We start from the raw sequence: 115,343 nt of genomic DNA, 5'->3' as shown, positions 1-115,343 counted from the left end.
CGCAGGGCAGCCCCGAGGGCGTGTCGGGAACGACCTTGACGGTGCCCACCGGCGCGCCGTCGAGGTAGCCGACGATGTATTCGGCCGTCCCGTCGAAGCGGTCGAAGGTGGCGGCCGTGTCGGCTGTGTCGGCGAGCCGGCCCTGGTCCTGCACATAGACGGCGTCACGCAGCAGGATCACATCGGCTCGCTCGGCCTCTGTCCGGGCTATTCGATAACTGACGTCCACGACCCTCACCCCTTTTGAGATCACTTGCGGAGCAGCTTCACGAAGAAATCGAGATATCCGGTGTGGAAATACCGGATGCGGTCCCGGACTTCGGTGTGGAGAGCGGGCAGCCGCTCGATCGGAAGATTCGGCATCAAATGGTGTTCTACGTGGTAGTTGTTGCCGTTCGTGAACCACATGGCGAGCTGATTGGAACGTATGGTCCGGGTGTTGGCGAAGGGATCCCGATTGAGGGTCTCGCACTGGTAGTGCTCGGGCAGTTCGATCACCGCGTGCACGGGAGCGGCGACGAGCAGGAGCGGCAGCAGCCACACCCAGAGGATCACCGCATGGCCCGTCCACCAGGTCAGCGCGCCCAAGGCGGCGATGCCGGCCGCCGCGAGGAAGTGGTCCCGTCGGATCCTGCGGGACACCACGGCGTTCTCGCCGGGGATGTCCCTGCCCAGGAGCGAGCGGCCGAGATTCGCGACGAAGAACACGTAGTGGTGGGCCATGGAGAAGCGAACGGCCTGGTCGAGGCCGACGGCCAGTCGCGACCGGTCCCCACGCGCGCCGTACTGGTCGCCGTAGTCGAAGAACTCACGGTTCATCGGGGTGCCCAGATCGCGGTGGTGGCGCATGTGGGTGGCCCGGTAGGCGGCGAAGGAGATGAGCATCGGCAGCCCGAGGACGATGCCGCTGACGGTGTTCGCCCGGCGGCTGCGATAGGCCAGGTTGTGCAGCGTCTCGTGCTGGAGCTCCGCGGCGTGCGCGAACATGGCGCCGGTCAGGATGACGCCGAGGATCCGGCACCAGAGGATCGGTTGCAGCGCCAGCGCGATTCCCGCCCCGGTGAGGGCGGCGCACAGCGCCAGCTTGAGGGAGAACACCCAGCCCCGGGGCTCGGTGCGCAGGTGTTTCAGCGTTGCCTTGAGATCAGCGGCCTCCTGATGCCGGGACGAACGAGGGACTGCCGTCTCTCCTGCGGACGCGTCCATGCTCCTGCCTCCTTTCCGATCGCGACGCAAGGTGCGCGGTGCCGAGGGCGCGTACGAGCGGGGTGTGTTCGCGGCACACCGCCCTCGGCTCGGCCCGGTCCGACCCGGTCCGGGGCCGGGCGGGGCCGGTTCGTGGTTCGGCTCTGCTCGGGTCGCCGCGTGGTCAGCCCGTCGCCGCAGTGGGCCGTGTCGCAGTGGGCCGTGTCGCACTGGCCCCGGTGGCGCTGGGCTGCTCGGGCGCGGGGCACAGCGCGTGGAGGGGCGTGTCCGGACCGGCCTCCTCGATCGCGTCGAACATCGAGAGCAGCCTCGCCAGATGCGCCTCGGTCTCGGCGGCGCTGTAGAGGTCGGGTTGGGTGTCGAGGATGAGTTCCATGGTCCCGTCGGACGCGGTCTGGATCAGGTAGAGCGTCATGTCGACGGTGAGGGGGAGCGAGACCGTGTGCTGGATCGCCGGGACTCCCGCGAAGTCCAGCCGGTGGTCGAACAGCATGACGTTGACCATCGCGGCCCACAGCCGTCCGTTGCCGCCCTGTTCGGTGATCTCCCGCGACAACTCGGCCGTGGGATAGCGCGAGTGCGACAGGAGTTCACGCACTTCCCGCGAGACGCGTCGTGCGTGCCCGACCAGGGACGACCCCTCGTCGTGGGGCACCCGCAGCGGCAGGATGTTCGTCGTCATGCCGACGGCGTTGCGCACCTGCGGACTCAGCCGGCCGGCTGTCGGGAGCCCGAGGAGCACCTCGGGCATCCGGACCGTGCTGCCCACGTACGCGGCCATCGTGCTGATGGCCAGATCGGACCAGGTCACGCCCAGGCTGTCCGCGACCTCTCCCAGGCGGGCGACCCGGTCGGGCGTCAGCTCGTGGCGGAGCCGTCGGCCCGCCGTGACTTGGGCCCGGCGACGGGAGGGGCCGACGGGCTCCGGGTGGCCCGCCAGTTTGCCGTGCCAGTGTGCTCGATCCGCGAGGAATCGTCTGCCCTCCCGGTAGGCGGCCTCGCTCTCCCGCAGCCGCTCGAAGGGTTGCAGCATCCCCTTCTCGTGACTCCGCCCCTCTGCCAGGGCGCTGTAGACGGCTGCCACGCGGTTGAAGATCAGTGCGAGGCTCCAGCCGTCCACGACGGCGTGGTGGACCTTCCAGTACAGCAGGAAGCGGTCGTCCGCCGTCTTGAGGAGGGCGGCGGCGCACAACCTGACTGGGTCCACCGGGCGGTGGACGTCCTCTTCCATCCAGGCCGCGGCCGCGGCGGCCGGGTCGCTCCGTGCGCTCAGGTCGACCCATTGCAGGGGAGTCGGGTCCGGGTGCACGAACTGGCGGGGCTCGCCGTCCACCGTGACGATCCCCAGGCGCAGCGCGTCGGCTTCGCGCTCGACCTGCCGATGTGCCGCGCGCAGGAGATCGGGGTCCACCGCGCCGCGGATCTCCAAGTAGTCACAGATGGAGAAGACGGGATTGGTGAGGTCGCCGATCTGTGCGTTCCAGGTTCTCAACTGTGCGGGGAGCAGCGGAAAGTGATCCCCGTGAGGTGCGTGCACCGTGCGTCCCTTCTCTGGCGTGGGACAAACCGAAAGTGTTCAGGAGGGGGCGAGGCGGAATTGGCTGGATGCACTCGTTTCGGCGGGATGGGCCGAAAATGACCTTCATCGGTCGACCTCGGCGACGCTACACGCGCAACGAGAGGGCCTCAACCGTGAATGATCAACCTACGTTGTTATCAAGACAGGCTGAGATACGATCAAAACCGATCACTTTGTGTCAGGGAAAAGGGAATATCCGCAGGTCAAGGTAATGCCGTTGTCGCATATGCCAGAGGGAATGGTGTGGTCCAACCTGCCTCGTGTGACCGGCGGCCGGAACATCCCGCCCCCGAAGACGCAGCTGACGGCCGGGAAGAGACGGCTGGTGGCAGCGGTGGGAGCGGAACCGGCGGCGCCGCCCAGCGGACGTCACCTCCAGCTGGCCAGTTCCGCCAAGGCCGTCTTGACAGGGGTTCGAAGGCGTCGTGCGAGCGCGAGTGGGCCGCGGCCAGGCGGAGGACGAAGTCCGGGCCGGCGTCATCCCTCGGTCAGCCGTTGGATGGTCCTGAGCGCCCGACCCGCTCCGTTCTCGGTCATCAGGTGTCGCGCCGCGATCGCGGCGGCTCGACTGTGTGCCTGCTGCTTCACCACTTGGCGAAGGGAGTCGGCAAGCAGTTCAGCGGTGAGGGACCGGAAGGGGATCGGGGTGGTGGCGGCGCCGATGGCGGCAAGGCGTCCCGCCCAGAACGGCTGGTCCGCGGTCACCGGCACGGTGACCGCGGGCACTCCGGCGCGCAACGCGGCGGCCGAGGTGCCGGCCCCGCCGTGGTGGACCACCGCGGCCAGCCGTGGAAACAGCAAGGCGTGCGGTACGTCCCCGACCGTGAGGACGTCGTCCCCGTCGGCGGCGAGCCCGGCACTGCCGGCTTGGAGGATGCCGCGCAGTCCGGCGCGGCGCAGGGCTCGCACGGCGATCTCGCTCAGCCGCTCCCCGTCACCGGCCGCCATGCTTCCGAAGCCGATGAGTACGGGGCGGGGTCCGGCACGCAGGAAGTCCTCCAGATCAGGGGGCAGCCGTTCGGCCGCGTCATGGTGGGGCCACCAGTTGCCCACGACCTCCAGGCCGGAGCGCCAGTCGGAGGGACGAGGCACCAGGACCGTGCTGAAGCCGTGCAAGACGGGCCAGTTCGCCTGTTCCTGCCGGCGACGCGTCTGGGAAGGTGAGGCCGGGGGCAGCTGGAGGCGGCGGCGCAGCTCCGCGACAGCCTGTTCGTAGACGCGGTCGGCCATGCGCAGCGCGAAGCGTCCGGTGGCCCGGTTGCCGAGACGGCCCAGCGAGCGGAAGCCCGTGACGACGGGCGGGAATTCGCCGGTCGGTGCGGTGGGTTGGAGGTACACGCCGAGGCTCGGTGTGCCCGTGGCCTCGGCGAGGTGTTGGCCGAGCGGAGCCGTGGTGGTCGACAGCAGGAGCAGGTCCGCGCCCTCGTCCAGCACGTCGGCGAAGCCCTGACCCAGTTCGGTGACGAACGCGGCAGCGGTGCGCATGAGTTCGCGTCTGCCGGTGCCGCTGCCCCGCATCCGTGTGTCGGCGGGGAGGCCGCGAAAGTCCAGCCCGGCGTCGCGTACGAGGGGTGCGAAGGTGTCTGTGGCGGCGAGCGTGACGTCGTATCCGGCCCGGCGCAGTTCGGCGCCCAGACCCGTGTAGGGCGCGACGTCTCCGCGCGATCCGGCGGCGGCGATCAGAATCCTCATCGGTCCTCCTCGAAATCGGTACGGCCCCCTGCGTGGCGGGCCGCGTTGGCGTGCACCGCCTCGCCCATATAGGCGGCCAGGCCCGGGCGTTGCCGCGACGGCGGCACGACCAGAGCGAATGCGCGCGGGTCGGCGACGAAGTCGTCCGCGATGCGCCGGTGCATGTCGGGCGGGCAGGAGGTGAACCACCGTGAGACGTGCAAGCGGTGCTCCTCGGCGAGGTCCATGGCCCGCTCGCCGTCGCTCGGCTCCCCCTCGTCGAAGGCCGCGAGCAGCTCCGCGCGCCAGGCAGCGGCCTCGCCCATGAGCCGGCGCCAGTCCTCTTTGGTGTGGGCGGCCGCGCGTGCCATCGCCTCGCGCTGTCCCTCAGAGTGCGCCCACTTCAGTTCTGCCTCGGTGGCATAGCTCAGGTCGAAGGTGATCTCACCGAAGACCTCGAAGCGTTCCCGAGGAGACAGGGACACCCCGGTCCGCTGGACCTCCATCGCCCGTTCCGCCACCTCGGCCAGCCGTTGCAGCCTGGCGATCTCCTCGTTCAGCTGCCGCTGCCGGGCCCGGAGCCGCTCCAAGGGGTTCGCCTGCGGATCATTGAGGATCGCGGTGATCTCGTCCAGAGGGAAACCTAGCTCACGGTAGAAGAGGATCTGCTGGAGACGGACCAGGTCGGCCTCGCTGTAGAGCCGGTATCCGGCGTGGCTGCGGTCGCCGGGCGAGAGCAGCCCCGCCTTGTCGTAGTGATGCAGTGTCCGCACCGTCACCCCGGCGAAGCCCGCGACCTGCCCCACGGAGTAGCTCATCCACCTGCCCTTTCGTCGGTACGCAGCCTCAAGCCTGACGTAAGGGGAGGGTCAACCCGCCCGTGCGGCCTCGGTCGACGCCGACCGGCCACGGGCACCCGTCCGCCGGCGCACGTATTTGTTGCACGTGGCCGGATCATCTCCCCGCCCCGACCGCGTGGCCCCGCGTGCGGGCCGGCCGCCACGCCCGTGCACTCTTCGGCGAACGCACGTCCGACCACGGTGAACGCCCCGGTGCGGCGGCAGACAGAGAACCCGGGTCCCGTCGGACCTCACCCCGCGTCCACCGGAATCCCCGTTGGCCTGAACGTCTCTGCCGACTCAAGCCACGGCGCGACTAGACTCGGAATGAATGATCACGGGGAGGCCGCAGTTGTTGCATGTCGCTTTAGTGAACATGCCATTCGCCGACTGGAATCGTCCGTCATTCGCCCTGGGGCAGTTATCCACTCTCGTTCAGCGGGAGTTCGACGGCCGGGCGCGAGCGCACGTGTGCTATCTCAACCAGGACATGGCCGAGTTCTTCGGGACACGTCTGTACGAAGAGCTCTCCGTGAGCCACGATCACGTGGACACCGGGATCGGGGACTGGTTGTTCCGGCACATCGCCTTTCCCGGCGAGGCCGACACCGCCACCGAGTACTTCCAGCGCTATTACCGGGGTGCCCGGTGGGCCGACTTCCGTGAGCGGATCCTGTCGGCGCGGGACGGACTGCGGGGGTTCTGCGAGGAGCTGATCGACCGCCACCGGCTCGATCAGGCCGACATCGTGGGGTTCAGCTCGATGTTCGCCCAGCATGTGCCGAGTATCGCCCTGGCGCGGCTGATCAAGGAGCGCAGCCCGCAGACGCTTGTCGTACTGGGCGGGGCGAACTGCGAGGCGCCCATGGGCTCGGTGGTCGCCGAGCAGGTGCCGGCCGTCGACTTCGTCTTCTCCGGGCCCGCGCTGAACACCTTCGGCGAGTTCCTGCGGTGTGTTCTCGACGAGGATCTGGAGCGCGCCGACGCCGTTCCGGGAATCCTTTCCGAGCGGAACTGCCGAGACCCGCGCTACCGCAAGGCCATCGGTGCGGATCGCGATATAGACGACTTCTTCCTGCCCGACTACGACAGTTTCTTCGAGGCGCTGGAAGGCCATCCGGAACTGCGGCGCACGGGTACCAGCAAACCCATGCTGTTCTTCGAGACGTCCCGCGGCTGCTGGTGGGGACAGCGTTCGCACTGCACGTTCTGCGGGTTGAACGGCCAAAGCATGGACTTCCGGGCCATGGCGCCGGACCTGGCGGTCCAGCAGTTCGAGTGGCTATTCGGCTTCGCGCCCACCTACACCTCGCTCTTCTGCACGGACAATGTCATGCCACGCAATTACACGCGTGACGTGTTCCCCCGACTCGCCCCGCCACCGGGGGCCGAGATCTTCTACGAGGTCAAGCTCCCGCTGAGCCGTCAGGACCTGCGCGCCATGACGGACGCGGGCGTCACCGTCGTCCAGCCCGGCATCGAGGCGCTGTCCTCCTCGACGCTCAAACTCATGGGCAAGGGCACGACCGCGTTCCAGAACCTGCAGTTCCTCAAGAACTGCGAGGAGTTCGGGATCAAGCCCGAGTGGAACCTGCTGATCGGTTTCCCCGGCGAGGGCCCGGAGGTCTACCGCAAGTACGCCGAGGAACTGCGCGACTTCGTCCACCTGGTGCCGCCGCACGGCGTGTACATGGTGCGCTTCGACCGCTTCAGCCCCTACTTCAAGCGCAGCGACGAGTACGGGCTCGACCTGAAGCCGGTGGACTACTACTCCCTCACGTATCCCTTCGACGAGTCGGCGCTGGCCGACCTCGCGTACTTCTTCGCCGACCAGAACCTGGCGCCGTACATGCTCGACGCGGTCGAGTGGCACGACGAGCTGAGCGGACTGATCACCCAGTGGCGCGCCGCCCGGTCCGGGGAGGACGGGGCGACCCGCCGCGAGCTGCGGCTGGTCGCCGGTGACGACGGCCGGCTCACGGTCCGGGACTCCCGATCCGGGGCGCTCCAGGTACGTCCGGTCGACGCGGTCACCGGTCGGCTGCTGCGCCGGCTGTCCTCGCCGGCCAAGCCCGAGCAACTGGCCAGGGACTGGCCGGAGGGGCCCGACGACCTGCGACGGCGCCTCGACACGCTCAACGAGCAGCGGTACCTCTTCACGGAGAACGGCCGGGTGATGAGCCTGGTGCTGACCGGAGCGGACGGAGAAACCGAGGAGCCGCCCCGGCAGGAGCCCGCCGCGGTCGGCGCCCGGCGGCTGCTGCCGCTGCTGTCGGAGGCACCGCGATGACGGTCGGGGCCACCCCGATGCTCCCCCTGGTCGTCGAGGGGCACGGCGAACCGGCCGGGCCACGGCTGTGGGCCGGGCGCAGGGACCTGCGGGCCGCGCTCCGCGAACGCGGTGCGCTGCTGCTGCGCGGCTTCGACGTGGGCGGCGCCGACGGCTTCGCGGACATCGTCCGCGCGCTCTCCGGCGAGCCACTGCCGTACACCGAGCGCTCCTCCCCGCGCAGTGTGATCAAGGGGAACGTCTACACGTCCACCGACTACCCGCCCGGCGAAGAGATCTTCCTGCACAACGAGAACTCCTACCAGGCGAGTTGGCCGCTCACGCTGTACTTCCACTGCGTGCGCCCGCCGCTCACCCGGGGCGCCACCCCGCTGGCCGACACCCGCCGGGTGCTGGCCGCCGTGGACGACGAGGTGCGCCGGGAATTCGCCCGGCGCGGCTGGACGGTCGTACGCAACTACGGCGACCTGGTCGGCCTGCCGTGGCAGGAGGCGTTCGCCACCGCGGACCGCGCGGAGGTCGAGCGGTACTGCCGGGAGCGGGGCATCGAGGCGACGTGGCTGCCCGGCGGCGGCCTGCGCACCCGGGCGGTCCGCGAGGCCGTGCACCGGCATCCGGCGACCGGAGAGCCGGTGTGGTTCAACCACGCGACGGTCTTCCACGTCACCACGCTGCCGGAGTCGGTCCGGCTCGGGCTGCTGGAGATGCTGGGCGAGGAGAACCTGCCCAGCCAGACCTACTACGGCGACGGCGCACCGATCCCGGACGACGTCATGGACCATCTCCGGACCTGTTACCGGGCGGCGTCGACCCGCTTCGACTACCGTGCGGACGACGTCCTGGTGATCGACAACATGCTGGTCTCGCACGGCCGCGAGCCGTTCACGGGGCCCCGCCGGATCGCGGTCGCCATGGCGGAGCCGTACACCCCCGACCGCTAGCCCCAGGACGGAACACCCCCACATGGTCGCGCGTTCGCTCCGGTCCAACCGGGACTTCTCCGTCTTCTGGGCGGTCCAGGCGCTGTCCGAGGTCGGCAACGCCTTCTCGCTGGTGGCGCTTCCGCTGCTGGTGCTGCACACCACCGGCTCGGCGGCGCAGATGGGGCTGCTGACGGCCGTCGCGGGCGCCACCTCGCTGCTCACCGGCCTGGTGGGCGGCTCCTGGGCCGACCGCTTCGACCGGCGGCGGCTGCTGATGCTCTGCGATGCCGCCCGGCTGGTGCTGTACGGCGCGATCCCGGTCTGCTGGGCCCTGAGCCCGCAGATCTGGCTGCTGTACGTGGTCATGGCGCTGGCCTCGGTCTTCGAGATGCTGTTCAAGATCACCTACGTGACCGCCGTGGCGAACCTCGTCGACAAGGACCAGATCGTCGCGGCGAACGGCCGGCTGGAGGCGACGAACGCGATCGCGTACATCGCGGGCCCCGCGCTGGCCGGTGTGGTGGCCGGGTTCTTCGGGCCGACGGCCGCCGTCGCCATCAACGCGGGCAGCTTCGGCATCTCCCTCGTGGGCCTGGTGTTCATCAGGCTCAGGCCCACCGCACGGCCACCGGCCGACAAGAGCGGGAGCGAGACCGGGAGCGGGGCGGGCCGGGCCCGGAACGGGCTCGCCGGCTTCCGGACCGGCGCCGCGTTCCTGTGGCACACGCCGGTGCTGCGGGCGCTCACCGTGCTGCTGACCGTCACCACCTTCCTCAGCCTGGGCATGACCGACGTGTTCATCTACCACCTGCGGCACGGACTGGGGCAGGACGAACGCACGGTGGGCTACGTCCTCGCGCTGGCCGGACTCGGCACCTGCGTGGCCGCCGCCGCGACCGCCCGGCTGCGCCGCTCCTGGGGGTTCGGCCGCTGCTGGCTCGGCGCGCTGAGCCTGTGCTCGGTGTCCGTACTGGTGCTGGGCCGTACCGGGCGGGTGTCCGTGGCGGCCATGACGATCTGTCTGTACTCCTTCGGCATGGCGCTGGCGGGGGTCTGCTCCATGTCCTTGCGGCAACAGGTCACACCGGACCATCTGCTCGGCCGGGTCACCTCGGCGTTCTGGACGATCCACGGCAGCCTCGCGCCCCTCGGCGCCGCCCTGCTCACCGCCCTGGTCGGCAGGCTGGGGACACGCGGACCGCTCACCGCGGTGGCCGTCGTCTTCCTGGCCGTGGTGGCGGCCGCCGCCTTCACCCCCATCCGTCAGCGCCACCCGGAACAGACCGCCGTGCAGCCCCCGCGGACGCGGCCCACCGACGCGCCGGAATCACGAGAGGAGAGCCACGGGGATGACACCGAGGCCCGACGATGACGACCGGTTGTACAAGGTCGTGGTCAACCCTGAGGAGCAGTACTCCATATGGCCAGCCGACCGGGACAACCCGGCCGGCTGGTCGGACGCGGGCAGGAGTGGCCCGAAGCCCGACTGCCTCGCGCACATCGAGGACGTGTGGACCGACATGCACCCCCTGAGCCTGCGCCGTCGCCTGCGGGAAGGCGAACAGGGCGGACAGGACGATCACGACGCACCGCCGGCGGAGGGCGCCGACCGGGCGGGCTGAGCCCCCGGTCCCTCACTCACCGCACCCGCCGTACCGCGAACCAGGGAAGGCCATCGTGCACGACGACCTGGAAACACGACCGACGGCCGACTCGGCCCAGGCGCCCCGGCTGCCGCTCTCCCACGCCCAGGAACGACTCTGGTACCTGGAGCAGATCGCCGCCGGTGCCCCCGTCCACCACGTGTCCGCCGCCACCCTCGTCGAGGGCCCACTCGACGCCGAGCGGACAACGGCCACGCTGCGGGACTGCGCCCGCCGCCACGAGCTGCTCCGCAGCACCTTCGACGACCGCGGGGACGGGCCGCGCCGTACCGTCCGCGCCACGGCCGAGGTGCCGCTGCGGCGACTGGACCTGGGGGGCTCAGCCGCGCCCGAGTCGCGACTGCGCGGTGTGCTCGCCGAGGAGAGCGCACGGCCCTTCGCCCTCGACCACGGCCCCGCGCTGCGCGCCACCCTGGTGCGCACCGGCGAGGAGCGGCACGTACTGCTGCTCACGGCACACCGCATCGTCGCCGACCGCGCCTCGCTCACCGTACTGGAGCGCGAACTGGCCACGGGTTACGCGGCGTTGAGCGAACACCCGGCACAACTCCCGCCCGACCCGCCCTCGTACACGGACCTGACGGCCCTGGAACGGCAGGTCCCGGACGAAAAAATCTCCTACTGGGAAAGGCAGTTGGCGGATGTCGAGCCGCTCGGCCTGTCGCTCGACCGGGCACGGCCGAGGACACCGACCCACCGGGCGACGCTCCGCGGGCTGCTCCTCGACACCCGGCACGCCGAGGCCCTGCGGCGGCTCGCCCACGAGGAGGAGGTCACCGCGTGGGCGGTCATGGCGGCCGCCTTCGCCGTGCTGCTGGCGCGCTGGACGGGCCGGCCCGACGTGGTGTTCGCCACCCCCGTGGACCGGCGCCCGCCGCCGACCGCGCGGACGGCGTTCGGACCGTACGAGGATTTGCTCCTGCTGCGGGCCGATCTGACGGGCCGACCCACCTTACGGGAAGCGGTCCGCCGTGTCGCACGTACCCGGGACGAGGCGGAGCGGCACGCCGAAGTCCCCTTCGGGCGGCTCGTCCAACTCCTGGACCACGAACGGGACCTGAGCCGCCATCCGCTGTGCCAGGCGGTGTTCGCCGTGACGGGCACGCGGCGCACGGGCTTCACCGCGGCGGGGTGCACCACGTCCGCACTCACCCTGGACGACGCGAGCGTCCCCTACGACCTGCGGTGCACGGTGACCGACGACGAGGACGGCGCCGACGGACGGGGCGGCCTCGGGGCCGAGCTGCGCCTCGCGTCCGACCTCTGGCTGCCGGAGTCGGCCGACCGTATGGCGAGCGCCCTGCGCACCCTGCTCACGGCCCTCGCCGAGAACCCCGACCGGCGGATCGGGGACATCCCGGTGCTGTCGCCGAAGGACCGGGACCGGCTCGACGCCTGGAACGCGACCGCCCGCCCGCTGCCCGAACCGGCCACCGTGGACGGCCTGTTCCGCGCGTGGGCGGACCGCACCCCGCAGGCCCTCGCCCTCACCGACCGCACCGGCACCTGGACGTACGCCCAGCTGCGGGAGCGGGCCGGCCGCGTCGGCCGGACCCTGATCGCGGCCGGGGTCACCCAGGACTCCGTCGTCGCCCTGCACATGCGACGCTCCGCCGACCTGGTCACCGGCATGCTCGGCGTGCTGCTGGCCGGCGGCGCCCCCCTCGTCCTCGACCCGGGCCACCCCGAGGAACGGCTGCGGGGCATGGCCGACGACGCCGACATCTCGGCCGTCCTCAGCCGTGCCGAACCCCCCGCCTGGCTGCACGGCCCGGGCGTACCCGTACTGCGGCTCGCCGACGCGGAACAGGCCGCCGGGACCGGCCCGGCGCGGCAGGGACTCCCGGCGGCCGACCCGCTCCTACCCGCCCGCTCCCACCCCCTCGGGCTGGCCGCCGTGGTGCACACCTCCGGCTCGACCGGGCGGCCCAAGGCCGTCGGGATACCCCATCGGGCCGTCGTACGGCTGATCACCGTGACCGACTACGTGTCCATCGGCCCCGGCGACGTCCTGCTGCACCTCGGCGACCCGGCCTTCGACATCACCGCCTTCGAGGTGTGGGGGTCGCTGTGCAACGGCGCACGGGTGGAGGTGCTGCCCGGCGACGAGCCCCTCGGACCCGACGAGGTGCTGGCCGCACTGCGCGAGCTGCGGCCCACGATCGTCGCCCTCACCGGCACCCTCTTCAACCGGGTGGCCGACATCGACCCGAGGGCCTTCGGCGGACTGCGCCATCTCTTCGTCGTCGGCGAGGTGATGGACCCCCGCCGCACCCGGGCGGTGCTGCGCGGCGGCGCGCCCCCCGCCCACCTGCACAACGGCTACGGCCCGAGCGAGAACGCGACGTTCTCCACGACCCACCTGGTGGACCGGCTGCCTGAGGACGCCCCGAGCGTGCCCATCGGCTCCGCCCTCACCAACACCACGCTGCACGTGCTGGACCCGGAACTGCGCCCCGTACCGATCGGCGTGAGCGGCGAGTTGTACGTCGGCGGACCGGGCGTCGCCCGGGGCTACCTGGGCCGCCCGGGCCACACGGCGGAACGCTTCGTGCCGGACCCGTTCGCCGCCCGGCCCGGCGCGCTGATGTACCGCACCGGTGACCTGGTGCGCAGGCTCCCGGACGGCGCGCTGGACTTCCTCGGCCGGGCCGACCAGCAGCTGAAGATCCGCGGCTACCGCATCGAGCCGGGGGAGGTCGAGGCCGCCCTGCTGGTCCGCGACGACGTGCGCGAATGCGTCGTACGGGCGGTCGACGTCGCCGGGGACCGACGGCTCGTCGCCTACGTCGTCCCCGCGCCGGGCCGGCGGCCCTCCCCGCCCGCACTGCTGGGCGCACTGCGGGGCCGGCTGCCGTCGCACATGGTGCCCGGCCATGTCGTCCTGCTCGACGCGCTGCCCACGACACCCAGCGGCAAGATCGACGCGCGGGCACTGCCGGGTCTCGCCGAGGGCGCGGCCGGTCCGCCGGATGCGGACACGGTGGCGCCGAGGACGGCGACGGAACGCGCCCTGTGGGAGATCTGGGCGGACGCCCTGCGGGTGCGGTCCTTCGGGGTGCACGACAGCTTCTTCCTCGTCGGCGGCCACTCGCTGCTCGCCTCGGTGGTGCGTACCTCGGTCCGCGAACGGCTCGGCGTGACCCTGCCGCTGCGGACCCTGTTCGACGTGCCGACCCTGGCCGGTCTCGCCGTCGAGGTCGAGCGGGCCACCGCCGGGGCGGCGGCCGTACGGCCGAGCGAGGAAGCGGACGACGGCTCGGCACAACTCGACGGCCTGGTGGCCGAACTGGAGCGGCTCGCCGAGTCCCGGCGCGCCGAGGGACGAGCGGGGGGAACCGCGTGACGCACACGACGAGGACGACCGACGCGACCGAGGCGGACCTGCGGGGCCGGATCGAACGCCTCCCCGCCGGGCAGCGGGCCCTGCTGCGCCAACGGCTCTGGCAGAAGGGCGCCCCGACCGGACTGCCCGCCCTGGACGACGACGGCGAGGCCCCCGCGTCCTTCACCCAGCGCCGGATGGCGTTCCTGTGCGGGCTCGATCCGGACAGCCCGGCCTACCACAGCCCCGTCGTGCACCGCCTCACCGGACCGCTGGACGACACCGCCCTCGAAGCCGCCCTCAACGACCTGCTGCGCCACCACGCCGTTCTGCGCACCGTCCTGCCGCTCCGGGACGGCCGTACCGTGCAGCGGGTCCTGCCGCACCGGCACCGCGCACTGCCCGTCGTCGACCTGACCGCGCTGCCCGCCGCCGAGCGGCAGGCGGAGGCCGAGCGACTCGCCCGGGCGGACGCCGGGGAGCGGTTCGACCTGGCCGAGGGACCGCTGGTGCGGTTCCTGCTGCTGCGCCTCGCCGCCGACGACGCGGTCCTCGCGCTCACCTTCCACCACGCGGTCGTCGACGGCTGGTCGCTGGGCGTCCTCCTGAACGACCTCGGCACCGCGTACGGGGCACGCCTCGACGGCCGGGCGCCCCGGCTGCCCGTCCACACCGTGCAGTACGCCGAGTACGCGCGCTGGCAGGAGGAGTGGGCCGAGGGCGACGAGGCCGCCGCCCAACTCGACTACTGGGAGCGCCGGCTGACCGGCGCCCCGGACCCGATGCCGCTGCCCGCCGACCGCCCCCGGCCCGAGCGTCCCGAAGGGCGCGCCGGTTCCACGGTGTTCACCGTTCCCGCGCCCGTCAGCGACGAGCTGCGCAAGCTGTCGGCCCGCACCGACAGCACCCTGTTCATGGTGCTGCTCGCCGCGCTCCAGATCGTCCTCGCCCGGTACGGCGGCCACGACGACGTGGTGGTCGGCACTCCCGTCGCCAACCGGCGGTACCGCGGCTTCCACGATCTCGTCGGCTTCTTCGCCAACTCGGTCCCGCTGCGCTCGCGGGTCACCCCGGAGACGTCCTTCGTGGACTTCCTCACCGAGGTCCGCACCACGTGCCTGGAGGCGTACGAGAACCAGGACGTGCCCCTCGACCTGGTCGCGCGGCGGCTGCACCCGGAGCGCAGCCCCGGCCGCAACCCGGTCTACCAGGTCAACTTCACCCTCCACAACACACCGCTGCGTCCGGTGCGCACCCTGCCGGGCGGGATCGGTCTCACCCCGCTGGACCACCTGGACCACGACGCCGCCCGCTTCGACCTCGACCTGAACATGTGGGAGACCGACGCCGGACTGGAGGGCCGGCTCATCCACGCCACGGACCTGTTCGACACCACGACCGGCGAGCGGCTCGCCCGGTCGCTGGGCGTCCTGCTCGCCGCCGCGGCCGCCGCCCCCGACACGCCCACCGGTGAACTGCCGCTGCTGACGGCCGAGGAGCGCGACCGGCTCCTGCGCGAGGGCCACGGCGCGTCCGCCGCCCGCCCCGAGGACATGCGCGTGGACCGGCTCTTCGCCGAACGGGCGCGCACCGCTCCCGACACGGTGGCCGTGTCCGCGCCGGGCCGCGCCGACCTGACCTTCCGGGACCTCGACCGACGCGCCAACGGCCTCGCCCACCGGCTGCGCGGCCTCGGCGCCGCTCCCGGCCGCGCGGTCGCGGTGCTGCTGCCCCGCACACCCGAGGCGGTCGTCGCGCTGCTCGCCGTACTGAAGAGCGGCGCCGCGTACGTGGCGATCGACCCGGCCTATCCGCCGGCCCGGCGCGACCACATGCTGCGCGACAGCAGGGCCGTCCTGCTGGTCACCGACGCGCCGCCACAGGACCCCGGCGTCCCGGTCGTCGTACCGGACCCGGACCTGCTGGCCGAGGAGGCGACCGCGGCGCCTACGGAGGGCGACGGCGGCTGTGACGACTTGATGTACCTGATGTACACCTCCGGCTCGACCGGCGGGCCCAAGGGCGCCATGCTCTCGCACCGCCAGGTCGCCAACTACCTGCTGTGGGCGGTGGAGACGTACCTGCCGCCCGAGGCGGACGGTGCCGTCCCCGTGCACTCCTCGCTGTCCTTCGACCTGACCGTGACCAGTCTGTTCGCCCCGCTCCTTGCCGGCCGGCGCCTGCTGCTCGCCGACGACGCCGGCACACCCGGCGAAGGCCTGCGCGCCTCGGCCGGGACGGACACCGGCCTCGGCTTCGTCAAGCTCACCCCCTCGCACCTGAGGATGCTGGAGGACTCCTCGGCCCCCGCGCGTGCCGGGCAGTGGACCCGCACCCTGGTCGTCGGCGGCGAGGAACTGCACGAGGAGCGACTCGCGGCCTGGCGCACGGGTGCCGAAGCGCCCCGGATCGTCAACGAGTACGGCCCCACCGAGACCGCCGTGGCCTGCGCGGCGTACGACAGCGCGCAGCCGGTCGGCGGCTTCGGCCGGGTGCCCATCGGCAGGCCGGTGCACCACGCCCGGCTGTACGTGCTCGACGAGGCGCTGAACCCGGTGCCACCGGGCGCGCCCGGAGAGCTGTACGTCGGCGGGGCGGGCGTCTGCCACGGGTACTGGAACCGCCCCGGCCTGACGGCGGAGCGCTTCGTCCCCGACCCCTTCGCTGACGAGCCGGGCGGACGCCTGTACCGGACCGGTGACCGGGTGCGCCGGACGGCCGCCGGAGACCTCGAGTACCTCGGCCGTCTCGACGACCAGATGAAGATCCGCGGCCACCGGGTCGAACCGCAGGAGGTGGCCGCCGCGCTGGCCGGGGACCCGGCGGTCCGGGAGGCCGCCGTGATCGCGCACGGCCCGACCTCCGAGTCCCGGCGGCTGGTCGCCTTCGTCAGCCCGGACACCGACACCGACACCGACGCCGGCACACCGTCGGACACGGCGGGCGAGACGGACTGGGTGAGCCGCTGGCGGACGCTGTACGAGGACACCTACGGCAGCGCGGAGCGCCCCGCCGACCCGTCGTTCGACCTGGCCGGCTGGAACAGCAGCTACACCGGCGAGCCGATCGGGGCCGACGCGATGCGCGAGTGGCTCGACGCCACGGTCGAGCGCATCCGCGCGCTGCGGCCGCGCCGGGCCCTGGAGATCGGCTGCGGCACGGGCATGATCCTTGCCCGGATCGCCCCCGACTGCGACTTCTACCAGGGCGTCGACCTGTCCGAACAGGTCGTCGAACGCCTGCGGCGTGCACGTGCCACCCTCGTCGACGCCCCCGAGCGGATCGGGCTGCGGGCCGCCCCCGCCCACCTCGCTATCCGCCCGGGCGAGACGTACGACACCGTGATCCTGAACTCCGTGGTCCAGTACTTCCCGTCCGTGGACCACCTGACGGCCGTCCTGGAGCGAGCGATCGACGCGCTGCCCGCCGGCGGCCACATCTTCCTCGGCGACCTGCGCAACCTCGCCCTCCTGGACGCCTTCCACGCCTCCGTCGCAGCCCACCGGGCGAAACCCGGCACCCCCGACGCCGTCCTGCGCGCCGAGACCGCCTGGGGCGTGGAGACCGAGAACGAACTCTGCCTCGACCCCCGGCTCTTCGGCGCGCTGACCGCACGGTGGCCGCGGATCGCCGCGGCGCGCGTCCTGCCGAAGCGGGGAACGGCCGACAACGAACTGACCCGGTACCGCTACGACGCCATCCTCACCGTCACCGGGGAGCACACGGCGGACGACGGCCCCGACACCGGCCCCGGAACCGCGACACCGCGGGAGCGGGACTGGCAGGCGGAAAGCCTGGACCCGGACAGGCTGGACGCGCTGCTCGGCGCCGAGCGCCCCGACCGGCTCGTGCTGCGCGCCATCCCCAACGCACGGCTGACGGGGGACCTGCGGCTGCTGGCCCGGCTCTCCGCCGCGGCGCCGGACGCCGTACGGCCGGGCGCCGACCCGGAGGAACTGTGCCGCCTGGCCGGGCGCCACGGATACGACGCCGAGCCGAGCTGGGCCGAGGCACGGCCCGACGGCTCCTACGACCTGCTGCTGCACCGCCGGGGAACGCCCCCGCCGGTGCTGCCTCCCGTCGTCACCGCCCTGGAGCCGGACCGGCTCGCGACCGCACCGCTGTGGCGCCCCGCCGCGCTCGCCGCACTGCCCGGGATCGAGTCCCGGCTCGCCGGACGGCTGCCCGCGCCCCTGCTCCCCGCCCGGTACGTCGTGCTGCGCCGGATCCCGCTCAACGCCAACGGCAAGGTCGACCGCGCCGCGCTCGCCGACCTGCCGCTGATACCCGAGGAAACAGACGCTCTTGGGCAACCGGAGGCCGAACTCACCTCCACACAACGGCGGATGGCCGCCATCTGGAGCGAACTCCTCAACCGCGACGGCATCCGTGCCGAGGACGACTTCTTCGACCTCGGCGGGCACTCCCTGCTCACCTTCCGGCTCGTGTTCCGGCTGCGGGAGGAATTCGAGGTGGAGGTGCCGATCCGCGGCCCGTTCGACGCGTCCACCCTCGCCGCCCTGTCGGCCCTCGTCGACGGCCTGGTCGCCGAGAAGAACCGGCCCGCGCTCCCCGTGCTGGCCCCCGTCGAACGGGAGGGGCCCGTACCGGCCTCGTTCGCCCAGGAACGCCTCTGGTTCCTCCACCAGATGGACCCGGGCACCGCCCAGTACAACTTCCCGGTCTTCGTCCGGCTGACCGGCGAACTCGACGTCGACCTGCTGCGCCGGGCGCTCGCCAGGGTCGTACGGCGGCACGAGGTGCTCAGGACCGTGATCACTGCCCGGGACGGGCAGCCGTTCCAGACCGTGCTGCCCGCCGAGCCGCCCGCCCTGCCGCTCACCGACCTGACGTCGCTCCCGCCGGAGCAGCGGGAACCGGAGGCGCGACGGCTGGCCAAGGAGCAGTACGCCGAACCCTTCGACCTGGCCACCGGCCCCGTACTGCGGGCCGGGCTGCTCCGCCTCGGCCCGGCGGACCACGTCCTGCTGCTGACGGCCCATCATGTGACCGTGGACGGCTGGTCGGCCACCGTCCTGCTGGACGAACTGGCCGAACTGTACACGGCGGGCCGCGAGCAGCGCCCGCCCCGGCCGGCCGAACTGCCCGTGCAGTACGCGGACTACGCGGTCTGGCAGCGCCGGCTCGCCGAGGCCGGCCACTTCGACCACCTGGTGGAGCACTGGACGGCACGCCTGCGGGGCATCCTCGACCTGCCGGGACTGCCCCTGGACCGGCCGCGCCCGGCCCACCCCGAACACCGGGGCGAGAGCCTGCGCTTCCGGATCCCGGCCCCGGCCGCGGACGGGATGCGCGCGCTGTGCCGGGAGGAGGACACCACCCTGTTCATGGCGCTGCTCGCCGCCCTGTACGCGGTGGTGAACCGGCGGACCGGGGAGACCGATCTGGTGGTCGGCTCGGACGTCGCCGGCCGCTCCGACAGCAGGACCGAACCGCTGATCGGCTTCTTCGTCAACCAGATCGTGCTGCGCGCCGACCTCACCGGCGCCCCGACCTGGCGGCAACTGCTCGGCCGCACCAAAGAGGTGGCCCTGGACGCCTACGCACACCAGGATCTGCCGTTCGAGGAGATCGTCAAGGCCCTCAGCCCGCCCCGCACCCGCAACCAGAGCCCGCTGTTCCAGATCAAACTGGTGCTCAACAGCAACCGGCGGGCGGCCGACACCATGGCCGGGGTGCGGATCAGCCCGTTCACCGCGGACCTCATCGACACCAGCCGCTTCGACATCACCCTCGTCCTGGAGGACGACGACGAGGGGATCGCCGGATTCCTCAACTACGACCCCGACCTCTTCGACGCGTCCACGATGGCGGAACTGCGCGAGCAATACGTCACGTTGGTCGCGGACATGGCCGCCCGCCCGGACGCCTCGATCGCCGACGCGCCCCTGCCGACGACGGCCCGCGCAATGGCCGGCCGCCCGAAGCGACGAGGCCCCGGGGCCCTGCGCGGCATCAAGCCGACCAAGGTCGCCGTGGCCTCGGACGACATGGTCGTACGGCAGCCACTGCGGGAGGGGGCCGACCTGCCGCTCGTGCTGCGGCCGGCCCGCGCCGACGTCGACCTGGTGGCCTGGGCCCGCACCCACCGCACCCGGCTCGACACCGACCTGGAACGGCACGGCGCGCTCCTGTTCCGGGGCTTCGCCGTCACCGACCCGGACGCCCTGGAACGCTTCGCCTCCGTGTTCGTCGACAACCTCTTCGGCGAGAACGGCGAACACCCGCGCGCCGCACTCGGCGGCAACGTCTACACGCCGGTGTTCTTCCCGCCGGAGGAGAAGCTCCTGTGGCACAACGAGAACTCCTTCAACGACGAGGGCCCGACCCGCATCTGGTTCTGCTGCGCCCGCCCGGCCGACTCCGGCGGCGAGACACCCGTGGTCGACAGCCGCGCCGTCCACCGGGCGCTCGACCCGGCGCTGCGCGAGGAGTTCACCGCCAAGGGGGTCATGTACATCCGCACCTACGGCACCGGGCTCGGACTCGACTGGCGGGACGTCTTCAGGACCGGCGACCGGGCCGAGGTCGAGGCCCGCTGCGCCCGGCAGGGCCTGCGCCACGAGGGGTACGGCGACCGGCTGCGCACCACGGCCGTACGGCCCGCCGTGCTGCGCCATCCACGCACCGGCGAGTGGTCCTGGTTCAACCAGGCGCAGCACTGGCACACCGCCTGCCTCGCCACCGAGGTACGGGATTCGCTGCTGGCCACCATGTCCCCCGAGGAACTCCCGCGCAGCTGCCGGTTCGGCGACGGCACCGCGATACCCGACGAGGCCATGCACGAGATCCTGCGGGTCTACCGGGAGCTGGAGGTCTCCTTCCCCTGGGAGCGCGGAGACGTGCTGCTGCTCGACAACATCCTCACCGCCCATGCCCGCAACCCCTTCCGCGGCGAGCGCGAACTCCTCGTCGCCATGGGCGACATGGTGAGCTACCGGTGACGGCGGAGGCGGAACAGGCGCGGCAGGTGGAGGGGTACCGGCTGTCGTTCCGGCAGCAGCGGCTGTGGGAGCTGGCCGAACTCGGCGTGCCGTCCTGGGCCCAGGTGTTCGTCACCCTCGACGGCGAGCTGGACGCGGACCGGCTCACGGCCGCGCTGCACGACACGGTGGCCCGGCACGAGATCCTCCGCTCGGCCCACCGCCCGGTACCGGGCGCCCGCACCGCGCTGCTCGTCGTCCACGACGCGGACCGGCCGGGCCCGCGCTGGTCCCACGAGGATCTGGGGCACCTGGACCAGACGGCGCGCCCGCACAGGATCGAGGAGGAGGCCCACGCCCGACGGGAACTGCCGCACGGCGGGCCGGACGACCCGGTGCTGCGGGCGGCCCTTTTCACCCTCGGCTCCCGCCGGCACGCCCTGCTGCTCACCACCACCGCCCTGGCGGCCGACGGCCGGGCGCTGCGGCTGCTCGTCGACGAGCTGGCCGAGCGGTACGCAGGCACACCGCCCGCCGACGAGGTGTTGCAGTACAGCCAGTTCGCCGAGTGGCAGTACCAGGAGTTCGGCGAGGAGCCACTGTCCCCGGCCCCCGACAGCCCCGCCTCACGGCTGCCCCTGCCGCTGCCGCTGCGTCGACCGCCCGGCGCCGGCCGACCGGATCGGCGTACCGTCACCGCGCCCCTGCCGGACGGCGTCACGGCCGCCGTCCACGACTACGCGCTGCGCCGCCGCGTGCGTCCGGGAGCTGTGCTGCTCGCCTGCTGGCAGATGCTGCTGGCCAGGGTCGGCGGACAGCCCGGCGTCACCGTCGACGCGCTGCTCGGCGGCCGGGAGTTCGAGGAGACGGCCACCGTCATCGGCCCCTTCGCGCAATGGGCCGAGGTCACCGTGCGGATCGACCCCGGTGTGGTCCTCGACGCCCTCGCCGCCCGCGCGGAACGCGCCTTGTCCGACGCCGAGGAAGCCCAGCAGGACGCCCCCTCCTCCGGTGCCGGGGAGCAGGCCGGGCGGGACATCGGCTTCGCCTGTACGGACGTTCCGGCACCGCGATGTGCCGACGGCGTCACCTTCACCGTGGCCTGGGACGACGTCGAGACCGAGCCGCATGCCCTGCGGCTGGTGTGTGCGCTGGGCGCGAAGGAAGGGCGTACGACCTGGCACTACGACGGCCGTCAGTTCGACGACGCCTATGTCCGGGTGCTCGCGGACCAGTACGCGACCCTGCTCGCCGGGGCGCTGGCCGCGCCCGCCATGCCCGTGCGCGAGGTCCCTCTCCCGCACGGGCTGCCGGCGCGCCGCCCGGAGTCCGGGGCGGGCCGCTGCCTGCACGAGCTCGTCGAACGGCAGGCCCGACGCACCCCGGACGCCCTCGCCGTCGTGGCCGGAACCGACCGGCTGACCTTCCGGGAACTCGACGCGCGGGCGAACCGGTGGAGCAGTGTGCTGCGCGCCCGGGGCGTCGGGGTCGAGACCCCGGTGGGGGTGCTGGCGGCCCCCTCGGCCGCGCTGGTCGTGGCGCTGCTGGCCGTGCTCAAGGCCGGCGGGGCGTATGTGCCGCTCGATCCGTGGCTGCCGCCTCTGCGGACACGGGAACTGCTGGAACACGCGGGATGCCGCCTGCTGCTCACCGACCGGCCGGACGAGACGGTGACGGCGGAAGGCGTCGCGTGCGTCGACCTGCGCGACCTGCCGCTCGCCGGTGCGGACACGGGCGCGGAACCCGGGCGGCCGTGCGAGGTGGGGCCGGACCATCTCGCGTACATCATGTTCACCTCCGGCTCCTCCGGGACACCGAAGGGGGTGATGCTGCCTCACCGGGCCGTGTGCGACTACCTGCTGTGGAGCGCTCGGACGTACCTCGCTCCAGGCGTCGTTCACGACGACGGTGGCGAGGGGGCGGGCAGCGGGAGCGGCGGTGGCGGTGACACTGGCGGCAGTGGCACTGGCAGTGGTGATGGCACTGGCGGCGGCAGCGGTGAGGGTGAGGGCGGTGCGATGGCGCACTCCTCGATCGGCTTCGACCTCACCGTCACGAGTCTGTTCCTGCCGCTGGTCACCGGTCGTCCCGTCCTCCTCGATCCGGCCTGGCGCGACGCCCTCGCCCTCTCCGCGGACCTGGCGGACCGGGCCGGCCTGGACCTGCTCAAGCTGACCCCGTCCCACCTGAAGGTGGTCAACCAGTCCGTGGCACCGGGGGACTTGGCCGGCACCACCGGCTCTCTCGTCCTCGGCGGTGAGGCCCTCGACCGGGACGCGGTCGCCGCCTGGACGGCCCACGCCCCGGGGACGAGGATCTTCAACGAGTACGGGCCGACCGAGACCGCTGTCGGCGTGTGCGTGCACGAGGTGGGCGCCCACGAAGGGCCCGGCCCCGTGCCCATCGGCCGGGCCATGGACCACACCGAGGTCCTCGTCCTGGACGGGGACCTCACCCCGGTACCGGTGGGCGTGCCGGGGGAGATCTACATCGGCGGCACGAGCCTGGCCCGCGGGTATCTGGACGCCCCCGCCGCCACCGCCGAACGGTTCGTACCGCACCCCTTCTCGCCGGAACGCGGCAGCCGCCTGTACCGCTCGGGCGACCTGGCCTGCGTCGGCCCGGACGGCCTGATCCGGTACCTGGGGCGGGTGGACGACCAGATCAAGGTCAACGGCGTACGGGTGGAGCCCGAGGAGATCCGGGCCGCGCTGCTGCGGCACCCCGCGGTGCGGGACGCCGCGGTCGTCCTGGTCGCGGACGAGGAACGCGGCGACCACCTGGCCGCCTGTGTCGTCGCCGACGACGTCCCCGCCGCCACGCCGCGGGCCCTGCGCGCCCACGTGGCGGAGCGGCTGCCGGCGCAACTGGTGCCGACGACGTATGCCAGGACCGGGACGATACCCCTCACCCCGAACGGCAAGGTGGACCAAGCCGCGGTGCGGTCACTCGTCCGGGCAGACGGCACCGGGTCCCCGGTCTCGTCGACGAGCGGAGTCGGCACGCCGTCGACGGACCCGGTGGAGGCCGCCGTGGCCCGGATATTCGAGGACCTGCTCGGCGTCGCCCCCGTCGGCGCGGACGACGACTTCTTCGTGCTCGGCGGCCACTCCCTGCTGGCCGTACGGCTGATCGCACGGCTCAACGGGGAGTTCCACGCCGCGCTTCCGGTACCCGTCCTGTTCTCGGAACCGCGGCCGGGGCAGGGGAGGGCGGCCACACCGAGGCACCTGGCCCGGCTGCTCAAGACGGGCGACGCCGTGCCGCCCGCCCTCCCGGACGACGTCGTGGCGCTACGCCCCCGAGGCGAGGGCACCCCTCTTTTCTGCGTCCACCCGGCAGGCGGCGAGGCCACCGGCTTCCGTCACCTGGCCGCCTGCCCCGAACTGCGCGGCCCGCTGTACGCCCTCCAGACGACGCCGGACGGTGTCGACGAGGACCGGAGCGTCGAGGCGCTGGCCGCCCGCTATCTGGCGGCCGTACGCGCGGTGGCGCCGACCGGCCCGTATCTGCTGCTGGGCTGGTCGATGGGCGGGCTGGTGGCCTTCGAAATGGCCCGGCTGCTCGAACTGCGGGGTGAGCACGTGGAGATGGTGTTCCTCGTGGAGAGCTACCTCTCCGCGCAGCTCCCGGAGTTCGAGGAGGACGACGGGGACGACGAGCCGGGTCCTGTAGCGGAGGAGGACCTGAGCGCCGCCGAGGCGCTCCGACTGGCTCTCCGACGGCGCACCAACCGCGTCCATCTGCGGGCCGCCCGGGCCTACCGCCCGTCGCGGTACGCCGGCCCGGTCGCACTCGTCCAGGCCGACAAACAGGACGCGGACTTCCGGCACACCGCGATCCACTCCTGGTCCCGCGTCTGCGCCCCCGCCCGACTGACCCCCCACCTCCTGGAAGGAGACCACCTGACCCTGTTCGAGCCCCCGTACGTCACCGAACTCGCCCGCCTGATCGACCGGATGATGCGGTAGCCCGCTCGGACGCGGGGCAGCGGCGTCTTCGCAGGAGGCGCCGCTCCTTCAAGGTTGTCCCGTATGGCGATGGGCCTCGTTGCAAGTCCCCGCCTCCTGTTGGCTCCGCACCCGTTGGGCGTCGTGGCCGGCGATGAGAGGATCACTGCCTGTCCGAATCAGGACGTTGCTGAGTTCGAACGGCGGAGGTATGCAGTGGGGCTGGGAACAGTGGTCGTCACCGGGGCGACAGGGAACATCGGCTCGGTCGTGCGCCGGGCGTTGCGCAGCGAGGTGAGCCGCCTGGTTCTGCTCGACCGCGTTGCGCTCCAGGTCGAGGCCGCGAACGAGGTGGTTCACATCGTCGATCTTCGGGACGCGGCCGCCGTCGAGACTGCGCTCGTGGGTGCGGACGCCGTGCTCCATCTGGGCGGCCTGCCGGACGAGGCGCCGCTTGAGCATCTGCTGGACGCGAATGTGCTGGGCACCCACCATGTCCTGGAGGCTGCCCGAAGGGCGGCGATCCCGCGGGTCGTGCTGGCCAGCAGCAACCGCGTGAGCGGGTTCTATCCCACGGCCCATCGCACTGGCCCACAGGAACCAGTGCGCCCCGACGGCCTCTACGGGGTGAGCAAGGCAGCCATCGAGGCCCTGGGGCGGCTGTATGCGGACAAGTTCGATGTCTCCGTGATCTGCCTGCGTATCGGCAGCTTCGAGGAGGTGCCCACCGAGTCGCGCCACCTGGCGACTTGGCTCAGCCCGCGTGATGCCGTCGGCTTCTGCCGCGCCGCACTTACCGCCCCGCTCTCCACGCGCTTTGCCACGGCGTACGCCGTCTCTGCCAACACCCGCCGCTTCTGGGAACTCCCCGCGGAATCCGAACTGGCCTACACGCCCGTCGACAACGCCGAAACACATGCATCGCACATCACTGACGCCGACGTCCCTGCCGATCCCGAAGCCCCGCAGGCCGGCCCGTATGCCCTGCCCGAGTTCACGTTGAAACACATCCGGCCCTGACTCGCCCTCGGCCCACCGCTCGAGCGTTCCGGCGCCCTCCGAAGTGAGGAGCCAACGCCCACAATGGGGCGTCAGTCACCCGGTGAGGCGAGGTTGCGCAGTCGGGCGATGCCGAGCACCGCCGTGTGAATGCCGCCGCCCTGGGACGGCAGTCGCGGAGGATCTTCCAGGTCTTCATTCGGGCAAAGACGTGCTCCACTCGTGCACGGACCTGCTTGTGTGAGCGGTTGTGCTCCTGCTTCCAGCAGGGTAGTCACCCCCCGTGGGTGCGGCGGTGCGGCAGGCTCCCGATTCCTCCCACGCCTTGCAGTCGTTCCGGTTGCCCGGCAGTGGCCGTCCGATCACAACGACCAAGCGGGTGTCGGCGTCGCGCTGACCTACCTCTAGAAGATGTGGACCAAAACAACGCGGCTGGTTTCGGGTAAGTCCCCCTGGGGCGAGCCCGTCGGTCCCCCATCGGTCCGGACTCAAGGTCGGAAAACGCTCACGCTGACGTCCCGCTCGTGCGGCTCGCAGCCGTACGTTTCGACCTGCCTCAGTCGGTGGTGGTCCACTGGGGTGCGGGTGTGGGGCCGGGGCGGGCGGTGATCGGCTCGCCTTCGGCCCAGTCGCGGTACTGCACCTGGAAGGACTCGTCGCCGGTCGCCGTGTCGGTCGCCGAAGGCACCCGGGTCTGCAGGCTCTTGGGCAGGTCGCGCGCGGCGACGACCAGGGTGAAGCGGACGGTGCCGCCGGGGCGGTCGGCCGCGTAGGGGCGGTAGAGGGCGCCGATGGCCGGGTCGGCGGCCAGGACGCGCAGCGGGGTGCTGCCGGTGAGCGTGCGGGTGCCGCCGTCCTGCTCGGTGCGCACTGCGGTGGCGCCGTCGAGGAGCGCCTCGATGTGGGCGGGCTGGGCCAGCCAGCGGGTCTCCAGGGCGGCGTGGACGTCGGCGTCGTCCTCGGCCGCCGCGGTCGCGTCGGGCTCGGTGCGGTATCCGCCCTCGTGGCCGGACCCGGATCCGGCCACCGCCTCGTGGGGCGTGATGGTGGCGCGGTCGCCGATCAGCACCACCTCCGGCGGATACCAGGGGTGGCCCTCGCCCCCGTCGTAGGCGACATGGGTCGCCGCTTTCGCGTTGTCCGCGTCGACCAGGTCGAGGCGGGCCTCGCCGTGGAACGAGTCCAGGGCACCGAGTTCGCGGGCGCGGACGTCGACACCGACCCGCCGCTGGGCCAACATCGCGGAGCGGACGGTCTCGGCCCGGGAGCCGGCCGGTGCGGCGGCGGACGGCTGGGACCCGCCGTCCTTGCCGGGCCACCACAGGTGGGCGGCCAGGCCTCCCACGGCGCCGGTCACCAGGCCGACGGCGACCGCCGCCGCCATCGCGCGGCGGCGCGACCGCGCGGACCGCTGCGGGGACTCTTCCTCGGACATGGCCCAGCCCCCTTCGGCACCGCCCGGCACGAGAAGCGCCGCGTCCCGTACACGGTAGGGCCGCCGGGGCGCAGAGCATGGAGCTTCGCCGGATTCTTTGCGGGCCGGGCGAACGGACGCGGGAGCTGACCGCCGGACAGAGCGTCTTCGTCGACGACACCGCCGACCACCTCCAGCCGGCTGCCGACCACGGCTTCACAACGATCCACGCCACCGAACCGCGGCAGACCATGGCGCAGCTGAAGGCACCGTTCGGGGTCCCGCTCGCCGGCCGGTTCTGGGCACCGCCTCCCTACGATCTGCATCGCATACTGCGGGCGCTGTGCCGCGGCGCAACCGATCCCCTCGGGTGCCCCGAGCGCGAGCGTTGTGACGTTGCTGCCCACGTCTTCACCGCCCAGGGCGAGGAGCCGCGGTCAGATCTGGACCGGGCCCGCCGCGACCACCGAACGCCTGCCGGTATGTGCCTGACCGTGTGGTCTCGCTGCCGGACGGGCTCGGGCTCTGCGGGGGTGGGGGTTCGCAGGTGGAGGTGGCCGGAGGGCTCGTCGGGGGCGGAGTCGGTTCGGGGGTGGGTGTGCTGGGGGGTGAGGGCGGTCTGGACGTGGTGGCTGGGGGAGTGGCCGAGGGAGGGGTTGCGGACGGTCGGCCCGGGGCGGTGGCGGTGACGGTGGCGGTGCGTGGTCGGTGGGCGGGGGTGGGTGGCAGGGGGGTGTCGGTGCGGGGCGGAGGGCCGGGGAGGTGCACGTCGATGTCGACGGAGCCGGGGGGAGGCGGCGCGGGGGCAGGGGCCGGCGGTGGTGCGCAGCCGGAGGCGACCAGCGCCGCGCCGAGGAGGAGCTTGGAAAGCAGGGACGGTACGCGCATGGCATGACTCCTTCTGTCCCAGCTGGATGGGTCACCGCCGACGGTCCGTCGGGAGGGCCGTGGCTTGGAGGGTGTGGATGAACACGCTCAGGGAGTTGAAGAAATGCTCGACGATGTGCCACAAGGCCATGATGGCGTGGGCGAGTTCGGTGGGGGCGGTGGTGATGACGTACAGCAGGATGATCAGCACCAGCCAGAACAGGAGGCTGCGGGGACGGCTCAGCATGAAGGTCCTCCTGCCTTGTGCCGCGCGGTTCTCCTCGGGCCGGTTCCCCTTGGGCCGGGGCCACCGCGGGCAGGGCCTGCGCGTCGCGGGCGAAGGGGTGGACCGAGCCGTCCGATGTGGCCGTGTGCCTACGGGGTGGTGAGCACGAGGACGGCATTGTGTCCGCCGAAACCGAAGGAGTTGCTCAAGGCTGTCCGTAGCCGGGCGGGCCTGGGCGCGCCGTGGACGATGTCGAGGTCGAAGGCCGGGTCCTGGTTCGCGTGGTTCGCGGTGGGTGGGATGAGCTGGTGTTCGAGGGTGAGAGCGGTGACGGCGGCCTCAATGGCTCCGGCCGCGGCGATGGCGTGCCCCCAAGTGCCTTTGTTGGCGGTGACCGGCGGCGGCGTGCCGAAGACGGTGCGCAGGGACCGGCATTCGGCTGCGTCATTGAGGGGAGTGCTGGTGCCGTGTGCGTTGATGTGGTCGATTTCCTCGGGGGCCAGGCCCGCGTCCTTGAGGGCGGCGCGCATCGCCTCGACCGCGCCGCGTCCGTCCTTGGGCGGCGCGGTGGGGTGGTACGCGTCGCAGGTGGCGCCGTATCCGGCGAGCAGGGCGTGCGTCCGCGCGCCGCGGGCCTGGGCGTGCGCCTGTGTTTCCAGGACCAGCAGGGCCGCGCCCTCGGCGAGGACGAATCCGTCGCGTTCGACGTCGAAGGGGCGGGAGGCCCCGGCGGGATCGTGGACGCGTGGGGAGAGCGCGCCGAGTTGGGAGAAGCCCGCTGAGGAGATGCGGTTGCAGACCGACTCGGTGCCTCCGGCGACGGCGATGTCACAGGCGCCGGAGCGCAGCAGCATGAGGGCGGTGCCCAGGGCGGTGGCCCCGGAGGCGCAGGCGGTGCTGGTGGAGAGGCCCGGGCCGCGGGCGTGGAGGTCGATGGCCACTTCGCCTGCGGCCATGTTGGGGATGCTGCGGGGGATCATCAGGGGAGAGACGGCGCGTATGCGGTTCGCGGCGACTTTGACGACCTCGTTCTCCAGGCGGTCGAAGCTCGCCGTGCCGACGCCGATGACCACGGCGACGCGCGTTCCGTCCCAGGTTTCCGGGTCGAGGCCGGCGTCCGCGGTCGCCTCGCGGGCGGCGATGAGTGCCATCTGGGTGAAGCGGTCCAGACGTAACGCAAGACGGGGGGTCAGCCTGCCCGGCGCGTCGAGATCCGTCACGTGGCAGGAGAAATCGACCGGCATTCCCGCAAGGGCGGGATCGGCCGACGCGGAGGGTTTGCCGGACAGCAGGCCGTTCCAGGAGCCCTCCGTGCCGACGGCGCAGGGGGTGACCATGCCGATACCCGTGATGGCTGCCGCCTGCGTCACGACGTCGTCTCCCTCTCCTGCGCGAGTGCGGTGGTCGTCTGCGGTGCCTGCGCGGCGGGGTGGCCGGTGGCATCGAGCGCCGTGAGGTGGGCACTGGCTTCGGCGAGGGTCGACTGCGGGGTGATGTCGGTGGGTTCGCGGCCGGTCCGTTCCTCGTAGATGACGGTGAGTTCCAGCAGGGCCAGCGAATCCAGACCCAGGTCCTCGAAAGTGGCGTCCGGGCTGAGCGTGTCGGCAGGCACGCCCAGCCCCTGGACCAGGCATTGCACGAGGGTGTCGCAGAGTTGGGCCATGAGTGCTCCTCCAGCGGTGGGGGCGGTCTTCAGGTGTGGCGGCGGGCACGGCTGTGGGCCCACCATCCGAGGGCACCGGCTGCGAGGAGCCGGCGCGTCACATAACGGATCCGCTCGTCCAGGTTGTTCTCCATCAGAGAGATCCGGCTGGGCTGCACGGGCGCGGCCTGGAAGGTCAGGTCGCCCTGCGCGAGGGCACGGGTGATGGTGCGCAGTTCTCCGGGCAGGGACGCGGAGGCCGCGAGCAGCTGCACCAGGTGGGTGGCGAGCTGCTCCTCACCGACCGCTTCGCAGGCGTAGGAGAAGAGGATGTCGCGCATGTTCTGGACGAAGACATCGGTGACGGAGAGTTCCGGCGCCAGGTAGCGGACCGATCCTTCGACGTTGGCGAAGGATTTGGCGAGTATCGAGATCATGGGGCTGGTCTGGATGCCGCGCCGCGTGGAGCACTTCAGGACGTGGCCGAGGGCTGCCCCGAAGTTGAGTTGTTCCAGGGAGGCCGCGTGGATCTTGGGCACCAGGGCGGCCAGGTCCTGCCCGAACCCCGCGATGTCCGCCCATTGGGTCGCACGTCCCATCTCCAGCCAGCCGCCCGCCACCGTCGGTCCGTCGTTGCGTGCCAGGCCGAGGAGGATGAGCACCACGCTCATGCTCAGCCGACGGTCGATGTGTCCGACCATGCCCCAGTCGATGAGCGTGGTCGGCCCGCCCGGGCAGACGAAGATGTTCCCGGGGTGCGGGTCGGCGTGGAAGCGGCGGTCGGTGAAGTAGCCGTGGTACATGAAGGTGAGCAGGCTGGTGCCGATGGCGGCGCGTTCGTCCTCCTTGAAGGCGGTGGGGTCCGCGTCGCGGATGCTGGTACCCGGGGCCAGGCTCTGGATGAGGACGCGGGGCGTGGCGTGGAGGACGTCCGGCACGCACAGGTTGTCGAAGCCGGCCACCGATCGGCGGGCGTGGTCCATGTTGGCGGCTTCGAGGGTGAAGTCGCACTCGGGGCGCATGGCGTCGAAGACGACGTCCAGCATGGCTTCCAGGTCGATGGCCATGTTGAAGTACGGGGCGCGTCTGACGCCCCACCGAGCGGCCGTCTTGATCATGCGCATGTCCTCGCTGACGATTTCCCGGACGCCCGGACGCTGTACCTTCACCACGACCGGTTCGCCGGTGGTCAGCCGCGCGCTGTACGCCTGGGCAAGCGAGGCGGCGCCCAGTGGCCGGGCCACGTCGAAGTCCCGGAACCGATGAGCCCAGCCGGGGCCCAACTCCGCTTCCAGGACCGGTCGCATGGCAGTGAAGGGCAGGACCGATGCCTGATCGTGGAGGCTCTCCAGTTCGGTGGCCAGCGCCTGCGGGATCAGGTCCTGACGGGTGGAGAGAATCTGCCCGATCTTGATGTACAGCGGGCCGAGCCTTTCGAGGGACCGGCGGATGTCCACGGCGCGCCGCCGGGCGCGGTCCGCCGAAGGGTCGTCGCCGTTCCGGGGCGGTGTGTCGCGCCGCTGCGGCAGCTCGCGCGCGGCGAGTTGTCCCATCACCTTGAGCAGAAGCCGCGCACGTGCCCGGCTCACGTCCACTGCCCAGGGCGATGCCCGTCAGAAGTGGGCCGGGTATCGCCCTGGAGGCCGCAGGGCGGGGCCGTCTGCGGCGTCCGGTGTCGATCGGCGTCGCAGTGCGGCGGGCTGGAGCAGGTGTGGGGTGTGCTCGGGTACGGGGTGGAGCTGCCCTGCGGGTCTGTGCCGAGGAGGCTCCGCTGTATCTGATCCAGCCATGAGCCCAGTCGGCCGGCGCTCAGAGAGACGGCCTGCAGCAGCGTGTCGATCGTCAGATCCTTGCCCGTCGAGGCGTCGGTCGCCCGGAACCGTCGGCCGTCGCGCAGCTCGCTGATCAGTTCATGAAGACACAGCCGGTGACCGGTTTCGGCGTCGAACAGTTCGCCGTGGGCGCGGTAGACCTCGCGCTGACCGGTGGGCGTGGCCGGCGGGGTGGCGCGGCCCCGGTCTGAATCCTCGTGAAGGTGCACAGGCTCTCCCGGACATGGCCGAGGGCACCGTGGCCCCGGCGGACGGTGGGGTCTGTCGGCAACGCTTCCCGGCGGGATGGCCGGGCCGTCAGGCAGGTGGGCGGCAGCCGTGTACCGGCGCGTGGCCCGGGTGATCGCAACGGCCGGGGCCGCTGCGATCACGCAGCCCTACTTCGAGTGCACGCAGCCCTACTTCGAGGTGGTGGAGGCCTTGCCCGCCGCCTCGGAGGAGGAGTCCTTCTCCATCAGGTCGCCGAGCCGGCGCAGTTCGTCGCGCAGACCCGCGAGCTGGTCCTCCAGGCCTTCGGTGCGCTCGTCGCCGTACCCGTCGGCGTCGCGGCGGCCACGGCGCTCACGGCGGTCGTGGTCGTCGGTGTACCGGTCGGGGGCCCGGCGGTCGCGGCGGTCGCGGCGGTCCCAGTCGTCGGGGCGGTCGCGGCGGTCCCGGTCGTCGGGGCGCAGGGCCCGGCTCATGGAGGCGCGGGTGTCACGCTCGACGTCGCCGAGGGAGTCGGTGATGTCGACGAGAAGGTCCTTGGTGTCCTCTATGACGTCGCGGAGGTAGCGTGACATGCCCTTGCGCTGTTGCGTCATGGTGTGCCGTCCTTCTGCTCGGTTGTACGGACCTGGGGAACCGGACTTCGCGGCGATCGGTCGTCCGCGGTTCGAGTGGGCCGCGGGAGCGCGGCAGTGCGGTCGTCGGTGCTGCTAGTCGGGCCGCGCGGTGCGCGGCACGGGATCGGGAGCGCCCGGCACGAGGGCGGCGATGTCGGCGTGCACGTCTGCGAAGAGCGGGCGCACTCGTCGGGCCGTGAGGTCTTCCCGTATCCGGGTGCGTTGGGTCTTCCCGCTGGTGGTGCGGGGCACGGTGTTGCGCGGTACGAGGATGACGCTGACGGGGACGCCGATCGCGTCGCTCACGGCCCGCTTGACGCACCCGGACAGCTCTTCGTGGCCGAGACCGGCGAGCTTGCGGTCGTCGACCTCCTGGACGAGGACGACGTGCTCGCGGCCCAGATCCACGCCGAACGCCGCACCCGCTCCCGCGGCGGGGTGTGCGCCCCGTCCGGCCTCCTCGATGTCCTGGGGGTAGAGATTGCGGCCGTTGACGATGATGATCTCCTTCAGACGCCCCGTGACGAAGAGTTCAGCCTTTTGAAGGAACCCCAGGTCGCCGGTGCGCAGGAAGGGACCGCCCCCGCCTTCAAGGCGGGCCTGGAAGGTGTGGCGGGTCGCCGCCTCGTGGCGCCAGTAGCCCTGGGCCACGCTGGGGCCGGCCAGCCAGATTTCCCCCACCTTTCCGTCGCCGAGCTCGCCATGGGTATCGGGGTCCACGATGCGCAGATCCACGCCGGTGGCGCGCCCACTGGAAGCCAGCTCGACTCCCGAGCCCCTGTGCGCGGGGGTGGCTTGATGGCGTTCCAGGCTCACGGGGTCGAAGCGCCGGATACGCGGCCCCCGGCCGCGCTGCGTCCCGGTCACCAGGACGGTCGACTCGGCCAGACCGTACGCCGGGGCCCAGGCCCGCGGGCTGAACCCGATCGGTCCGAGTCGCTCGACGGCCTTGCGGAGAGTGCTGACGCGTACCGGTTCGGCGCCGTTGAGCGCCCACTCCAGACAGGAGAGGTCGAGTCCTTCGAGCTGCTCGTCTCGGGTGGCGCGCAGCAGCCATTCGAAGGCGAAGTTGGGGGCCATGGTGAAGGCGGCCCTGTACTGGCTGATCATCTGCAACCAGATCAGGGGCCGCGCGACGAAGGTGAGGGGGGAGGCGATCACCATGTTGCCGCCCCCGTACACGGGCTGCATGAGCTGACCGACCAGTCCCATGTCGTGGTAGTGCGGCAACCAGCCCGCACCCGTGCCGTCCTCGGGTGCGCGGATGATGGTGTTGATCTGCGCCGAGTTGTGCAGCAGGTTCCCGTGGGAGATGACGACGCCGTGCGGTTCGCCCGTCGAGCCTGAGGTGTACTGCAGGTAGGCGATGGTGTCCTGGTCCGTGTGCGGCGGGGCCCAGTCGTCGCCGGAGGGCAACTGGGCGGTGTCGGTGGCCAGACAGCGCACCTTGTCGTGCAGACCGATGACGCGCAGCCAGGACCGCAGGGCCTCCACGTTGGCGGTGTCGGTGAGGACGAGCCGGGCATCGGTGTCATGGATGATCTTCTCGGCCCGCTCCAGTGCGCGCGGGTCCGTGGCCGGCAGCGGAGTGGGGATCGCTATGGAGCGTGCGTAGAGGCAGCCGAAGAAGGCGCCCAGGAACTCCAACCCCGCCGGATAGAGCAGGAGCACGGCCTGGTCGGTCGTCCCGGCCTCACCCAGGTGGGCCGCGAGGGACCGGGCACGGCGGTCCAGTGCCGCGAACGTCAGGCGCCCGGTTTCCACCGGACCGCTGCCGTGGTGGTCCACGAAGGCGAACCAACGGGCGTCGCCGTGGCGTTCGGCCTGCGCCCGCAGGCACTGCGCGAAGCTCATCACCGCTCCGTTCCCGACGTCTCGAACGGCACGGAGCGGACCGGGGCCGACGACGCCGGGGCATCGGTGCGCCGCAGCGCCGCGGACTCCAGAGCTCGCTCGATGTAGGTGACGGCGTCGCAGACCGTCCGCAGTTCCCAGGCGTCCTCGTCACTGATGGTGACACCGAAGGCGTCCTCCGCCCGCACGACGATCTGCACCATGCGCAAGGAGTCGAGTCCGAGATCGGCGATGAACGCCGTGTTCTCGTCGAAACGGTCGACAGGCACGTCGGTGACGTCCTGGATGAGGTCGTGCAGGGTCCGCACGATGTCTTCCCTGGTCATGGCCGGTTCCCTTCTCCGCCTTCGCCCCTGCTTGCCGTACTCCTGTGTCGTGCCGTACCCGGGGTCAGTTCGGGCGGACGGCATCCGGGTTCCAGGCCACGGGGAGGGCCTCCATCCCGCGTTCGAACTGGCCGGGCCTCCAGTGCACGTCACCGGCGAGACGCAGCTCGGGCAGGCGCCGGAGGAGGGTGCTGATGGCGGTCTCGGCCGTCAGCCTGCCGATCTGCGCTCCGAGGCAGTAGTGCACGCCGTGGCCGTAGGCCAGGTGGTGGTTGGGGCTGCGACGCAGGTCCAGTTCGTCGGGGTCGGTGAAGTGGGCTTCGTCACGGTTGGCGGAGCCGAGAGAGACGATCAGCGATTCATTGGCGGGGATGGTGACCCCGCTGAACTCGACGGGCTCCAGGGTGCCGCGCCAACTGGTGAAGGTCAGCGGGCTGTTGTAGCGCAGCAGCTCATCCGTCGCGCTGGAGATCAGCTCGGGCTCGGCTCGCAGCAGCTCCATCTGCTCGGGGTGGGTCAGCAGGGTGTGCATGCTGTTGCCGATGCTGTTGATGCTGGGGTCCTGCCCCGCCACCAGCATGAGCAGGAACATGCCCTGGAGCTCGTCCTCGGTGATCAGGTGCTCCTCGTCGCAGGCGCGGACCAACAGGGACAGCAGGTCGTCGCCCGGCCGGCGGCGCTTGTCGGCGAGGATGTCGCCCATCATCTGGTCGGCCTGGTAGGTCAGCGCGCGGAAGTAGGGCACGGTGGTGTTCCAGTCCACCAGCCGCCACGTCAGGGAGCGCAGCAGGGGCAGGTCGGGGACGGGTGCGCCGAGGACGGAGAACAGGACGTGTGCCCCGAGCGGGTAGGCGACCTCGGCCATGAGGTCCCCGTGTCCGCGGGCCGCCATCCTGTCGATGCGCTCGTTGACGATCTCGGAGATCCGGGTGTGCCATTCCTTCTGGCGTTGCGGGGTGAACAGCGGGGCCATCAGCCGCCGCAGTTCCCCGTGGCGCGGGTCGTCGGTGTCCAGGAGGTGGGTGAACAGACGCTCACGCAGCTCATCGGGCCACTCGCCGCCCCACAGGATGCCGGCCGGGGTGCGTTTGCTGTCGCAGCTGATCCGCTTGTCCCGGTGGGCCAGGCGTACGTCGTCGTACCGGGTCAGCAGCCATCCCACGCCGTCCGGGGTCAGGATCCGGCTCACCGGCCGGTTCTGGCGCAACCACCGGAGGGTGGGGTGCGGGTCCTGTTGGAAGCGCGGGGTGAAGGGGGCGGGCAGGCCACCCGGGAGGTCCGCCGGGGGCCACCCGGCGGGATGGGTCCCGGCGCCCCGCACGGCGGGCCGGGCCGGCAGGACGAAGCGGGCGCCCTTCGCCGTCCGGTCGAGGCTCTCGGTGAGCGCCCCGGAGGGCGAGACGTCCCGGGCGACCGAGACCGTCTGGAGGTGGCTGGTGCGCAGCATCGGATAGTTGGCCTCGCCGAACGGGCCACCGCTGAGTCCGGTGCCCCCGTGGTTGGACAGGTAGGGCCCCGACGCCAGATGGGAGTCGTTGACACGCAGCTGGCCGTAGCCGGTGGTCCGGCCGAGGAACTCCGTGACGACGCGGTCGTCCTCGGCCCACAAGGAGCAGCGCAACCCGTACGCGTTGCTGCCGGCGAAGTCCAGGACCTCGTCCAGGAGCGACTCGTCGTCCTGGGGGGCGGGCACCACCACCGTCAGCAGCGGGAAGAAGGTCTCCTGGCACACCGAGCGGAGCCGGCGGGCCCGGGCGAAGCCGTCCACGCGCACCACGGCCGGCTCAAGGAAGATGCCGGTGTCCCGCTCCTCGCCGTGCACATCCAGGTGCCGTCCCCCGGCGATGACCTGGGCACCCCGCTGCCGGGCATCGGCCAGCGCGGCGTCGTACCCCGCGGCACTGGGGGTGGGCACCAGGACGACCTCGGGGTCGTCGGGGTAGCCCGGGCGCAGGGCACGGACAGCCTGCGACAGCCGGTCCAGCAGAGCGTCGGCGATCGCGGGGTGCGCGACGACGATGTTAGGTGCGCAGCAGATCTGCCCGGACGCGTAAAACGATTCTGCAAGTGCCTCCGTCGCGTACTCCAGGTCGGCGTCCTGCCAGACGATGACCACGTCGTTGCCGGCCAGTTCGAGGACCGGCTTCTTGCCGCGCTCCAGGCAGTCACGTTGCAGGCGCAGACCACGAGTGCTGTCGCCGAAGTAGAAGATGTCGTCGACCAGCGGGCTGGCCAGCCACGCCGCGAGGGTCGCCCCCGGCTCCGTGCACAGCGCCGAGAGGGTTCCTGACGGTGCGCCGAGCTGCTCCAGGACCGGGGCGGCCACGCGCTGCACGAGGTACATCGCGGCCAGAGGTGCCTGCCGGGACAGCCGGACGACCACACTGTTGCCCGCGATCAGTGACTGAAGCGCCGCACCGACACTGATCAGAGGAGTGTTCTGGGGCGGCTGGACGCAGACGACGCCATCGGGTCGGCGGCGCAGGGTGAGGCGGCGGCCGTCCTCACGCACGTCCGTGAGCATCTGCCCGGCACACCATCGCGTGGTCTCGGGTCCGAAGAACGCCAGCAGGTTGGACACCTCGGAGGTGGCGAGCCGCAGCGGGTGCCCCTCTCCCACCAGCAGTTCGATCAGCTGGGGGACGTGCTCCTGAATGCTTGCCCTGAACCGCTCGGCGAACTCGAGGCGCGTGCCGAACGGCACGGCGGCCCAGAGCGGGGCAGCCTCCGACGCGGCCAGCAACGCCGCTTCCATCAACTCCGGTTGGGCCAGCGCACACCGGCCCAGTACTACCTCAGGGCACTCCTCGGCCGACATCTTCTGCTGGTCGAGCGACCTCTTGTACGCGGTGGCTCCCAGCGGATCATCGATCAACGCGGTGGCACGGACCGAGTAGGTCCAGGCGCTCTCGCCCTGGACCTCCCGGCCTGCAGCGTAGGAACCGAAACTGTAGGGGCTCGGGGCCGCCGCTTCGGACGGCGCGGCGGAAGAGGTCGTGCGGTCTGCCGAGATGGTCATGCGGTACCACCTTCATGTTCGGCCAGGCGACATTCCGTCGCGGACACACGCAAGGACTGGACTGGAGACGGGGGTTCACAGGAAAGGCCGGCGGCAAGCGGCCGTAGTGGGCAACGCGACGCCCATCGAAAAATTAACGGCCACTGTTGCCTACCGGAAGGCGGTCATCCGCCAGTTCACTTCGGAAGCCACCGACTCAGTGTTGGACCAACGGTCCTGGCTGGCCCGGGCGTGATTCTGCTGATCGGTCCACTGATCTATCCGCCCACCGCGGGGGAGTCATGTGAAAATCGCATCCTGAAGTGACGGCCTGAAATTGCCTTTTCCCGGCCGGGTACGGATGAGGCTTCCGTCAGGCGGCATATGCCGAGGAGAGGGCGCAGAATTACGTCACGCCCGTAGAAATCCCGCCGTCCTCAACGGTGTTGGCCTGGGCGTCTCTGCTGATCCAGCGGGCCGACCGCCTTCGGTGCGGCTTTGCGGCGCACTACGGGCGCACATGGCGACGCCGGGGGCGCAATCCATCCTGACGTGCGCTGCGCGCGCCGGTTAGATGCTCCTCCCGCTTCTTTGCGCTTCTTTCTGCTCACGCAGTCCCGGTTACCTTGCCCTGAGCCGGTAATGGTTGCGGATACGACTAAAGGGGGGATCGAGCACAGCCACATGTGACGCGTTGCTGCAGAATGGGCTGGGTCAGTGACCGGCACAGAAGCAGTCCTTGGCACCAATGAATTGAAGCTCCGCCTCAAAGACCTCGAAGACCCCGAAGACCGTCAAGTCGACGCCGGCGGTCTTGTGAGGGATCTTGTGGGCCGCCAACAGCGCCACGATTTCCGGGTGGTTCAGTGTGAGATCAGGCTGGCGCCTGAGTCGTCGCCCGGCCAGATCCGCCGCGACACGGATCATGAATCGCTCCTGCTCATGTGGCGTCAGATGCCTGCGGTTTTCTCCTTCCTCTGGTGCGGCGCGACGTGCGCGGCGAGTCGCCCCATGGCATGAGCCATCGGAGCGGTCGGCGGGACGCAATGCGACGAGGAGTATGGCCGAAATGAGTGGCTGTGGACCTCCGCCCGGGAGTCTGATATTAATCAAATGCTGAATGAAAGCGCGGTGTTTTCCCGAGGTCGTCGTACTTGGCTGATTAGGTTCTGGTGCCTCCAGGAGGAGGGTGGTGGGGTGCTGCTTCGCATCTCCTGCAGCACCACGATCTCGGTCGTGGTCGGCGTGCTGCACTCCAGAAAAAGACTGCTGACCAGCAAAGACAGGGAATCCGGGAATCGGTCGGCGAGAAGTCGGAAGTCGTGAGGAGGTGAGTCCGATGCCGGTAAGTTTCTGCCGCGCGTCCGTGATGTGGGCCGGTCCTCGGCGCAGGTCTGCCGAGGACCGGTCGAACGACCGGCGCGACCGGCAAAGTTTATGCGTTCCGCTGTGACCGCTGTTCGCGTGGTCGAATGAGCGACACGCCCCTTCAGAAGCGCCGTCATCTTGGCTGAATTCCGCATTCCACCGATCCGGAGGACACTCAGTTGACCGACCAGTCGAACGCCGCACGGTCAATGCTTTCCCGAGGGCTGGCTATTCTGAACTGCTTCCGCCCGGGTGAGTCCGAACTAGCCCTGTCCGAACTCGCCCGCCGTGCGGACCTGCCCAAGCCGACCGCCCACCGTCTGATCGCCGAACTCGTCGAGGAAGGCATGCTGGAGCGGGGCGAGCGAGGGCTGCGTCTCGGTCTCGGCCTCTTCGCGTTGGGAACGCGGGTACCGCGGCAGCGTGTACTGGGCGACCTGGCGCAGCCGCATCTGCGCCGGATGCACGACCTCACCCAGCAGAACGTGTTCCTCTTCTGCCCCGACGGCCTCGCACCGGTTCTGGTGGGTACGGCACGCGGCGGGCCGGGTGCGGGTCCCACCGTGGTGGCCCCGCCGGATGGCGAGGCGGCGGCCCACGCCGTGGCGAAACTGCTGTGGGGCGCCGGCGCCCGGCGGCCCCCCGGGGGCGGTCGGACAGGCGCCAACCAACGCCCTGCCGGCCGGACCCGCGAGGGGCGACGATTACCCGGCCGTACGGTACGGGAGCCCTCTCCCGAAGAACTCGCGCGCGTGGCGGAGCAGGGCTTCGCGACCGCCCGCCGCGGACCGGAAACCGTGGCCATCGCCGTACCCCTGCTGGACGCTTCCGGGGTTCTGTTCGCCGCGCTGGCCGTCGAAGGCGCGCCGGAGCGGACGTACCCGGTACACACGGCCCAGCACCTGCGTGCCGCCGGAGCCGCCCTGTCCCGCACGCTCTGCGGCGCCGTCGGAACGGTTCGCATGCCATGAGCCCGGCCCCGGGGCATGCGCATGCCGTGAGCCCGGCCGCCGGGAATCCGTGTCTGCGCCTCCTCCTCGGCCTCGTCCCGGCCTGGCGTGCCGAGGCCTTCGGCACCCACGCGCCGCCTGAACCCTGTGACCGTGCGCGGGACACCCATGTGCTGGTCAAACCCGACGGCCTCCGCCGCGGTCTCGCTCCAGAAGTGGAAGCCCGACTGCGCGAGGCCGGGTTGAGCGTCGAGCCCGTCGGCAGGCTCCGGCTGACCCGGGAGCAGGCCGAACGCTGGTATCCGGAGAAGCTGAACGAGCCGGACGGCCCCCACACGCTCGCCTACCTCTGCGAGGGACCCATGCTGCTGTTGGCCGTGGTGGGCGACGACGCGCTGCGCCGGACTCGCCGGGTCAAGAAGGACATCCGGCGACGGCACGCGACGGACGAGCGGCGCAACGTCGCCCACTGTCCGGAGACCAAGGGCGAACGGGATCACGAACGGGCCGTGTTCGGCCCTCTGGTCCGTCCGTGGCCTTCCGGCGTCCTTCGCTGAGTCCCGGAGGCCGCCGGTGCTCAGGCCCGGTGGAAGATCACCTGCGCGGAGAGCCGTTCCGGCCCCGCCGCGCCCTCCCGGATCCGCTCCACCGCGTGCCAGCTGTTCTCTCCCCGCACGAGGAGGACACCGGTGTTGGCCAACGGCGCGATCCTGCGGACCACGTCGTCGCCGGAGGCGGAGCCCAGTAAGAGCAGATCGCCGCCGCGTCCGCTGGGCCACGACTCGTTGAAGTACAGGATGTGTGTCACCAGCTTCTCCGGCTTGTCGATGTGCGGGTCGAGCCAGCAACTCGCGCCGTAGCGCCATACGTTCACCTCCAGCCGCGCGGTTTCCAGCGGCAGTCCCGTCAGCTCCGTCACCGCCTTGCGGTAGGCCGCCCCCGTCACGTCGGCGACGAACCGCCGCCACGGCTCGGCGAGTTCCGCGGTGTCCCTGTCCTCCGCCCCGGGATGCAGGGACCGATGGTGCATTGTGTAAGATTTGTCCCCCTCTGTGCGGATCACTTTCCGGAACCCGTCCCCGGGGAACGTCCGGCGCAGGGCCGCCCCATCGGCTGCGGCGAAGGTGTCCCACACGTGGTACCAGCGGAACGGGACGTCCTCGGCGGCGCTGCGGGCGAAGGAGACGAGCGGCCTGTTCACCGGCCCTCCCGGGTGGCGAGCGTCGCGGACGAACGGGGCGTCAGTTCGCTCCCCACGTCGAAGAGGAAGCGTTCGAGGTCGGCCGACCCCACCGCGTAGCGGCAGTACTCGAGACGTATCCGGTCCAGCGCGGCCCGCGCCGTCGTCCCGCCAAGCACCAGGTCCAGGCAGGACAGTACGGTGCCGGTGCGCCCGTGTCCGCCGAAGCAGGCGACCTCCACCGTGCCGCCCTCCTCGAGCACGACGGCCGCCTCTTCGATCCGGGTCACCAGCAGCGACCTCTCCAAGGGGGCTTCCAGCGTCGGCCAGAGCACGAAGTACGGGACGCGGGCGTCCGTGTGGCCGTGCCAGCGCTCGTCCAGGTAGAGGCCGAGGTCGGCCGGTTCGGCCTGCGGTGCGTGTCTTCTGCGCTCCTCGCTGTCCAGCGAAGTGCCCCACACCTCGTACGCGCCGACGCGGTAGCGGGTCCTCCAGTGCCGGTCCTTCATGTCCGCCTCATGTCCTGTCGGTTGGTGTGTCCGCCTGTGCCCCGGGAAGCCAGTAGCCGGCCGTGTGCAGGTCGTCCGGGCCGAAGGCGGACTTGAACCGGGTCACCGAGGTGCCGGGATAGGTGTCGCCCAGGTGCACCGCCCGTGCCCCGCGTGAGCACGCGTCCTTGACGACCAGGTGCAGGAGGTAAGGGGCCGCGCAGGTGGGTGCGGCACGGGCCTTGTCCATGGCCGCCTGCCAGTAGACGACGTACGCACCGTGGTACAGCGCCACGAGAGCGGCCACCGGCCGCCCCTCGTGGCGCGCCAGCCACACCCGGCAGTCCTCGCCGAGCCCCTCAGCGACGGCAGTGAACTTCGAGGGCGGGTTCTTTGCCCTGATCCGACCGTGAGCCTCGCCCGGGGGCTCTCCGGACTCGCTGTCCCACCTGGCCAGCGACAGTTCGAAGAGCCGGTCGAACTCCGGCAGCAGCCGGCCCGTACCGTCGTGTTCGACCGTCAGCCCGGACCGTTCGGCCCGCCGCACCCCGGCGCGCACCTTCTTGCGGTAGCGGTGCTGCCACACGTGGTCGAAGCCCTGTGTCAGGTTCAGTACCTGCGTCATTCGTGGATTTCGCCGCGCCTGTGCCGGAACCAGCGGCTCCCACAGGGCCGTGGTCGCGAAGTGCGGGCGCAGATAGACCTCCCGCGCGGGCAGCCTCGCCAGGTCGCGCAGTACGGACCGGGCGCGGTCGGCGCTCACCGTGCCGGGGGCCGCGAGTACGCCGCCCACCCCCCAGCCGACCGGCCACGAGGCGTAGCGCACCGGGCCGTCCGACTCCGTCCGGACCAGCGGAACCAGCACACGCGTACCGTCGGACCAGGTGTAGAGGCGCGTCGCGTCCCGCCAGCCGTGCGCGCACACGGCCGCACGCCAGCCCGGGGTCTGGGTCGGCAGGACATCCTGGCCCGCCTCGGCGAGCAGCTCGTGCCACAGCCGGTCCGGGACCCGCTCCCGTACCGCGACGTCGTCCTGCCGCAGCGCGGACGCGTTCATCGGCGGCCCTCCTCGTACGGCGCGGGGCCGCCGGCCCTGCGGTCGTTTCCGTGCGACGTCGCAGCGGTGCCGGGCGCGGCCGTCGGAGCGGCGAGGTGCGTGCGTACGCGGACGAGGTCCTGCCGGGACACCCCCCGGGCCCGCAGCGCCGCCCCGACACCTCCGTGCCGCGCCGCCACCTCGGTCAGCCAGCCTTCCATGGTCAGCGGCGAGGTGTGCAGCCTGGACAGGTATTCTTCGCGGGTGTGGCCGCGCCGCAGCCACTTGTCCCGGAAATGGTCGGCCCGGGCGACGAGGTCGGCCCGGCCGGCGGCGTAATCGGCGGCGATCTCCGCGGGGGGCGTGCCCGCCAGCGCGAGCAGGGCGGCCACGACGACCCCGGTGCGGTCCTTGCCGAAGTGACAGCTCAGCAGGAAGGGATGGGCGGCGGCCCCGGCGAGTTCCCGGAAGAGGTGCGGCCAGCTTCCAGGCTCGGCCTCGGCGAGGATGGAGTGCAGGTAGCGCGTGCGGTCGGCGACACCGGGCCGGGGTGCGGCGATGGTGTCGCGCGGGTATCCGGTGAGCGGCACCCGTACCCAGCGCACCCCGTGGACGAGCAGTCCGGCCGGAGGTCCGTAACGCGTGACCTCGGCGTCCGACCGCAGGTCGAGCAGGGTGCGCAGGCGGTGCCGCGCCACCAGTGCTCCGGCCTCGTCGACCGTGATCGCGGTCACGTCGCCGGACCGGTGCAGCAGACCGGGGCGCAGCCCCGAAGCCACCGGCATCCGGTAGTTGATCCCCACGGTGGTGTGCATCTGCCTCACCGGGCCCGGCCGGCCCGGGCGAGGGCCGAGGTCACCTCGGCCCAGAACCGTGGGAAGTCGGCGTTGACGTCCGGCCCGTACGCCACCCGGACGGCGGGCAGGGCCTGCAACGAAGCCAGCACACCGGCGCGGACGGCGGGCTCCGGGCGCTGCGGCGGGAGCAGCCCGAGATAGTCGGTGAAGTGCCGCAGATCCTGTCCGGACAGCACGGCACCATCGAGCGCTTCCGCGCGGTCGGTGACGCGTTCGACGCTCCAGCCCGAGAGCCCGGGGTCCGCCCGCGGCAGCACGATGCCGACGGGATGGGTGTCCGTGGCCACGGCGGCCCCGGTCAGCGCGGTGAATTCGTCCAGATCCGCGAAGAGCCGGGTCCGGTCCTGCGGTGCGGCGGCCCAGGTGGCACCGGCGAGCTGCCGGGACGTCCCGGAACGGTGCCGGCGCAGCGTCGCCTGCGCGAAGGCGTCCCGGGCCGGATGGCCGGCGAGCAGCGCGGTGGCGACACCCACCCGCTTGGGCCAGCCCCGTACCAGCGGCGCGGACCGGGTTCCGCAGGCCCAGGCGACGAGGGTGTCGTCGGACACGAAGTCCGCACCGCACAGGGTGACCGCGAGGAACGCCAACGAGGACTTGCCCCGGTGCTTCGGCCCGAGCACGAGCACCGACGAGCCGTCCACCGCCACGGCGGAGCCGTGCAGGAACACCGCGCCGTGCCCGGTCGACTGGGCACCGAGCAGGGTGCCGATGAGCCGGACGACAGCCCGTACCGATGCCGGCCCCGCGTCGGGTGCCTCGGCACTCACCACCCGGGTGCCGGGAGTGGCGGTCAGCAGGAGCGGTGCGCTGTCCCTCTCACCGTCACGTACCAGCACGGTCCGGTCGGCTGAACGCTCCAGGACCACGAAGCGGGGCCCGTCCGGGTGCAGCAGCAACTGCGGCGCCAGAGCCAGCTCCGAGGGAGCGGGCAGAGCGGCGTCCTCGGCCGGTCCGGTGACGACGAGGTGCGGTGCGCCGACGGAGGTGACATCCGCGGCGGGTACGTCCCCCACCTCGAAGAGCGGGTGCACGAGGGCGCCGACTGCCGCACGGAGCCCGGGGAAGGTGCTGCTCACGGTCAGTTCGGCCGGAGGCAGACAGAGCCGGAACGATTCGTGGCGCTCCGGGAGCGGCCGGGCCGGACGCGGGCCGGTCCGGGACGACGCGGCGACGGCCATGGGCCTCCTTCGTGAGGTGGTCGGATGCGGTCGGGGTGCGTACGCGCGGTCCGCAGTACCTGACAGTGCTGATGGTCGCCGACCTACGGCGTCCGGCGAAAGGCGGTGTTCCCTCACGCGGAACGGTGAAGTGTCGGCCTTCGGATTCGTTCCGCCTGCCGGAACGCCCGTGCCACGAAAGGGCGTTTCTCCTTCTTGGCAGGGCGCTGGATAGAGTGCGGGCCGTGATCGAGATCGTGGAGTACCGGGAGGAGTGGCCCGCCCGCTTCGCGGAGCTGGGTGCCCGACTTCGCGCCGGGTTCGGAGACCTCGCGCCGCGCATCGACCACATCGGCTCGACGTCGGTACCCGGGCTGAGGGCCAAACCGGTCGTCGACATCCAGGTGTCGGTCGAGCGACTCGAACCAGCCTTCTTCCGTGCACCGTTGGAGGCGCTCGGCTTCGAGTTCCGGGCCACGAACCCCGACTTGACCAAACGGTACTTCCGGGAGGTGTCGGGGCCCCGTACCCATCTGCACGTCCGGCGTGCGGGCAGTTTCTCCGAACAGCTCTGCCTCCTGCTGCGCGACTACCTCCGCGACAGCCCCGCCGACGCGGCACTGTTCGGAGCGAGGAAGGTGCTGCTGGCGCAGCGGTACGGAGCGGACCGCCGTGCCTACACGAGGGCGAAGTCCGAGGTGGTGTGGGAGCTGACGCGACGGGCCGACCTCTGGGCGCAGGTGCGCGGCTGGCAGCCGGGCCCGAGTGATGCCTGAGGGGCCGGGCCGGATCATCCGGCGGCCTCATGGGCAGTACGTTCATGGCTGGGTGAGGCCATCGGTGTCGTCACCACGGTGAGGAAGACGGTGACGGTGACCGCGGCCGTGCCGTTCTGCTGCGCACCGGTCACGGAGAGCACCACGGCGGAGAGCGTCAGGGCGTACAGCAGCGGCAGTCGGGTACGCAGCGCGGCGCCGGCGGACCGGCGCGCACCACATGCGGTGGCCGCCGCCACGCGTGCGGAGACGCGGAGGTGGTGCCTCAGCAGAAGTGGTGCGATCAGGCCCTGGTACGGACTGGTCCAGGCTTCCTCCGTGGCGGCCCGCACGATGCGCCGCACCGCACGGGCGGCGTCGGCGTCACCGCCGGTGAGGGCCGGAGTCCTCGGTGCGGGAACGGTGCGGCACAGCGGAAGGAAGGCCAGTGCGAGCGCGGGATGCACGGCGAAGGCGACCACCAACCGCACTGCCCGGTCCACGACATGACGCACCGTGGGCAGGGGGACGCCCGATGCCCGCCCTCCACCGGCCCTTCCCGCAGGCACCTCCCCGGCCTGAGCGCAGCAGAACGCGACGACGAGAGCGCACAAGGGCACGCCCACCGCCCCACTGGAGCCGACCGCGTGTACCGCGAACCCTGTCGCGGCTCCCAGCAGTGCCGCGGCCGCACCCAGCAGGGCGACGAGCGCGGGCGCGGCCCATGAGCGCCTCATGTCGCGGCTTTCCGCGTTCCGCTCCCGAGGGGGGTTGCCCCCTCGGCTTCGGCGTTCGGTACGACCGGCCGCACCCGGGCGCCCCAAGCGGCCAGCACCTCGGACAGGAAGGGATCGGGTGCGCCGGACAGCCGTACCTCGGTCGCACCCAGTTCGAGCAGTGCGCTCACCCGGGCGGCCCCGATCCTGCACCACATGTCCCCGTCCGGATCGACACCGCCCGAGAACTCGGCGGACAGCCGGGTGTGCCAGCCCTGCGGCAGTGTGGCCGCGAGCGCGTCCATCCGGCACAACCACACGGTCCGCGGCAGCAGTTCGGACACGGAGTCGCCCGGGCCCAGTGCGCCCAGGTGTACGTTCTCGGCCAGGTCCGCGAAGCCCAGCCGGGTGGCGCGCGCCGGTACGACGACGGATGTCCCGCCCGGCGGAAACGGGTGTGCGACGCCCACCGGTCCGTCGGCGCGCACCGTGGCTGCCGCGCGGCGGACCTCGCGAAGGTGCCCTCGTGTCACCCGCCAGTGCCGTACGGCCGTCGGATCGATCGCCGCCAGGCGGTACAGAGTGCGCGCGAAGAGCAGCGCGCTCCCCAACAGCGCGGCCGCGGCGTGCGGTTGGCGCAGCGCGCCCAGCGTTGGCGCGAGCGCCCCCGCTGTGGCCAAGGCGCCGATGAGGGCGGTACGGGTCAGGCTTCTGCGGCGGCGGCTGTGCCAACCCGCCGCTCCGGCTTCCTGGGTCCGCAGCATGCGCGGGTGCAGTACCAGGCAGACGGCCAGCACGGTGCAGGCGGCGGAACAGGCGGCCACGGGCGGGGAGACGGTGGCAAGCGCACCGCACAGGCCCACCAGGATCAGCGCGGAATCGACGATCCGCGCCTGGACGGCCACGGCCGCGCCCGGCTTGGGCTCCCAGCGGATCGCGACCCCGGCCGCCGCGTACAGGTGTGCCCGCAGCGGTTCACGGTCCGCTGCGTCCGGCGGTGATACGGCCAGGCCCTCGACGGCTGTCAGGAGTTGGTGGCGGGCGCGTCGGTCCTGTGCCTGGGCGGTCGTGGCCAGTGAGGTGACGCCCAGGGCCGTTCCGGCCTCGTACGCCAGCCAGCATCCGGTCAGCCACCACAGCACACCGTCCGGCGGGCGGGTGAGCAGCACCGCGCCCGCCGTGACCGAAACGGCACGCAGGGCCGTTCCGGCGACCATCCCCATGAGCCCGGTCGCACAGGTCATCGCGGTACGCGGCCGGGGTCGGCCGGAAGGGCGAGCACTCGGCGCAAGGCGTCCCGGGAACCGTGGCGTACGGGGTCCCAGGCCAGTGAGGAAATGGGCACCGGACCCTCCTGCGCACCGTCGGGCCGGGAAGCCGGGCTGCCCGGTACGGCAGCCGCTCGCGAGGGGGACCCGGGGACCTCCCCGGCGAGCATGCCCGCGTCGGAGGGCAGCAGGTGGGGCCGGATCACTCCGTCCCTCGCTTCCCGGGGGAGGGAACGTGCCACGGGCTCGGCGCCGGCGGCCGGAGAAAGCACGACCAGCCTGCCGAGCGGGGCGCAGTCGGCCCCCGGCACGTCCAGGACGCGCGCCAGTTCACCGGGCGTGAAGTACACCTTGGCCGGTGTCCGAGGCAGCGCGGCCACCGGGCACTTGCCGTCACCGTGCCGCAGGAGCACCGACTTCCGTACCCGTTCCGTCAGGCCGAGCCCTTCGAGCGTGCCCCAGCGCAGCCGTGCCGTCAGCCCGGCCCCCACGACCCACCAGCCGCCGGGGCCCGGCACCAGCAGAGTGCGGTCGCCGCTTACGAAACGGCCGCCCGAGCGCGCCAGGCACAGCGCGAGGGTGGTTTTTCCCGTACCGCCGTCGCCCAGGAAGACCACGGCCCGTCCGTCCTCGCCGGTCGCGGCGGACGCGTGCACGGTGCGCCCGCCCCGGCCCGCGAGCACGGCGGCGACCAGGGAACGGAGCACGATGCCGCCCGTCGTGGCCCGTTGTTCCGTGCCTGCGCTGCCGTGCAGCACTGTCCACCGCCCGTTCCGGTGGACCAGGGCGTGCCGGGGGAGCGGCGGTTCCGTCGCGTCGGGCGGGCGTTGGCCGTCGCTCACCCAGGAGCCGTCGGGAGTCCGCCGGTAGTTCTCCTCGCGCAACCGGACCCGGGGGCCCTGCACCGTCTGTGCCAGCCGGTGCAGAACATCCAGGCCGCTCGTCGAGCACACATCGACGCGGACCCGGTCGTGCGGGGGCCAGGGGACGCCGCCGGGCGCGACGGACTGTGCCTCGACCAGGCCCGGTTCCGCGTAGTCGTCGGACGAGTACGACCACAGGACCGGCCCCCAGCGGGCGGTCGCGGTCCTGACAACAGGGGGCGACTGCATGTCAGATGGCCTCCGGGCGACGTGCGGTGAGCAGGCTCGGCAGCAGCCGGCCCGCGGCGAACTCGTCCCTCGCGGTGGCCAGCGTGTGCCGGATCCGGTCCACCGGACCCTCGCCGTAAATGTCGGCCACGCTGCCGCGGAACACTCGCAGCACCTTCAGCCGGTCCGCCAGGAGGGCGAGCGCCCACTCCCGCAGGTCCTCGCGCAGCACGTCCTCGAACCCCGCGTCCCGCAACTGGCGCAGCCGGTCCGGCAGTGGCGTGACGAAGAAGACGTCCGGCGGGTGCATCTCGTGGAAGGCCCGGGAGGGCCGCCGTTCGGCGGGCGCCAGGCTCACCTCTTCGGTGGCGACGAACAGGCCGCCGGGGCGCAACAGGCGGAACGCCTCCTGCAGCACCGCCGCCGGCCGGGGGAAATGCGGCATGGAACCGGTCACCACGACGACGTCGAGGGCCCCGTCGGGCAGTGGTACGCCCGTCGCGTCGGCACAGATCTCGGTCACCTCGGTGCGGCCCTGCGCGGCGGTGATGCGACGGCTCACCGCACAGTGCTCGGGCACCAGGTCGACGCCGTACATCCGGGCCACGCCGCCGCCGGCCGCGAGCGCGTCCGCCAGATGGCGCAGCGCACCGCCGAACCCGCTGCCCAGTTCGGCGGCAGTCAGAGCGGCGTCCGGGTGTGCCGCGCGGACGGCCGCGGTGACGAGATCGCAGCCCTGCGGGCCGAAGTGGCCCATCTGGTCCAGGCCCAGCAGCCCCTTGGGGCCGTTCTCGCCGGTGAACGCGACGATGGAGGCCTCCGTCCGGTCCCAGTCGTGCAGGGCGGGGAAGAGCTCGCGGTGGTAGTGGTGCTGACGTCGGGTCTGGTCGGTGCCGGCGCGACGGCCGTGCGGATCCAGGGAGCTGTACGGGCCGTCCGCCGAGGTCACCATCCGCTGCGCTCCTTCGAGACGAAGTGCACGAGCAGCACGCGCCGGTCCTGCTCCGCCCGCTCGGAGACCGGCATCACGGTGTGCCAGGAGTCGGGCGACGGGACCAGCAGCACGGAATCGGTCAGCCCCGGCAGTACTTCGGCGGCGACATCGTCCACGGAGGGGGAGCGCAGGATGCGCAGGGCACCGCTCCACTCCGGTCGCCAGCCCTCGTTGAAGTACCAGGTCTGTGTGACGATCTTGTCCGCGCGGTCGGTGTGCGGGTCGATCCACGCACCTGGGCCGTACCGTACGGCGCGGATCTCCAGGGTGCACCCGCGCAGGTCGCGGCCGGTGGCCGCGGTGACCGCCGCCCGATAGCCGTCGTCCAGCAGGGCGCCGACCAGGTCCTGCCAGAGGGGCGTCAGCCGGGACACGCGTCCGGGCACCGGCGCACCGTCCTGAACGAGCGTCAGATTGCTGGTGCGGTAGCCCTTCCCGGCCGCTGTGCCGCCTGCCCGTTCGGTGAGGACGAATCCTTCGTCGGGGAACTCGGCGGCGAGGCGGCGCTGTTCGGCCTCACCCGGTACGGAGTGCGTGACCAGGGCCCAGCTGAAAGGGGTGCGGGCCATGACCGTGCGGGCGAGGGCAGTGCGGTCGAGCACCGTGGCCGCGGTCATGACCCGCCCTCCGACGAAACCGCCACCGGTGCTTCGACACGCGCACCGAGCACCGCGAGCTTCGCCGGGAGGTCCTCGTATCCCCGGGCCAGGTGCTGAACCCCGTGGAGCCGTTGCGGTACACCGGTGCCCAGTGCGGCGAGCAGCAGCGTGGCCGCGGCGCGCAGGTCCCCGGCCCGCAGGGGGAGGGCGGACGGCTGCAACGGGCCGGGGGAGAGGTGCAGCTCGTTCCCCGAGCGGCGCAACACGGCTCCCATACCGCGCAACCCTTCCACGTACCCGAAGCGGTTCCCCCACACGCCGTCCGTCAGCCGCGAAGGGGACTGCGCACCCAGCAGCATCAGCGCGAAGAGCGGCCCCGCGTCGCTGTAGAGATGGTGCGAGGCGGCCAGTACCTCGGTGCCGTGCAGCCGCTGCGGCGGCTCGATCCGCAGCCGCGGGCCCTCCCAGCTCAGCGGAACGCCCATCGTGGACAGGCACTCCAACTCCGGGGCCAGCCCCGCACGTACCACGTCGGCCCGGGTCAGCCGTACCTCCAGCGCCCGGCGCAGATGGACCGCCCAGGCGATGAAGGTGACGACCTCCATCAGATCCGACGGCAGGGTGACGTCCGTACCGCCGAGCGGTCCGCCGAGGCCTTCCACGGTGATCCGCCCGGGCAGCACCTCCACCCGGGCACCCGCCGCCGCCAGTACCCGTGCCAGCTCCATCGCGTCCGGCTTGGGGTACGGGTTGTCCAGCACGGTGGTCCCCCGCGCGGTGACGGCGGCGAGCAGCGCCGTCTTCGTCGCCCCCGAGTAGTACGGGCCGGTGGGCGTCCCGGTGCGGGGCGCGGGCTCCGCGAAGTCCGCGAGATCGATGCGGGCGCCACGCAGCCCGCCCGGCGGTGCGGTGGCGCGGAACGCGTCGGCCCCGGCCTCGCACACCGCGCCGAACCTCTCCAGGATCCGGGCGATGTGCGACAGCGGACGCGAACCCTGGCTGCCGCCGCCGATGGCGCACCCGCCGTGCGGGCCGGAACTCACCTCGCCGCGGGCCGCGAGCACCGTCGGAAGCAGGTACACCCCGCCGTGGACGCCGGTGCTCCATGGGGCGGGGAGGTACGTCCCGGTAAGGGCGGACGCGTCGACGGTCAGCGCGGGACCTTCGTCCGTGATGTCCGCGCCGAGGTGACGGAGCATCGCAGAGAGCAGTCTGCGGTCCTCGATCCGGGGGGCGTTGGCGATGCGCCACGGGCGGTCGGCGAGGCACGCGGCGGCCAGGACCGGCACCATCAGGTGCTTGAATCCACCCGTCGTGACCGTGGGCGTGGGATGCTCCGCGGACGAGGGCGCGCCGAGTACGTCCCAGTACGCCGCCCGGGTGGCGTCCGCGGGGCGGCCGCCGGGTCCGGAGTCGTCCGCGACGTGCGTGCCGTTCGCGGCACGGGTGCCGGACGAACCGGCGGAAGTGTTCAGCACGTGCCTGCTCCTTGGGTCTCGTCGCCCGGGTGCGGTCACCCGGCGCCGGGTGCCGTCGCGTTCCCGGCGGGCCCGTCCGGGCGACCGAGTACCAGCACGAGGAACCACGGCTTGCGTGACAATTTGTCGAACCTCTTGCCGTACTCCTCCCGCCGGGCCGGATCGGCCCGTGGCTCGTACAGTTCGCGCAGGGCGAGGCCGGCGTCGTGCACGTCGGCGACCATGCGGCCCAGCGGCCGTCGGAAGAAGGTGACGACGGGGGTGGGAGGTCCGAAACTGGGCCACTCGTCGGAGAGCTCCTCCACCCTGAAGTAGTCGCCGCTTGGCGACAGTTCGAAGTCGTTCAGCGGGTGGTGGGTCGAGAGCACGACGGTGCCGCCCGGGGCCAGGACCCGGCGGAACTCCGCGAGGGCGGGCACCCAGTCCTCCAGGTAGTGCAGGGTCAGCGAGGAGACGACCACATCGACGCAGGCGTCGGGCAGGAAGTCCAGAGGATCGTGCAGATCGTGCACCCGCACCTCGGCGCGCCCGCCCAGCCGCTTTCGGGCCAGGCCCACCAGAGTGCGACTGGCGTCCAGTGCGACGACCCGCGCCGGATCCTGGTCCACCAGCCACTGCGTCAACGCGCCGCTCGCACAGCCGGCCTCCAGCACGCGTGTTCCCGCCAGCGGTGGGCACTTGCTCTGCACCGCGGGGCGGTCGAGGAGCGTGTTGTAGACATTGGCCTCGCTGCCACGGTCGTACTGTTCGGCGAACTCCTCGTAACCGCCGTTCGCCGTGGCGCCGTCGTCCCGGGGGTCCGCTGTCCGCGGGCTCTCCGCCGTCCGGGCGCTGTCGTGTGCGTCGCGAGCCATGGTGCTCCACTTCTCAGGGCGTGCGGGAACGGCCGGGCCCGTCGGGTACGGAGCGGCCCGGCGTACCGTTCCCCGTGCAAGGCAACCTAGCGTGGGCCGGCGCGGCGGGGACGGAGGTGTTTCGTGTGGCGGAACGGAACTCGTCGGGGACCGCCGCGCACGTCTTGTCCAGCAGGTCGAGGGCCTCTTCGACGTCGGCGTCGGCGGCCACCAGCGGGGGCAGCAACCGGATCACCTCGGGGCGGCCGAGGCAGGGGGACACCACGAGCCCCCGACGGCTCAGTTCGAGCAGCACCTCCCCGGCCGCACCGCCAGGGGCGAACTCGACGCCCCAGAGCAGGCCCCGCCCCCGAACCTCGGTGATCAACCCGGGATGGCGGTCCGCGATCCGGCGCAGACCGTCCGCCACAAGCGCTGCCAGCCGGTCGCCGCGCGTCGCGAGTTCCTCCACCGCACGCAGCGCCGCGCTCCCGGCTGCCGCGGCGAGCGGATGGCCCGAGAAGGTGGTGGTGTGCAGGAACGGGTCCTTGGCCAGGGGTGCGAACAACAGCTCGGTCGCCACCATTGCCGACAGTGGTTGGACGCCCCCGCCGAGCGCCTTGCCGAACAGCACCGCGTCGGGCCGCAGCCCGGCCGTTATGCTCAACGCCCGCTCCCCGCACCGGCGCAGCCCCGTCTGGATCTCGTCGGCGATCACGAACGCCCCGTTCCGACGTGCGGTGCCGGCCAACGCGCGGAGGAACCCCTCGGGCAACGGCCGCACCCCGCCCTCACCCTGCAACGGCTCCATGATCACCGCGGCGACGTCCCCGGCGGCGAATGCGGCAGGCACCGCTTCCGGCACCGGAGGAACATGTGTCACCCCGCCCAGCAGCGGCTCCAGGGACTGCCGGTAGCGCCGGTCCCAGGTGACCGCGAGCGCCCCGAGCGACTTGCCGTGGAAAGCGCCCTCGACGGCGACGACCCGGCTCCGCCCGGTGGCCAGCCGGGCGAGTTTGAGCGCGGCCTCCACCACGTCGGACCCGTTGAGTCCCAGCCACACCCTGCTCAACCGCCCGGGGTCGGTGTACGCGACCAGTTCGGCGGCGAGCGCGGCGGTGGCGCCGTTGGCCAGGACACGGGTGGAGACCGGCATCCGCTCCAACTCCCGGCGCACCGCCCGCAGTACGTCCGGATGCCCACGGCCGAGCAGCGTCACCGCGTAACTTCCGAAGTCCAGGGCGGACCTGCCGTCGGAGAGTACGATCCTGGCCCCGTCGCCGTGTGACTCGACCGCGCCCGCGCCGTTCATCCCGTACACGAGGGCCAGGGCAGGTGAGAGATGGGCCCGCACCTGGCCCAGTATGGCCCGCACGTCGGGGCGTGGACCCGAGGCGTGCGCGTTCACCGGCGCTCGCCGTCCGGCCGCGCGCCGGGGAGCTGGGCGAACCACTGTTCGACGGCGGACGTCGCATAGCCGCCGGACGGCAGGAAGAACGACAGGGTGCAGGCGAACAGCCCGGGGTGCAGCAGGTCCGGCTCCACGCCGTGGACCGACAGGTGCGTCTGGAGCACGGTCGGCCGCGGAGCCGTACTGCGGACGCACGCTCCGTCCGTCCAGCGGTACCGCACGTAGTCCAGTTCGGGACGCTCCGCCGCGAGCGCCAGCACGCCGGACCGGGTGTCGGCGAAGGCGTACGGAATGCCCTCCCGTTCGACGTGCGTCACCTGAGTGCCCGCCAACTTCACCAGCAGCGCGCGTACACGGGCGTTCCATTCGTAGGAGGCGTGGGCGCACCGGTAGAAGACCGGGACCCGGGGGTCCAGCAACGGCCAGAACTCCGCTGCCGGGCCCTGGTGTTGCAGCGCCCGCGCCGCCTCGGCGGAGCCGGACCCGCGCAGGAGCTCCAGCGCCGCTTCCTCGTCCCCGTCGAGCAGGGCGGCGCCGATCAGATGGGTCTGCTTCGGACCGCCCGGCACTCCGAAGCGCTGTGTGTCGTAGTAGTTGACGAAGTAGTGGGTGTGGCGTCGGGGCCCTCGGGAGAGCGCTGTCGCCGTGTCCTCGGCCAAGCCGCGCACCACCAGCCGGAAGCAGTTGCCATCCAGCTCTCCGGTGCGCAGAGCGGCCTTGCCGGTGCCCTGCGACGTCACGTGCCAGGTGCGGATCGCTTCCCCGGTGGCCTCCCCACTCAGGTCACCGCCGGACCGACCGCAGATGTTGGCGCGTACGAGGTCGTCGGGGGACAGGGCCGCGCGCACCGAGAGGAACTGCTCGGTGATGCCGTCCTCGTCCTTCAGCCCGGCCGCCGCGACGTCCGTGACCGCCACTCCGAATGTCTCGGCCAGGGCGCCGAGTGCCTCGTGCGTGGTCAGGCCACGCTTGCGCAGCAAAAGGTAGGTGTACGGAGATTCTCCCGGAGGTGCCTTTTCGAGCCCGAGGGCCTCGGTCACCCGGAAGTCCTCCGGCAGGACTTTGAGCAGGGGCAGGTGCGTCAAGGTCACTCCCGACTCCGGGCAGCCGTCGGCGGGCCGGACAGCGGACGGGCCGCGCGACGGAGGCCGCACGACGATGGCAGACCGTACGGCCGGGTGAACCGCACAGCAGCGGGGGTTGCGGCCGCACAGTCCTTGGACCGTGCGGCCGGCCCGGCCGCTCCTCGTGCGCCAGCCGTCGCGAGGTGCGGCGGTCGCGCCCTGCTCGCACGGGGAGGCACGTACCGGTGATCGCCGCCCGCTGCCTTCGGCATTCCCGTACCCGAAGAAGCCCCGACCGGTCGGTGCGCGGACCGGTGCGGCTCCTCCCTCACGTACGACCGACACGACGACCACTGGAGCGGATCACATGGAAATCATGAGGATTAGGTGATGACTCAATGGCGTCGGGCCGTGACGGCGGTTGTGCCTCGGCAAGTTCTACAGGCCGCGGCCCGTCCGGATAAGGGCTGTTCCGCGCACCGGAACACTTGCCGCCGCGTCTTGCCGCACCGTCGCGGCGCTGCCTAACGTGACTGGCTGTCAGGTGGGCGGGGGCCGTACAGCACCGCTCCCGTCGCTCTGTCGCTCGTCGCCGAGCCGCCACCGGGAGGCCCCAGACCGTGCTGGACCACCACATCGCACCGGCCGTCTTCCCGGCACGGCTCCTCCTCGAAAAGCGCTTCCAGGCGTTCCTGACGGAACGCGGTCTGGCCGCCGACGACGTACTGGGTGAGACCGATCAGGGGCTCGGGCGTCCGGCGCTCGCGGTGGCCGGTGGATCGGTGCTGGCAGGGTTCGGCAACCGGCGCAGCGACCTGGACCTGCTGGTGCTCGTCGAGCACGGACGGCTCACCCGGTTCCCGATCCAGTCGCACGAGCACGGCACACTGATCGACGTCAACGTCCGCGAGGCCGGTGCGGTGCGGGAGCGCACCGCCCAACTGCGCGACAGCGACTGGCCCCGCTACGACACGGTCACCCAAGAGGCCTGGAACCACCGGCGCCGCACCCTCAAGACCGCGAGCAGGCTGGCCCTCGGGCTCAGGCTGATCGCCAGCGAGCCGTGGGAGACCTGGCATGCCGGCCTGCGTGAACCCTGGCTGGCGCGGGCGGTGGAACAGTGGTGGACGGTCGAGGCGCACCGGCTGTCCCGCGCCGCCCGCCTGCTCGCCGACGTACGGCCCATGGCGGCCGCGGTGCGCGGCAGGGACGCCGTCGTGGCCGCACTCAACGCCCGTGCCGCCTCGGCCGGGCAGATCTACTTCACCGAGAAATGGGTCGGCGAGAAGCTGAAGGCCGTCGGGGACGAAGACGCACTGCTGCTGCTCCGCGAGGTCCTGGCGGTCCCGGTCGACCCACGGGCCCGGGTCGAGCGCTGCGGCGCTCTCGTCCAGGAACTCGCCGTATCGAGAAGGCCTCTGCACAGTGTGCTGCGATGGGCGACCGGTATCGGCACATCAGAGCTGGACAACCGTACGGTGGTCGACCGTTGGCAGCTGCGCGCGCTCGAAGTGCCGCGCACCGGCCTGCCGCCCGCCGGCAGCGACGAGGTCCTCTGGTCGGGGCCGCCGGGCACCGACCCGCCCGACGACATCCTGCTGCTTTTCGGGCACGACATGCTGTGGCTCGGTCTGGCCGAGCCGGAGCCGGAGCGGCAGCCGGTGCCGCAGTCGCAGGAGGAGGTTCCCGGCCGATGAACACCCGCCCAGAGCCCGAAGCTTCCGAGACAACCCCCGCAGCCCTGCCCGATCTGCGCCGGCTCACCGTCTTCCGCGCGCACGGCGCGGTCCGCCTGTTGCTCAAGTGCCGGGCCGCACTGGAGGACGTCGAGGGCGCCGTGTCCGAGCCGCAGCCCGAGGTCGCCGTCCTCATGGCATACGAACTGGTGCAACTCTCCTTGTCCGTAAGGGGGCTGCGCACCCACGGGGAGCTCTCCTTCACCGGCGAGCAGGCGAGCTTCGACCCATTCGCCGGAGTGCCCGCGCAGGAGGTCCACGACGGTCTGCGGCTTGCCGCGGAAGGCCTTGAGGCCATCGCCGAGGACCGTGGCGAGGACTGGCTGGACCGGCTGCGGGCCCACCTCGACGCCACCGAGCGGCAGCTCGGCTACACACAGAAACTGCCCAACGTCCGCGACGGAAGCGGCCTGATGAAGGGCTTCAAACTGGCCCGCACCTGGACCCCGCAACTGGAACGGCTCGGACTGCCGGACGTCATGCCGGAGAACTGGACCCGCCGTGCGGACTGATCCGGGCACGCTCGCGCGCCACGGCGACTGCCTCCCCCTGACGCTGCGGGGCCTCACCAAGCGGTACGGCACCGTCACCGCCCTGCGCGACGTCGACCTGGACATCGCCCCGGGCGAGATCGTGGGCCTCCTCGGCCACAACGGGGCGGGCAAGACCACCCTGATGTCCCTCGTCGCCGGACTGCTGCGCCCGGACGCCGGACAGGTCGAGGTGTTCGGCCGGAACTCGGTGGACCAACCGCACGAAGCCCGGCAACTGCTCGGGCTGGCCCCCCAGGAGCTCGGCATCTACCCTCCCTTGACGGTGCGTCAGAACATGTTGTTCTTCGCCGAACTCGCCGGGCTGCGCGGCCGGGCCGCCGGACGGCGCATCGAGGAGGTCGCCGCACCTCTCGGCCTGACCACACTGCTCGGCCGCCGGGCGGCCCAGCTGTCCGGCGGCGAACAGCGGCGCGTGCACACCGCGATGGCCCTGGTCCACCGCCCCCCGCTGCTCCTCCTGGACGAACCGACGGCAGGTGTGGACGTGCAGACCCGTGAACAGCTCCTCGACATGGTCCGCACCATGGCCGCCGAGGGGACCGCGATCTGCTACTCCACGCACTACCTGCCCGAGGTGGAGACACTGGACGGCTCCGTCGCCGTGCTCAGCGGCGGACGCATGGTCGCCCGCGGCACCCTCAAGGAACTGGTCCGCCAGTACGGCGACAGCGGGATCGAACTCACCTTCTCCGGCGGGCCGCCCGAACCCGTCCTTCCCTGGCCCGCGGTGCGCGACGGCCGCATCCTGCGCGTGACCGTCGAACAGCCCCATCTGGCGGTGCCCCGGCTGATGGAGGCGCTGGGTGATGCCACCGGGGAACTCGTCAACCTCAGGATCATCCAGCCGAGTCTGGACAGCGTGTTCCTGCGGGTCACCGGACGCCGGTACGAAGCGGTGGCCCAGGAGGTTCCCCATGACTGATCCCACGACCGGACCCGCGTCCGAGCCGATGGGCGGACCCGCGTCCGGGTCCATGACCGCCCCTGCGGGCGATGCCCCGCGAAGGGAGACCCCCGTCGTTCGAGGCGGCGGATCCATGGGCCGGATCGCCTCCCTGATCCGACACGACATTCGCCTCCAACTCCGCGACCCCGCACCCCTGGTGGTGCGTACGGTGATGCCGCTGCTTCTCATGGGGTTCATGCAGCCGTTGTTCCGTACGGCCCTGCGGGCGGACCAGGTCGAGGGCGCCACCGGCGCCGAACAGGCCGTACCCGGCATGGCCGTCATGTTCACCTTCTTCCTGGTGAACCTCGTCGGCTTCGGGGTCTTCAGGGAACACGGTTGGAGGACCTGGGACCGGCTCAGGGCGGGCCTGGCCAGGCCCGGCGAGGTCGTCGCCGGGCGGATCGTCGTCCCCCTGTCCGTCGCCATGCTGCAACTCACCGTCGTGTTCCTGGTCGGCGGACTGCTGTACGACCTGCGGGTCACCGGCGCCTGGCCCGCCCTGGTGGCCGTCGGGGCGGCCCTCGCCCTGTGCGTGGTCATGTTCGGCATGGCGCTCGTCTCGGTGTGCCGTACGGTCTCCCAGCTCGCCGTGTTCGCCAACCTCATGGCGCTTGTGTTCGCGGGACTAGGCGGCGCCCTGACCCCGCTGTCCGCACTGCCGGACTGGGCCAGGCCACTGGCTCCCGGAGTGCCCAGCTACTGGGCGATGCGCGGCTTCAACTCCGTGGTCCTGGACGGCGGCGGAGCGGCGGCCGTGGTGCTGCCGGTGTCGGTGCTGCTCGGCTTCTCCCTGGTGTTCGCCGCGGTGACCCTGCACTTCTTCCGCTTCGAACACCGAAAGGTCTCGTGGTCATGACGACGAGGGAGCGGAGCACGGCGGAGACCGGGCCGGGAGGGGGCACGCTGGTCGTCTTCGACTGCTTCGGCACGGTGGTCACCGAATTGCGCCCCATGCCGGAACCGGGCGACTTCACCCGCGGAATCGCCCAAGTCCTGTCACTGGACAGCCGGTTGGCAGCAGAGATCGTCGAGGAGGTGTTCACCACCCTGTATACGGCGCTGGTCGACAAGTCGGCGCTCCAGCCGGGGACCCGTGACCTGCTCGTCGCCGCACTGCGGACGCGCGGTGTGCTGCGTACGGGCGAGGACGTCGACCGGGCGCTGTGGCGGGCGCTCGGCTGCGAGGACGACGACCGCTACGCGCTGTGCGAACCGATTGTCGAAGCCATGCGGCGCGCGGCCGACGCGGGTCACGCCGTACGCCTGATGTCGAACTGCTACCTTCCGGGAAACCTGATGCGCCGCCTGCTGACCGGGCTCAAGGTCCCCGAGGTCTACGACAGTGCCCTGTTCACCGCGGACGGCGGACCGAAGAAGCCCGACCCGCGGGCCTTCGAGCAGATCGCGGCGGGCCCCTTCCGGCGCCGCGTCATGGTCGGCGACTCAGAGGCCAACGACATGATCCCGGCCCGCCGGCTCGGCTGGGAAACCGTCCAGGTCCGCCCGCACCAGCCCGAGTCGGCCCTCGCCGAACTCCGCTCCCTGCTCATGCTCTGACTCCTGGGACCCCGCCACCGTCAAGAGCTCCGACCGCCGGATTTCCGTTCCGCACAGAGGAACATCCACTGACCGGCGGCCGGCCCCTCACTAGCGTGTACGCATCGCCGACCCCACTGCACCTCTGAGCCATCGCGCCGAAGGAGTCCCCTGTGAAGGTCCTGGTCATCTGGCCTCCGCACGTCCCCAGTTACTTCAACGCGGGACATCACACCCCGCTCTACATGACGGCCGGCCACCTGCGCCGACTGCCTTCGGTGGACCGGGTCGACGTGAAGGACGCCGGGGTGTTCAACACGCACTGGAAGGCGATCGGCGAGCTCCTCCACCAGGGCCGGTACGACATCATCGCGATGATGAACGACTTCGACGCCATCGACGGCTTCGAACGGTTCACGGCCTACGCCCGCGAGCTGTCGCCCCACAGCAAACTCCTCACCTTCGGCCGCCTGAGCAGCATGAACCCCGGCTTCTTCCAGCGTTACGGGCTTGACGCCGTGGTCCAGTCCGGCGACTACGAGACGGGCGTCGCCCACTACGTCAGCGCACTCGCCGCGGGCACCCCCCACGCGCCGCTGCCCGGAGTCGCCGTACGCGACGGCGACCAGTGGAAACCTCCGGCACGCGACGGTGACAGCCTCACCCCCGAGCAGTGGACGCTGCCGGACGTCGAAGAGATCCCGTACGAGCACTACGACCGGCTCTACGCACGGGACGAGGACAAGTTCTGCGGCATCCCCTTCCGCCGCGAACTGGTGGTTCCCACTGCCCGCGGCTGCCCCGTCGGCTGTGAGTTCTGCGAAGTGCACGAGATCTTCGGACTCCGCGAACGCCGGCTGAGCGTCGACGCCACCGTCGCCTACATAGCGGAGAGCCTGCGGGCGCTGCCCTTCGAGTACGTGTCGTTCTACGCGCCCACCTTCACCCTCGACAAACAGTGGGTGCGCGAGCTGTGTGCCCGATTCCTGGCCGGACCCGTGTCACCGCGGTGGAAGTGCGCCACCACCGTCCACCACCTCGACGCCGACCTCGTGGACCTGATGGGCCGGGCAGGCTGTGTGCGCGTCTCCGTGGGTCTGGAGACCCTCGAACCCGACGGCCACGGCTCACTGCCCCGGGCCAAACGCATCGAGGAGGGCCGCTTCGAGGCGCTCGCCGAGCAGTGCACCCGCGCCGGCATCGAACTCAACGCCTTCGTCATCATCGGTCTTCCCGGCACCGGAGCCGAGGGTGCCAGGCGCACCCGCGAACTGGTGGAGAAGGTCGGTGCCCGCTTCCGGCCCACGATGTACACGCGGCTGCACGACATGACGCCGGCCATGCAGCCGCTGGAGATCAGCCGGTACAACAGGCAACTGATCGCAGACCCCCACCACGCACCCGACGACGGCCTCTACGAGTTCCTGTTCGGCCACGAGGGCCGTGTGACATCCGTGTACGAACGCATACCGGCGGCCGCCGACCGGAGCGACGGATGAGGGTGCCCCGGGCCGCACCGCACCCGTCCGCACCGCCCGCCGCCGCCGTACCCTTCCCGACCCGCGACGCCGTCTGGAACCTGCCCTGGCAGCCCAGACGGCAGCGGCCCGGCGTGCTGAACCTGAAGAGCTGCGAACTGCGCCACCCGGCGGCGGCCGCACTCCTGGCCGCGGCGGCGCGCGAGCTCACCACGGCGGACCTGATGCACTACCCGTACCAACAGTCCCTGCTGCGCGCACTCGGTGACTTCCACGGCCACCCCCCTTCCGGCATCCTGCTCACCGCGGGCTCGGACTGTGCCGTCGGCCTCGTCGTAGACGCCCTGGCGTCCGGCGGGGCGGGCCTGATCCTGCACGAGCCCGCGTTCGAGAGCTGGCGCTACTACGCCGCACTGCGCTCCGTACCCGTCGTCGGCTGTGCCGCTCTCACCACGGGTTCGGCCCGCCTGGACCTGACCGCACTGCACGCCACGATGGCCGCCCGTGCCCCGTCGGTGGTCGTGCTCTCCAACCCGGCGAGCCCGTCGGGCCTGGCCCTGACGCTCCAGGAGGTCGCGGAGACGGCCGAACTCGCCGGGCACGCGGGCCATCTGCTGGTCGTCGACGAATGCTACGGCGCGTTCACCGGCCTCACCCACATCCCGCTCGTCGCCGCGTCCGCGCACCTCCTGGTCCTCCGCTCGTACTCCAAGACCTTCGGCCTGGCCGGGGCGCGCGTCGCCTCGGTCTTCGGCTCGCCCGGGCTGACCTCCTACCTCGCCAGGTTCCGGCCGGACAGCACCGTCTCGGCGACCGCTCTGGCCCTCCTGCACGTGGTGCTCGGGGAACGGGACCGGTTCGCCGAGGTGTGGCGCGACGTGCGGGCCGTCCGCACCGCATTCGTCGCCGAGGTCCTCGCCGGACACCCCGGGTGGAGCGCGCTCGACCCGGGCGGCAACTTCGTGACGTTCCGCACCGGCGACCGGGCCCTGCCCGCGCGGATGACGCGCCACCTGGACGAGCACGACATCCGCATCCGGCCCCTCGACGACCTGCCCGGTCTGGAGACCTGCCTGCGGGTCTCCCTGGCCGACACGCCGACGATGCGGAAGGTGGCCGCGCTGATGAACGACCCGTTGGAGTCGCGATGACGCCGCGGCCCGTCCGCAGGATCGTGGTGCTCGGCAGTCCGGGCAGCGGCAAGTCGACCTACTGCCACGCCCTCGCCGCCGACACCGGCCTGCCCCTGATCCACCTCGACGACGCGTACTGGAGAGCGGGCTGGCGCAGGCCCACGGACCAGGAGTGGGAGCAGACCCTGCAACGGCTCGTCGCGGCTCCCCGCTGGATCATGGACGGCAACTTCGTCGGCACCGTGGCCCAGCGCGTCACGCACGCCGACCTGGTGATCCTGCTCGACCGGCACCCTTGGCTGTGCGCGGGCTCCCTGGTACGCCGGTCCGTGCGGCTGCGCGGGGACATCCGGCGGGGCCGCCCGACCCGGGACTACCTGCCCGCCGCGCTCACCCCGGACGACCCGCCGGTGCGCAGCCTGACCGCCCTCGTCCGCAAGGCAGTGGGCTTCCGCGCCCGGGAGCTGCGTGCGATGCGCCCGGCACTCGAAACCTGCGGTGTGCCGGTGGTGCGCTGCGGCACCCGCCGGGCCGCGGCGCGGCTGCGCCGCCAACTGCCACCGCCGGTTGACCCGTCGCCCTACGGACCCCACACCACGCCCGAGAGCGTGTGCGGCTGCGGGGAACGCCCCGGCAGTACCGGCCGGCCCACGCACCCCATTCGTCCGGCCAGGGAAGGGAGCAGCTGAGCATGAGCAACAGCCGTACACGGAAGGAGGGTGCGGACCACGAAGCGGAACGGTCCGGTCTCGCGCCCCCCTCGCAGGCACCCCACATGGCGCTGCTCGGCGCCGGCTGGCACACCCGGTGGACGCTAGACGAGAGCATCCGGGACGAGAACCTGACCGGTCCCGACCGCATCCGGCAGGTCGCCGCCAGCGGGTTCGCCGCTCTGGCGATCCCCCGGGAGTTCGGCGGTGGCGGCGCGACCCTGCTCGAAGTGGCCTCGGCTCAGCGGACGTTGGGTGTCGTGGCCCCGTCCGCCGCCATCGCGTTGAACATGCACTCCTTCACCGTCGGCCTGATGGCCGACTACTGGCAGCGGCACCGGGACACCAGCTGGATGCTGCTCGAAGGCATCGCGGGAACGCACGCACTCGTCGCCTCGGCCTTCGCGGAGCCGGGCGGCAGCCCCAACTTCATGAGCAGCCGGTCATCGGCCGTCGAGTCCGGCAAGGACTACCGGGTCTCCGGCGTCAAGTACCCCTGCTCACTGGCCTCCACCGCCACTCTGGTGTGCCTGACCGCGCGCGTCGAGGCGACGGACGAGACGATCCTCGCCCTCATCCCCGCCGCCTCACCGGGCCTCTCCGTCCAAGGCGACTGGCCGTCCCTCGGCATGACAGGCTCGGACACCGCCAAAATCGTCCTGGACGACGTGGAGGTGGACGACCGGCTGGTCTTCCACCGTGGCCCGGCCGACGTCGTCGACGACACGGTGATCTCCGGAATGGTGTGGTTCACGGTACTGCTGACCGCGACCTACCACGGGGTGCTGAGCGCCCTGCTGGATGTGGCGTACCGACAGGTGACCGCTTCGGGCCGGTACGGCCAACGGGTTCCGCTCCTGGGCCGGGCGACCCGGGAGGCGCTGACCCTGGGAGGCGCCTGCCGCCAGCTCGCTCGTGACTTCGGGGACGGCGCGCTCACCGGCCGGGCGGCACTCGCCACGGCGATCGCGCTGCGGGCCACACTCAGCGACGTACGGGACCGTGTGCTGTCGGCGATCACTCCCGTCGTCGGAAGCCACCTCTACACGCTCGGCCAGCCGACCGCGCTGTTGCAGATCGACTCTCTGGCGGCGCACCACCACCCGCCGAGCCTGCTCGTCTGCGACCAGATCGTCGGCGACCACTGCACCGGGCGGGACATCACCTTCGACCCGGCCGACTGAACCGGCGTGCCCCCCCACACGCACCACGTCATGGGTCGTACGTCATTCGTCAGGGGAACCGTCGCGCGACGAGCGCGCGCAGAGAGAGGTCGGCACATGCCCCACGTGGAAGTGAACCTGCGGATCGCGGCACCCGTCGAGGCGACGTGGCAGGCGGTCACGCGGCTGGAGGACTACGCCGCGTACATGGAGAACGTCGAGTCGGTGACCGTGCGGGGCCAGTCGCAGGGCAGACGTCTCAGTGAATGGTCCGTGCTCCTCAAGGGCTCCGTGCTGGAGTGGGTCGAGGAGGACGAACTCGATGAAGACCTGCGCACCATGACCTTCGACCAGGTCTCGGGCGACCTGGACGAGTTCACCGGCTACTGGCGGGTGGACCCCCAGGGCGAGGGCGCGTCCCTGGTGACGTTCTGCGTGGACTTCGAGATCGGCATCCCGCTGCTGGCGGACATGCTCAACCCGGTCGCCACCAAGGCGCTGCGGGAGAACTCCGAGCAGATGCTCCGGGCGATCGAGAGGCGGCTCGTCGCCTCGTGAACCCCCTCACCGCTCGCACGCGCGTGCTCGTCACGGGAGACACCGGCGCGGTCGGCGGCGCGGTCCTGCGCCGTCTGACCGCCGCCGGCTACGACACGTACGGGGTCAGCAGCCGGGGCGGCCCTTCCGCCGGCCGCCTCGCCTGGCGGATCGGCTCCGAAGAGCCGCCCGAGGAACTGCGCGGCCCCTGGCACACCGTGGTCCACTGCGCCGCCGACACCCGCTGGAACCTCTCGCCGGAGGACTCCGAACGGGCCAACGTCGACCCGCTGCGCGCCCTGTTGAAATGGATGGGCGCCGGAACCCGCCTCATCCACCTGTCGTCATCCTGGGCGACCGGACTGACGGGCAGCGTCGCACCCACGTCGACCGAGGCGTACCGCAACACCTACGAGTGGTCCAAGGCCGCGGCGGAACGGTTGATCGTCGCCGAGCGTGCGTCGGCCGACATCGTGCGCTTCCCCGTCGTGATGGGCGCACGCGAGGACGGCTTCCTCGACCGGTACAGCGGCTTCTTCTGGCTGCCGTCCTCCCTGTGCACGGGGGCCGTTCCCGCCTGGGTGGCCGACAAGACCGCCTACCTGGACATCGTCAGCACCGACGACATCGCCGAACACGTACGGGAACTCGTCGCCGGGGACGCTCCCACCGACGTCAGGCTGTCCGTCCTGGGCAGGGGTGAGCGGGCGCCGTCCGTGGGTGAAGCCCTCGACACCCTGCTGTCCGCCCTCAACGACTGGCGTACGGAGTGCGGTGTGCCGCTCCTGGCACCCCTGCCGTATCTGACGAGCAGCCAATGGAACCGTTTCTACCTGCCGTTCGCCCAGGAGCACTTGGACCGCGCCCAACTGCTGAGGGTGACCGCGTTCCAGGCCTATCAGGGGTACTTGACGCTCACCGAGCCCTTCGAGGTGACGCACCCGGTGGACCCCGTCACGACGACGCTGTACCGCTCGATCCGGCGCTGGGCGGAAAACCACGCGGTGACGGCCCGCCGAGAGCCGAGGCCCTGGAGGCCGTAGACATGGTCACCGTCCGAAACGTCGCCCCGATTCCTCGGCCGGCTGAGTATGGCACCGAGCGTGAGGACGCATGTCGCGAGCTGCTTACACCTGTCTCATGCCAGGACGCCCTCAACGACCTGGCCGCGGAGGGAAGATCACCGCAAACGGTCCGCCACCACGTGACCACTCTCAACAGCCTCACGGCAGTGGCCCCCGCGCTCAGCCTGTCCTGGCCGGCCGAGGAGCCATGACCCGGTCAGAGCGCCCGCCAGGTCGTCGAGTTCAGCGGCAAGACAAAACTCAGCACTCCCGTCGTTCCGCCGGCCACCTGTGCCGTCTGCCTTGAAACGAGATCATCCCCGAGGGACACACCGGCCCACTTGACGAACGCTGCCGCCCCGATCGATGCCCCAACAGCATGATCGGTCCCGAGCACCTCCCGATCTATGAGTCGCACAAGCGCAAGCAACTGGAGCTCACCAACAGCCCCTCCACACCCGCCTGCCGTCGCGACCTCGCCGAACGAGAACTCGACATCGCCGGCAACGTCCTCAAGATGGCTGGTGATCCCCGGTGAGCCGACCCACCGATGCTCCAGAAAACACGGTCAGCCCCAAGACCGCCGCGACCCTGCGAGCCGCGATGACCCGCCTCTTCGAGGGACGGCCGCGGCGGACCGATGGTCGCCTGGTCAAGGGCTGGCGCCTGCTACTTGCCCTCTTCCACGACGGAAAGCCGGTCGGTCAGCAGAATCTCTCCGCCCGCGACTTCCGCATCACACGTGAGGCCCGCACCCGCTTCTGGCTCGGCCGCTGCTACCAGGGCCGCAGATACGGCACCCAGATGCGCACCGCCGCGCTCCACCGCGCCTTCCACGTGCTCGGCGCCGAGCACGTGACCTCCTCCGCCTTCACCGACAATGCGGCCTCCCGCCGGGTCTCCGAGAAGCTCGGTTGCACCGCCAACGGGGTCCGCCGTCTCACCGTCGACGGCCGCCTCGTCGAAGCTCACGACGCCGCGATCACCGCGCACGACTGGACGCACCAAGAGCGGCAGCACACCCAGGTCGACGGGATCGACGCATGCCTCCATATGTTCGGCGTGCCCTCATCAGGGGCCCTCCCGTGGACGTCATCCCGCACGTCTGACACCGGCCGCCTCTCTCGACTGTGAGCTGACGGACTGCGCAGGCTTGCCGTCGCGCGGGGTGGTCTCGGCTGTCCAGCCGTTGCCGGTGACCAGGGCTGGCGTGGACTCGTTGGGCAGAGCCGGTCGGCCGTTTTGCTGCGGATCTGTCGAGGGGTACGGGTATGGAGGACAGTCAGATGGGAACAGCGCAGGTCGGTCGTCCAGAGGGAGGGGAAGCCGGTGGGAGGGCGGTGGCCGAGTGGCTGGCCATGAGTGGGCAGGCACTGCCGGCGTTGCGGACGTGGGCGGAGCACGAGCCGGATTCGCCGTTGGCGAAGGCGTTGTGGGCATACGCGGACAGGGAGGCTCTGGAGCATCAGGAGGTACGTGCACATCTGCACGCTGCGCACGTTGCGGCTGGGCAGGCCGGTGACGCGCGCCTGACGTCGCTGATCTACGGGCTGTGGTTGTCGGCCCACAACCAGCACCGGGCCACGGCCGACCACGCGGTGTTGCATCTGGCCCGGTTCCCCGGGGACGTGCTGGCCGGCCCGATGCTCTCCGCGTTCTCCCACGTGGACGGCATCTACCGTGAGCACGGCCGAGACCTGACCCTGGCCCAGTACCAGTGGGCGGGCAAGGAGTCATGGCCATGGGCGTCCTGGGCGGCCGGCGCTCTGGCCGAGCAGGGCGCCGCCGACGAAGCCTGGCAACTTGCCCAGCACGCCCTGAACTTGCAGCCCCGCTCTGGGGCGGCGGTACACGCCCGAGCCCACGCCGAGCACGAACAGGGCACCGGGCCCGCCTGCACGGCCTTCGTCGACTCCTGGCTGGCTACCAATCCGAACGCACTGCAACGCCGGCACCTGCAGTGGCACGCCGCCCTGCAGGACTTGGCCGCCGGAAACCTGGACGCAGCGCGGCACCGCACTGACGTCGGCATGCGCGCGGCTACCAACTGGCGCCTGCTCCTGGCCGGCCAGGACCCGGCCCGTACCAGCGACCTGGAGCACATCCACCACCTGCTGGCCGAACCCGGCGGCTGGGCGGAAATCTTTCACACCTTCCAACTCGCTCTCGCCCTGGCCGTCGCTGCCGACACCGACGCCCTGAACGCACTTGCCCAGCGCGCCGAGGCTGACCCACGTGAGGACTACGCTGAGGTTCTGGCCCCCGTTGCCCGCGCCTTGGCCCACATGAGCGCCGGGCAACCGGGCCAGGCTGTCGACCTGCTTGCTCGACTTGGCAAGCAGGCCGAGCGCATCGGAGGCGTCCGAGTGGAACGCGAGGTCATCCAGGACACCCACGCCCGCGCCCTCCTGGAAGCCGGCCAGCCGAAGCAGGCAGCGGAGCTCCTGCACCACCGCATCGCCCACCGCCACCACCACACCTACGAGACCCTCCTCCTCACCCCGGCCTCGACGGGAAACCCGCACCGCCCCCGACAACCGGCGTGCGAGGAGAGGGGGCCGCGTTCCGGCTTGGGAGCCCTGGGGGGAGTGGTGTAGGCAATGGCTTTACGGCCACCGCCCATCCGTCTGGAGCCTTCAGAGCCGGCCCGCGTCCGGCGTTGGCGAAGACCTGGTGCTGGCGCCAGCACAGACCCTCGGCCAGATCGCCGCGCGTGCCAGAGTGTCGAGGTCCGGCTGATTGAGCAGTCCATGCAGGAGTGGGACCGCGTCAGTCAGGGCGCGGTGCCCGAGGGGTGAGTCGGAGTTTTGGTCCGAGGCTGGTCCGGAAGAGCTGGGCAGAAGCGGGATAGCGGTGGGAGGAACTGGGAGTTAAGACGTAAACCGGGCCATGCTCGGAGCGGGCCGAGCGGAAGGCGCCTGACCGGCAAAAGCGCTGGTCAGGCGACTTTTTTCGCGCCTCTAGAAGAAGCCGAGCTTCTTCGGTGAGTACGACACCAGGAGGTTCTTCGTCTGCTGGTGGTACAGCAGCTTTACCCCGACTGACCAGGGAAAACGGTGCTTTGTAAGCCTTTCGCGCGGGGGCTGGTCCGGGAATGGTCCGGATCTTGGTGACCACCGCATCGGCGGCAGGGGCCAGGTGCATGGTGGGAAGTCGTGGGAGCGATCGGGAGCAGGTAGGGCAGTCCCATGGGTCGTCCGTGCTGTGGGCTACGGCCGGTGGTCGTCGCAGAGCCATCCGACGGGATAGAAGCGAGCGGGTGCCCCGCATGGTTGTACTCCAGCCCTGCACATGCCCCGGTAAGCGATCGGCGGCGCCCCCGGCACCGTATGCCTTGGGCTCGGGGCGGATGCTGGTGAGCGGGGTGTCGGGATGCAGGGGAGCGGCACGGTGTCGTGGTCGGCCCGCAGGGAGTAGTGGCATGAACACGATGACCAGCGTCGACAACACCTCTTCGGGCTCGACCCGCACCGAAACCGGCCGTGACCATGCCCTTCGGCTGCGCGGAGTGACCTGGCTCGTGTGGCGCCAGCACCGCGCCACTCACTGGACGCTCCTGATCGCCGGAGCGGTCATGACCGCGGCCTTCATCGGCGTTCACCTGGTGGTGGTCTCCCATCAAGGCCTCGACGTTCACCCTGCACTGGTCCGAAGGTGAGAGCTTCGACAAGCGGGCCTGGCCTCGTGGCGTTCACTCTGTTCACTCTCATCGGTGGCGCGGCGATCGGCATGATGCTTCGCCGGACATTGCTGTCCATGGTCGTCACCCTGGGCTTCGCCATCGCTGTACAAGTGGTCTGGGCACGCTTCCGGTTGTCCCTGGGGAGCGTTCTCACGGCCCCAGCCACGATGGGGCCGACGGCGCCCGCCCGCGCGTACCCGACAGCGCCTACATTGCAGACTCGTCCTACCTCACAGCGTCCGGCGACCCCTTGGCTGGGGCAGCTGCAGTGAGGCGACGGAGAAGGCAACCGAGGCTTGTCTGACGAAGGAGGGCGTCATTGGGTGGTCCACGGACTGCATCCCGATGTCCCAGTTCTCCTCCATGCAGTGGCTCGGTGCCTCGATCCTCCTGCCCCTGACAGCCGCCATCGCGGCATGCGTCATCCTCCGGGGCCGTAGGCGCCTCGTCTGAGCGTCCGGACTCGGCACCCCCGCGCGCGGCAGTTGGCCACGGGGCTCGACGCCCCAGGGTGGTTCGAGTGGACGCTCTCCGTGGCCCGGCCCGGTGGGCGGCGGGGTGCCGCCCACCGGGCAGTGCTGGTTCATCGGGTGGTGTAGCCACCGTTGAGGAAGATGGTCTGGCCGTTGGCCCACCAGCCGTCGGTGAGCAGATGCGTCACCCAGGGCACGATGTCCTCGATCTTGGTGAGGTCACCGTTCATCGCGGACGACTTGTGGTAGGCGATGGAGTCGTCGTCCTCGGCGGGATAGAAGAATGAGGTGTCCATCGGTCCCGGGGCGAGGTTGTTGACCGCGATGTTGCGGCCGAACAGTTCCTTCGACAGGGCGCGGGTGAAGTGCTCGACCGGGGCTTTGCTGCCCGCGTAGGTGGAGTACAGGCCGGTGTATGCGGCCAGCAGCGAGGTGACAATGGTGATGATCTTCCCGCCGTCCTCGATGCGGCGGGCGGCCTCGCGCATCACGAAGAACGCGGCCTTGGAGTTGACCGCGAACATACGGTCGTACTCCTCCTCCGTGATTTCGGTGAGCGGCTTCTTCAGCACCATGCCGGCGGTGTTGATGCTGTAGTCGAGCTTCCCGAACCGGTTCACGACGTCGTCGAAGACCCGCTCCACCTCGGAGACCTGGGTCAGGTCGCCCTGGATCGCGAACGCCTCGCCCTCGCCGGCGTTGATCTCCTCCACGACCGCCTCGGCCTTGGCCCGGGAGGAGTCGCTGTTGTAGTGCACCGCGACCCGGGCGCCCTGCGCTCCGAGGGTGGTACTGATCAGCCCGCCGAGGTTACGGGACGCGCCGCCGACGAAGGCGACCTTGCCGTTGAGTGTCTTGTCCGGGGTGGTGACCATGACTGCCTCCTGCGATGTGCTCGGGTGGGACGGCATGGCCCCGGCGGACACCGCGGGCCAAGCCATACTCACCAGACTCACCGCAGAAGCGCATGTGGATCTTGAACGATCCGATCAGAGGTGGAACAAACCGCTCATGACTTCCCGCCGGCCGTCAGCGTCCGCCGCTGCCGTCCCGCAGCAGCCGTGGAGTGGCACCGACATAGCGTCGCATCATCCGCGTCAGATGGCTCTGGTCCGCGAATCCTGCCTCCGTCGCGATCTCCGCAATCGGTCTGCGGGTACGGGTGAGCTCCCCTCGTGCGTACTCCAGACGCTGCTGCATCACGTACTGGTGCGGGGATTCGCCGGTCGATGCTTTGAAGACTCGGGTGAAGTGGGATTCGCTGACCTGGGCCACGGTGGCCAGTTCCGCCAGCGTGACCCGCTGCGAGAGGTTCGCGTGGATGTAGTCCATGACTTCGGCCAACCGGCGCGGCGGCAGCCCGCCCGCTCGGCCAGGCAGCGTCCGGCCTTCGGCGGCCACCCGCAGTATCATCGCGGCGGCCGCCTGGACCAGTGACTGCGCGTACAGGGAGTCCGCGGGGCCGGGGCCGGAGTACTCCGACACCAGACGCTCCAACAGCATCTTCAGCAGCGGATCGGTGAAGTGGAACCGCGGAACCAGCTCTACCTGGCCGGCGGCGCCGCTCTCGGCCGTCAGCTGCTCCAGCCATGCCGGATCAATCCCCAGAAGTAGCAGCTCCACGTCGTCCTGCCAGCGAGGCCGCGACGCCCATCCGGCGGGATTGACCAGCGCCTCCCCGGCATGAAACCGCTCCTGGCGCGGTGTCCCGTCCGCTGACCAGCGCAGACTGGCCGACCGCCCCGTGTGCACCACCAGCACATGCACCGGAGGGCCCACGGACAGCGGGGCGACGTCCGATCTGCCCGCGGCGCGCTCGATCGACCGCTCGGCCACTGCATGGCCGAGATCGGACCCGCTGCCGTCCAGACACCGCAGATGAGGCTTGATGCGTGAAACACCCACCACACCAGTATTCACCCTCATCACAACACCCGCCTGCTACCTCCCGGGAGCGCCACGCCTGGAACGCGCGCGGCCCCGGCCCCGACTGGGTGTACGGCCCGGTCGGGTGGGTCGGGCCGGCTGTCTGCGCGTGGGGCGCAACGACGGCCGAGCGGGTTCGCATCACATCCGCTCCGGGCGGCCCGGCACATGCGTGCCGTCCAGGGCCAGGTAAGCGACCTCGTACCCCTACGATCGCCGGCGACGCATAGGAACTACCCCGGCTTGCTGCCGCGTGAACTCGGTGGCCTGAACGCTGGGGGCCTGAGGGCAGGGACCGACACTGGCCGATTCACCATCGGGCACTGCGCCGCAGCGGATCGGGGCAACGGCGATGGGGCTCACCTGCTACATCGATGACGACGGTTACCGCGGCGGCTTCACCGCGGACGACATCGAGGAACTGTTGGGGTCGCTGGATTCGAACTATCTGGGCTGGTCCTCGGCGATGGCTCCCGTGATCACGGGGGAATCCGGAGCGGCCGGAAATGGGTAAGGAGCTGACCAACAGTTTCTGTGCCATTGACCCCGACATGGCGGCAGTCTTCGCCCGCACGACGTTCCTGTCAGACAAGCGTCTGCTCCAGCAGGCCCAGGCCCAGGCCCAGGCCCAGGCCCAGGCTGCGGCGGACGCGGCGGGTGAGATCGACTGGGACGTCTCGGTCGACTCGGCCGTCATGCGGGCGCACCAGCATGCGGCGGGTCCTCGCACCGACCCGCCGCCGGCGCCAGCCCTCAAATGCGGCCGAAGGATCAGAACATCAGGACGAAACGCGGTGGCAGAGGCTGCGCGCCTGCCTGGTGAAGAGTGCGGGGGGGGGGGGGGGGGGCGGCAATGCGACGCTCCGTGCCGGGGCTCAGTAGCAGCATGCGCCGGCGCGGTCAGGGCCGCCAGGGCCACAACGAACGGGGCTGCGATGCTCATCGTGCGGCGCGTTTTGGCAGTCATTGTTCCTCTTCACTGATTGAGGGTTCGCCCGGAAGGTCAAGGGCACGCTCACGTTTTCGCAGATCAACGCCGCCGCCGCAGGGGTACCCCCAGAGCGGTGTGAGTGGGCTTCGTAGTCGCGAACCGACACGCATGGACCGGCGACGGCGGTTCTGAGGTCACTCGACGGCGCTCGGCTCACGGAACTCACATAAGGCCACGGCAGTTTCGACCCCGTTGGGGTGCAGCAGACAGCGCATACGGGAGGTGTCGACGTAAGCGCCGTCAAAGGGGTGCGCGAGGAGACGCGACAGCGCAGTGGCGTGCTTGGCCATCGAGCTCTTGCCCGGCATGAAGATCGACAGCTCGTCACGGGACCCGAACGTCTCCACCTCGATGTCGGCAGGCAGAGACGCCAACGTCTCTTCATCCGCTGTGACGGGGACTTTGACCAGCCAATGCGGTCCCTCGCCGGCGTTGAGTCGGCTCTTCTGCTCCGGCGTCTCGGTGGCCAGGGCCCGCCACGGCGTCCCGGCTACCACGCCTCCGTACGACTCCACGGTCCTCACCACGTGCTGAACAGCGGCAGCGACCGCGGCGTCGGCCGCATTCCAGTCGTACCGGTTGCGCCCGGCGGGCGGGCGCGGCACCAGCTTCGACGCCACGGTCATCTCGTCCACGTGGCGCAGGACCGCCTCGGGAGGCGACGCGAGCAACTCGCGTGCGTCCCTGATGGCCTCGTCTTGGATTCGGCGCTGCCGACGCACCTCCGTCACGTGCTGCCGCAGGAGGATCAGTGCCTCGTCAGGTTGGTCGAGAGCGCGTCGGACGAGCGTCACGCTCATACCGGTGCCGCGCAGTACGGCGACCAGCATGGCCCGTTCGACCTGCCCGAACGTGTAGGAGCGGTAGCCGGTCCACTCGTCGACATCGGCCGGAACGAGCAGGCCTTCGGCGTGGTAGTACCGAAGTGTCTGCGGCGGCAGGTCACACATCTCACTGAACTCACTGATCGACAACATGCTGCCATCCTCGGCCTTGCAGCGACCGCAAGGTCCAGTCCCGAGCCCGTGCCACGTGGAAGCGGCACGGGCCTGTCAGCCCGCGCTACGTCGAGGCCCCACGGCGAACGGTCCTGCCGTGCAGCAGCGGGGGTACGGCTCAGCTTCCCGCCCGGCGCGTGACCGGCCGCTTGCCGTCTCGCGTCAGGTGAGGCGTCGGCCGCTGGTCACTTGGCGAGGAACGCGAGCAGGGCGTCGGTGACTTCCCGAGCATGGGTCCACAGCAGGCCGTGGGGTGCGCCGTCGATGACGACGTAGTCGGCCTGCGGGAGTGCCTGGTGGAAGCGCTCCCCGGTGGCCTCGATGGGCAGGATGCGGTCGGCGGTGCCGTGCAGGATCAGTGCCGGAACGTCGATCTTGGACACGTCGGCACGGAAGTCGGTGGACCAGGTGGCCACGCAGGCCAGGGAGGCGTACGAGGAGGCACCGGCGGCCACGTTCCAGCTGTTGCGGACGGCTTCCTCGCTGATGCGCGTGCCGAGGTTCTCGTCGAGGTTGTAGAAGTTCTCGTAGAAATCCGTGAAGTAGGCGTAGCGGTCGGCGGTGACGGCACCTTCGATGTCCTTGAAGATGGTGCCGTCGACGCCGCCGGGGTTGTCGTCGGTCTTGAGGAGGAAGGGCTCCAGCGAGGCGAGGAAGGCGGCCTTGGCGATCCGGTCGGAGCCGTAGGTGCCCAGGTAACGGCCGACTTCACCGGTGCCCATTGAGAAGCCCACCAGAACGGCGTCGTTGACGCCGAGGGTCTCCAGGACCACGTTCAGGTCGGCGGCGAAGGTGTCGTAGTCGTAGCCGGTGGTGGGCTGGCTGGAGCGGCCGAAACCGCGCCGGTCGTACGTGATCACGCGATATCCGGCCGACAGGAGTGCGGCGGACTGCTTCTCCCAGGAGTGGCCGTCGAGCGGGTAGCCGTGGATCAGCACGACCGGCTGCCCCGCGCCGTGGTCCTCGTAGTACAGCTCGATGCTGGTGGAGTTTTCCTGGTCGACGGTGATGAACGCCATGGTGGTTGCTGCCTTCCGGTGTGAATACGTCTGAGGGTGAAGTGCACGGTCGGGCACGGCTGTGCGGGTGCGGTGAGGTGTGACGGGCGACAGGGCGGGCCCGTCGGTCATCGGACCGTGCGGGCTGCTTGCTCGACGATGCGGGTGACGGCGTCGGGGCGGGACACGGATACCGCGTGTGACGCGTCGACGGTCGTCGTGCGGGCCTTGGCACGGGCCGACATGTAGCGCTGGGTGGCCACGGGGATGTTGCGGTCTCCCGTGGTGACCAGCGACCAGGAGGGGATCGTCTTCCAGGCGGCCTCGGTGGACTTCTCCTCCAGTGCGGCGGCGGCGATCGGCCGCTGTCCGGTTGCCATGAGCCTGGCCTTGGCCGCCGGCACGTCCGCGGCGAACTGGCTGCGGAACTTCTCGGGCTTGATGTACACGTCCGCGCCTTGACCGCCGCCGGGCAGGGAGTAGTTGACGGACTCGACGGCCTGGCCGAGGGTGCTCCCGGGGAACTTGTTGGTCAGCCCGATCGAACTCTCGCCCGTGTCGGGGAGGAACGCCGCGATGTAGACTAGAGCCTTCACCTTGTCCTCCATGCCCGCGGCGGCCTGGCTGATGACGGTGCCGCCGTAGGAGTGGCCGACCAGGACCACAGGCCCGTCGACGTGTTCGAGGACGCTGCGCAGGTAGGCGGCATCGCTCGCCGGACCGCGCAGCGGGTTGGCGGCCGACACCACCGGATAGCCGGCGCGCTGCAGCCGGGCGACGACACCGTCCCAGCTCGCGGCGTCGGCGAACGCTCCGTGCTCCAACACGATCGTCGGACGTTCCGCGTGGTGGGGCGTCGCGCCTGCGGTGCCGGGCAGGGTGACGGCGGCGACGGACAGACCTACGGCCGCGGTGACACCGAGCAGTGCGGTTCTGCGGCTCGGGCGGACGTGGCGGGTGATGCGCATGCGTGAAATCCCTCTTGGTTGGTTGATGGCCCTCGACGGGCGGGCCAGGCGAAACAGGCCGACACGTTCGAGGAGCAAGGCCCCGAGCCGCCTGGCGTGTGACTGAGTTGACGTACGTCCGCACCATGTGTCCGGCCCGGACCGGGGCATTGCTCTCGTCCGGTCACCGGGAGTGGGGCGTCCTTCGTCTCGTATGACGACTCGTATTACGACGGGACGGCCGGGCCGGTTCACTCGGAAATGAGCTGCTCGTTCCCGGGCAGTGGAATGGCTGTGCGGGTCACGGCGATCAGCGGCTTCCCGCCGTGATCGATTCCGTGGCCGAAGGGATGCCACGGAGCTCACGCTGCGAGGCGATTGCCGCGTCGCACCGGCTGCCGCGCTCCGGCCGCGGGCGCGGGTACACCTCAACCGGCGGACTCCAAGACTTCGTAGACACGTCTGAGGTAGCTGTACGTGCGCTCCGAGCCGAGGATGCCGTCGCCCACCCGGTTCATCACGTACGAGAACGTGACGCGCCGGTCGAGGTCCATCACGACGATCGAACCGCCCCGACCGACCCAGAAGCAGATCCTTCCGGTGGGCATGTGCGGCATCGTCCTCGGATCGGCGAGCGCGTAGCCCATGCCCCAGCGGACGGGGACGCCCAGGAACAGGTCGACTCCATCGGCCTGGACGTCGAACACCTTGTCCACCGTCTCCGCGGAGAGAAGCCGTAGGCCGTTGACCCGGCCGCGCCGTGAGATGACGGAGAGCGCTCGGGCCATGCCTCGTGCGTTGCCGTGACCGTTGACGGCTCCGAGTTCGGCGGAGCGCCACCGCGGGGTGTCGACGTGCTCGTCACGCGCGGGGCTTCCGAACAGCGTCTTGGTGAAGATCCCGTCGGGATCGAGGCCGGTGGGTATACCGGAGAGCTGCGAGGGCGCCACCAGATCGGCGATGCGCGGCCAGTCGGCTTCGCGCGCACCGAGCTGGACATCGGCTCGCGCCGGCTCGGCGATCTCGGTGTCGACGAATTCCCTCAGGGTACGGCCACTGACCCGCCGGACGAGTTCCCCCACTAACTGTCCTTGGGTCTGCACGTGGTAACCCGAAGCGGAGCCCGGTTCCCACCAGGGTGCCTGCGCGGCCAGCCGGGCACTCGCCGTGGGCCAGTCGTACAGGTCCTCCACGGAGAAGGGCTGCTCCCAGCCGGAAAGTCCCGAGGTGTGGGCCAGGACGTGCCGCACCTCGATGTGCTCCTTTCCCCGGGCGGCGAACTCGGGCCAGTAGTGCGCGACCGGGCGGCGCAGATCCAGTGCGCCCCGGTCGACGAGGATGAGGGCCGCGAGACTGGTGAGGGTCTTCGTGGTCGACCACATGCTCACCAACGTGTCCCGTTGCCACGGAACGGTCCGCGCTTCGTCCGCGTGGCCACCCCACAGATCGACTTCCATGACCCCGTCCACATCGACGGCGATCGATGCCCCCAACTCCTCGCCGGCTTCGAGATGTGCTGTCAGCGCCGCTCGTACCGGTTCGAACCGGTCGGTGCTCGTTCCCTCGACGATCATGTTCTTCTCCGCTCTGGACGACAACCGTTCGCTCACTCAACGGGCTGTACGTCGCAGCGGTTCACGCGTCGCCGCAGGTCATGATGCATGGCGTCTGTTCATGTGCCGCGCCTGAGGGGGCCGGTGACGGAGCCGTCCGCCGACGCGCCGATGCGCTCGCCTTCTCCGCGGAGGTGCTGGTTGACGAGCCCTGCCGCCGGACGACGTCCTGCTATTGTCCTGTTCGATATGCGGGAAGCGGACAACGCGGTCCTCATCGCTCCTGTGCCCTGAGCCGCCGCCACACCCTTCCTGTGGTGCCCGGTGGAGCCGAGGCCGGGTTTCGTCACCGCGCGAACACGTTGTCCGTGTGCCGGATCCTGGTCAGGTGTGCGTCCCAGGGGTGACGCCGCCGGTGGAGATTCTGTTGGGTACGGTGACAACTGTGGTTCAAGGTCTCGACTTCGGACTGCTGGGTCCGCTGGAGGTGCGGCGGGCGGGGGCGGTACTCGACCCGGGTCGGCGCAGGCAGCGACTCCTGCTGATTCGTCTGCTGCTCGCCGACGGCCGGGCGGTCTCTCCGCAGACTCTGTTCGAGGAACTGTGGCCGCAGCAGCCGGGGCGGGCACCGAGCGCGGCCATGGGTTCCCTGCACGCCCACATCAGCAAGGTACGCGCGACGCTGGAACCCCAGCGTCTGCGCCGCCAGGGGGCGTTCGAGGTGTTGGTCACCGAACCCTTGGGCTATGCCCTGCGTGTGCCGCCCGAGAACCGTGACACCGTACGCTTCGAGCGGTCCGCCGCCCAGGCACACCGGTACTTGGACCAAGGCCGACCCGATCGTGTCGTGGAGGAGGCCCAGAAGGCCCTGGGCATGTGGCGCGGCACGGCGTTCGCCGACGCAGCGCACCACCTGTTCGCCGTCCAGGAGACAGCACGTCTGGAGGAGCTGCGGCAGACCACTCGCGAGATCCACACCACTGGCCTGCTCCTGCAAGGCCGGATCACCGAAGCCCTCAACGCGGCAGAGGAGATAACCGCGCAGCACCCGCTGGGCGAAACCGGCTGGACCCTGCTGCTGCGAGCGCTGTACCTCGCCGGCCGACACCCCGAAGCCCTGCAGCGCTACACCGACGTGCGCCGACATCTGGCCGACGAGCTCGGCCTCGAACCAGGTCCGGCCCTACGCGCTCTGCACCAGGGCATCCTACACCACGACCTCCCGCCTCTGCACCCGGCCGACCTGACGAATGACACGGTGATCCAGCACGGCCGCCGTCCGAGAGGCACCACCACGACCGGGGCACCGGACGGAGGCGAGGCGACCTCGTCGACCGGCCCGGCCGTCGGCCGACCCGACGACACGGAAGCCGAGTCCGACACACGTGGCACCCCGGTCGCGGACGGCGGGAGAGCAGCGTCCCTTCCTCCGTCCTTGGCACGCCCGGCGCAACTGCCGCGCGGCCTGCTGGCGTTCGCGGGACGGGCGACCGAAGGCGCGTGGCTGTCCACAGCCATCGGTGCGACGGGCCACCCCGGACCCACCACTGCCCCCGCCGTGGTCATCAGCGGCGCTCCCGGTGTCGGCAAGACCACCTTCACGATGCACCACGCGCACCGCATCGCCTCCTCGTTCCCCGACGGGCAGCTCTTCGTCGACCTGTGCGGATTCCACCCGCACGCACCCGCCGTCGAACCCGGTAGCGCCCTGCACGGCTTCCTCACCGCCCTGGGCGTCCCCGCCCCGCGCATCCCCGAAGACACCGCCGGCCGGAGCACACTCTTCCGCAGTCTCCTCGCCGACCGGCGGGTCCTCCTCGTCCTGGACAACGCCCGCGACGAGCAGCAGGTGCGCCCACTCCTTCCCGCAGGAGCGGGCTGCCTCACCCTGATCACCAGCCGTAACCAGCTTCTCGGCCTCGTCACCACCGACGGCGCCAAGCCCCTCCGGCTCGCGCTGCCCACACCGACCGAGGCGCACGAGGCCCTCGAACGACGTCTGGGACCCGAACGACTCGCCGCCGAGCCCGCCGCCGCAGCCGACATCATCCAGCTGTGCGGACGGCTTCCCCTGGCCATGGCCGTGGTCGCGGCCCGCGCCGAACTCGACCCCGCGCTCCCCCTCCACGCCGTGGTCGACGACCTGCGACACACCCACGGCGGGCTCGAGGCATTCACCGGCTCCGACACCACCACAGACGTGCGCACCGTCTTCTCCTGGTCCTACCGGTCACTCGATGAGCACGCCGCCCGGCTCTTCCGCCTGCTGGCCCTGCATCCCGGCCCCCACATCACCGCCCCCGCCGCGGCCAGCCTCGCCGGCCTTCCCCTCGCCCGGACCCGCCGCGCACTCGCCGAACTGCTCAGCTCCTGCCTCGTGGAACAACCGCTGCCCGGTCGCTACAGCCTGCACGACCTCCTCCGCGGCTACGCCACCGAGCTCGCTCACGCCCACGAGACCGGCCAGGGTCGTCATCACGCCACTCTCCGGATCCTGGACCACTACATGTTCACCGCCTGCGAGGCAAACCGGTTCCTCAAACAGGACACATCGCACGACCTCGAACTCGGCACACCCCGCTCGGGCGTCACTCCGGAGGAACTCACCACCGTCGAGCAGGCGACCCGATGGCTCACCGCCGAACACCACGTGCTGACGGGCCTGCTCCACACCGCCGTCAGCCAGCAGCTCGACCCTCACATCACGGGGCTCGCCTGGTCGCTCAAGGAATACCTCAACCGTCAGGAGTTCTGGCCAGAAGCCATCGCCGCGCTGACCCCCGCCCTCGAAGTGGCCCGGCGTCGGAACGACCTCCTCGAAGAGGGCCGCTGCCTACGGCACCTGGGCGGGATCCACGGCTACCTCGGCCATCAGGAGCAGGCCCTGCAGCAGCTGCAACACGCGACAGCGATCTTCGCAGAGCTCGACGACATCGGTGAACAGGCACGAGCCCACTACGTCACGGCCTGCGCGCTGTTCCTGTTCGGGCGGACGGGGGAAGCCGTGGCGGCCTCCGAGCGGGGACTGGAACTCTCCCGGATGACAGGCGAAGAGTTGTGGTTGGCCGAGTGCCTCCTCGAGCTCGCCTGGTTCCATTCCAACCTCGGGAACCTCGAGAAGAGCCTCGTGTACAGCGAGGAAGGCATCGCCTTGTTCCACCGCCTCGACGCGCCCTGGCAGCTCGCCCAGGGGTGGGACATCCTGGGCCACAACCTTCGCCTGCTCGGCCGCTACGAGGAATCGGTGACCACTTACCAGCGGGCGTCGAGGGCGTTCGGTGAACTGGGAGACCACAGGAACGCCCTCGGCACCCTGATGCGGCTCGGCGACACCCGGCTGGCCATGGGCGACCGGGAAGGGGCACGGGCGGACTGGGTCAACGCCCTCCAAGACGCTGAAGCGCGGGCGATGACACACAGCGCTCAGCAGGTCCGTGACCGGCTCGCCGCCCTCGACATGAATGAGGACCCCGCGCCCACCGTGCCCGAGAGGGCGGTCGGGAAGCACAAGCTTCCTGTTCCGAGGAGTAAGGGTCCTGCATGATGCTCCCGTCAGCACCCGTCGTACTGGTTTCCCCCGCTCGCGCGTGTACTTGAGACCTGTCAGGCCTCCCAGCCTGGATCACAGGACCCGTTGACGACCGTGCGACCGGGGCCGCGCCATGGTCACACCCCTAGGATCCCCTGCTTCTCCAGCGCTCTGCGCAACGCCCGTACGGCGTAGAAGGCGCGGCTCTTGACGGTGCCCGCCGGTATGCCGAGGTGCTCGGCCGCTTGGGCAACGCTGCATTCCAGGTAGTACATGAGGCAGATGACGGTTCGCTGCTGCTCGTTCAGCTCCCCCAGGGCCTGCGCCACCACATGGGAATCGATCGTGGATGCCGTGTTGTCGCTGGAGACGTCCAACTCCTCGACGGACATGTGCTCCAACGGCCGCACCTGACGCGCCCGGTGATGGTCGATCGCGAGATTCCTGGTCACGGTGAACAACCACGGTCTGAGGCTGTCGCCGCGGCTGCCCAGGAAGCGGGCGTGTTTCCAGGCTCGGGCCGCGGTCTCTTGGAAGACGTCCTCCCCCTTGTGCCAATCGCCGTCCAGCAGTCGCGCGGCATACCGGACGAGCAGCAGGCCGTACTGGTCGTAGATGTCTCTGATGAAGGCGTCACAGTCAGCGTCGGAGGTGAGGTTCCGATTATGCGACCAGGTCGGAGCGGAGGCAGTGGTCCGCGTTTCCGTGATTCCGTTCATGCGTGGTGCTCGATCCTGTCCAAGTGTTCCGTGGCGTGCTCAGCCGCATGCGCGGACGAACGGCTCACACACTCGTCGGAAGCCCTTCGCGGGACCTTGTCGCTTTCTTGCCGTTCCGTAGGGGCCGAAGTACTGTCCCGACTGCCGGAACGAGGGAGGTGACCCGTTCTCGGACCGCTCGTCCATCTCGGCGGCTGTGATCGGCGAGCTCGGCATGCCTCAACTGCACCTCCTTATCGCGACCGCCGTCCGAAGCAAGGCACTCGAGTGGTGAACGGGAGTGCCCTTTCTCCCGTTGCGTTGATGGGACGTGCATGCGTCCCTGCGATGCCGCCGTGCGCTGTCTCCCTCGGCGGCACCGCACCACCATGGAAGGAACAACTCACCAGTGAAGCGCTTCATCACACGCCTCGCAGTAGTAGCGGCAGCCGGAGCCGTAGCCGTGGTTCTGCCTGCTTCGTCGGCGTCCGCCATCAACCGCGTCGGTTGCTCTGAAATGGGTTACCTGACGCTTCACAACGCAGGCGGCTCCCTCTGCTTCGCCAACGCGGGGGCGGTAAGCGTGGCGATCTACGGCGTCGACCAGATCTGGACCGGCAACAACAAGGTCACGTTGGAGTACGTGCCGAGGCTGGGCGCGCCGGCGACCAGCGGAACCGTGGAGAAGTGGAGTTACGGGAAGATCACCGGCGAGCCCCTCCACAAGATCACGAAGATCAGGATCTGGTAGCACCCTTCCGCGATCGGCGCGCCCGTCGCACGACGCCGGTGGCATGTCCGTAGGCCGTGCCCACGGGTGTGCCCGGCCGGGCGACGATCCGCGCGAGGGCGAAAAGGGCGCGCTTGTGCGGCGGTGGTCTGCAGCGGCGGTCGCCCTCACGCCGACAAGCATCGTGACCCGGTCGACCAGCTCATACGGCAGGGCAAGTGCGGCAGGACAGGACCCACCAGGGCTCTCGAGCCGGCAGGTTGAGATGTCGAACACCTCACCCAACGGCACGGGAGCCCTGCCCGCTGCATACGCTTCTCATGGGTCGCTACAAAAGGGCAGGTCCCGACGCGGCTAGAGGGCGTCCGCCTGTTGCGACAGCGGATCACGACCCACCGGGGGCTCCGAGAGGCTCGCCCCGCTCGACAAGATCGCGAGCGAGGCATACGCCCGGTGACCGCTAACTCGGCCGACCCCCGGCACCGGCCGACGCATCAGCCGCACCCTCCACACAGTCCTTGCCCTCTTGGCCGATGACTACGCAGTCGGAAAGACTCAATGGGTGTACGTAGTGACCAGCGGCTTCGTCTCGTCGACGACGTAGGTGGACAGCATCATGGTCGTCACCTTCCCAATGTTGCGGGCATTGTGGATGGTGTCAGACGGGATGAAGAAGGGGTCACCCGTGCGAAGCCGCAGGGTGGTCCCGTCGTCGAACTCCATGGACACATCGCCGCGGACGATGTATCCGACTTCCACTCCCGGGTGGCTGTGGCGGCCCGATTCCCTGCGCCGCGGTATCTCGACGAGAGTCTGCACGGTCGTCCAGCCCTTGGCGGGCGAGGGGTTCTCCTGGAGCAAGGTGCGCGTCACGCCGTCGGTCGGGGCGTGAACGGACGAGTGATGACCACGGAATGGCGTGGAAGCTGCCTCAGCGGTCGAGGCAGAAGCGACGGCACCGAGCGCGCCGGCTGCCGCCACGCCACTGGTCCGCAGAAGAGAGCGACGATCCAACATGATGAACTCCCCGATCGACAGGCGGAATTGCCTTTCTCCCCTGTGAACGCCCGCGACAGCGTGACGGTTCAGGCCCACCTTGTTCTTTCTGGCCCGAGAACCGTCGCGTTGCGCTGAGGTACGCCCTGCCACATCGGAGAAAGTGGGGTGCGGCGGTTGCTCAGCAGCGCGGGCGCGGACTCCATCTGGAGGCGTTCTTCGGCTGTATGTACTACGCGGTCGTGCGGCCGGGGGAGGTCATTCACCTCCGCCTCGAACAGTGCCATCTACCCGAGACCGGGTGGGGGATGTTCAACCTGTCGGGCGGTGTCATCACCGCGGGCAAGGAGTGGACGGACGACGGCGCGGTGCACGAGGTGCACTCGCTCAAGCGTCGCGCGGCTACCGCGACCGGCCGGTGCCTATCCCTCCGAAGTTCGTGCGCGTCCTACGTGCGCACATCAAACGGTTCGGCGTGGCGCCGGACGGTTGGGTGTTCCGGAACCAGGCCGGCAACTACGTGGACGCTTCCGCGTATGGCATTACGTGGGCGCGGGCACGGAAGCATGTCCTGACCCGTACGGAACTCGCCTCCGGTCTGGCCAAGCGGCCCTACGATATCCGGCACGCTGGGATCTCGTTCTGGTTGTACTCCGGTGTGGACCCGGCCGAATGTGCTCGCCGCGCGGGCCAGAGCATCGAGGTCCTCTTCCGGCACTACGCCAAGTTCCTGGACGGCGTCCGGGAACAAGCCAACCGGCTGATCGAGCAGTCGATGGAGGAGTGGGACCGCGTCAGCCTGGGCGGGGCGCCAACGCGGTGAGTGGGGAGTTTTGGTCCGTGACTGGTCCGGAAGTGCTGGTCAGAAGCGGGATAGCGGTGGGGGAAAATGGGAGGTACGGCATAAACCAGGCCCCGCTCTGAGCGGGTCGGGTGAAAGGCGCCTGACGGGTAAAAGCCCAGGTCAGGCGCCTTTTTTCGTGCGTCTAGAAGAAGCCGAGCTTCTTCGGCGAGTACGACACCAGGAGGTTCTTCGTCTGCTGGTAGTGCTCCAGCATCATCTTGTGCGTCTCCCGCCCGATGCCCGACTGTTTGTAGCCGCCGAAGGCCGCGTGCGCCGGATAGGCGTGGTAGCAGTTCGTCCAGACGCGGCCCGCCTGGATTGCCCGGCCCGCCCGGTACGCCTTGTTGATGTCCCGCGTCCACACGCCGGCGCCGAGCCCGTAGAGCGTGTCGTTCGCGATCTGGATGGCGTCGTCGAAGTCGTTGAACGACGCGACCGAGACGACCGGGCCGAAGATCTCCTCCTGGAAGATCCGCATCCGGTTGTCGCCTTCGAAGATCGTCGGCTGGACGTAGTAACCGCCCGCCAGATCACCGTCGTACTCGATGCGCTGCCCGCCCGTCAGGACCTTGGCGCCCTCCTGCTGACCGATGTCCAGGTAGGAGAGGATCTTCTCCAGTTGGTCGTTGGAGGCCTGCGCCCCGATCATGGTGTCGGTGTCCAACGGATGCCCGGCCTTGATCTGCTCGGTGCGGGCGATCGCCGCTTCGAGGAACTCGCTGTAGTGCCCGCGCTGCACCAGCGCCCGCGAGGGACACGTGCAGACCTCGCCCTGGTTGAGGGCGAACATCGTGAAGCCCTCAAGCGCCTTGTCCCGGAAGTCGTCGTCCGCGGACCACACGTCGTCGAAGAAGATGTTCGGTGACTTCCCGCCCAGCTCCAACGTCACCGGCTTGATGTTCTCGGAGGCGTACTGCATGATCAACCGCCCCGTGGTGGTCTCCCCGGTGAAGGCGACCTTGGAGACGCGTGGACTGGACGCCAACGGCTTGCCCGCCTCGACACCGAACCCGTTGACGATGTTCAGGACGCCCGGCGGCAGCAGGTCGCGGACCAGGCTCATCCAGTAGTGGATGGAGGCCGGCGTCTGCTCGGCGGGCTTGAGGACGACCGCGTTACCGGCCGCGAGCGCCGGCGCGAGCTTCCAGGTCGCCATGAGGATCGGGAAGTTCCACGGGATGATCTGCGCGACGACGCCGAGCGGCTCATGGAAGTGGTACGCGATGGTGTCCGCGTCCACTTCGCTCAACGACCCCTCCTGCGCGCGGATGACCCCCGCGAAGTAGCGGAAGTGATCGATGGCGAGCGGGATGTCGGCCGCCAGCGTCTCGCGGATCGGCTTGCCGTTCTCCCAGCTCTCGGCGACCGCGAGCTGTTCGAGATTGGCCTCCATCCGGTCGGCGATCTTCCGCAGCACGTCCGCGCGCTCGGTGACCGACGCCCGCCCCCACGCGGGCGCCGCCGCGTGCGCCGCGTCGAGGGCGCGCTCGACGTCCTCGGCGGTGCCCCGGGCGATCTCGGTGAAGGGCCGCCCGTTGACCGGGCTGGGGTTCTCGAAGTACTGGCCACGGGCGGGAGCCACGTACTCGCCGCCGATGAAGTGGTCGTAGCGCGACTCGTAGGAGACGATGGCGCCCTCGGTGCCGGGCGCTGCGTAACGGGTCATCTTGGCTGGCCTCCCGGGGAAGGCTGCCCGCCGTGGGCAGCTCTCGCCCGGAGGCTAGAACCACGCACGTTGCATCTACGTTGCGTTCCCCTTCGCGCTCTCCTTCTGGGCTGTGTTGGACGAGGGTTGCTCCTTCCCGGGAGCGGCCGTGGGTGGTGCCTCCCCCCTCGGGGCCCGTGAGTGGTGCCTCCCCGCTCAGGGCCCGAGTACACCCCCGCGGTGCGGGATCAGTACGACTGCACGGCGCCCCGCCCGGCCACGGCCAGCTCGGCATCGAGTTCGCGCAGACGGGCCAGAGTGCCGGGCGTCGGGCGCAGTGCGGCCAGCGCCCGCCACGCCAACAGGTCCTCCTCGCCCCACGGTGCGTGCACCCAGTCCGCCAACAGGTCGGGGTCGTGGTGGCCGACCAGCGCCGCCCGCAGCTGGTCGGCGAGCCGGCGCCGCAGCCGGACCAGAGCGGGCGCCCGCGACTGCGGCAGCAACGGCCCGGCGTACGCGGCAGCGGCCGCCGCCACCGCACCCGCCGCCAGGCGACGCTCGACCGTGTCGACATCACTCTCCACAGGCTCCGCCAGACGGTACGGACGCGACCGCAACAGCTCCGCCCCGAGCGCCCGCCGCAACCGCGCCATCTCCGCGCGCAACGTCACCTGCGGCACCGACTCGTCCTCGTACAGCGCGTACAGCAGCTCCTCCCCGCTCAGCCCCTCCGGATGACGGGCGAGCAGCACCACGATCTCGCTGTGCCTGCGACTGAGCCGCACCTTGCGCCCGCCCGCCACAAACAGTGCCTCGTCCCGGCCCAGCACCGAGAGCTCGACGCCACCCCGGGCTCCCGCAGGAGGAGCCAGCAACGCCAGTTGGGACTCGGCGGCCCTCGCGACAGCCTGCACGAAGGCGAGACTGTGCGGATGAGCGAGGCCGTTCCCGCCGGTGATGTCGACCGCTCCGATCAACCGCCCGGTCCGCGGGTCGTGCACCGGAGCCGCCGCGCACGTCCAGGACTGCACCCGCCGCATGAAGTGCTCCGTGGCGAAGACCTGCACGGGCCGGTCCAGGGCGACCGCCGTCCCCGGCGCGTTGGTCCCCACGGCGGACTCGGCCCATCGCGCCCCCGGCACGAAGTTCATCCGGTCCGCACGCCGCCGCGCCACCGCGTGGCCCTCGACCCACAGCAACCTGCCCTGCACGTCACATACGGCCAGAAGGTGCTCCCCGTCCATCGCGAAGGTGCCCATCAGCTCACGGAACAACGGCATCACCCTCGCCAGCGGATGCTCCGCCCGACAGGCGTCGAGGTCGCCGTCGGTCAGCTCCACCGCCGCGCCGCTCCCCTCCGGGCTGACCCGCGCCCTGGCCGATCTGCGCCACGATTCGGCCACCACCGACCGCACCGGCCGGATGACCGTGCCAGCCGCGGTGAACCTCTCATGCGCCTGCCGCACCACCCGCACACGCTCGGCGGGGTCGGCGCCCGGCTCCAGGGCCACCCATGGATCGGTCAACTCGGCCTCCCGGGACGGCGGTGCGGGGCTGCCATCGTCACCCCAGGACCGGAAGCCGACAAGCGCGCCGCGACGGACGGGCCTGAACGCCTCGTCGCCGGTGAGGTCGGCCCGCTCCCTCCGGAGTCCCGGGCGAAGGTCATGGGCCCTAGGCGAAGTTGACGAGGCGTATGTAGCGCGACCAGTCCCAGTACGGCCCCGGATCCGTGTGGTCCGATCCCGGCACCTGATAGTGGCCGATGATGTGCTCGCGGTCCTTGGGAATGTCGTACTTCGAGCAGATGGCGGCGGTCAGCGCGGCGGACTGCTCGTACATCGCGTTGGTCAAGTACTGGGGCTTGTCGATCCATCCCTCGTGCTCGATTCCGATACTGCGCGTGTTGTACGTCCAATTGCCCGCGTGCCAAGCGACATTGCGGTCACGGACGCACTGGGCGATATGACCGTCGCCGGAACGGACCACATAGTGGGCCGACACCTTCTTCGCGGGGTTCTGGAAGATGGCGAGCGCGTCGGCGTACGTCTCCTGGGTGACGTGGAGGACCACGTAATCGATGGGGTAGGTGCTCGGGCGGTTGGCGGCGGTGTAGTTGGACGTACTGGCCGGCACCCACTCGGCCAAGGGGTAGTCGACCGACAGGGCCTGGGCGCTCGCGCGTGCGGTGGGCACGAGCGCCGCGGGCACGGCGGCCGCAGCGGCACCTTGCAGCAGTCCGCGCCTGCTGGGGAAGCGTCTTGTCCGATCCATGACTGACCTGCCTCTCATTGAGGAACGGCTGGACTGACGCGAATTCCCCGGGCTGTGGGGGACACCGTCACCTCAGTCGGCCGATCGCGCCTCGCGTGAATTACGTTACGGCGCCCGCTGGTTGAGACGGAAGGGCAGAGCTCGCATCTGTGTACGGCAGCGCATTTGTGGAAATCTCGGCCACCCGAATGGGGGACAGGAGGATCGCTCGGCGGTGGCCGCGGTGGCCGCGGTGGCCGGGGTGGCGGGATTGGCCGGGGTGGCGCCTGTGGCCCCTGAGGTCAGGGAGGGGCCTGCGGCCAGGGTGGCTCTCGCAGTCAGGACGGCCCTCGCGGCCAAGGCGGCTCTCACGGCCCGGGCGGCTACGGCAGCCGAGCCGATCCCGGCGACGGCCATCGCACCGGGCAGGGGCATCACTCCCCTTGCGGCGCCGCCTTCGTCAGCGCCGCCGCATCGGAGAGCACTCGGGAGATCCGCGCCAACACCGCCTCATCCCGCTCGACGGGATCGAGCACGGGCCCGTGGGCCGTGCCCCAGCGCCGGGCGACCGTCCCGGGGTCCTCGCCGGTGAGGACCCCGGCTGCTTGCGCGGCGGCGCCAAGGGCCACAAGCTCCTGCGCTCGGGGCACTTGAACGGGACGGCCGGAGAGGCGACGGACCGTGTTCTGCCAAGCCGCACCGCGCGCCCCGCCACCGATGAGCAGGAGCGGGGACGATCGGTCGGCGTCCGCGTCCAGGACGAGGTCGAGGGCGCCCAGCAGTGAGTGCACGGCCCCGTCGTACGCCGCCTGCAACAACTGCCCGGGCGTCGTGTCGTGCCGCAGGCCGTGCACCATCCCGGAGGCATGGGGGAGGTCCGGCGTCCGCTCACCGTCCAAGTAGGGCAGGAGAGTGACGGTGCCGCCCGGTTCCACCGCCTCGCGGTCCAGACGCAGCAACGCCGCAACCCGGTCGACGGCCTGCGTGCAATTGAGGGTGCAGGCCAGCGGCAGCCACGCACCGCGCGCGTCCGCGAATCCCGCCACCGTGCCGGTCGGGTCGGAGGGACGGTGTTCCGAGACCGCGTACACCGTGCCCGAGGTGCCCAGGCTCAGCACCGGCGTGCCGGGGCGCAGGCCGAGGCCCAGCGCGGCCGCCGCGTTGTCACCGGTCCCGGGAGCGACCAACGTCCCCTTGGAGAACGGCAGCGCACTGTCGCCACGTACCGTGCCGACGATCTCGCCGGGACGTGCGACCCGGGGCAGCAGCGCCGGATCGAGGCCCACCATGCCGAGAATTTCCTCGTCGTACGTCTCCGGAGCCGACGCCCACCAGCCGGTCCCGGAGACGTCGCCGCGGTCGGTGGTGGCGAGCCCGGTGAGGCGTTCCGTGAGGTAGTCGTGGGGCAGGCGCACGGCGGACGTGGCGCGCACGGCTGCGGGCTCGTGCTCGGTGAGCCAGGCCCACTTTGTCACGGTGAAGGAAGGCCCAGGGACACTCCCGACCCGATCGGCCCACTTCTTGGGGCCGCCGAGCCGCTCCAAGAGGGTGCGTGCCTGTGCGGCGGAACGCACGTCGTTCCACAGGAGCGCGGGGCGCACCGGTGCGCCGTCCCTGCCCAGCGTGACCAGCCCGTGCTGCTGGCCCGCTATCGACACCGCGGCGGCCTCCCGGGCGATGGGACCGCACTGCCCCAGCGCCGCACACAGCGCCTCCCACCACTCCCGGGGATCGCTCTCACGCCCCTCGCCCGAGCTGACCCGGTGCGGTGCCTGGCCGCTCGCCACGACCTGGCCGGTGGCCGCGTCGACGACCAATACCTTCGTGGACTGCGTGGAACTGTCCACGCCGACGACAAGAGGTCCCTGAGCTGATGGCGCTGATGACATGGCGTCTCCGTTCCTGTGGCTCTTCGGGGCCTGCCCCGAAGATTCTTCCCCTCGACCTTCCCAGCCGGGTCCCCGGATACTAATTTGTAAAGTGACATGACGAAATAGGCGAGGGAGCCACACATGAACTACCGGCCCACTCCAGAGGACAAGTTCAGCTTCGGTCTGTGGACCGTCGGCTGGCAGGGACGTGACCCGTTCGGGGACGCCACCCGGTCAGCACTCGACCCGGCCGACACGGTGCGCCATCTGGCCGAACTGGGCGCCTACGGAGTGACGTTCCATGACGACGACCTGATCCCGTTCGCCTCGACCGACGCGGAGCGCGAGGGCCACATCAAGCGCTTCCGGCAGGCCCTCGACGCGACCGGCCTGGTCGTCCCAATGGCGACCACGAACCTCTTCACCCACCCCGTCTTCAAGGACGGGGCGTTCACCGCCAACGACCGTGACGTACGTCGATACGCCCTGCGCAAGACGATGCGCAACATCGACCTCGCGGTCGAGTTGGGCGCGCGCACCTACGTGGCGTGGGGCGGCCGGGAGGGAGCCGAGTCCGGTGCCGCGAAGGATGTCCGCGACGCGCTGGACCGGATGAAGGAGGCGTTCGACCTGCTCGCCGAGTACGCCACTTCACAGGGGTACGACATTAAGTTCGCGATCGAGCCGAAACCGAACGAGCCGCGCGGCGACATCCTGTTGCCGACGGTGGGACACGCCCTCGCCTTCATCGAACGCCTGGAGCGGCCCGAACTGTTCGGCGTCAACCCCGAAGTGGGCCACGAACAGATGGCGGGACTCAACTTCCCGCACTCCATCGCCCAAGCGCTGTGGGCGGGCAAGCTCTTCCACATCGACCTCAACGGCCAGACCGGCATCAAGTACGACCAGGACCTACGGTTCGGCGCCGGGGATCTGCGCAGCGCCTTCTGGCTGGTGGACGTCCTGGAGAGGGGTGGTTACGAGGGGCCGCGGCACTTCGACTTCAAGCCGCCCCGTACGGAGGACCTCGACGGAGTGTGGGCCTCGGCCGCCGGCTGCATGCGCAACTACCTGATCCTGCGGGAGCGGACAGCCGCCTTCCGCGCCGATCCCGAGGTACGCGAGGCCTTGAGTGCGTCGCGCCTGGACGAACTGGCGCTCCCCACGGCCGACGACGGCCTCGCCGGACTGCTCGCAGACCAAGGCGCCTACGAGTCCTTCGACGTGGAGGCGGCCGCCGCGCGCGGGATGGCCTTCGAGCACCTCGACCAGCTGGCCATGGACCACCTCCTGGGCGTGCGGGGCTGACGCTCAGGACGTGTGAGGCCGAGAACCCGGACGTGCGGAGGCCTTGCGGCCGCCGCACGTCCGTTCGTCGCCGCGGGTTCCTTGGGCTCAGTACGGATGCGGCAGTCGTACGTACGTCACCGACGTCTCCACGCCACTGTCGACCAGCCGCCCTTCCTACGTCCCCGTGTCGCTCGCCACGGCCAGAGCGGTCGCCGGGTCGTGGGCCGCCGGCCCCGCCGGGACCCAGCGGCCGCGTTCCTCGCGGTAGGGCCACCAACGGCCGTCAGGCCCATGGCGTAGTTGAGTGTCGGAGCCGACCACGGTCCACCGGTTGCGGGCGGCCTGCAACCGCGGGCGATCGCCTTCGTCCCACGCAGCTTCCAGCGCGGCACGCGCGCGTGCCAGCGCATCCCCCTCGGGCGTCCACTCCTGCTCGAGTATGTGCAGCGCGGCCCGGCCCCCGTACCGCCAGGCCCGTACGGCGAGCGCGAGACCGTCCGGCCCGCGCGCCGACACCTCCGACAACCGCGCCTCGACCGTCGGCCCTGGAGCCGCCGCGGCCAGCCGCACGGCGTCCTCGCTCACCGACAACTCCTCCTCGACAGGGTGCCCCTCGTGACCGGGCACGAGCGCGTCAGCCAGCATCCGGCACGCCTCGGCGGCCGCCTGTGCCGCAAGGAACTCGACCGCGGCCACGTCGAGGCCCGACGCGGGCTCCGTCTCCGTGTCGAGCGTCGGCGGCGATCCCGGCGCAGAGGGCGTTGCAGGCAGGTCGGGAAGCGGCGGCAGGATGACGCCGTCCGCGTACGCCTCCACGGCGCTGACGCCCTCTGGAGCGGCATCCCGGGGCTCCTCAGAGTGCTCCGGGGCATCGGTGTGCGCGGCGCTGCGCATGTGGAGCGCGTCCAGGAGTTCGCGTTCCCCGCGGCCCCGCATCAGCAGCAGCACGAAGGGATCCTGGTCGAGCAGCCGCGCGACCTGGTAGCAGAGCGCGGCCGTGTGCCCGCAGTAGTCCCACGCCTCGCAGTCGCACTCCGCCTCCAGGTCCCCGATGCCGGGCAGGAGTTCGACACCGGCGGCCGAGGAGTCCTCCACCAGGTGCGGCGGCATGTCACGATCCAGGAGTGCCGCGATGTGCCCGGCCTGCTCGACGGCCATCCCCAAGAAGCGATCCCACTCCTCCGCGCTCAACTCCTGGAGCAGTACGTCGGAGCGGTGCGGTGTGCCGTCGCGGTCCTGCACGACCGCGGTGATCCGGCCCGGCCGCACCGAGACCGCACCCACCGCGCCCGCGCGGGCCAACCGGCGTCCCGCTTTCAACTGGCCCAAGTCGAGGGCGGTGTCCTCGAGCGCCTTCAGCCAGGCCTGGCCCCACCATGTCTGTGCGAAACCCTGCCCACGCGCGGGCGGCATGGCGTCGAACGTGCGCTCGTTCGTCGCTCCAGGACCACGCGCACCCATCGCCTCTCCGGCGCGCCCATCCCCGTACGCGTACTCCTCGTTATGGATGTCGCTCATCGGGTCCCCCCTCGCAGCTCGACCAGATCGGACAGTTCGGCGTCGGTCAGCTCGGTCAGAGCGGCCTCGCCGGAGCCGAGTACGGCGTCCGCCAACTCCCGCTTGCGCAGCAGCATGTCGGCGATGCGGTCCTCGATGGTGCCCTCCGCGATCAACCGGTGCACCTGCACCGGCTGTGTCTGCCCGATGCGGTACGCGCGGTCGGTGGCCTGCGCCTCGACGGCGGGGTTCCACCAGCGGTCGTAATGCACGACGTGCTCGGCACGGGTGAGGTTCAGCCCGGTGCCCGCCGCCTTCAAGGAGAGCAGGAAGACGGGGACCTCTCCGTCCTGGAAGCGCTGCACCATCGCCTCACGCGTCCCGACGGGCGTGCCGCCGTGGAGGAACTGCGAGGGGATGCCACGGCCGGCCAGATGCCGCTCGATCAGCCGCGCCATCTGGACGTACTGCGTGAAGACGAGCACGCTCGCGCCCTCGGCGAGGATCGTGTCCAGCAACTCGTCGAGCAGCTCCAGCTTGCCCGAACGGCCCGGAATCCTGGGCTCGTCCTCCTTGAGGTACTGCGCGGGGTGGTTGCAGATCTGCTTGAGGCCCGTGAGGAGCTTGACGATCAGACCCCGGCGCGTGAACCCGTCGGCCCCGGAGATCTCGGCGAGTGTCTCCCGTACCACGGCTTCGTAGAGTCCCGCTTGCTCCGTGCTGAGCGAGACCGCGCGATCGGTCTCCGTCTTCGGTGGGAGTTCCGGTGCGATCCCCGGGTCCGACTTGCGCCGCCGGAGCAGGAACGGACGCACCAGCTGTCCGAGCCGCTCCGCGGCCCCGGGGTCCGCGCCGCTCTCCACGGCTTGGGCGTAACGCGTCCGGAAGGTCGCGAGTTTTCCGAGCAACCCCGGAGTCGTCCAGTCGAGGATGGCCCACAGCTCGGAGAGGTTGTTCTCCACCGGGGTGCCGGTGAGCGCCACGCGCGCGCGTGCCTGGATGGCGCGCAGTTGCTTGGCCGTCGCCGAGTACGGATTCTTGACGTGTTGGGCCTCGTCGGCGACGACCATGCCCCAGGCCGTGCGACCCAGCCGGTCCGTGTCGAGCCGCATCGTGCCGTACGTGGTCAGGACGAACTCGCCGTCCACGAGGCCTTCCAGGTCCCGCTGGGCTCCGTGGAACCGTCGCACCGGCGTGCCGGGCGCGAACTTCTCGATCTCGCGCTGCCAGTTGCCCATGAGGGACGTCGGACAGACCACCAGCGTGGGGCCCGCCGTGTCCTCGTGGGTCTGGCGGTGCAGATGCAGCGAGATCAGCGTGATCGTCTTGCCGAGGCCCATGTCGTCGGCGAGGCAGCCGCCGAGGCCGAGGGACGTCATGCGCGCGAGCCAGTTCAGACCGCGCAGCTGATAGTCGCGAAGCTCTGCGGCGAGCGCCTCGGGCCGGCCGACGGGCTCCATGCCCTCCGGGTCCGCGAGCCGCTCGCGCAACGTGGCGAGCCACCCCGTCGGCTCCACGTCGACGCGCCGGCCGTCGACCTCGGTGGTGCCGGTCAGTGCGGCGCTGAGGGCATCGATCGGTGTGACCTTGCGGTCCTGCCGGTCGCGGGCGCGGCGCGCCTCCTCGGGGTCGATGAGCACCCACTGGTCGCGCAGACGGACCACGGGGCGGTTCGCCTCGGCGAGGCGGTCGAGTTCGTCGCGCGTGAGCTGCCGGTCGCCCAGGGCGAAGCGCCAGTTGAACGCCAGCAGTGCGTCCGTGGAAAGGAACGAGGGGGTATCCGCAGCTGGCTTGAGCGGGCTCTTCTCGCCGCCGTCCTGCTCACCGTCCGGTGGACCGATGACGGCGCGCGCGGTGAGACTGCGGGCCAACTCTCGCGGCCAGTGCACATCGACGCCTGCGGCCGCGAGCATCCGAGCGCCCCCGCCCAGAAGGTCGGTCACCTCTTCGTCGGCGAGTTCGATCGCGTCGGGCACGGTGGCCGTCAGCAGTGGAGCGAGCGGGGGCCACGCGCGCGTGGCGCGACGCAGCGCGAGGAGCGTGTCCATGCGTGCTCGCGGCCCGAAGGCCTGTCCCGTGGCTCCGGTACCGGCCCACACCTCGGCAGCGTCCGCGACGAGCCCGGGATCGCTGACGCTGTGCAGTTGCAGCACGGCGCGGAACGGCAGACGGGTGCCGCCCTCGGTGACCGAGACGAGTCCGGGGATCTCCACCCGCAGGGAGATCCGCACACCGGCGTCATGTCCTGCCGCCACATCGGCGGCCCAGGCCCGCTGTTCGGGTACGTGTTGCGGCTCCCTGGAGGCGAATACGGGCCCGCCGGCGGCCAGCGGGGCGGCGGGGGAGCGTGGCAGAGTGTCGGCGACCGCGTCGAGGAACCGGCGCAGCAGACTCTCGGGCTCGGGCAGCCGCAGCGGTACGCCGGAGTCCAGCGGCAGGGCGTGAGCGGCCGGCGGCATCGCCGCGGCGAGCTCCCGCAGCCGCTGCAGATCCTCGGTCCCCAGCGGACCGGCACGCCAGGAGTCGTGGTCGCCGGGAGTCAGACCGGGCAACAACAGCCCCCGAGCCGCGAGTTGCAGTGCGAGGACCCCTGCCGCCCCCCAGAACGCTGCCGTCGGGTGCGATCCCGATGCGGCACGCGCGCGCGTGAGGACCGGCAGCGCGGCACGCACGGGAAGCAGGACCGCGGGCACGGTGCCCAGTTCGATGTCCTCGTCCCCGGGGACGGCGACGGCGAGTTCATCGAAGGCGCCGCCGACGACCGAGGGCGGTTCGGTGCCATCAGGGCGCCAGAAAGCCATGCGGCCCCCGCGGGCGGGGTCGCCAGGCACGAAGAGCACGGAACAGCGCGACAGTTCGGAGACCTCGGAGAGGGGGACAGCAGGGATCCTGTGCACAGCGATGGGACATTCCTCAAATTTGACTACTGAGACCGGAGCGGCCGAGAGTACAGGACTCGGACCGCCCTCGGCTCGTATCGAGAGGTGTTCCCGGTCACATCTCCTCTCAGGGGGGTGTGGTCAACCCCCCTGTCCCATGGTGCTGGCCCCCCGTCCAACGTGGGTGGTGGCGCCATAGTTGCGGAGGGTCTCCGATCCGTACGTTTCAAAGGTCAGCCCCTGTCGTCTCGGATACCGGAGACCCGCCCATGCCCCAAGCAGCAGCACTCGCGGAACGCCCCACAGCCGGCGTCGGCGAGCGGCCCGCCGGAAGCGCATTCGCCCCCCTTCTGCGCACTGTCAAGGAGCAGGGCCTTCTGAGCCGACGTGTCGGCTGGTACACGCGCACCATCACGGCCAACACCCTGGCGCTGCTGGCCGTGGGTGCCGGGATGTTCGCCATCGGAGCCTCGTGGTGGGTGCTGCTGCTCGCCCCCGTGCTGTCCGTCCTCTGCGCCCGCACGGCATTCATCGGCCATGACGCGGGGCATTCACAGATAACCGGCAACCGATCCGTCAGCCGTGCCCTCGGTCTCGTGCACGGCAATCTACTGCTCGGGATGAGCTCGGCCTGGTGGAACGACAAGCACAACAGACATCACGCCAACCCCAACCATGTCGACAAGGACCCCGATGTCGCGGCGGACGTCCTCGTCTGGACCACCAGGCAGGCACGTCTGCGTGTCGGATTCCGCCGCTGGCTCACGCGCAACCAGGCCTGGCTCTTCTTCCCGCTGACCCTCCTCCAGGGCGTCGCCATGAAGATCTACGGCTTCCAGGACCTTCGGCGCCAGCCCCCGCGCGAGCGTGCCGTGGAAGGAGTGCTCCTCGTCGCCCACCTGGCCTGCTACGTGACCTTGCTGCTGGTCACCATGCCTCTGGGGCACGCGCTCGCCTTCGCCGCCATCCACCAGGCACTGTTCGGTCTGCACCTCGGGCTCGCCTTCGCGCCCAATCACAAGGGCATGGAGATGCCCGACCCGGACGGTGAGCGCTGGGGCCACCTGCGCCGCCAGGTCCTCACCTCGCGCAACGTCCGCGGTGGTCTGCTCACCGACTGGTTCCTCGGCGGACTCAACTACCAGATCGAGCACCACCTGTTTCCCAGCATGCCCCGGCCTCATCTGCGACTCGCCCAGCCCGTCGTACGCGAATACTGCGCCGCGGCCGGCATGTCCTATGCGGAGGCCGGCTTCGTCGACTCCTACCGTCAGGTGCTGCGCCACATGTACGAAGTCGGCGAGCCCCTGCGGGTCGAATAGGGCGACCGGGCGTGGTGTCGGCAGCCAGTAGGGGAGCGACTCAGGGGTCTTTCAGGGTCGCGATCAGGAACCGCGGTGCCACCGGTGCCGTTCTTCCAGACAGAGAGCGGCGCCAGCCGCGAAGGAGGCGACGGACATGTCGAGGAACGCGAAGATTGCCGCAGGTGGTGTCGCGGCCGGGCTCATCATGCTGTTCTGGCTGCCATGGTGGGCCGCACTCCTGATCGTGCTCGGAGTCCCCGTGGCCGCCTATCTGACACTCGACCCGGGGCAGCGGCGCAGGCTGCGTCGTGCCAGACGCAGGGAGGTCGGCCGCTGAGACCGGACCGCCGAGTCCACCGCGGAACCAGCCCGATGACCGGGCGCGGACGGTTCTCACGTCGGGCCCGCGACGCGGCGCAGGCGGGGCGCCCGCGACGGTGCTCAGGCGGGGCGGACCGCCATCTCGTCGAGAGCCTCCAGGAGCGCGGGAAGCGCCGGCCCACGGCCCACCGGCAGCACCTCTCCAGGCTCCTCGTCCAGAAGGACGAACGCGATGTCGTCGGTTCTGGCGACCATCGACCAGCCGGGGCCGTCGGCGCGCAACGTGCGGGCGTCCCCCGAGGCGAAGGACGAGCGCACCCGGCCCAAGGGCGGCGGAGTCTCCAGATAGGCACGGGCCTCGGCGAGGACACGTTGGACACCGGTCATCGGCGCCTCCTCTGCTTCCGCTGATTTGACGCCCGGGGCCCCGTCCGATGTGAAGCCGACACCTTTCGGGAGGCTGACATCATCCGGGAAGTCGGCATCATCGACCTGTTCCCGCCACTTCGCCCACCGCAGGGCTATCTCGTCGGCGCCGAGCCGCCGCTGAGCCGGGCCCCAGCCGTCGGATTGCGGCGGAGCGAGCGGCTGTCGTCCCTCGCACCCGGAGTCGGGCTCAGGGTCGTGCGGAGCGGGCACGCCGGGCGCCGCGACAGCGACCGCGAGAGGCCACCCGGGCAGCGCGGCCACGACTGTGTGCTCCTCGGGGGACAGGTCGTACTCCATCCCGCAGTCCCAGGAGGCGATCGCCACGGCGACGAGGGAAACGTCGTCGACGACCACCGTCCACCGCGCCCCGGCACCGTCCTGGCCGAGCACCAGCCCGTACCCGGCGGCGAGCGGCGCCAGGCCGAGTGCCGCGCAGGCCTCCGGATAGTCGTCGCCCAGCACGCTGGGGAACTTCGCGGGCGTCAGGAGCACCGCCGTCAGCACGTACAGCGCGTCGTCATCGGCAGCGTCGTCCGTCCCAGGCATGCCGGCCTCCCCTCGCTTGATCCGTCGGCGCACCCTAACCAGTCGCCCCAGAGGCCGTCGAGGGGTGGACGGTCAAGGAAATTACCGGACGCCTGTCCCGTTACGTCTCATGGAGCGCGGGCGACGACTCAGGACGCGGGCAGACCCAGCAGCGTACGAGCCACCGCTCGGGGGGACTCGTCGCGTTCCCTCGCGAGGGCGATGACCGCCCGGCACGCGAGTTCGCTGACGCCGAAGGACAGTGCCTCTGGAGAGACCCACCCCATGGCCTCGTCCATCTCGTCCTGATCGTCCTCGGCGCGGGCCGCCACGTACACGGCGGCCGCTTCGAAGAGATTGTGCGGGCGTCGACGCTTGCTCGGGCCCGGTGCGCGTTTCCCGACGCCCCGCTTGTCGGCGGGCAAGTACTTGCGGAACCTGTCAAACATATGGACGACCTTCCCCCGGAACGGCTGCCCCCGGAATGACTTCCGTCGTTGATCTCTGTGGTTGTCCCTCACCAACGTAGAGTGAGTACTCCGGTCGCAGAAGGGGGATCACGCGGTGAAGCGTTTCGAGCGGCTCAGGCAGATCAGGCGCCTCGACCCGGAGCGGGACCACCTCGAGATCTACCGGCTCACCGCGACCCTCGAATTCCCATGGGACTACACGCGTGCACTCGAACTAGCCCTGTACCGCACCTATGCGGTGCCCAGCATCGGCCGACTGCTCTCGGAGACCGCCGAACTGACGGATCGCACGCAGAAGAGGTACGACGACACAGCGCTGCTCCTCGACGCCGTCGTGGAGCACGGCTTCCGCAGTGACGAGGGCCGCACGGCGATCCGCCGCATCAACCAGATGCACCGCAGTTACGACATCAGCAACGACGACATGCGCTACGTACTGTGCACGTTCGTGGTCATGCCCAAGCGGTGGATCGACTCCTACGGCTGGCGCAGGCTCTCGCGCCATGAGATGGCTGCCGCCGCCGTGTACTACCGCACCCTCGGGCAGCACATGGGGATCAAGGAAATCCCGGCCTCGTACGAGGAGTTCGAACGCTGTCTCGACGACTACGAAGAGGCCCACTTTGGTTGGGACCAAGGGGCGCGTGAGGTGTCCGACGCGACCCTCGACCTGATGGCGTCCTGGTATCCACGTCCCTTGGCGCCCGTGTTGCGCTCCGCGACCCTCGCCCTGCTAGACGAGCCCCTGTTGCGCGCGTTCCGGTACGAACAGCCGAGTGCTGTCGTTCGCTCACTGGTCAGGGGTGGCGTGCGACTGCGTGGACGCGCCGTACGGCTGATGCCACCACGGAGCACGCCGCGCTACGCCCGACAGAACCGGGAGATCAAGGGCTACCCCGAGGGGTATGAAGTCTCCGAGCTCGGGTCGTTTCCCGTGCCGGGACTCCGCGGATGTCCGGTCCCGCATCAGGGCCGGTCAGCGGCCGCCCCCGCCGAGTGACGCCAAGGTTTCGCGCAGCCAGGTGAGTTCCGCCAGGCTGGTCGCGCGAGCGATCTGCAGGATGCCGCGCCGGAAGGGGTCGTCGAGCTCCTCCGCGCGCAGCGGCCGCTCTCCGTCATAGAAGAAGCTCGCCGGCTCCTCCAGAAATGCCAACCGCCTGCGCAGCACCGCGGCTTGGGCCGCCTCGTCGTCCAGGTGGCGCAGGAAGGCGAGAAGTGTGAACCAGCGGTTCTCGTCGGTGATGTCCCCCCGCGCCGGGTCCGCGAGCCGCTTGCGCAGCTCCAGCTTGCCGTCCGGCGTGAGAGTGAGGACATGTCGCGGTGCCGCGACGGCACCTGGTTGCGTCTCGCGGGCGAGGAGGCCCGCCTTCTCCAACCGTTTGATGGCGGGGTAGAGGGTGCTCTCCGCGACGGGCCGCACGTGTCCGGTGAGCGCGGTGATCCGCTTGCGCAGCTCATAGCCGTGCAGAGCGGAGTCATGGAGAAAACCGAGGATGGCCAGTTCGAGCATGGCCAGCATTCTGCCGCACCCGGGCTTCACCCGGTGTACATCAGATACGTAATACATCGGTGGCGATGTATTGTCGGTGGCTCGTGACGGGCGAGTGCCGTCATGGACGACGGAAGGGGTGAAGGGCGGCCATGGCCATGCGTGAGGTGCGCTTCGACGCACAGGGGAGCAGTCTGCGTTGGACGGAGGTCGACGGGGCCGAACCGGCACGGGTGTACGTCCACGGTCTCGGCTCGGCATCGGCCGTCTATCACGCTCACATCGCCGCCAGACCCGAACTGGCAGGCCGACGCTCGTTGTTCGTGGACCTCCCCGGTCACGGCATCAGCGACCGGCCCGCCGACTACGGTTACACGCTTGACGACCACGCGGAAGCGTTGGCCATGGTTCTTGACGAGGCGCCGGTCGCAGAGGCGGAGATCATCGCGCACAGCATGGGCGGCGCCGTCGCCATCGTGCTCGCACATCGACGCCCCGACCTGGTGTCGCGACTGGTCCTCACCGAGGCCAACCTCGACCCCGACCCACCGTTGACGGCCGCCGGCAGCGGCATCGCCACGTACACGGAGGAGGACTTCGTCAGCGGCGGCGGCTACGCGCGCGTGCTGGAGAAGGTGGGACCCGTCTGGGCGGCCACCATGCGGCTCACCGACCCTCGGGCCCTGCATCGAAGCGCGGTCGGTCTTACGGCCGGCACGAGGCCCACGATGCGCCGCATGCTGATGGCACTGCCCATGGACCGCGTCTACGTGCAGGGCGCGGCCAGCGGGGACCTCCCCGGACACGACGCACTGACGGCGTCCGGAGTACGGCTGGTGACTGCTCCCGGAGCGGGGCACAACGTCATGTTCGACAACGCCGACGCGTTCGCCGCCGTGGTCGCCGGCCGTTCCTGACGGTCGTTCTTGAGGCGCCGCACAGCCGCACCAGACCTGAGGGCGGGGCCTGGCGCGGGCCCGAGCGCCGGGCTCGCTCAGCCCTCTCGTACGGCCAGGGCGAGGAAGCGGGCATCCTCGTCGACGTATGACGTCATGCGCCAGCCGGAACCGGCGAGGAGCGGGCCGAGTCGGGCTTCCGCCCGCAGATCGTCCGGGGTGATCTGCCGTCCCTGCCGGGCCGCGAGCGCGGCCCGGCCAATGGGATGGAAGAGGGCGAGCAGGCCACCGGGGCGCACCACGCGCCGCAACTCCCGCAGATCCTCCGCCGGATGCGGCAGGTGTGAGATCAGCCCCGCGCCGAAGACGGCGTCGAGTGACGCGGTGCGCAGCGGCAGGCGCTCCACGTCGGCGAGCAGGAGCCGCCCGGCGCGGTCCCTGCCCGCCCGCCTCGCGGCCTCCAGCATGGCGGGCGTCAGATCGGCGCCGAGGACGATCCCCGTGGGGCCCACGGCCTCCCTGAGAGGCGAGAGGGCGCGCCCGGTGCCGCAGCCCGCGTCGAGTACCCGCGCCCCCGGACGAAGGCCCAGTTCGGCGACAGCGGCCCGGTAGGCGGGGCCGTCATCGGGGAACCGGGTGTCCCAATCGGCGGCGCGGGCCGTGAAGAAGTCCTGGACCTGTGTCGGGTCATCGCTCATGCGAGCCATGATCCCTCAAAGAACCGCGCGCACGTTGGGTGCACCCGCTCGAACATGGCGCGGTCGTTGAGGGGCACCGGGTGCATACCGCCCGGCTGCTCGACTCGGTGCGCTGACCTCGACGGAGCGCTGACTCAGTCGGAGACGTCGGCGTACGCGAGCACCTTGTCGATCTTCACGCGCACCAGGAGCTCGCCGGGGACGCCGTTGCGCTTGCCGAACTCCTCGGCGCGTTCCTCACCCATGTACCGCGCGCCGAGCCGAGCGGCCCAGTGCCGCACCTGGTCGATGTCCTCGATCAATTCGGCGCGGCCTTGCAGAACGACGAACGCGAACGGCGGCCGGTCGTCGTCCACGCACAGGGCCACGCGACCATCGCGGGCGAGGTTTCGCCCCTTGACCGTTTCCTTGCCGGTGTTGAACACCAGGTCATCACCGTCGAGCAGAAACCAGATCGGTGCGATGTGTGGGGCGCCGTCCGCCCTGACGGTCGAGAGCTTGCCGGTTCGTGTGCCGTGCGAGACGAAGTCCCGCCACTGTTCATCGGTCATCTTCTGTGCCATGGCCCCATCATGCTTGCCGGGGCGCCGGTCGTGGGGAAGGCTGGCAGGTCAGATCCTCCAGCCAGGGGGAACGGACACGGGGAGACGGGACCATGGGGCAGAGCACGGGGCTTGGCTGGCTGCTGGACGACCTGACGCGACGGATGGAGCATGTGCGCCATGCGCTGGTGCTGTCCAACGACGGGCTGGTGACAGGTGCGAGTTCGGACCTGGAGCGCGAGGACGCGGAGCACCTGGCCGCGGTCTCCTCGGGACTCCACAGCCTCGCCAAAGGCTCGGGGCGCCACTTCCGCGCCGGCAACGTCCGCCAGACCATGATCGAGTTCGACGACGCGGTCCTCTTCGTGACCGCGGCGGGCGATGGCAGCTGCCTGTGCGTCCTCAGCTCCGCCGAGGCGGACATCGGTCAGGTCGCCTACGAGATGACGCTCCTCGTGAACCGCGTCGGGGAGCACCTGGGCGTGGGGGCCCGCCACCCGGAACGCACGCCGAGCGTGGATCTCTGATCGGCGTCATGGGCCTCTGACCAGGCCTGACGCCGCCACGACAAGAGTTATCCACAGGCTCAGCGAAGGTCGTGGTGATCGGGCTACGGTTTTTCCCGAGAGCAATCACGTCTCACGGGGGAGCAGCACGATGACAGGTGACACCATCACGCAGCCGACCACGGCTTCGGCCGCTCGGCCGTCGCTCACGTTGAGCGGCGCCGCGAGGGAACTGGGTCTCAAGCGCGGCGAGTTCGACCTCGCGGTCATGCTGGGGCGCGTTCGTACCTTGGGGGACGGGGCCGGCGGTCAGCGCCGGGTCACCCGCGAGGAGATCGCCCGGGTACGTGGCGGGGAAGGGTTTCCCGAGGCGCTGCGAGAGAGCGTCAGAGCCGTGGGCACCACCGAGGGCGCGGACATGATGGACATCAGCGCGGCCCGCTTCACCCGACTAGCCCGCGTCGGCGCTCTGACGCCGGTGAAGTTCTACCTGAACAGGTACCGAGCGGTCGTCTGGCTCTACCTCGCACAGGAACTGAGGCAGTTCGCCGAGGCCGAAGCCAATGCCGACCTCCTCACGGGGCGTCTGCCGGGACCGTTGCGCGCACGGCTCGAAGAGGGCCAGGACCTCAGGGCGCGCAACTGGCGCGGCAGGTACGCGGACTTCCTGCTGCGGCAGTCGGAGGACCCCTGGGAGCGCGTCGCCGCCATGGCCTCCCTGCTCGATCCTGCGCAGACCGCAGAGATCATCAGCGATCCGTACGAACGCGCCTACCTCAACCGGCTGAAACCCGTACCGCGCTCCCAGGGAGCAGCGGATTCACCCGTGGCGCGCATCGTCGAGAGGATCACGACCGCGGATGACCCGGACGAGATCCGTTGGCTGCGCTCCAGCCTGCTGATTGGCCTCATGCAGGCCCGCACACTCCGCCCGGCGCCCCGACCCGCACCACGGCCCGTGGACGAACCGCGGGCTCCCACCGAAGAACACGAGCCACCGGCGGATGTCGTGGTCGACGTGCCGGTCCAGGAGAGCCGGGGCCTGCTGACATGGTTGCGTCGCAGGCGTACCTAGGCTCACGGTGCGACGTCACCCGCGTCGACGGGGTCATACCGTCGCGTCATACCGTTGCATCCAGGTCTTTGGCGTACTCCTCGATGGCGGGCCGATAACCCGCGATGTCCGGGTCATCGCTCGTGGTGGCGAGCAACCTCAGGAGCATTTCCATCGCATCGTGTGTGCGGCCGGTGTTGTACAGAGCCATCGCCAGGAACGTCTTGAGGGCACCGTCATCGGGAAACTCCGCCGCCGCAGCGCTCAGGGTGGTGACGGCTTCCTCGTAGCGGCCGAGGATCCGGTAGGTGCTGCCAAGGCCCAGGAGCGCCCCGCGCCGATCGCCTTCGGCGAGTCCCGCACCGCCGAGCGCGCGCTCGTAATACGGGACCGCCTCGGCCTCCAGACCGAGCGTGTCGTGAACCCAAGCGGTCTGGTACGCCACTTCGGCGTCCTGAGGAAACCGCGAGGAGAGGGCCACGAGCCGATCGCGGGCCTCGTCCTTTCGACCTGCCTCGCGCAAACCCACGGCCTCGGCAAGCAGCCGATCCCGTTCCCCGTCCTCGACCACATTCCCGCCCGAGCCGTTCATGTCCCCGCCGTCCCCTCACTGCCTTGCCCACTGGAATTTCCCTGCTTGCCGAAGCTGCTCTGTTCGCGGAAGCCGCCCTGCCCACCGAAGCCGTCCTGCTCACTGAACGATGCCTCGTCGGCGGGCGTCGGCTCGAGCGGAGAGCTGTCTGACGTGATCATCCTGAATCGTGCATGGAACGGAGGCGCACGTGCCTAGCCATTTCCGCCCGAACTCCGCCCGCCGGTCGTCAACCGGCCAGTTCCTCCTCGAGCCACGTGCGGCCACGGGTGCGCGCGGCCAGTCGTACACCGCCCAGCCGTTCGGCGAGGCGCTCGGCCTCGGCCCGCACCGCACTCCGCGCGTCCGATCCGACGTCTTCGAGGAACCCGCACACGATCTCGCCCCGGCCGTCCTGCGCCCAGCCGCCCACGATACGGCCGTTCCACCACAAGGAGGGGCCGATGTTGCCGTTCCTGTCGAACAGGCGCGGCCCGTGGTCGCCGAGAAACCAGCCGCGGTTCTGCCAGCCCATCGGTGTCGAATCCAGCGCCGGCAGCAGCGCGGCCCAGGGCTCCGGCGCGGGCGTCTGCGCCACGTCGTCGGGCAGGAGAAGGCCGAACTGTCCGTCCAAGTCGACCTCGATGGGGCGCAGTTCCGACAGAGCCCGCTTCGTCTGGGTCTTCGTCCACCCCGCCCACCAGCGCAGGTCGTCCGCCGTGGCCGGGCCGAACACCCGCAGCCAGCGCCGGGCGAGCTCGGTCTCCGCGTCCTGAGTGCTCCAGTCGGTGAGCCCGCCGGGGAGCCAGTCCGTCAAAGACGCCCAGCGGTACTGGTGCGAGGTCCACGTGCCGCGGGGACGGCCACGCACGACATGTCCCTCGGCGGCGAGCAGCAGGAGGAGCCGGCTGGCCAGCTTCTGCCGGCCCTCGTAGCTCTTGCCCCGCGCCATCACCAACTCCGTGCCCAGCCGAGGGTCGTCACTCGCCAGCTCGGCCGCGGTCGCCTCGCCCCGCTCCTTGAGGGCCCGCAACGCCGCCTGCTCGGCAGCCGCCAGCCATGCGGCTACTCCCGCAGTGTCGGCGGCGACCCCGGACTCCGCCAGCATTCTCAGGACCAGGCGACGCTCCCGGGCGGCGACAGCTCGCGAACACGCGGCCTGCAGAACGGGAGCGACATCAAGGGAGGTCACGAAGACCGTGCGGCGCATTCCCAGCAACCGGATCAACGAGCGGTCCTCGTAGAGCGCCCGCTCGACGTCCGCCACCCGGCCGTCCCGCATACGGGCCCAGGCGCCCACGTACACCGACGACGGATCGGTCCCGTGCAGCGCCAGCAGCGACCGCGCCACCTCAACCGGATCGTCCGCCTTGGTATCGGCCGTCAGCCGGTGGCGCACCGCCAGGCGCGCCCGGCGCTCGGCCGCATCGATCCGCCGCAACATGCCTCCCGAATCTGTCCCCGGTCGCTCACGCGCCCGCCACCGGACTGTCCATGTGACGTTCTCCGTAAGGGCGGAACAGCCCTTCCTGGACGACCGACACCAGGAGGCGGCCCTCGGTGTCGTAGATGCGGCCCCGGGCGAGACCGCGTCCCCCGGTCGCGATGGGGGACTCCTGGTCGTACAGGAACCAGTCGTCCGCGCGGAACGGCCGGTGGAACCACATGGCGTGGTCGAGCGACGCCATGTCGAATCCGCGCGGGCCCCACAGCGGCTCCACGGGGATACGCACGGCGTCGAGGAGCGTCATGTCGCTCGCGTAGGTGAGCGCACAGGTGTGCACGAGCGGGTCATCGCCCAGCGGGCCGACGGCGCGCATCCACACGGCGCTGCGCGGCTCAGCGTCCTTGATCTCCTCGGCCGTCCAGCGCAGGCGATCGACATAGCGGATGTCGAAGGGCTGGCGACGGGCCATGCGCTCCAGCTGTTCGGGGAGCGCGCCGAGGTGCTCCTTGATCTCCTCCACGACCGTCGGAAGGGACTCCGGGTCGGGAGCGACGATGCGTGGCGGCAGCTGGTGTTCGAAGGCGCCCTGTTCGGGCTGATGGAAGGAGGCGGTGAGGTTGAAGATGGTGCGGCCCTGCTGGACCGCGGTGACGCGGCGTGTGGTGAAGGAGCGACCGTCCCTGACCCGCTCGACCTGGTACACGATGGGCACGCCCGGGCGGCCCGGACGCAGGAAGTACGCGTGCAGCGAGTGCACCGGCCGGTCGCCCTCAGTGGTGCGGCCGGCCGCCACCAGCGCCTGTCCGGCGACCTGCCCGCCGAACACCCGCTGCAGGGACTCCTCGGGACTGCGGCCCCGGAAGATGTTGACCTCGATCTGCTCCAGGTCCAGCAGGTCGACCAGCCGATCGGCGGGATTGTTCATGGCAGTTCCTCGACTCCTGTCCGAGACGCGCGGATCCTCGGGGCGGTCAGTGCTGGCCGACGTCCGTGACCCGGACGACGGCACGCCCCTCCTCGTCGGAGGCCGCGAGATCCACCTCGGCGCTGATGCCCCAGTCATGGTCGCCGTTCGGGTCGGCGAACGTCTGCCGGACGCGCCACAGACCGTGCTCCGGATCCTCCTCGATGAGCAGGAGCTTCGGGCCACGGGCGTCGGGGCCGGTGCCGAGATCCTCGTACTCGTCCCAGTACTTGTCCATGGCCTCGCCCCAGGCGTCCGCGTCCCAGCCGGACTCTCCGTCCATCTCGCCCAGCTCCTCGACATGGTCGAGAGCGGCCAGCTCGACCCTGCGGAACAGGGCGTTGCGCACCAGGACGCGGAAGGCGCGGGCGTTGGCCGTGACCGGCTTGACCTGGTCGGCCTTCTCCTGGGCCTCCTCGGCCGTCATGACCTCGGGGTTCGCCAGCTGCTCCCACTCGTCGAGGAGGCTGGAGTCGACCTGTCGGACCATCTCGCCCAGCCAGGCGATCAGATCCTCCAGGTCCTCGGACTTCAGGTCGTCCGGGATGGTGTGCTCCAGGGCCTTGTACGCGCTCGCGAGGTAACGCAGCACGATGCCCTCGGTGCGGGCGAGCTCGTAGAAGGACGTGAACTCGGTGAACGTCAGTGCCCGCTCGTACATGTCGCGGACGACGGACTTCGGGGAGAGCGGGTGGTCACCGACCCACGGGTGGCTCGTACGGTACGTGTTGTACGCGTGGAAGAGCAGCTCCTCCAGCGGCTTCGGGTAGGTGATGTCCTGGAGCCGCTCCATCCGGTCCTCGTACTCGACACCGTCCGCCTTCATCAACGCCACGGCCTCACCGCGCGCCTTGTTCTGCTGGGCGGCGAGAATCTGGCGCGGGTCGTCGAGGGTGGATTCGACCACCGACACCATGTCGAGCGCGTACGAAGGCGACTCGGGGTCGAGGATGTCGAATGCGGCGAGGGCGAACGTGGACAGCGGCTGGTTGAGCGCGAAGTCCTGCTGAAGGTCGACCGTCAGGCGCACGACACGGCCCGTGGCGTCCGGCTCGTCGAGCTTCTCGACGACACCGCCGGCGAGGAGCGAGCGGTAGATCGCGATGGCCCGGCGGATGTGCCGCAGCTGCTGCTTGCGCGGCTCGTGGTTGTCCTCGAGGAGGTGACGCATCGCCTTGAAGGCGTTGCCGGGGCGGGCGATCACGGACAGCAGCATCGTGTGGGTGACCCGGAAGCGGGAGGTCAGCGGCTCAGGCTCGGACGCGATCAGCTTCTCGAAGGTGTTCTCGGTCCAGCCCACGAAACCCTCGGGAGCCTTCTTGCGGACCACCTTGCGACGCTTCTTCGCATCGTCACCCGCCTTGGCGAGCGCCTTCTCGTTCTCGATGACGTGCTCGGGCGCCTGCGCGACGACGAGGCCCGCGGTGTCGAAGCCCGCGCGCCCGGCCCGGCCGGCGATCTGGTGGAACTCCCGCGCGCGCAGGGTGCGGACACGATTGCCGTCGTACTTGGTGAGCGCGGTGAACAGCACGGTGCGGATCGGGACATTGACGCCGACACCGAGGGTGTCGGTGCCGCAGATGACCTTGAGGAGTCCGGCCTGGGCCAGCTTCTCGACCAGGCGGCGGTACTTGGGCAGCATGCCCGCGTGGTGCACGCCGATGCCATGGCGGACGTACCGGGAGAGGTTGCGGCCGAACTTGGTGGTGAAGCGGAAATTGCCGATCAGATCGGCGATCTTGTCCTTCTCCTCGCGCGTGCACATGTTGATGCTCATCAGCGACTGCGCACGCTCGACGGCCTGGGCCTGCGTGAAGTGCACGATGTAGACGGGCGCCTGTTTCGTCTCGAGCAGCTCGGTGAGCGTCTCGGTGATCGGCGTCAATCGGTACTCGTACGACAGCGGCACGGGGCGCGTCGCGGAGCGCACCACCGAGGTGGGCCGGCCTGTGCGGCGCGTCAGGTCCTTCTCGAACATGGAGACGTCGCCGAGCGTCGCCGACATGAGGATGAACTGGGCCTGAGGCAGTTCGAGCAGCGGGATCTGCCAGGCCCAGCCGCGGTCCGGCTCGGCGTAGAAGTGGAACTCGTCCATCACCACCTGGCCGATGTCGGCGTCCTTGCCGTCACGCAGCGCGATCGAGGCGAGGACCTCGGCGGTGCAGCAGATGACGGGGGCGTCGGAGTTGACCGACGCGTCGCCCGTGAGCATGCCGACGTTCTCGGTGCCGAAGAGTTTGCACAGGTCGAAGAACTTCTCCGACACCAGCGCCTTGATGGGCGCCGTGTAGAAGGTGACCTTGTCCTGGGCGAGAGCCGTGAAGTGGGCGCCCGCGGCCACCAGGCTCTTGCCCGAGCCGGTCGGAGTGGACAAGATCACGTTGGCCCCGGAGACCACCTCGATCAGCGCCTCCTCCTGAGCCGGGTAGAGGGTGATCCCCTGGTCCTCGGCCCACGAGGAGAAGGCTTCGAAGAGGGCATCGGGGTCGGCATCCGGCGGCAGCTGATCAATAAGGGTCACACCCCCATCTTGCCTTCCTTCTCTCCCGATGCGGGAACCGGAGGTCCCCACGAAGATCATGGCCGCTACGCTGTGTCGCCAACGGGGTGTCAGAAGTCTGGAAATGGGGCGGGCAGCAGCAATGATGGGACCGGCACACTCACTGTCGGGGGCCGCGGCCTGGCTCGGCGTCGGCGCGGCCGCCGCGGCCGCGGGGCACACGATGCCCTGGCCGGTTCTGCTCGTAGGGGCCCTGATCTGTGCCGGGGCGGCGCTCGCGCCCGACCTCGACCACAAGTCCGCGACCATCTCGCGCGCCTTCGGACCCCTCTCGCGGGGCGTGTGCGAGATCGTGGACAAGCTCTCGTACGCCGTCTACAAAGCGACACGCAAGCAGGGGGACCCGCGCCGCTCGGGCGGGCACCGCACACTGACACACACCTGGCTGTGGGCGGTACTGATAGGGGCGGGTGCCTCGGCCCTGGCGATCTTCGGTGGACGCTGGGCGGTTCTCGGGCTTCTCTTCGTCCACCTGGTGCTCGCCATCGAAGGCCTGCTGTGGCGGGCGGCGCGTGGGTCGAGCAGCGATGTGCTGGTGTGGCTGCTGGCCGCGACGAGCGCCTGGATCCTCGCCGGAGTCCTCGACAAGCCCGGCAACGGTTCGGACTGGCTGTTCACCGCGCCCGGCCAGGAGTATCTGTGGCTGGGACTGCCGATCGTGCTGGGCGCGCTGGTGCACGACCTGGGGGACGCGCTGACGATCTCCGGGTGCCCGGTCCTGTGGCCCATTCCCATCGGCCGCAAGCGCTGGTATCCCGTCGGGCCACCGAAGGCGTTGCGCTTCCGGGCCGGCAGCTGGATCGAGCTGAAGGTCCTGATGCCGGTGTTCATGCTGCTCGGAGGAGTGGGCGGCGCGGCCGCACTCAACTTCATCTGACCGCAGGCCCCTCTTGGACCGCAGGCCCCTCTTGGACCGCAGACCCCTCCTGGCCTGTCGGCTCCTCCTGGACCGCCGGCCCTTCCCGGGCGGCCGGCCCCGGCTCAGGTGTCGGCCCGAGATCTCGGGGCCGGCAGGCGCTCGCCGTGCCAGGAGTGCCAGAGCGCGGCGTAGGAGCCGCCGCTCGTCACCAGGTCCTCATGGGTGCCGAGCTCTGTCACCCGGCCGTCCTCCATGACAGCGACACGGTCCGCGTCATGGGCTGTCTGGAGACGGTGGGCGATGGCGATGACCGTTCGCCCGCGCAGGACAGCGGCCAGCGCCCGTTCGGTGTGACGTGCGGTCGTCGGGTCCAGGAGCGCGGTGGCCTCGTCGAGGATCAGTGTGTGCGGGTCGGCGAGCACGACCCTGGCCAGCGCCAGCTGCTGGGCCTGCGCCCCGGTCAGCCGATGTGCGCCGGAACCCAGCTCGCTGTCCAGGCCGCCCGGCAGCTGCGCCGCCCACTCGGCGCCGACCGCCTTCAGGGCGGCGAGCAGCTCGGCGTCCGTGGCGGACTCCGCCGCGATCACCAGGTTGTCCCGGAGTGTGCCCAGGAACACGTGGTGCTCCTGGGTGACGAGGACGACCTGACGGCGCAGCCGCTCGGGGGACAGGTCGGTGACCGGGACCCCACCGACGGTCACCGCGCCCTTGGCCGGCGCGTCGACCCCCGCGAGGAGTCGGCTCAGGGTGGTCTTGCCCGCGCCGGAGGGGCCCACGATCGCGAGGCGTTCGCCGGGCCGCACGGACAGGTCGACACCGCGCAGGACCTCGGCGCCGTCGCCGTAGGCGAAGTGCACACCGGAGACATCGATACGGTCGTCTTCCGGGGCACGGTCGGCGGACGCGGGCGGGGCGGCCGCGCCGGGAGGTTCCGTCGGTTCGACTGCCAGGCCTTCGACACGGGCGAAGGAGGCTCCGCTGCTCTGCAACTCCTCGACCCGCTGCAGGATCGTGTCCAGCGGCTGGGAGAGCTGACGCAGATAGAGCGCCGAGGCGATCACCGTGCCCAGGCTCACCGTGCCGTGCCCGTGCAGCGTGCCGCCGACGAGGAGCACGGCGACCACCGGGACCACGTACGAGATGTCGATGGAGGGGAACAGGACACTGCGCAGGAACAGGGTGCGCTCGCGGGAGACGACGCACCGTTCGATCTCCTTCTCGCTGTCCGCGATGCGACGCTCCCGCAGACCGAAGGCCTCGATGGTGCGCGCCCCCGACGCGGTGGTGGCGAGGACCTCGGCGAGCGCGGAGTGGGCCTCGCCCTGGCCGAGGTAGGCGGCGCGGGCCCGCCGCAGGTACCAGCGGGTGGCGAACCAGATGCCGATGAGGCCGAGCACTCCACAGGCACCGAGCAACGGATCGAGCAGAAACACCGCACCGAGGATGAACAGTGCCTGCACGGCTGCCACGAACACGTCGGGCCCGGTATCGCGCAGCGTCTGCCCGGCGGTCGCGACGTCGGAGGTGCCGCGTGCCGTGAGATCTCCCGCGCCGGCACGCTCGACGACCGAGGCGGGCAGCGCGAGCGCCCGGTCGACGAACTGCTCGCGGATACGGGCCAGGGTGCGCTCGCCGAAGCGGTGTCCGAGGTGGCGGGCGTGGCGCGCCAGGAGGAGTTGCGCCAGGGCGGCGGCGAGGATGCCGAGGGCCAGGCGGTCCACGGCCTCGACGCTTCCGCCGTCCTTGACCGTGTTGACGATACGACCGAGGAGCCAGGGTCCCACCAGGCCCGTGGCAGCGGCGAGCGCATTGAAAACGATCATGGCGGTGAAGGTCCGGGCGTCCTGCCGTATCAACGCCCACGCGGCGCGGCGGACCTGGCGAGGGCCGGCGACGGGCAGGTGCCCCGGCGTGGCTTCCGGGCCGCCATCCATGCGGCTGGTCGTCATCGGAGGGCCTCATGACTCGGTTCGGAGGATGCGGGTGGTGCTGGTGTGCCGTCGTGCTCCTTGTCGCCGTCCGCTGGTTCCGGCTCCGTGCACGCACTCGAAGTACCGGAGCCTCGCGAGACCATGCTCCGGTAGCCCGGGTGCGTGGCCAGCAGGTCGGTGTGGCGGCCGACGGCGGCCACGCGGCCCCTGACCAGGTGGTACACGATGTCGGCCTGGTCGAGGAGGAGAGGAGAGGTGCCGGCCACAAGGGTCGTGCGGCCGCTGCGGGCGGCGCGCAGCCGAGCCGCCATCCTGGCTTCGGTGTGGGCATCGACCGCCGAGGTGGGTTCGACCGCCAGCAGGACCTCGGGGTCGGCGAGCAGGGCGCGTGCCAGGCGTATGCGCTGGCGCTGACCTCCGGAGAGGTTGTGGCCCTGGGCATCGAGGCGGGCGCCGAGCCCGCCGGGCAGGCCGAGGACGATGTCACGGGCCACGGCCTCGTCGATCACACGGACGAGAGCCTGGTCGTCCGGGTGCAGGCGGCCGGATATCGCCGCGCGCAGCGTACCGGCGAAGAGGTCGGCTTCGTTGTCGGTGACGAGGATCCGGGCGCGGACCTGGTCGAGGGGGATGGCGTCCAGGCGGACCTCGCCCCAGGTGGCCGCAGAAGGAGCGAACCGGCCGAGCCGGTCGACCACAGCCACGGCGTCCGACGGCTGGGCGCTGACGAGCGCGGTGAGGACGCCGGGTGCCACCTCCACGCCGGACAGCGGATCGCGCAGCACAGCCGAGCGCCCGGGCGCCTCGGCGGGGCCGCCACACTCCCCGGGAGAGCCCGCTCCTACGGGCACCTCATGCTCGGGAGGCCCGTGCCTGCTCCCTGCACCCTCTTCCGGTTTCCGCCCCTCTTCGGCGGTGTAGTCCTCCGGTTCCAGGTTGAGGAAGCGCACGACCCGGCGAGCCGAGACCAGGCCCCGGCCGATGTCGTAACCGCTCTCGATGAAGGACGACACCGGCACCACGAGGACGGCGACGTATCCGTAGACGGCGACCAGTTCGCCGACCGTGATGGTTCCCTCGGCGGCCATGCGGGCGGCGAGCCACGTCACGGTGGCGAGGAACACCGTGGGCAGGCCGAGCGCGAAGGCCTGGATCCAGCTCATCGACGAGCCCACGCGGTAACCGTCGTGGAGCAGCTTTCGAGAACCGTCGCGGTAGCGGGCGGCGAAGACTCCTTTGCCGCCGAGGCCGTTGAGAACGCGCAGGCCGCCGACCAGGTCGCCGAGTACGGCGGCAAGGGCGCCCTGCCGTTCCCGATAGGCCGTCTCCGCGCCTTGCAGGCGGCCGAGGAAGGGGCCGACCAACAGGGCGAGCACGGGCACCCCCACCAGCACCACCACCGCGAGCAGGGCGGAGACGGACAGCAGCAGTACGGCCACCACCACGTAGGCGGCCACCGCGCCCACGCCAGGTCCCGTCACGGTGAGGGTCTGGCCGATGACGCCCACGTCGGAGTGCCCGATCGTGACGACCTCACCGGCCGAGACCCGCCGGGGCAGCGCGGCACCGAGGCGGGTCGCGTGGTCCACCACCACGCGCACGGTGCGGAAGTAGGCGTCCAGCCGGACCCGGGTCATGGTGCGGTGCCGCATGATCGACAGCCAGGCGTCGAGCACTCCGATGCCGAACAGGGCGGCCGTCCAGCCGAGCAACGCCCCCTGGTCGCCGGGCCGCAGTCCGTCATCGATGGCGCGCGACAGGACGTACGGAGGCAGCGTCAGGCCCATCATCCACGCGGTGCCCAGCAGGGCCCCGCCGGCGATGCGCCGCCGCTGCATGGCGGTGACCCACCAGAGGTAGCGGGCAGGTCCGCGCCGATCGGGGACACCGGGGTCCGTGGAAAGATCCGTGGAGGGTGCAGCCATCCACGTACCCTAACCACCCCTGCAAGGGCGAGCGGAAAGACCTCAGGGCTGCCCTTACCCGAACCAGGGCGGCCCCCGCCCGTACTCCTCCTCGCACCAGGCCTGCCTCCACCCCCGCTGTAGGGAGCGCGATTTCATGAGCACTGGCTCCTGCGGACTCCCTGAATTCCTCGCCCGTCGGGTGCCAAACCGAACAAGCGATGAGGTTGCAGTTGCCCAGTCGCGCACCCGCTGTCCTGGTTTGTGACGGCAAGGCCCTCGATCCCATTGAGCGCCATGCCCCCGCTCTGGCGGCGGGAGCGGCTACCGCCGGTAGAAGAATGAGGTGTCCATCGGCCCGGGGGCGATGTTGTTGACCGAGATGTTGCGGCCGAACGGTTCCTTCGACAGTTCGACAGGGCGTCCTCGATGCGGCGGGCGGCCTCGCGTATCGATCACGCAGAACGCGGCCTTGGACAGCGCGACGGTGCGGTGTCCGTCCACGCCGGTGGGGGACTGGGGCGTTCCCCGCGCTTATCTCGTAGGCATCTTCGGGTTCTGCGCGCCTTGGGCCGATGAGACAGCGACGATGAGACAGCGAGCGTCGCCCGGTCGGTAGCGACCGTCAGTAAAAGCGCGAGCACCACACGTGGAGGAGTGCCAATGAGTCAGGAAAAGGGCGGCAAGCCGGACCCGGCTGCGCACAAGAAGCAGCCTGAAGCAATCCTTTCTGCACAATTGTTCGTCGCTCATACGAAGAAGCAGCTCCATCCCAAGGCGGCCCGGGCAGTGGCTGCGGCGTTGATCTTCGTTATGGAGGTGATCTTGGATGGCGCTCGTGGCCTCCGGTTGAACGCGGACGCCGACGAGGCGGGTGGTAGGGAGATCCAGCCTCGCCAGGTGGAGGACGCGATCCGGTCGGACGACGAGTTGCGCCGCTTGTTGGCCGCTTGGCTGCTCGAGAGGGCACCGGCTGGCCGGACCGAGCCGCAGCCTGTGGCGAGTACTCCGGAAGGTGCCCTTGAGGGCGCCATCGACCGAATGATGAGCGCGATCAACCCGAACGAAGCCGTCGCTGTCAGCGCGTCGGCCATGAGTGTCCTGGCCGGCCTGCTCGCCCTTCTCATCGAACAACTGATGGACGCCGCCGATGCGTTCTCCACGAGGGTTGGCAGCAACGTCATCTACGCGGAAGATGTCCGCGCGGCTGTCCAGGTGATGCTGACGGGCGAACTGCGTCGGCTCGCCGACCGGGAGATCAGCAGCGCGACCGCTTGACCGCGTCCGGGCCCACGCACGTGCCCAGCCCCGACCCCGGGTCTGCCTGAGCGTTTTCTGGCCCTGCCGAGCGGATGTGGCCGACCGGGTTCACACTGTGCGGCAACTCGGAGGCTCCCCAGCCGTATTGAGTGTCGAAGGCGCGATCTCTGACCCGCAGCTGATTAATGATCTACTCCTCGTGACGGGGCGGAAGGGGGCCTCTCGCTGAATGCCCCCCACGAGGGAATGTGGTGGTGTCATTGGGGCGGGGCGGGCGAGTCGCGGTGCTGGGTGGTGGCGTGGCCGGGTTGACGGCGGCGATGGAGCTGGCGGAG

94 protein-coding genes and 3 pseudogenes (2 of these 97 running past the window's edge) are annotated in these 115,343 nt (G+C 70.7%); 40 read left to right on the top strand and 57 right to left on the bottom strand.

The genetic code is table 11. From position 1 onward, the window contains the following. The 5 genes from ACZ5GP_RS11665 to ACZ5GP_RS11645 form a co-directional block, all read right to left on the bottom strand. Positions 1-229, bottom strand: partial view of a GNAT family N-acetyltransferase gene (locus ACZ5GP_RS11665; protein WP_468750668.1) — the 5' portion only. 437 nt of this gene lie to the left of the window's left edge; 229 of the gene's 666 nt are visible here — the first part of the coding sequence; its start codon is at positions 227-229; its stop codon lies beyond the left edge, outside the window. A gap of 20 nt (positions 230-249) precedes the next feature. Continuing rightward, positions 250-1,206: a fatty acid desaturase family protein gene (locus ACZ5GP_RS11660; RefSeq protein WP_468750667.1), complete on the bottom strand. Its 957-nt coding sequence runs from the start codon at positions 1,204-1,206 to the stop codon at positions 250-252. Positions 1,207-1,369: 163 nt separating this feature from the next. Then, the gene (locus ACZ5GP_RS11655; protein ID WP_468750666.1) at positions 1,370-2,743 is read right to left on the bottom strand and encodes a condensation domain-containing protein; all 1,374 of its coding nucleotides are present in this window, start codon (positions 2,741-2,743) and stop codon (positions 1,370-1,372) included. 519 nt (positions 2,744-3,262) lie between these two features. Next, positions 3,263-4,477, bottom strand: coding sequence for a glycosyltransferase (locus tag ACZ5GP_RS11650; RefSeq protein ID WP_468750665.1), 1,215 nt, complete (start codon positions 4,475-4,477; stop codon positions 3,263-3,265). After that, on the bottom strand, positions 4,474-5,274 hold the full coding sequence (locus tag ACZ5GP_RS11645; protein WP_468750664.1) for a MerR family transcriptional regulator: 801 nt from the start codon (positions 5,272-5,274) through the stop codon (positions 4,474-4,476). Before ACZ5GP_RS11645 ends, ACZ5GP_RS11650 begins: the two co-directional genes overlap by 4 nt. 352 nt (positions 5,275-5,626) lie before the next feature. Here ACZ5GP_RS11645 and ACZ5GP_RS11640 point away from each other — a divergent pair, with 352 nt between their 5' ends. The 8 genes from ACZ5GP_RS11640 (at position 5,627) to ACZ5GP_RS11605 (ending at position 25,411) form a co-directional block, all read left to right on the top strand. Beyond that, positions 5,627-7,585 (top strand): RiPP maturation radical SAM C-methyltransferase, encoded by a 1,959-nt coding sequence (locus tag ACZ5GP_RS11640; RefSeq protein ID WP_468750663.1) that lies wholly within the window; start codon positions 5,627-5,629, stop codon positions 7,583-7,585. Then, complete coding sequence (locus tag ACZ5GP_RS11635; protein ID WP_468750662.1) at positions 7,582-8,526, top strand: TauD/TfdA family dioxygenase; 945 nt, start codon at positions 7,582-7,584, stop codon at positions 8,524-8,526. The genes ACZ5GP_RS11640 and ACZ5GP_RS11635 overlap by 4 nt, the downstream gene beginning before the upstream one ends. Before the next feature lie 22 nt (positions 8,527-8,548). After that, positions 8,549-9,880: an MFS transporter gene (locus ACZ5GP_RS11630; protein WP_468750661.1), complete on the top strand. Its 1,332-nt coding sequence runs from the start codon at positions 8,549-8,551 to the stop codon at positions 9,878-9,880. Then, the gene (locus tag ACZ5GP_RS11625; RefSeq protein ID WP_468750660.1) at positions 9,858-10,130 is read left to right on the top strand and encodes an MbtH family protein; all 273 of its coding nucleotides are present in this window, start codon (positions 9,858-9,860) and stop codon (positions 10,128-10,130) included. Before ACZ5GP_RS11630 ends, ACZ5GP_RS11625 begins: the two co-directional genes overlap by 23 nt. A gap of 55 nt (positions 10,131-10,185) precedes the next feature. After that, on the top strand, positions 10,186-13,518 hold the full coding sequence (locus tag ACZ5GP_RS11620; protein WP_468750659.1) for a non-ribosomal peptide synthetase: 3,333 nt from the start codon (positions 10,186-10,188) through the stop codon (positions 13,516-13,518). Then, on the top strand, positions 13,515-20,462 hold the full coding sequence (locus ACZ5GP_RS11615; RefSeq protein ID WP_468750658.1) for an amino acid adenylation domain-containing protein: 6,948 nt from the start codon (positions 13,515-13,517) through the stop codon (positions 20,460-20,462). Before ACZ5GP_RS11620 ends, ACZ5GP_RS11615 begins: the two co-directional genes overlap by 4 nt. Continuing rightward, positions 20,459-24,412 carry a non-ribosomal peptide synthetase gene (locus ACZ5GP_RS11610; protein ID WP_468750657.1) on the top strand — a complete coding sequence of 1,318 codons (3,954 nt, stop codon included), beginning with the start codon at positions 20,459-20,461 and terminating at the stop codon, positions 24,410-24,412. Before ACZ5GP_RS11615 ends, ACZ5GP_RS11610 begins: the two co-directional genes overlap by 4 nt. Before the next feature lie 63 nt (positions 24,413-24,475). Further along, entirely contained in the window at positions 24,476-25,411 is a 936-nt protein-coding gene (locus ACZ5GP_RS11605; RefSeq protein WP_468750656.1) for an NAD-dependent epimerase/dehydratase family protein, read from the top strand. Positions 25,412-25,482: 71 nt separating this feature from the next. Here ACZ5GP_RS11605 and ACZ5GP_RS11600 read toward each other — a convergent pair. From ACZ5GP_RS11600 to ACZ5GP_RS11545, 12 genes and pseudogenes are all read right to left on the bottom strand, one after another. Then, positions 25,483-25,780, bottom strand: a pseudogene (locus tag ACZ5GP_RS11600) (transposase); the annotation flags it as partial. Positions 25,781-25,946: 166 nt separating this feature from the next. After that, complete coding sequence (locus ACZ5GP_RS11595; protein ID WP_468750655.1) at positions 25,947-26,825, bottom strand: hypothetical protein; 879 nt, start codon at positions 26,823-26,825, stop codon at positions 25,947-25,949. Positions 26,826-27,723: 898 nt separating this feature from the next. Next, on the bottom strand, positions 27,724-27,918 hold the full coding sequence (locus ACZ5GP_RS11590; RefSeq protein WP_468750654.1) for a hypothetical protein: 195 nt from the start codon (positions 27,916-27,918) through the stop codon (positions 27,724-27,726). Between the two features lie 128 nt (positions 27,919-28,046). After that, on the bottom strand, positions 28,047-29,267 hold the full coding sequence (locus ACZ5GP_RS11585; protein ID WP_468750653.1) for a beta-ketoacyl-[acyl-carrier-protein] synthase family protein: 1,221 nt from the start codon (positions 29,265-29,267) through the stop codon (positions 28,047-28,049). Then, positions 29,264-29,560: an acyl carrier protein gene (locus ACZ5GP_RS11580; RefSeq protein ID WP_468750652.1), complete on the bottom strand. Its 297-nt coding sequence runs from the start codon at positions 29,558-29,560 to the stop codon at positions 29,264-29,266. Before ACZ5GP_RS11580 ends, ACZ5GP_RS11585 begins: the two co-directional genes overlap by 4 nt. A gap of 29 nt (positions 29,561-29,589) precedes the next feature. Beyond that, positions 29,590-31,092 carry an ABC1 kinase family protein gene (locus tag ACZ5GP_RS11575; RefSeq protein WP_468750651.1) on the bottom strand — a complete coding sequence of 501 codons (1,503 nt, stop codon included), beginning with the start codon at positions 31,090-31,092 and terminating at the stop codon, positions 29,590-29,592. Between the two features lie 32 nt (positions 31,093-31,124). Then, complete coding sequence (locus tag ACZ5GP_RS11570) at positions 31,125-31,580, bottom strand: hypothetical protein (RefSeq protein ID WP_468750650.1); 456 nt, start codon at positions 31,578-31,580, stop codon at positions 31,125-31,127. A gap of 189 nt (positions 31,581-31,769) precedes the next feature. Next, complete coding sequence (locus tag ACZ5GP_RS11565; RefSeq protein ID WP_468750649.1) at positions 31,770-32,174, bottom strand: hypothetical protein; 405 nt, start codon at positions 32,172-32,174, stop codon at positions 31,770-31,772. Positions 32,175-32,288: 114 nt separating this feature from the next. After that, positions 32,289-34,049, bottom strand: coding sequence for a fatty acyl-AMP ligase (locus ACZ5GP_RS11560; protein ID WP_468750648.1), 1,761 nt, complete (start codon positions 34,047-34,049; stop codon positions 32,289-32,291). Beyond that, positions 34,049-34,375, bottom strand: a complete 327-nt coding sequence (locus ACZ5GP_RS11555) for an acyl carrier protein (protein WP_468750647.1) — start codon at positions 34,373-34,375, stop codon at positions 34,049-34,051. The genes ACZ5GP_RS11560 and ACZ5GP_RS11555 overlap by 1 nt, the downstream gene beginning before the upstream one ends. Positions 34,376-34,439: 64 nt before the next feature. Then, positions 34,440-37,394, bottom strand: coding sequence for an aldehyde dehydrogenase family protein (locus tag ACZ5GP_RS11550; protein WP_468750646.1), 2,955 nt, complete (start codon positions 37,392-37,394; stop codon positions 34,440-34,442). A gap of 693 nt (positions 37,395-38,087) precedes the next feature. Continuing rightward, a complete protein-coding gene (locus ACZ5GP_RS11545; RefSeq protein WP_468750645.1) occupies positions 38,088-38,627 on the bottom strand; it encodes an urease subunit gamma in 540 nt (179 codons plus the stop codon). Between the two features lie 293 nt (positions 38,628-38,920). On the opposite strand from ACZ5GP_RS11545, the gene ACZ5GP_RS11540 reads away from it, so the two are divergent. After that, a complete protein-coding gene (locus ACZ5GP_RS11540; protein WP_468750644.1) occupies positions 38,921-39,712 on the top strand; it encodes an IclR family transcriptional regulator in 792 nt (263 codons plus the stop codon). A 26-nt stretch (positions 39,713-39,738) separates the two neighbouring features. Then, the gene (locus tag ACZ5GP_RS11535; protein ID WP_468750643.1) at positions 39,739-40,248 is read left to right on the top strand and encodes a nucleoside-diphosphate kinase; all 510 of its coding nucleotides are present in this window, start codon (positions 39,739-39,741) and stop codon (positions 40,246-40,248) included. Positions 40,249-40,268: 20 nt separating this feature from the next. On the opposite strand, the gene ACZ5GP_RS11530 is transcribed toward ACZ5GP_RS11535, so the two are convergent. From ACZ5GP_RS11530 to ACZ5GP_RS11510, 5 genes are read right to left on the bottom strand one after another with little or no spacing between them, the layout of a single operon-like run. Further along, on the bottom strand, positions 40,269-40,892 hold the full coding sequence (locus tag ACZ5GP_RS11530; RefSeq protein ID WP_468750642.1) for a 2OG-Fe(II) oxygenase: 624 nt from the start codon (positions 40,890-40,892) through the stop codon (positions 40,269-40,271). Beyond that, positions 40,889-41,380 (bottom strand): hypothetical protein, encoded by a 492-nt coding sequence (locus ACZ5GP_RS11525; protein ID WP_468750641.1) that lies wholly within the window; start codon positions 41,378-41,380, stop codon positions 40,889-40,891. Before ACZ5GP_RS11525 ends, ACZ5GP_RS11530 begins: the two co-directional genes overlap by 4 nt. 7 nt (positions 41,381-41,387) lie before the next feature. Continuing rightward, entirely contained in the window at positions 41,388-42,416 is a 1,029-nt protein-coding gene (locus tag ACZ5GP_RS11520) for a GNAT family N-acetyltransferase (RefSeq protein WP_468750640.1), read from the bottom strand. Next, positions 42,413-43,210: a tyrosine-protein phosphatase gene (locus ACZ5GP_RS11515; protein WP_468750639.1), complete on the bottom strand. Its 798-nt coding sequence runs from the start codon at positions 43,208-43,210 to the stop codon at positions 42,413-42,415. The genes ACZ5GP_RS11520 and ACZ5GP_RS11515 overlap by 4 nt, the downstream gene beginning before the upstream one ends. A 5-nt stretch (positions 43,211-43,215) precedes the next feature. Further along, entirely contained in the window at positions 43,216-44,430 is a 1,215-nt protein-coding gene (locus ACZ5GP_RS11510) for a hypothetical protein (RefSeq protein WP_468750638.1), read from the bottom strand. Between the two features lie 224 nt (positions 44,431-44,654). Here ACZ5GP_RS11510 and ACZ5GP_RS11505 point away from each other — a divergent pair, with 224 nt between their 5' ends. Then, positions 44,655-45,185 carry a GrpB family protein gene (locus ACZ5GP_RS11505; RefSeq protein WP_468750637.1) on the top strand — a complete coding sequence of 177 codons (531 nt, stop codon included), beginning with the start codon at positions 44,655-44,657 and terminating at the stop codon, positions 45,183-45,185. Between the two features lie 14 nt (positions 45,186-45,199). On the opposite strand, the gene ACZ5GP_RS11500 is transcribed toward ACZ5GP_RS11505, so the two are convergent. From ACZ5GP_RS11500 to truD, 9 genes are read right to left on the bottom strand one after another with little or no spacing between them, the layout of a single operon-like run. Further along, complete coding sequence (locus ACZ5GP_RS11500) at positions 45,200-45,901, bottom strand: hypothetical protein (protein ID WP_468750636.1); 702 nt, start codon at positions 45,899-45,901, stop codon at positions 45,200-45,202. Next, positions 45,898-47,124 (bottom strand): hypothetical protein, encoded by a 1,227-nt coding sequence (locus ACZ5GP_RS11495; protein ID WP_468750635.1) that lies wholly within the window; start codon positions 47,122-47,124, stop codon positions 45,898-45,900. The genes ACZ5GP_RS11500 and ACZ5GP_RS11495 overlap by 4 nt, the downstream gene beginning before the upstream one ends. Beyond that, entirely contained in the window at positions 47,121-48,260 is a 1,140-nt protein-coding gene (locus ACZ5GP_RS11490) for a hypothetical protein (protein ID WP_468750634.1), read from the bottom strand. Before ACZ5GP_RS11490 ends, ACZ5GP_RS11495 begins: the two co-directional genes overlap by 4 nt. A gap of 1 nt (position 48,261) precedes the next feature. After that, a complete protein-coding gene (locus ACZ5GP_RS11485) occupies positions 48,262-49,191 on the bottom strand; it encodes a class I SAM-dependent methyltransferase (protein ID WP_468750633.1) in 930 nt (309 codons plus the stop codon). After that, entirely contained in the window at positions 49,185-49,850 is a 666-nt protein-coding gene (locus tag ACZ5GP_RS11480) for a 2OG-Fe(II) oxygenase (RefSeq protein WP_468750632.1), read from the bottom strand. The genes ACZ5GP_RS11485 and ACZ5GP_RS11480 overlap by 7 nt, the downstream gene beginning before the upstream one ends. Then, positions 49,847-51,310 carry a hypothetical protein gene (locus ACZ5GP_RS11475; protein ID WP_468750631.1) on the bottom strand — a complete coding sequence of 488 codons (1,464 nt, stop codon included), beginning with the start codon at positions 51,308-51,310 and terminating at the stop codon, positions 49,847-49,849. The genes ACZ5GP_RS11480 and ACZ5GP_RS11475 overlap by 4 nt, the downstream gene beginning before the upstream one ends. A 35-nt stretch (positions 51,311-51,345) precedes the next feature. Beyond that, positions 51,346-52,164, bottom strand: a complete 819-nt coding sequence (locus ACZ5GP_RS11470) for a class I SAM-dependent methyltransferase (protein WP_468750630.1) — start codon at positions 52,162-52,164, stop codon at positions 51,346-51,348. Positions 52,165-52,177: 13 nt separating this feature from the next. Further along, a complete protein-coding gene (locus ACZ5GP_RS11465; protein ID WP_468750629.1) occupies positions 52,178-53,497 on the bottom strand; it encodes an aspartate aminotransferase family protein in 1,320 nt (439 codons plus the stop codon). Between the two features lie 50 nt (positions 53,498-53,547). After that, positions 53,548-54,639 (bottom strand): tRNA pseudouridine(13) synthase TruD, encoded by a 1,092-nt coding sequence (gene truD, locus ACZ5GP_RS11460; RefSeq protein ID WP_468750628.1) that lies wholly within the window; start codon positions 54,637-54,639, stop codon positions 53,548-53,550. A 599-nt stretch (positions 54,640-55,238) separates the two neighbouring features. Between truD and ACZ5GP_RS11455 the strand changes: the two genes are divergently transcribed. The 15 genes from ACZ5GP_RS11455 to ACZ5GP_RS11385 all read left to right on the top strand — a co-directional run bounded on the left by ACZ5GP_RS11455 (position 55,239) and on the right by ACZ5GP_RS11385 (position 69,136). Beyond that, positions 55,239-56,315: a hypothetical protein gene (locus tag ACZ5GP_RS11455; protein WP_468750627.1), complete on the top strand. Its 1,077-nt coding sequence runs from the start codon at positions 55,239-55,241 to the stop codon at positions 56,313-56,315. After that, on the top strand, positions 56,312-56,866 hold the full coding sequence (locus ACZ5GP_RS11450; RefSeq protein WP_468750626.1) for a hypothetical protein: 555 nt from the start codon (positions 56,312-56,314) through the stop codon (positions 56,864-56,866). The genes ACZ5GP_RS11455 and ACZ5GP_RS11450 overlap by 4 nt, the downstream gene beginning before the upstream one ends. Beyond that, positions 56,856-57,830: an ABC transporter ATP-binding protein gene (locus ACZ5GP_RS11445; protein ID WP_468750625.1), complete on the top strand. Its 975-nt coding sequence runs from the start codon at positions 56,856-56,858 to the stop codon at positions 57,828-57,830. The genes ACZ5GP_RS11450 and ACZ5GP_RS11445 overlap by 11 nt, the downstream gene beginning before the upstream one ends. After that, entirely contained in the window at positions 57,823-58,713 is an 891-nt protein-coding gene (locus tag ACZ5GP_RS11440; RefSeq protein WP_468750624.1) for an ABC transporter permease, read from the top strand. The genes ACZ5GP_RS11445 and ACZ5GP_RS11440 overlap by 8 nt, the downstream gene beginning before the upstream one ends. Then, complete coding sequence (locus tag ACZ5GP_RS11435) at positions 58,710-59,414, top strand: HAD family hydrolase (protein WP_468750623.1); 705 nt, start codon at positions 58,710-58,712, stop codon at positions 59,412-59,414. Before ACZ5GP_RS11440 ends, ACZ5GP_RS11435 begins: the two co-directional genes overlap by 4 nt. Before the next feature lie 152 nt (positions 59,415-59,566). Then, a complete protein-coding gene (locus ACZ5GP_RS11430; RefSeq protein WP_468750622.1) occupies positions 59,567-60,892 on the top strand; it encodes a B12-binding domain-containing radical SAM protein in 1,326 nt (441 codons plus the stop codon). Further along, the gene (locus ACZ5GP_RS11425) at positions 60,889-62,022 is read left to right on the top strand and encodes an aminotransferase class I/II-fold pyridoxal phosphate-dependent enzyme (protein WP_468750621.1); all 1,134 of its coding nucleotides are present in this window, start codon (positions 60,889-60,891) and stop codon (positions 62,020-62,022) included. Before ACZ5GP_RS11430 ends, ACZ5GP_RS11425 begins: the two co-directional genes overlap by 4 nt. Beyond that, complete coding sequence (locus tag ACZ5GP_RS11420) at positions 62,019-62,693, top strand: P-loop NTPase family protein (protein ID WP_468750620.1); 675 nt, start codon at positions 62,019-62,021, stop codon at positions 62,691-62,693. The genes ACZ5GP_RS11425 and ACZ5GP_RS11420 overlap by 4 nt, the downstream gene beginning before the upstream one ends. Positions 62,694-62,695: 2 nt before the next feature. Then, a complete protein-coding gene (locus ACZ5GP_RS11415; protein WP_468750619.1) occupies positions 62,696-63,898 on the top strand; it encodes an acyl-CoA dehydrogenase family protein in 1,203 nt (400 codons plus the stop codon). A 96-nt stretch (positions 63,899-63,994) separates the two neighbouring features. Next, on the top strand, positions 63,995-64,435 hold the full coding sequence (locus ACZ5GP_RS11410; protein WP_468750618.1) for a type II toxin-antitoxin system RatA family toxin: 441 nt from the start codon (positions 63,995-63,997) through the stop codon (positions 64,433-64,435). After that, entirely contained in the window at positions 64,432-65,457 is a 1,026-nt protein-coding gene (locus ACZ5GP_RS11405) for an NAD-dependent epimerase/dehydratase family protein (RefSeq protein WP_468750617.1), read from the top strand. Before ACZ5GP_RS11410 ends, ACZ5GP_RS11405 begins: the two co-directional genes overlap by 4 nt. Positions 65,458-65,857: 400 nt before the next feature. Continuing rightward, complete coding sequence (locus ACZ5GP_RS11400; protein ID WP_468750616.1) at positions 65,858-66,016, top strand: hypothetical protein; 159 nt, start codon at positions 65,858-65,860, stop codon at positions 66,014-66,016. Then, positions 66,013-66,612 carry a GNAT family N-acetyltransferase gene (locus tag ACZ5GP_RS11395; protein WP_468750615.1) on the top strand — a complete coding sequence of 200 codons (600 nt, stop codon included), beginning with the start codon at positions 66,013-66,015 and terminating at the stop codon, positions 66,610-66,612. Before ACZ5GP_RS11400 ends, ACZ5GP_RS11395 begins: the two co-directional genes overlap by 4 nt. 206 nt (positions 66,613-66,818) lie before the next feature. Further along, positions 66,819-68,075 carry a tetratricopeptide repeat protein gene (locus tag ACZ5GP_RS11390; RefSeq protein ID WP_468750614.1) on the top strand — a complete coding sequence of 419 codons (1,257 nt, stop codon included), beginning with the start codon at positions 66,819-66,821 and terminating at the stop codon, positions 68,073-68,075. Positions 68,076-68,899: 824 nt separating this feature from the next. Beyond that, complete coding sequence (locus tag ACZ5GP_RS11385) at positions 68,900-69,136, top strand: hypothetical protein (protein WP_468750613.1); 237 nt, start codon at positions 68,900-68,902, stop codon at positions 69,134-69,136. Positions 69,137-69,743: 607 nt separating this feature from the next. Here the strand turns inward: ACZ5GP_RS11385 and ACZ5GP_RS11380 are convergent. Next, positions 69,744-70,508, bottom strand: coding sequence for an SDR family oxidoreductase (locus ACZ5GP_RS11380; protein WP_361082013.1), 765 nt, complete (start codon positions 70,506-70,508; stop codon positions 69,744-69,746). A gap of 154 nt (positions 70,509-70,662) precedes the next feature. Further along, positions 70,663-71,538 (bottom strand): helix-turn-helix domain-containing protein, encoded by an 876-nt coding sequence (locus ACZ5GP_RS11375; RefSeq protein WP_468750612.1) that lies wholly within the window; start codon positions 71,536-71,538, stop codon positions 70,663-70,665. 346 nt (positions 71,539-71,884) lie between these two features. Here ACZ5GP_RS11375 and ACZ5GP_RS11370 point away from each other — a divergent pair. Continuing rightward, positions 71,885-72,155 (top strand): annotated as a pseudogene (locus ACZ5GP_RS11370) (alpha/beta fold hydrolase); the annotation flags it as partial. Between the two features lie 529 nt (positions 72,156-72,684). On the opposite strand, the gene ACZ5GP_RS11365 reads toward ACZ5GP_RS11370, so the two are convergent. The 4 genes from ACZ5GP_RS11365 to ACZ5GP_RS11350 form a co-directional block, all read right to left on the bottom strand. Next, positions 72,685-73,527 carry a MerR family transcriptional regulator gene (locus ACZ5GP_RS11365; protein WP_468750611.1) on the bottom strand — a complete coding sequence of 281 codons (843 nt, stop codon included), beginning with the start codon at positions 73,525-73,527 and terminating at the stop codon, positions 72,685-72,687. A 206-nt stretch (positions 73,528-73,733) separates the two neighbouring features. After that, complete coding sequence (locus tag ACZ5GP_RS11360; protein ID WP_358696351.1) at positions 73,734-74,567, bottom strand: alpha/beta fold hydrolase; 834 nt, start codon at positions 74,565-74,567, stop codon at positions 73,734-73,736. A 107-nt stretch (positions 74,568-74,674) separates the two neighbouring features. Continuing rightward, positions 74,675-75,514: an alpha/beta fold hydrolase gene (locus tag ACZ5GP_RS11355; protein ID WP_358696352.1), complete on the bottom strand. Its 840-nt coding sequence runs from the start codon at positions 75,512-75,514 to the stop codon at positions 74,675-74,677. A gap of 407 nt (positions 75,515-75,921) precedes the next feature. Next, the gene (locus tag ACZ5GP_RS11350) at positions 75,922-77,103 is read right to left on the bottom strand and encodes a serine hydrolase domain-containing protein (protein ID WP_358583348.1); all 1,182 of its coding nucleotides are present in this window, start codon (positions 77,101-77,103) and stop codon (positions 75,922-75,924) included. A gap of 388 nt (positions 77,104-77,491) precedes the next feature. Between ACZ5GP_RS11350 and ACZ5GP_RS11345 the strand changes: the two genes are divergently transcribed. Beyond that, complete coding sequence (locus ACZ5GP_RS11345) at positions 77,492-80,590, top strand: AfsR/SARP family transcriptional regulator (protein ID WP_468750610.1); 3,099 nt, start codon at positions 77,492-77,494, stop codon at positions 80,588-80,590. A gap of 122 nt (positions 80,591-80,712) precedes the next feature. Here ACZ5GP_RS11345 and ACZ5GP_RS11340 read toward each other — a convergent pair whose 3' ends face one another. Next, on the bottom strand, positions 80,713-81,294 hold the full coding sequence (locus ACZ5GP_RS11340; RefSeq protein ID WP_361082022.1) for a sigma-70 family RNA polymerase sigma factor: 582 nt from the start codon (positions 81,292-81,294) through the stop codon (positions 80,713-80,715). Positions 81,295-81,790: 496 nt separating this feature from the next. On the opposite strand from ACZ5GP_RS11340, the gene ACZ5GP_RS11335 reads away from it, so the two are divergent. Continuing rightward, complete coding sequence (locus ACZ5GP_RS11335) at positions 81,791-82,024, top strand: beta/gamma crystallin domain-containing protein (RefSeq protein WP_358583394.1); 234 nt, start codon at positions 81,791-81,793, stop codon at positions 82,022-82,024. Between the two features lie 534 nt (positions 82,025-82,558). On the opposite strand, the gene ACZ5GP_RS11330 is transcribed toward ACZ5GP_RS11335, so the two are convergent. Next, positions 82,559-82,876 (bottom strand): cupin domain-containing protein, encoded by a 318-nt coding sequence (locus ACZ5GP_RS11330; RefSeq protein WP_361082026.1) that lies wholly within the window; start codon positions 82,874-82,876, stop codon positions 82,559-82,561. A 541-nt stretch (positions 82,877-83,417) separates the two neighbouring features. Between ACZ5GP_RS11330 and ACZ5GP_RS11325 the strand changes: the two genes are divergently transcribed. Further along, on the top strand, positions 83,418-83,822 hold the full coding sequence (locus tag ACZ5GP_RS11325) for a hypothetical protein (RefSeq protein ID WP_468750609.1): 405 nt from the start codon (positions 83,418-83,420) through the stop codon (positions 83,820-83,822). A gap of 163 nt (positions 83,823-83,985) precedes the next feature. Here the strand turns inward: ACZ5GP_RS11325 and exaC are convergent, their stop codons facing one another. The 4 genes from exaC to xylB all read right to left on the bottom strand — a co-directional run bounded on the left by exaC (position 83,986) and on the right by xylB (position 89,630). Continuing rightward, on the bottom strand, positions 83,986-85,509 hold the full coding sequence (gene exaC, locus ACZ5GP_RS11320) for an acetaldehyde dehydrogenase ExaC (protein WP_468750608.1): 1,524 nt from the start codon (positions 85,507-85,509) through the stop codon (positions 83,986-83,988). A gap of 227 nt (positions 85,510-85,736) precedes the next feature. After that, positions 85,737-87,014 carry a GAF domain-containing protein gene (locus ACZ5GP_RS11315; RefSeq protein WP_468750607.1) on the bottom strand — a complete coding sequence of 426 codons (1,278 nt, stop codon included), beginning with the start codon at positions 87,012-87,014 and terminating at the stop codon, positions 85,737-85,739. 148 nt (positions 87,015-87,162) lie between these two features. Beyond that, a complete protein-coding gene (locus ACZ5GP_RS11310) occupies positions 87,163-87,762 on the bottom strand; it encodes an N-acetylmuramoyl-L-alanine amidase (RefSeq protein WP_468750606.1) in 600 nt (199 codons plus the stop codon). Between the two features lie 413 nt (positions 87,763-88,175). Then, the gene (gene xylB, locus ACZ5GP_RS11305; RefSeq protein ID WP_468750605.1) at positions 88,176-89,630 is read right to left on the bottom strand and encodes a xylulokinase; all 1,455 of its coding nucleotides are present in this window, start codon (positions 89,628-89,630) and stop codon (positions 88,176-88,178) included. 123 nt (positions 89,631-89,753) lie between these two features. Between xylB and xylA the strand changes: the two genes are divergently transcribed. Next, entirely contained in the window at positions 89,754-90,920 is a 1,167-nt protein-coding gene (gene xylA, locus ACZ5GP_RS11300) for a xylose isomerase (RefSeq protein WP_468750604.1), read from the top strand. Positions 90,921-91,076: 156 nt separating this feature from the next. Here xylA and ACZ5GP_RS11295 read toward each other — a convergent pair whose 3' ends face one another. Both ACZ5GP_RS11295 and ACZ5GP_RS11290 read right to left on the bottom strand, forming a co-directional pair. Then, complete coding sequence (locus ACZ5GP_RS11295) at positions 91,077-92,420, bottom strand: SWIM zinc finger family protein (RefSeq protein WP_468750603.1); 1,344 nt, start codon at positions 92,418-92,420, stop codon at positions 91,077-91,079. After that, positions 92,417-95,200 (bottom strand): DEAD/DEAH box helicase, encoded by a 2,784-nt coding sequence (locus ACZ5GP_RS11290; RefSeq protein ID WP_468750602.1) that lies wholly within the window; start codon positions 95,198-95,200, stop codon positions 92,417-92,419. Before ACZ5GP_RS11290 ends, ACZ5GP_RS11295 begins: the two co-directional genes overlap by 4 nt. A gap of 347 nt (positions 95,201-95,547) precedes the next feature. Here ACZ5GP_RS11290 and ACZ5GP_RS11285 point away from each other — a divergent pair, with 347 nt between their 5' ends. Both ACZ5GP_RS11285 and ACZ5GP_RS11280 read left to right on the top strand, forming a co-directional pair. Beyond that, positions 95,548-96,600, top strand: a complete 1,053-nt coding sequence (locus ACZ5GP_RS11285) for a fatty acid desaturase family protein (RefSeq protein ID WP_468750601.1) — start codon at positions 95,548-95,550, stop codon at positions 96,598-96,600. Positions 96,601-96,736: 136 nt separating this feature from the next. After that, positions 96,737-96,919 (top strand): hypothetical protein, encoded by a 183-nt coding sequence (locus ACZ5GP_RS11280; RefSeq protein WP_468750600.1) that lies wholly within the window; start codon positions 96,737-96,739, stop codon positions 96,917-96,919. Positions 96,920-97,023: 104 nt separating this feature from the next. On the opposite strand, the gene ACZ5GP_RS11275 is transcribed toward ACZ5GP_RS11280, so the two are convergent. Both ACZ5GP_RS11275 and ACZ5GP_RS11270 read right to left on the bottom strand, forming a co-directional pair. Continuing rightward, on the bottom strand, positions 97,024-97,878 hold the full coding sequence (locus ACZ5GP_RS11275; RefSeq protein ID WP_468750599.1) for a hypothetical protein: 855 nt from the start codon (positions 97,876-97,878) through the stop codon (positions 97,024-97,026). Positions 97,879-98,006: 128 nt separating this feature from the next. Next, complete coding sequence (locus ACZ5GP_RS11270; protein ID WP_468750598.1) at positions 98,007-98,306, bottom strand: hypothetical protein; 300 nt, start codon at positions 98,304-98,306, stop codon at positions 98,007-98,009. A 115-nt stretch (positions 98,307-98,421) separates the two neighbouring features. On the opposite strand from ACZ5GP_RS11270, the gene ACZ5GP_RS11265 reads away from it, so the two are divergent. Then, the gene (locus tag ACZ5GP_RS11265; protein ID WP_468750597.1) at positions 98,422-99,327 is read left to right on the top strand and encodes an oxygenase MpaB family protein; all 906 of its coding nucleotides are present in this window, start codon (positions 98,422-98,424) and stop codon (positions 99,325-99,327) included. On the opposite strand, the gene ACZ5GP_RS11260 is transcribed toward ACZ5GP_RS11265, so the two are convergent. Next, positions 99,304-99,837, bottom strand: a complete 534-nt coding sequence (locus ACZ5GP_RS11260) for a PadR family transcriptional regulator (RefSeq protein WP_468750596.1) — start codon at positions 99,835-99,837, stop codon at positions 99,304-99,306. The genes ACZ5GP_RS11265 and ACZ5GP_RS11260 overlap by 24 nt on opposite strands. Before the next feature lie 137 nt (positions 99,838-99,974). On the opposite strand from ACZ5GP_RS11260, the gene ACZ5GP_RS11255 reads away from it, so the two are divergent. Then, positions 99,975-100,733 carry an alpha/beta fold hydrolase gene (locus ACZ5GP_RS11255; protein ID WP_468750731.1) on the top strand — a complete coding sequence of 253 codons (759 nt, stop codon included), beginning with the start codon at positions 99,975-99,977 and terminating at the stop codon, positions 100,731-100,733. Between the two features lie 77 nt (positions 100,734-100,810). On the opposite strand, the gene ACZ5GP_RS11250 is transcribed toward ACZ5GP_RS11255, so the two are convergent. Next, entirely contained in the window at positions 100,811-101,410 is a 600-nt protein-coding gene (locus tag ACZ5GP_RS11250; RefSeq protein ID WP_468750595.1) for a class I SAM-dependent methyltransferase, read from the bottom strand. A 134-nt stretch (positions 101,411-101,544) separates the two neighbouring features. After that, entirely contained in the window at positions 101,545-101,973 is a 429-nt protein-coding gene (locus tag ACZ5GP_RS11245) for a PPOX class F420-dependent oxidoreductase (RefSeq protein WP_468750594.1), read from the bottom strand. 92 nt (positions 101,974-102,065) lie between these two features. Here ACZ5GP_RS11245 and ACZ5GP_RS11240 point away from each other — a divergent pair, with 92 nt between their 5' ends. Continuing rightward, positions 102,066-102,479 (top strand): roadblock/LC7 domain-containing protein, encoded by a 414-nt coding sequence (locus ACZ5GP_RS11240; protein ID WP_358696418.1) that lies wholly within the window; start codon positions 102,066-102,068, stop codon positions 102,477-102,479. A 130-nt stretch (positions 102,480-102,609) separates the two neighbouring features. Further along, positions 102,610-103,533 (top strand): DUF6397 family protein, encoded by a 924-nt coding sequence (locus ACZ5GP_RS11235; RefSeq protein WP_468750593.1) that lies wholly within the window; start codon positions 102,610-102,612, stop codon positions 103,531-103,533. 46 nt (positions 103,534-103,579) lie between these two features. Here the strand turns inward: ACZ5GP_RS11235 and ACZ5GP_RS11230 are convergent, their stop codons facing one another. From ACZ5GP_RS11230 to ACZ5GP_RS11215, 4 genes are all read right to left on the bottom strand, one after another. Next, a complete protein-coding gene (locus tag ACZ5GP_RS11230) occupies positions 103,580-104,104 on the bottom strand; it encodes a tetratricopeptide repeat protein (protein ID WP_468750592.1) in 525 nt (174 codons plus the stop codon). Between the two features lie 229 nt (positions 104,105-104,333). Next, positions 104,334-105,527 (bottom strand): winged helix DNA-binding domain-containing protein, encoded by a 1,194-nt coding sequence (locus ACZ5GP_RS11225; protein WP_468750591.1) that lies wholly within the window; start codon positions 105,525-105,527, stop codon positions 104,334-104,336. Between the two features lie 25 nt (positions 105,528-105,552). Beyond that, complete coding sequence (locus tag ACZ5GP_RS11220) at positions 105,553-106,455, bottom strand: acyl-CoA thioesterase (protein ID WP_468750590.1); 903 nt, start codon at positions 106,453-106,455, stop codon at positions 105,553-105,555. Positions 106,456-106,501: 46 nt separating this feature from the next. After that, positions 106,502-109,075, bottom strand: a complete 2,574-nt coding sequence (locus ACZ5GP_RS11215; RefSeq protein ID WP_468750589.1) for a DEAD/DEAH box helicase — start codon at positions 109,073-109,075, stop codon at positions 106,502-106,504. 61 nt (positions 109,076-109,136) lie between these two features. Between ACZ5GP_RS11215 and ACZ5GP_RS11210 the strand changes: the two genes are divergently transcribed. After that, positions 109,137-109,931 carry a metal-dependent hydrolase gene (locus ACZ5GP_RS11210; protein WP_468750588.1) on the top strand — a complete coding sequence of 265 codons (795 nt, stop codon included), beginning with the start codon at positions 109,137-109,139 and terminating at the stop codon, positions 109,929-109,931. Positions 109,932-110,035: 104 nt separating this feature from the next. On the opposite strand, the gene ACZ5GP_RS11205 is transcribed toward ACZ5GP_RS11210, so the two are convergent. The 3 genes and pseudogenes from ACZ5GP_RS11205 to ACZ5GP_RS11195 all read right to left on the bottom strand — a co-directional run. Beyond that, positions 110,036-111,862, bottom strand: coding sequence for an ABC transporter ATP-binding protein (locus tag ACZ5GP_RS11205; RefSeq protein ID WP_468750587.1), 1,827 nt, complete (start codon positions 111,860-111,862; stop codon positions 110,036-110,038). Beyond that, complete coding sequence (locus ACZ5GP_RS11200; RefSeq protein ID WP_468750586.1) at positions 111,859-113,769, bottom strand: ABC transporter transmembrane domain-containing protein; 1,911 nt, start codon at positions 113,767-113,769, stop codon at positions 111,859-111,861. Before ACZ5GP_RS11200 ends, ACZ5GP_RS11205 begins: the two co-directional genes overlap by 4 nt. A gap of 312 nt (positions 113,770-114,081) precedes the next feature. Further along, positions 114,082-114,159, bottom strand: a pseudogene (locus tag ACZ5GP_RS11195) (SDR family oxidoreductase); the annotation flags it as partial. A gap of 252 nt (positions 114,160-114,411) precedes the next feature. Here ACZ5GP_RS11195 and ACZ5GP_RS11190 point away from each other — a divergent pair. Together ACZ5GP_RS11190 and ACZ5GP_RS11185 are read left to right on the top strand one after the other, a co-directional pair. Further along, positions 114,412-115,026 carry a hypothetical protein gene (locus tag ACZ5GP_RS11190; protein WP_468750585.1) on the top strand — a complete coding sequence of 205 codons (615 nt, stop codon included), beginning with the start codon at positions 114,412-114,414 and terminating at the stop codon, positions 115,024-115,026. A gap of 230 nt (positions 115,027-115,256) precedes the next feature. Further along, on the top strand, positions 115,257-115,343 hold the 5' end (the start) of the coding sequence (locus ACZ5GP_RS11185; protein ID WP_468750584.1) for a hydroxysqualene dehydroxylase. The gene runs 1,611 nt beyond the window's last position; 87 of the gene's 1,698 nt are visible here — the first part of the coding sequence; the start codon lies at positions 115,257-115,259; its stop codon lies off the right edge, out of view.

It is taken from the genome of Streptomyces sp. NPDC031466, assembly GCF_055581265.1.
This window is presented reverse-complemented; position numbering and strand designations above follow the sequence as displayed.

Bases quoted from the DNA above. Each gene is read 5' to 3' on its own strand.
- ACZ5GP_RS11660 (WP_468750667.1), bottom strand. From the start codon at position 1,206: ATGGACGCGTCCGCAGGAGAGACGGCAGTCCCTCGTTCGTCCCGGCAT.
- ACZ5GP_RS11650 (WP_468750665.1), bottom strand. From the start codon at position 4,477: ATGAGGATTCTGATCGCCGCCGCCGGATCGCGCGGAGACGTCGCGCCC.
- ACZ5GP_RS11645 (WP_468750664.1), bottom strand. From the start codon at position 5,274: ATGAGCTACTCCGTGGGGCAGGTCGCGGGCTTCGCCGGGGTGACGGTG.
- ACZ5GP_RS11640 (WP_468750663.1), top strand. From the start codon at position 5,627: ATGATCACGGGGAGGCCGCAGTTGTTGCATGTCGCTTTAGTGAACATG.
- ACZ5GP_RS11635 (WP_468750662.1), top strand. From the start codon at position 7,582: ATGACGGTCGGGGCCACCCCGATGCTCCCCCTGGTCGTCGAGGGGCAC.
- ACZ5GP_RS11630 (WP_468750661.1), top strand. From the start codon at position 8,549: ATGGTCGCGCGTTCGCTCCGGTCCAACCGGGACTTCTCCGTCTTCTGG.
- ACZ5GP_RS11625 (WP_468750660.1), top strand. From the start codon at position 9,858: ATGACACCGAGGCCCGACGATGACGACCGGTTGTACAAGGTCGTGGTC.
- ACZ5GP_RS11605 (WP_468750656.1), top strand. From the start codon at position 24,476: ATGGCGATGGGCCTCGTTGCAAGTCCCCGCCTCCTGTTGGCTCCGCAC.
- ACZ5GP_RS11595 (WP_468750655.1), bottom strand. From the start codon at position 26,825: ATGTCCGAGGAAGAGTCCCCGCAGCGGTCCGCGCGGTCGCGCCGCCGC.
- ACZ5GP_RS11590 (WP_468750654.1), bottom strand. From the start codon at position 27,918: ATGCTGAGCCGTCCCCGCAGCCTCCTGTTCTGGCTGGTGCTGATCATC.
- ACZ5GP_RS11580 (WP_468750652.1), bottom strand. From the start codon at position 29,560: ATGGCCCAACTCTGCGACACCCTCGTGCAATGCCTGGTCCAGGGGCTG.
- ACZ5GP_RS11575 (WP_468750651.1), bottom strand. From the start codon at position 31,092: ATGGGACAACTCGCCGCGCGCGAGCTGCCGCAGCGGCGCGACACACCG.
- ACZ5GP_RS11565 (WP_468750649.1), bottom strand. From the start codon at position 32,174: ATGACGCAACAGCGCAAGGGCATGTCACGCTACCTCCGCGACGTCATA.
- ACZ5GP_RS11560 (WP_468750648.1), bottom strand. From the start codon at position 34,049: ATGAGCTTCGCGCAGTGCCTGCGGGCGCAGGCCGAACGCCACGGCGAC.
- ACZ5GP_RS11555 (WP_468750647.1), bottom strand. From the start codon at position 34,375: ATGACCAGGGAAGACATCGTGCGGACCCTGCACGACCTCATCCAGGAC.
- ACZ5GP_RS11550 (WP_468750646.1), bottom strand. From the start codon at position 37,394: ATGACCATCTCGGCAGACCGCACGACCTCTTCCGCCGCGCCGTCCGAA.
- ACZ5GP_RS11525 (WP_468750641.1), bottom strand. From the start codon at position 41,380: ATGAAGGACCGGCACTGGAGGACCCGCTACCGCGTCGGCGCGTACGAG.
- ACZ5GP_RS11520 (WP_468750640.1), bottom strand. From the start codon at position 42,416: ATGAACGCGTCCGCGCTGCGGCAGGACGACGTCGCGGTACGGGAGCGG.
- ACZ5GP_RS11515 (WP_468750639.1), bottom strand. From the start codon at position 43,210: ATGCACACCACCGTGGGGATCAACTACCGGATGCCGGTGGCTTCGGGG.
- ACZ5GP_RS11510 (WP_468750638.1), bottom strand. From the start codon at position 44,430: ATGGCCGTCGCCGCGTCGTCCCGGACCGGCCCGCGTCCGGCCCGGCCG.
- ACZ5GP_RS11500 (WP_468750636.1), bottom strand. From the start codon at position 45,901: ATGAGGCGCTCATGGGCCGCGCCCGCGCTCGTCGCCCTGCTGGGTGCG.
- ACZ5GP_RS11495 (WP_468750635.1), bottom strand. From the start codon at position 47,124: ATGACCTGTGCGACCGGGCTCATGGGGATGGTCGCCGGAACGGCCCTG.
- ACZ5GP_RS11490 (WP_468750634.1), bottom strand. From the start codon at position 48,260: ATGCAGTCGCCCCCTGTTGTCAGGACCGCGACCGCCCGCTGGGGGCCG.
- ACZ5GP_RS11485 (WP_468750633.1), bottom strand. From the start codon at position 49,191: ATGGTGACCTCGGCGGACGGCCCGTACAGCTCCCTGGATCCGCACGGC.
- ACZ5GP_RS11480 (WP_468750632.1), bottom strand. From the start codon at position 49,850: ATGACCGCGGCCACGGTGCTCGACCGCACTGCCCTCGCCCGCACGGTC.
- ACZ5GP_RS11470 (WP_468750630.1), bottom strand. From the start codon at position 52,164: ATGGCTCGCGACGCACACGACAGCGCCCGGACGGCGGAGAGCCCGCGG.
- ACZ5GP_RS11450 (WP_468750626.1), top strand. From the start codon at position 56,312: ATGAACACCCGCCCAGAGCCCGAAGCTTCCGAGACAACCCCCGCAGCC.
- ACZ5GP_RS11440 (WP_468750624.1), top strand. From the start codon at position 57,823: ATGACTGATCCCACGACCGGACCCGCGTCCGAGCCGATGGGCGGACCC.
- ACZ5GP_RS11435 (WP_468750623.1), top strand. From the start codon at position 58,710: ATGACGACGAGGGAGCGGAGCACGGCGGAGACCGGGCCGGGAGGGGGC.
- ACZ5GP_RS11425 (WP_468750621.1), top strand. From the start codon at position 60,889: ATGAGGGTGCCCCGGGCCGCACCGCACCCGTCCGCACCGCCCGCCGCC.
- ACZ5GP_RS11420 (WP_468750620.1), top strand. From the start codon at position 62,019: ATGACGCCGCGGCCCGTCCGCAGGATCGTGGTGCTCGGCAGTCCGGGC.
- ACZ5GP_RS11415 (WP_468750619.1), top strand. From the start codon at position 62,696: ATGAGCAACAGCCGTACACGGAAGGAGGGTGCGGACCACGAAGCGGAA.
- ACZ5GP_RS11410 (WP_468750618.1), top strand. From the start codon at position 63,995: ATGCCCCACGTGGAAGTGAACCTGCGGATCGCGGCACCCGTCGAGGCG.
- ACZ5GP_RS11400 (WP_468750616.1), top strand. From the start codon at position 65,858: ATGATCGGTCCCGAGCACCTCCCGATCTATGAGTCGCACAAGCGCAAG.
- ACZ5GP_RS11385 (WP_468750613.1), top strand. From the start codon at position 68,900: ATGAACACGATGACCAGCGTCGACAACACCTCTTCGGGCTCGACCCGC.
- ACZ5GP_RS11380 (WP_361082013.1), bottom strand. From the start codon at position 70,508: ATGGTCACCACCCCGGACAAGACACTCAACGGCAAGGTCGCCTTCGTC.
- ACZ5GP_RS11365 (WP_468750611.1), bottom strand. From the start codon at position 73,527: ATGTTGTCGATCAGTGAGTTCAGTGAGATGTGTGACCTGCCGCCGCAG.
- ACZ5GP_RS11360 (WP_358696351.1), bottom strand. From the start codon at position 74,567: ATGGCGTTCATCACCGTCGACCAGGAAAACTCCACCAGCATCGAGCTG.
- ACZ5GP_RS11355 (WP_358696352.1), bottom strand. From the start codon at position 75,514: ATGCGCATCACCCGCCACGTCCGCCCGAGCCGCAGAACCGCACTGCTC.
- ACZ5GP_RS11340 (WP_361082022.1), bottom strand. From the start codon at position 81,294: ATGAACGGAATCACGGAAACGCGGACCACTGCCTCCGCTCCGACCTGG.
- ACZ5GP_RS11335 (WP_358583394.1), top strand. From the start codon at position 81,791: ATGGGTTACCTGACGCTTCACAACGCAGGCGGCTCCCTCTGCTTCGCC.
- exaC (WP_468750608.1), bottom strand. From the start codon at position 85,509: ATGACCCGTTACGCAGCGCCCGGCACCGAGGGCGCCATCGTCTCCTAC.
- ACZ5GP_RS11310 (WP_468750606.1), bottom strand. From the start codon at position 87,762: ATGGATCGGACAAGACGCTTCCCCAGCAGGCGCGGACTGCTGCAAGGT.
- xylB (WP_468750605.1), bottom strand. From the start codon at position 89,630: ATGTCATCAGCGCCATCAGCTCAGGGACCTCTTGTCGTCGGCGTGGAC.
- xylA (WP_468750604.1), top strand. From the start codon at position 89,754: ATGAACTACCGGCCCACTCCAGAGGACAAGTTCAGCTTCGGTCTGTGG.
- ACZ5GP_RS11295 (WP_468750603.1), bottom strand. From the start codon at position 92,420: ATGAGCGACATCCATAACGAGGAGTACGCGTACGGGGATGGGCGCGCC.
- ACZ5GP_RS11290 (WP_468750602.1), bottom strand. From the start codon at position 95,200: ATGGCTTTCTGGCGCCCTGATGGCACCGAACCGCCCTCGGTCGTCGGC.
- ACZ5GP_RS11285 (WP_468750601.1), top strand. From the start codon at position 95,548: ATGCCCCAAGCAGCAGCACTCGCGGAACGCCCCACAGCCGGCGTCGGC.
- ACZ5GP_RS11280 (WP_468750600.1), top strand. From the start codon at position 96,737: ATGTCGAGGAACGCGAAGATTGCCGCAGGTGGTGTCGCGGCCGGGCTC.
- ACZ5GP_RS11275 (WP_468750599.1), bottom strand. From the start codon at position 97,878: ATGCCTGGGACGGACGACGCTGCCGATGACGACGCGCTGTACGTGCTG.
- ACZ5GP_RS11270 (WP_468750598.1), bottom strand. From the start codon at position 98,306: ATGTTTGACAGGTTCCGCAAGTACTTGCCCGCCGACAAGCGGGGCGTC.
- ACZ5GP_RS11260 (WP_468750596.1), bottom strand. From the start codon at position 99,837: ATGCTCGAACTGGCCATCCTCGGTTTTCTCCATGACTCCGCTCTGCAC.
- ACZ5GP_RS11255 (WP_468750731.1), top strand. From the start codon at position 99,975: ATGCGTGAGGTGCGCTTCGACGCACAGGGGAGCAGTCTGCGTTGGACG.
- ACZ5GP_RS11250 (WP_468750595.1), bottom strand. From the start codon at position 101,410: ATGAGCGATGACCCGACACAGGTCCAGGACTTCTTCACGGCCCGCGCC.
- ACZ5GP_RS11245 (WP_468750594.1), bottom strand. From the start codon at position 101,973: ATGGCACAGAAGATGACCGATGAACAGTGGCGGGACTTCGTCTCGCAC.
- ACZ5GP_RS11240 (WP_358696418.1), top strand. From the start codon at position 102,066: ATGGGGCAGAGCACGGGGCTTGGCTGGCTGCTGGACGACCTGACGCGA.
- ACZ5GP_RS11235 (WP_468750593.1), top strand. From the start codon at position 102,610: ATGACAGGTGACACCATCACGCAGCCGACCACGGCTTCGGCCGCTCGG.
- ACZ5GP_RS11230 (WP_468750592.1), bottom strand. From the start codon at position 104,104: ATGAACGGCTCGGGCGGGAATGTGGTCGAGGACGGGGAACGGGATCGG.
- ACZ5GP_RS11225 (WP_468750591.1), bottom strand. From the start codon at position 105,527: ATGTTGCGGCGGATCGATGCGGCCGAGCGCCGGGCGCGCCTGGCGGTG.
- ACZ5GP_RS11220 (WP_468750590.1), bottom strand. From the start codon at position 106,455: ATGAACAATCCCGCCGATCGGCTGGTCGACCTGCTGGACCTGGAGCAG.
- ACZ5GP_RS11215 (WP_468750589.1), bottom strand. From the start codon at position 109,075: ATGATCTTCGTGGGGACCTCCGGTTCCCGCATCGGGAGAGAAGGAAGG.
- ACZ5GP_RS11210 (WP_468750588.1), top strand. From the start codon at position 109,137: ATGATGGGACCGGCACACTCACTGTCGGGGGCCGCGGCCTGGCTCGGC.
- ACZ5GP_RS11205 (WP_468750587.1), bottom strand. From the start codon at position 111,862: ATGACGACCAGCCGCATGGATGGCGGCCCGGAAGCCACGCCGGGGCAC.
- ACZ5GP_RS11200 (WP_468750586.1), bottom strand. From the start codon at position 113,769: ATGGCTGCACCCTCCACGGATCTTTCCACGGACCCCGGTGTCCCCGAT.
- ACZ5GP_RS11190 (WP_468750585.1), top strand. From the start codon at position 114,412: ATGAGTCAGGAAAAGGGCGGCAAGCCGGACCCGGCTGCGCACAAGAAG.